This is a genomic window from Polaribacter sp. Hel_I_88, assembly GCF_000687935.1.
In the GTDB taxonomy this organism is placed as follows: Bacteria; Bacteroidota; Bacteroidia; order Flavobacteriales; family Flavobacteriaceae; genus Polaribacter.
Window position 1 is genome coordinate 2,360,687 of sequence record NZ_JHZZ01000001.1, and the last position, 115,343, is coordinate 2,476,029.

The 115,343-nt window shown below is 29.7% G+C and carries 103 protein-coding genes, 3 tRNA genes and 1 pseudogene (2 of these 107 running past the window's edge); 63 read left to right on the forward strand and 44 right to left on the reverse strand.

What is annotated here, in order from left to right:
• The 7 genes from P161_RS0110680 to P161_RS0110705 all read right to left on the reverse strand — a co-directional run.
• Positions 1-41 carry the beginning of a hypothetical protein gene (locus P161_RS0110680; RefSeq protein WP_026776989.1) on the reverse strand. Its footprint begins 394 nt before the window's first position, so the window shows 41 of its 435 coding nt (coding positions 1-41); the start codon lies at positions 39-41; its stop codon lies beyond the left edge, outside the window.
• A 111-nt stretch (positions 42-152) separates the two neighbouring features.
• A complete protein-coding gene (locus P161_RS0110685; RefSeq protein ID WP_026776990.1) occupies positions 153-1,640 on the reverse strand; it encodes a cryptochrome/deoxyribodipyrimidine photo-lyase family protein in 1,488 nt (495 codons plus the stop codon).
• The gene (locus P161_RS0110690) at positions 1,630-3,162 is read right to left on the reverse strand and encodes a cryptochrome/photolyase family protein (protein WP_026776991.1); all 1,533 of its coding nucleotides are present in this window, start codon (positions 3,160-3,162) and stop codon (positions 1,630-1,632) included. The genes P161_RS0110685 and P161_RS0110690 overlap by 11 nt, the downstream gene beginning before the upstream one ends.
• A 125-nt stretch (positions 3,163-3,287) precedes the next feature.
• Positions 3,288-4,598 (reverse strand): DASH family cryptochrome, encoded by a 1,311-nt coding sequence (locus P161_RS0110695; protein WP_026776992.1) that lies wholly within the window; start codon positions 4,596-4,598, stop codon positions 3,288-3,290.
• A complete protein-coding gene (locus P161_RS19365) occupies positions 4,574-4,711 on the reverse strand; it encodes a DUF2256 domain-containing protein (protein ID WP_081817020.1) in 138 nt (45 codons plus the stop codon). The genes P161_RS0110695 and P161_RS19365 overlap by 25 nt, the downstream gene beginning before the upstream one ends.
• A 33-nt stretch (positions 4,712-4,744) precedes the next feature.
• Positions 4,745-6,169 (reverse strand): SDR family oxidoreductase, encoded by a 1,425-nt coding sequence (locus P161_RS0110700; protein ID WP_026776993.1) that lies wholly within the window; start codon positions 6,167-6,169, stop codon positions 4,745-4,747.
• A 2-nt stretch (positions 6,170-6,171) separates the two neighbouring features.
• Positions 6,172-6,798 carry a flavin reductase family protein gene (locus tag P161_RS0110705; RefSeq protein ID WP_026776994.1) on the reverse strand — a complete coding sequence of 209 codons (627 nt, stop codon included), beginning with the start codon at positions 6,796-6,798 and terminating at the stop codon, positions 6,172-6,174.
• 185 nt (positions 6,799-6,983) lie between these two features.
• Here P161_RS0110705 and P161_RS0110710 point away from each other — a divergent pair, with 185 nt between their 5' ends.
• Positions 6,984-8,135 carry a DUF4198 domain-containing protein gene (locus P161_RS0110710; RefSeq protein WP_197026339.1) on the forward strand — a complete coding sequence of 384 codons (1,152 nt, stop codon included), beginning with the start codon at positions 6,984-6,986 and terminating at the stop codon, positions 8,133-8,135.
• 1 nt (position 8,136) lies between these two features.
• Entirely contained in the window at positions 8,137-8,814 is a 678-nt protein-coding gene (locus P161_RS0110715; protein ID WP_026776996.1) for a HupE/UreJ family protein, read from the forward strand.
• A gap of 154 nt (positions 8,815-8,968) precedes the next feature.
• Here P161_RS0110715 and P161_RS0110720 read toward each other — a convergent pair whose 3' ends face one another.
• Both P161_RS0110720 and P161_RS0110725 read right to left on the reverse strand, forming a co-directional pair.
• Positions 8,969-11,299 (reverse strand): DUF2309 domain-containing protein, encoded by a 2,331-nt coding sequence (locus tag P161_RS0110720; RefSeq protein WP_026776997.1) that lies wholly within the window; start codon positions 11,297-11,299, stop codon positions 8,969-8,971.
• A complete protein-coding gene (locus P161_RS0110725) occupies positions 11,299-12,768 on the reverse strand; it encodes a proton-conducting transporter membrane subunit (protein WP_026776998.1) in 1,470 nt (489 codons plus the stop codon). Before P161_RS0110725 ends, P161_RS0110720 begins: the two co-directional genes overlap by 1 nt.
• Before the next feature lie 243 nt (positions 12,769-13,011).
• Between P161_RS0110725 and P161_RS0110730 the strand changes: the two genes are divergently transcribed.
• On the forward strand, positions 13,012-13,461 hold the full coding sequence (locus P161_RS0110730; protein ID WP_026776999.1) for a DUF1569 domain-containing protein: 450 nt from the start codon (positions 13,012-13,014) through the stop codon (positions 13,459-13,461).
• A gap of 40 nt (positions 13,462-13,501) precedes the next feature.
• Here P161_RS0110730 and P161_RS0110735 read toward each other — a convergent pair.
• Positions 13,502-13,574: transfer RNA gene (locus tag P161_RS0110735), tRNA-Phe, on the reverse strand.
• A 98-nt stretch (positions 13,575-13,672) separates the two neighbouring features.
• Here P161_RS0110735 and P161_RS0110740 point away from each other — a divergent pair.
• The 7 genes from P161_RS0110740 to P161_RS0110770 all read left to right on the forward strand — a co-directional run bounded on the left by P161_RS0110740 (position 13,673) and on the right by P161_RS0110770 (position 21,310).
• On the forward strand, positions 13,673-14,401 hold the full coding sequence (locus tag P161_RS0110740) for a type III pantothenate kinase (RefSeq protein ID WP_026777000.1): 729 nt from the start codon (positions 13,673-13,675) through the stop codon (positions 14,399-14,401).
• Positions 14,398-15,684, forward strand: coding sequence for a TonB-dependent receptor (locus P161_RS0110745; RefSeq protein WP_026777001.1), 1,287 nt, complete (start codon positions 14,398-14,400; stop codon positions 15,682-15,684). Before P161_RS0110740 ends, P161_RS0110745 begins: the two co-directional genes overlap by 4 nt.
• Before the next feature lie 14 nt (positions 15,685-15,698).
• Positions 15,699-17,036, forward strand: a complete 1,338-nt coding sequence (locus tag P161_RS0110750) for a lipopolysaccharide assembly protein LapB (protein ID WP_026777002.1) — start codon at positions 15,699-15,701, stop codon at positions 17,034-17,036.
• A complete protein-coding gene (lptC, locus tag P161_RS0110755; RefSeq protein WP_231494732.1) occupies positions 17,029-17,604 on the forward strand; it encodes an LPS export ABC transporter periplasmic protein LptC in 576 nt (191 codons plus the stop codon). The genes P161_RS0110750 and lptC overlap by 8 nt, the downstream gene beginning before the upstream one ends.
• 3 nt (positions 17,605-17,607) lie before the next feature.
• A complete protein-coding gene (locus tag P161_RS0110760; protein WP_026777004.1) occupies positions 17,608-17,820 on the forward strand; it encodes a hypothetical protein in 213 nt (70 codons plus the stop codon).
• Positions 17,821-17,832: 12 nt separating this feature from the next.
• Complete coding sequence (locus P161_RS0110765) at positions 17,833-19,098, forward strand: hemolysin family protein (protein ID WP_026777005.1); 1,266 nt, start codon at positions 17,833-17,835, stop codon at positions 19,096-19,098.
• 124 nt (positions 19,099-19,222) lie between these two features.
• The gene (locus P161_RS0110770) at positions 19,223-21,310 is read left to right on the forward strand and encodes a peptidylprolyl isomerase (RefSeq protein ID WP_026777006.1); all 2,088 of its coding nucleotides are present in this window, start codon (positions 19,223-19,225) and stop codon (positions 21,308-21,310) included.
• 485 nt (positions 21,311-21,795) lie between these two features.
• On the opposite strand, the gene rho is transcribed toward P161_RS0110770, so the two are convergent.
• A complete protein-coding gene (gene rho, locus P161_RS0110775) occupies positions 21,796-23,517 on the reverse strand; it encodes a transcription termination factor Rho (protein WP_026777007.1) in 1,722 nt (573 codons plus the stop codon).
• 197 nt (positions 23,518-23,714) lie between these two features.
• On the opposite strand from rho, the gene P161_RS0110780 reads away from it, so the two are divergent.
• The 4 genes from P161_RS0110780 (at position 23,715) to P161_RS0110795 (ending at position 27,772) form a co-directional block, all read left to right on the forward strand.
• Complete coding sequence (locus P161_RS0110780) at positions 23,715-24,146, forward strand: DUF4293 domain-containing protein (RefSeq protein ID WP_026777008.1); 432 nt, start codon at positions 23,715-23,717, stop codon at positions 24,144-24,146.
• A 262-nt stretch (positions 24,147-24,408) separates the two neighbouring features.
• Entirely contained in the window at positions 24,409-25,077 is a 669-nt protein-coding gene (locus P161_RS0110785) for a response regulator transcription factor (RefSeq protein WP_026777009.1), read from the forward strand.
• A 130-nt stretch (positions 25,078-25,207) separates the two neighbouring features.
• Positions 25,208-25,894 carry a hypothetical protein gene (locus tag P161_RS18380; protein ID WP_051605718.1) on the forward strand — a complete coding sequence of 229 codons (687 nt, stop codon included), beginning with the start codon at positions 25,208-25,210 and terminating at the stop codon, positions 25,892-25,894.
• A gap of 18 nt (positions 25,895-25,912) precedes the next feature.
• Positions 25,913-27,772 carry a tetratricopeptide repeat-containing sensor histidine kinase gene (locus P161_RS0110795; protein ID WP_231494733.1) on the forward strand — a complete coding sequence of 620 codons (1,860 nt, stop codon included), beginning with the start codon at positions 25,913-25,915 and terminating at the stop codon, positions 27,770-27,772.
• Here P161_RS0110795 and P161_RS0110800 read toward each other — a convergent pair.
• Positions 27,759-28,256, reverse strand: a complete 498-nt coding sequence (locus tag P161_RS0110800; protein WP_026777011.1) for a metallophosphoesterase — start codon at positions 28,254-28,256, stop codon at positions 27,759-27,761. The genes P161_RS0110795 and P161_RS0110800 overlap by 14 nt on opposite strands.
• 100 nt (positions 28,257-28,356) lie before the next feature.
• On the opposite strand from P161_RS0110800, the gene truA reads away from it, so the two are divergent.
• The 3 genes from truA (at position 28,357) to P161_RS0110815 (ending at position 31,474) form a co-directional block, all read left to right on the forward strand.
• Complete coding sequence (gene truA, locus P161_RS0110805; protein WP_026777012.1) at positions 28,357-29,082, forward strand: tRNA pseudouridine(38-40) synthase TruA; 726 nt, start codon at positions 28,357-28,359, stop codon at positions 29,080-29,082.
• 3 nt (positions 29,083-29,085) lie between these two features.
• Positions 29,086-30,852 (forward strand): ABC transporter ATP-binding protein, encoded by a 1,767-nt coding sequence (locus P161_RS0110810; RefSeq protein WP_026777013.1) that lies wholly within the window; start codon positions 29,086-29,088, stop codon positions 30,850-30,852.
• A gap of 148 nt (positions 30,853-31,000) precedes the next feature.
• On the forward strand, positions 31,001-31,474 hold the full coding sequence (locus P161_RS0110815) for a hypothetical protein (RefSeq protein WP_026777014.1): 474 nt from the start codon (positions 31,001-31,003) through the stop codon (positions 31,472-31,474).
• A 51-nt stretch (positions 31,475-31,525) separates the two neighbouring features.
• Here the strand turns inward: P161_RS0110815 and cdaA are convergent, their stop codons facing one another.
• From cdaA to P161_RS0110835, 4 genes are all read right to left on the reverse strand, one after another.
• The gene (gene cdaA, locus P161_RS0110820; RefSeq protein WP_026777015.1) at positions 31,526-32,302 is read right to left on the reverse strand and encodes a diadenylate cyclase CdaA; all 777 of its coding nucleotides are present in this window, start codon (positions 32,300-32,302) and stop codon (positions 31,526-31,528) included.
• Positions 32,303-32,354: 52 nt separating this feature from the next.
• On the reverse strand, positions 32,355-32,960 hold the full coding sequence (locus P161_RS0110825) for a biopolymer transporter ExbD (RefSeq protein WP_026777016.1): 606 nt from the start codon (positions 32,958-32,960) through the stop codon (positions 32,355-32,357).
• Between the two features lie 162 nt (positions 32,961-33,122).
• Positions 33,123-33,704 (reverse strand): TetR/AcrR family transcriptional regulator, encoded by a 582-nt coding sequence (locus P161_RS0110830; RefSeq protein WP_026777017.1) that lies wholly within the window; start codon positions 33,702-33,704, stop codon positions 33,123-33,125.
• A gap of 77 nt (positions 33,705-33,781) precedes the next feature.
• Positions 33,782-34,537 carry an SDR family oxidoreductase gene (locus P161_RS0110835; RefSeq protein WP_026777018.1) on the reverse strand — a complete coding sequence of 252 codons (756 nt, stop codon included), beginning with the start codon at positions 34,535-34,537 and terminating at the stop codon, positions 33,782-33,784.
• A 280-nt stretch (positions 34,538-34,817) separates the two neighbouring features.
• On the opposite strand from P161_RS0110835, the gene P161_RS0110840 reads away from it, so the two are divergent.
• From P161_RS0110840 to P161_RS0110895, 12 genes are all read left to right on the forward strand, one after another.
• Positions 34,818-36,734 carry a CocE/NonD family hydrolase gene (locus P161_RS0110840; RefSeq protein WP_026777019.1) on the forward strand — a complete coding sequence of 639 codons (1,917 nt, stop codon included), beginning with the start codon at positions 34,818-34,820 and terminating at the stop codon, positions 36,732-36,734.
• Between the two features lie 6 nt (positions 36,735-36,740).
• Positions 36,741-38,924, forward strand: coding sequence for an acylase (locus P161_RS0110845; protein ID WP_026777020.1), 2,184 nt, complete (start codon positions 36,741-36,743; stop codon positions 38,922-38,924).
• Positions 38,925-38,937: 13 nt separating this feature from the next.
• Positions 38,938-40,764 carry a Xaa-Pro dipeptidyl-peptidase gene (locus P161_RS0110850; RefSeq protein WP_026777021.1) on the forward strand — a complete coding sequence of 609 codons (1,827 nt, stop codon included), beginning with the start codon at positions 38,938-38,940 and terminating at the stop codon, positions 40,762-40,764.
• A 9-nt stretch (positions 40,765-40,773) separates the two neighbouring features.
• Positions 40,774-41,190 carry a DUF4174 domain-containing protein gene (locus P161_RS0110855; RefSeq protein ID WP_026777022.1) on the forward strand — a complete coding sequence of 139 codons (417 nt, stop codon included), beginning with the start codon at positions 40,774-40,776 and terminating at the stop codon, positions 41,188-41,190.
• Positions 41,191-41,200: 10 nt separating this feature from the next.
• The gene (locus tag P161_RS0110860; RefSeq protein ID WP_026777023.1) at positions 41,201-42,262 is read left to right on the forward strand and encodes a VOC family protein; all 1,062 of its coding nucleotides are present in this window, start codon (positions 41,201-41,203) and stop codon (positions 42,260-42,262) included.
• A gap of 20 nt (positions 42,263-42,282) precedes the next feature.
• Positions 42,283-43,722 (forward strand): NAD(P)/FAD-dependent oxidoreductase, encoded by a 1,440-nt coding sequence (locus P161_RS18385; RefSeq protein ID WP_036841408.1) that lies wholly within the window; start codon positions 42,283-42,285, stop codon positions 43,720-43,722.
• A gap of 25 nt (positions 43,723-43,747) precedes the next feature.
• Complete coding sequence (locus P161_RS19730; RefSeq protein ID WP_197026340.1) at positions 43,748-43,912, forward strand: DUF5522 domain-containing protein; 165 nt, start codon at positions 43,748-43,750, stop codon at positions 43,910-43,912.
• A 55-nt stretch (positions 43,913-43,967) separates the two neighbouring features.
• Positions 43,968-44,678: a DUF4197 domain-containing protein gene (locus P161_RS0110875; protein WP_026777024.1), complete on the forward strand. Its 711-nt coding sequence runs from the start codon at positions 43,968-43,970 to the stop codon at positions 44,676-44,678.
• Between the two features lie 262 nt (positions 44,679-44,940).
• Entirely contained in the window at positions 44,941-48,072 is a 3,132-nt protein-coding gene (locus tag P161_RS0110880; protein WP_026777025.1) for a TonB-dependent receptor, read from the forward strand.
• 18 nt (positions 48,073-48,090) lie between these two features.
• Entirely contained in the window at positions 48,091-49,725 is a 1,635-nt protein-coding gene (locus P161_RS0110885) for a RagB/SusD family nutrient uptake outer membrane protein (RefSeq protein WP_026777026.1), read from the forward strand.
• A 203-nt stretch (positions 49,726-49,928) separates the two neighbouring features.
• Positions 49,929-51,551, forward strand: coding sequence for a family 16 glycosylhydrolase (locus P161_RS0110890; RefSeq protein WP_026777027.1), 1,623 nt, complete (start codon positions 49,929-49,931; stop codon positions 51,549-51,551).
• A gap of 72 nt (positions 51,552-51,623) precedes the next feature.
• Positions 51,624-51,818 carry a hypothetical protein gene (locus tag P161_RS0110895; protein ID WP_026777028.1) on the forward strand — a complete coding sequence of 65 codons (195 nt, stop codon included), beginning with the start codon at positions 51,624-51,626 and terminating at the stop codon, positions 51,816-51,818.
• 1 nt (position 51,819) lies between these two features.
• On the opposite strand, the gene P161_RS0110900 is transcribed toward P161_RS0110895, so the two are convergent.
• A complete protein-coding gene (locus P161_RS0110900) occupies positions 51,820-52,611 on the reverse strand; it encodes an ABC transporter substrate-binding protein (protein ID WP_026777029.1) in 792 nt (263 codons plus the stop codon).
• Positions 52,612-52,615: 4 nt separating this feature from the next.
• Positions 52,616-52,885, reverse strand: a pseudogene (locus P161_RS0110905) (hypothetical protein); the annotation flags it as partial.
• 383 nt (positions 52,886-53,268) lie between these two features.
• Between P161_RS0110905 and P161_RS0110915 the strand changes: the two are divergent.
• The 3 genes from P161_RS0110915 to P161_RS19910 are packed head-to-tail and all read left to right on the forward strand — an operon-like array spanning position 53,269 to position 57,941.
• Positions 53,269-56,445: a SusC/RagA family TonB-linked outer membrane protein gene (locus P161_RS0110915; protein ID WP_026777031.1), complete on the forward strand. Its 3,177-nt coding sequence runs from the start codon at positions 53,269-53,271 to the stop codon at positions 56,443-56,445.
• Positions 56,446-56,455: 10 nt separating this feature from the next.
• Positions 56,456-57,754, forward strand: coding sequence for a RagB/SusD family nutrient uptake outer membrane protein (locus P161_RS18390; protein WP_231494734.1), 1,299 nt, complete (start codon positions 56,456-56,458; stop codon positions 57,752-57,754).
• A complete protein-coding gene (locus tag P161_RS19910; protein WP_231494735.1) occupies positions 57,735-57,941 on the forward strand; it encodes a hypothetical protein in 207 nt (68 codons plus the stop codon). Before P161_RS18390 ends, P161_RS19910 begins: the two co-directional genes overlap by 20 nt.
• Before the next feature lie 234 nt (positions 57,942-58,175).
• Here the strand turns inward: P161_RS19910 and pyrF are convergent, their stop codons facing one another.
• Positions 58,176-59,012, reverse strand: coding sequence for an orotidine-5'-phosphate decarboxylase (gene pyrF, locus P161_RS0110925; protein WP_026777032.1), 837 nt, complete (start codon positions 59,010-59,012; stop codon positions 58,176-58,178).
• A gap of 84 nt (positions 59,013-59,096) precedes the next feature.
• Here pyrF and P161_RS0110930 point away from each other — a divergent pair, with 84 nt between their 5' ends.
• The 5 genes from P161_RS0110930 (at position 59,097) to P161_RS0110950 (ending at position 61,917) form a co-directional block, all read left to right on the forward strand.
• Positions 59,097-59,588, forward strand: a complete 492-nt coding sequence (locus tag P161_RS0110930) for a TlpA disulfide reductase family protein (protein ID WP_026777033.1) — start codon at positions 59,097-59,099, stop codon at positions 59,586-59,588.
• 84 nt (positions 59,589-59,672) lie between these two features.
• Positions 59,673-60,431: a triose-phosphate isomerase gene (gene tpiA, locus P161_RS0110935; RefSeq protein ID WP_026777034.1), complete on the forward strand. Its 759-nt coding sequence runs from the start codon at positions 59,673-59,675 to the stop codon at positions 60,429-60,431.
• Positions 60,432-60,519: 88 nt separating this feature from the next.
• The gene (gene prmA, locus P161_RS0110940; protein WP_026777035.1) at positions 60,520-61,356 is read left to right on the forward strand and encodes a 50S ribosomal protein L11 methyltransferase; all 837 of its coding nucleotides are present in this window, start codon (positions 60,520-60,522) and stop codon (positions 61,354-61,356) included.
• A 10-nt stretch (positions 61,357-61,366) separates the two neighbouring features.
• Entirely contained in the window at positions 61,367-61,642 is a 276-nt protein-coding gene (locus tag P161_RS0110945; protein ID WP_026777036.1) for an ATP-dependent Clp protease adaptor ClpS, read from the forward strand.
• A gap of 2 nt (positions 61,643-61,644) precedes the next feature.
• Positions 61,645-61,917, forward strand: coding sequence for a hypothetical protein (locus P161_RS0110950; RefSeq protein WP_026777037.1), 273 nt, complete (start codon positions 61,645-61,647; stop codon positions 61,915-61,917).
• A 356-nt stretch (positions 61,918-62,273) separates the two neighbouring features.
• On the opposite strand, the gene P161_RS0110955 is transcribed toward P161_RS0110950, so the two are convergent.
• The 3 genes from P161_RS0110955 to P161_RS0110965 form a co-directional block, all read right to left on the reverse strand.
• Positions 62,274-62,347 (reverse strand) — tRNA-Arg (locus P161_RS0110955).
• 58 nt (positions 62,348-62,405) lie between these two features.
• Positions 62,406-62,636: a DUF2007 domain-containing protein gene (locus P161_RS0110960; RefSeq protein ID WP_026777038.1), complete on the reverse strand. Its 231-nt coding sequence runs from the start codon at positions 62,634-62,636 to the stop codon at positions 62,406-62,408.
• A gap of 17 nt (positions 62,637-62,653) precedes the next feature.
• Positions 62,654-62,806, reverse strand: coding sequence for a hypothetical protein (locus P161_RS0110965; RefSeq protein WP_026777039.1), 153 nt, complete (start codon positions 62,804-62,806; stop codon positions 62,654-62,656).
• A 499-nt stretch (positions 62,807-63,305) separates the two neighbouring features.
• Between P161_RS0110965 and P161_RS0110970 the strand changes: the two genes are divergently transcribed.
• Together P161_RS0110970 and P161_RS0110975 are read left to right on the forward strand one after the other, a co-directional pair.
• Positions 63,306-64,238: a calcium/sodium antiporter gene (locus P161_RS0110970; RefSeq protein WP_026777040.1), complete on the forward strand. Its 933-nt coding sequence runs from the start codon at positions 63,306-63,308 to the stop codon at positions 64,236-64,238.
• 39 nt (positions 64,239-64,277) lie between these two features.
• Entirely contained in the window at positions 64,278-64,889 is a 612-nt protein-coding gene (locus P161_RS0110975) for a DUF1684 domain-containing protein (protein WP_026777041.1), read from the forward strand.
• A gap of 245 nt (positions 64,890-65,134) precedes the next feature.
• On the opposite strand, the gene P161_RS0110980 is transcribed toward P161_RS0110975, so the two are convergent.
• The 6 genes from P161_RS0110980 to P161_RS0111005 all read right to left on the reverse strand — a co-directional run bounded on the left by P161_RS0110980 (position 65,135) and on the right by P161_RS0111005 (position 68,829).
• The gene (locus tag P161_RS0110980) at positions 65,135-65,836 is read right to left on the reverse strand and encodes a crotonase/enoyl-CoA hydratase family protein (RefSeq protein WP_026777042.1); all 702 of its coding nucleotides are present in this window, start codon (positions 65,834-65,836) and stop codon (positions 65,135-65,137) included.
• Positions 65,833-66,087: a hypothetical protein gene (locus P161_RS0110985; RefSeq protein WP_026777043.1), complete on the reverse strand. Its 255-nt coding sequence runs from the start codon at positions 66,085-66,087 to the stop codon at positions 65,833-65,835. Before P161_RS0110985 ends, P161_RS0110980 begins: the two co-directional genes overlap by 4 nt.
• A 9-nt stretch (positions 66,088-66,096) precedes the next feature.
• Complete coding sequence (gene crcB, locus P161_RS0110990) at positions 66,097-66,468, reverse strand: fluoride efflux transporter CrcB (RefSeq protein WP_026777044.1); 372 nt, start codon at positions 66,466-66,468, stop codon at positions 66,097-66,099.
• A complete protein-coding gene (locus P161_RS0110995; RefSeq protein ID WP_026777045.1) occupies positions 66,468-67,430 on the reverse strand; it encodes a DoxX family protein in 963 nt (320 codons plus the stop codon). Before P161_RS0110995 ends, crcB begins: the two co-directional genes overlap by 1 nt.
• A 2-nt stretch (positions 67,431-67,432) precedes the next feature.
• Entirely contained in the window at positions 67,433-68,086 is a 654-nt protein-coding gene (locus P161_RS0111000; protein ID WP_026777046.1) for a hypothetical protein, read from the reverse strand.
• A gap of 209 nt (positions 68,087-68,295) precedes the next feature.
• Positions 68,296-68,829 carry a DUF1599 domain-containing protein gene (locus P161_RS0111005; protein ID WP_026777047.1) on the reverse strand — a complete coding sequence of 178 codons (534 nt, stop codon included), beginning with the start codon at positions 68,827-68,829 and terminating at the stop codon, positions 68,296-68,298.
• Positions 68,830-68,922: 93 nt separating this feature from the next.
• Between P161_RS0111005 and P161_RS0111010 the strand changes: the two genes are divergently transcribed.
• The 4 genes from P161_RS0111010 (at position 68,923) to P161_RS0111025 (ending at position 73,592) form a co-directional block, all read left to right on the forward strand.
• Positions 68,923-69,504, forward strand: a complete 582-nt coding sequence (locus P161_RS0111010) for a TIGR00730 family Rossman fold protein (protein ID WP_026777048.1) — start codon at positions 68,923-68,925, stop codon at positions 69,502-69,504.
• Between the two features lies 1 nt (position 69,505).
• Positions 69,506-70,327, forward strand: coding sequence for a dihydropteroate synthase (gene folP, locus P161_RS0111015; RefSeq protein ID WP_026777049.1), 822 nt, complete (start codon positions 69,506-69,508; stop codon positions 70,325-70,327).
• A 217-nt stretch (positions 70,328-70,544) separates the two neighbouring features.
• The gene (locus P161_RS0111020) at positions 70,545-71,045 is read left to right on the forward strand and encodes a hypothetical protein (RefSeq protein ID WP_026777050.1); all 501 of its coding nucleotides are present in this window, start codon (positions 70,545-70,547) and stop codon (positions 71,043-71,045) included.
• Positions 71,046-71,630: 585 nt separating this feature from the next.
• Positions 71,631-73,592, forward strand: a complete 1,962-nt coding sequence (locus tag P161_RS0111025) for a YgiQ family radical SAM protein (RefSeq protein ID WP_026777051.1) — start codon at positions 71,631-71,633, stop codon at positions 73,590-73,592.
• A 32-nt stretch (positions 73,593-73,624) separates the two neighbouring features.
• Here the strand turns inward: P161_RS0111025 and P161_RS0111030 are convergent, their stop codons facing one another.
• The gene (locus P161_RS0111030) at positions 73,625-74,812 is read right to left on the reverse strand and encodes an NAD(P)-dependent oxidoreductase (RefSeq protein ID WP_026777052.1); all 1,188 of its coding nucleotides are present in this window, start codon (positions 74,810-74,812) and stop codon (positions 73,625-73,627) included.
• A 288-nt stretch (positions 74,813-75,100) separates the two neighbouring features.
• Here P161_RS0111030 and ctlX point away from each other — a divergent pair, with 288 nt between their 5' ends.
• Positions 75,101-76,039 carry a citrulline utilization hydrolase CtlX gene (gene ctlX / locus P161_RS0111035; protein ID WP_026777053.1) on the forward strand — a complete coding sequence of 313 codons (939 nt, stop codon included), beginning with the start codon at positions 75,101-75,103 and terminating at the stop codon, positions 76,037-76,039.
• 88 nt (positions 76,040-76,127) lie between these two features.
• On the opposite strand, the gene pafA is transcribed toward ctlX, so the two are convergent.
• Positions 76,128-77,765, reverse strand: a complete 1,638-nt coding sequence (pafA, locus tag P161_RS0111040) for an alkaline phosphatase PafA (RefSeq protein WP_026777054.1) — start codon at positions 77,763-77,765, stop codon at positions 76,128-76,130.
• 108 nt (positions 77,766-77,873) lie between these two features.
• Between pafA and P161_RS0111045 the strand changes: the two genes are divergently transcribed.
• The 5 genes from P161_RS0111045 to P161_RS0111065 all read left to right on the forward strand — a co-directional run bounded on the left by P161_RS0111045 (position 77,874) and on the right by P161_RS0111065 (position 81,729).
• The gene (locus tag P161_RS0111045; RefSeq protein ID WP_026777055.1) at positions 77,874-78,614 is read left to right on the forward strand and encodes an ABC transporter permease; all 741 of its coding nucleotides are present in this window, start codon (positions 77,874-77,876) and stop codon (positions 78,612-78,614) included.
• Positions 78,615-79,382: an ABC transporter ATP-binding protein gene (locus P161_RS0111050; RefSeq protein WP_026777056.1), complete on the forward strand. Its 768-nt coding sequence runs from the start codon at positions 78,615-78,617 to the stop codon at positions 79,380-79,382.
• Between the two features lie 60 nt (positions 79,383-79,442).
• Positions 79,443-79,515: transfer RNA gene (locus P161_RS0111055), tRNA-Lys, on the forward strand.
• A gap of 136 nt (positions 79,516-79,651) precedes the next feature.
• Positions 79,652-80,188 carry a CIA30 family protein gene (locus P161_RS0111060; RefSeq protein WP_231494736.1) on the forward strand — a complete coding sequence of 179 codons (537 nt, stop codon included), beginning with the start codon at positions 79,652-79,654 and terminating at the stop codon, positions 80,186-80,188.
• Between the two features lie 56 nt (positions 80,189-80,244).
• Positions 80,245-81,729 carry a DUF389 domain-containing protein gene (locus P161_RS0111065; protein ID WP_026777058.1) on the forward strand — a complete coding sequence of 495 codons (1,485 nt, stop codon included), beginning with the start codon at positions 80,245-80,247 and terminating at the stop codon, positions 81,727-81,729.
• Between the two features lie 36 nt (positions 81,730-81,765).
• On the opposite strand, the gene P161_RS0111070 is transcribed toward P161_RS0111065, so the two are convergent.
• On the reverse strand, positions 81,766-82,359 hold the full coding sequence (locus P161_RS0111070; RefSeq protein ID WP_026777059.1) for a SprT-like domain-containing protein: 594 nt from the start codon (positions 82,357-82,359) through the stop codon (positions 81,766-81,768).
• 129 nt (positions 82,360-82,488) lie between these two features.
• A complete protein-coding gene (locus P161_RS0111075) occupies positions 82,489-83,169 on the reverse strand; it encodes an SDR family oxidoreductase (protein WP_026777060.1) in 681 nt (226 codons plus the stop codon).
• 68 nt (positions 83,170-83,237) lie between these two features.
• Between P161_RS0111075 and P161_RS0111080 the strand changes: the two genes are divergently transcribed.
• Entirely contained in the window at positions 83,238-84,512 is a 1,275-nt protein-coding gene (locus P161_RS0111080) for an amidohydrolase family protein (RefSeq protein ID WP_026777061.1), read from the forward strand.
• A gap of 53 nt (positions 84,513-84,565) precedes the next feature.
• Here the strand turns inward: P161_RS0111080 and P161_RS0111085 are convergent, their stop codons facing one another.
• Complete coding sequence (locus tag P161_RS0111085) at positions 84,566-86,074, reverse strand: hypothetical protein (RefSeq protein ID WP_026777062.1); 1,509 nt, start codon at positions 86,072-86,074, stop codon at positions 84,566-84,568.
• Positions 86,075-86,118: 44 nt separating this feature from the next.
• Positions 86,119-87,156 (reverse strand): glutaminyl-peptide cyclotransferase, encoded by a 1,038-nt coding sequence (locus tag P161_RS0111090; protein WP_026777063.1) that lies wholly within the window; start codon positions 87,154-87,156, stop codon positions 86,119-86,121.
• A 241-nt stretch (positions 87,157-87,397) separates the two neighbouring features.
• Here P161_RS0111090 and P161_RS0111095 point away from each other — a divergent pair, with 241 nt between their 5' ends.
• From P161_RS0111095 to P161_RS0111105, 3 genes are all read left to right on the forward strand, one after another.
• Positions 87,398-87,652, forward strand: coding sequence for a type B 50S ribosomal protein L31 (locus tag P161_RS0111095; protein WP_026777064.1), 255 nt, complete (start codon positions 87,398-87,400; stop codon positions 87,650-87,652).
• Between the two features lie 481 nt (positions 87,653-88,133).
• The gene (guaA, locus tag P161_RS0111100) at positions 88,134-89,669 is read left to right on the forward strand and encodes a glutamine-hydrolyzing GMP synthase (RefSeq protein ID WP_026777065.1); all 1,536 of its coding nucleotides are present in this window, start codon (positions 88,134-88,136) and stop codon (positions 89,667-89,669) included.
• 5 nt (positions 89,670-89,674) lie between these two features.
• Positions 89,675-91,297, forward strand: a complete 1,623-nt coding sequence (locus P161_RS0111105; RefSeq protein ID WP_231494737.1) for a LysM peptidoglycan-binding domain-containing protein — start codon at positions 89,675-89,677, stop codon at positions 91,295-91,297.
• A 106-nt stretch (positions 91,298-91,403) separates the two neighbouring features.
• Here P161_RS0111105 and P161_RS0111110 read toward each other — a convergent pair whose 3' ends face one another.
• Positions 91,404-91,919: a hypothetical protein gene (locus P161_RS0111110; protein ID WP_026777067.1), complete on the reverse strand. Its 516-nt coding sequence runs from the start codon at positions 91,917-91,919 to the stop codon at positions 91,404-91,406.
• 107 nt (positions 91,920-92,026) lie between these two features.
• Positions 92,027-95,290: a cytochrome c biogenesis protein CcsA gene (gene ccsA / locus P161_RS0111115; RefSeq protein WP_026777068.1), complete on the reverse strand. Its 3,264-nt coding sequence runs from the start codon at positions 95,288-95,290 to the stop codon at positions 92,027-92,029.
• A 113-nt stretch (positions 95,291-95,403) separates the two neighbouring features.
• Here ccsA and P161_RS18395 point away from each other — a divergent pair, with 113 nt between their 5' ends.
• Positions 95,404-95,982 carry a hypothetical protein gene (locus P161_RS18395; RefSeq protein WP_051605823.1) on the forward strand — a complete coding sequence of 193 codons (579 nt, stop codon included), beginning with the start codon at positions 95,404-95,406 and terminating at the stop codon, positions 95,980-95,982.
• Positions 95,983-96,102: 120 nt separating this feature from the next.
• On the opposite strand, the gene P161_RS0111125 is transcribed toward P161_RS18395, so the two are convergent.
• Positions 96,103-97,470, reverse strand: coding sequence for an NAD-dependent succinate-semialdehyde dehydrogenase (locus P161_RS0111125; protein ID WP_026777069.1), 1,368 nt, complete (start codon positions 97,468-97,470; stop codon positions 96,103-96,105).
• Between the two features lie 189 nt (positions 97,471-97,659).
• Here P161_RS0111125 and P161_RS0111130 point away from each other — a divergent pair, with 189 nt between their 5' ends.
• On the forward strand, positions 97,660-98,709 hold the full coding sequence (locus P161_RS0111130; protein WP_026777070.1) for an NAD(P)-dependent alcohol dehydrogenase: 1,050 nt from the start codon (positions 97,660-97,662) through the stop codon (positions 98,707-98,709).
• Positions 98,710-98,773: 64 nt separating this feature from the next.
• Here P161_RS0111130 and P161_RS0111135 read toward each other — a convergent pair whose 3' ends face one another.
• On the reverse strand, positions 98,774-99,544 hold the full coding sequence (locus P161_RS0111135; protein ID WP_026777071.1) for a TIGR03915 family putative DNA repair protein: 771 nt from the start codon (positions 99,542-99,544) through the stop codon (positions 98,774-98,776).
• Positions 99,544-100,806, reverse strand: a complete 1,263-nt coding sequence (locus tag P161_RS0111140; protein ID WP_026777072.1) for a putative DNA modification/repair radical SAM protein — start codon at positions 100,804-100,806, stop codon at positions 99,544-99,546. Before P161_RS0111140 ends, P161_RS0111135 begins: the two co-directional genes overlap by 1 nt.
• Before the next feature lie 451 nt (positions 100,807-101,257).
• Between P161_RS0111140 and P161_RS18400 the strand changes: the two genes are divergently transcribed.
• On the forward strand, positions 101,258-102,337 hold the full coding sequence (locus P161_RS18400; protein ID WP_036841417.1) for an endonuclease/exonuclease/phosphatase family protein: 1,080 nt from the start codon (positions 101,258-101,260) through the stop codon (positions 102,335-102,337).
• Between the two features lie 69 nt (positions 102,338-102,406).
• On the opposite strand, the gene P161_RS0111150 is transcribed toward P161_RS18400, so the two are convergent.
• The gene (locus P161_RS0111150) at positions 102,407-103,924 is read right to left on the reverse strand and encodes a GH3 auxin-responsive promoter family protein (protein WP_026777073.1); all 1,518 of its coding nucleotides are present in this window, start codon (positions 103,922-103,924) and stop codon (positions 102,407-102,409) included.
• Positions 103,925-104,130: 206 nt separating this feature from the next.
• On the opposite strand from P161_RS0111150, the gene P161_RS0111155 reads away from it, so the two are divergent.
• The 4 genes from P161_RS0111155 (at position 104,131) to P161_RS0111170 (ending at position 108,058) form a co-directional block, all read left to right on the forward strand.
• Positions 104,131-104,457, forward strand: a complete 327-nt coding sequence (locus tag P161_RS0111155; protein WP_026777074.1) for a hypothetical protein — start codon at positions 104,131-104,133, stop codon at positions 104,455-104,457.
• 262 nt (positions 104,458-104,719) lie between these two features.
• A complete protein-coding gene (locus P161_RS0111160) occupies positions 104,720-105,841 on the forward strand; it encodes a VWA domain-containing protein (protein WP_026777075.1) in 1,122 nt (373 codons plus the stop codon).
• A 205-nt stretch (positions 105,842-106,046) separates the two neighbouring features.
• Positions 106,047-107,513, forward strand: coding sequence for a hypothetical protein (locus P161_RS0111165; RefSeq protein ID WP_026777076.1), 1,467 nt, complete (start codon positions 106,047-106,049; stop codon positions 107,511-107,513).
• A 197-nt stretch (positions 107,514-107,710) separates the two neighbouring features.
• A complete protein-coding gene (locus P161_RS0111170; RefSeq protein WP_026777077.1) occupies positions 107,711-108,058 on the forward strand; it encodes a hypothetical protein in 348 nt (115 codons plus the stop codon).
• On the opposite strand, the gene P161_RS0111175 is transcribed toward P161_RS0111170, so the two are convergent.
• Both P161_RS0111175 and P161_RS0111180 read right to left on the reverse strand, forming a co-directional pair.
• On the reverse strand, positions 108,050-108,538 hold the full coding sequence (locus P161_RS0111175; RefSeq protein ID WP_026777078.1) for a YdeI/OmpD-associated family protein: 489 nt from the start codon (positions 108,536-108,538) through the stop codon (positions 108,050-108,052). The genes P161_RS0111170 and P161_RS0111175 overlap by 9 nt on opposite strands.
• Before the next feature lie 229 nt (positions 108,539-108,767).
• Complete coding sequence (locus P161_RS0111180) at positions 108,768-109,385, reverse strand: hypothetical protein (protein WP_155810458.1); 618 nt, start codon at positions 109,383-109,385, stop codon at positions 108,768-108,770.
• 287 nt (positions 109,386-109,672) lie between these two features.
• On the opposite strand from P161_RS0111180, the gene P161_RS0111185 reads away from it, so the two are divergent.
• From P161_RS0111185 to P161_RS0111195, 3 genes are all read left to right on the forward strand, one after another.
• On the forward strand, positions 109,673-111,772 hold the full coding sequence (locus P161_RS0111185) for an HAD-IIB family hydrolase (protein ID WP_026777080.1): 2,100 nt from the start codon (positions 109,673-109,675) through the stop codon (positions 111,770-111,772).
• A gap of 5 nt (positions 111,773-111,777) precedes the next feature.
• Positions 111,778-113,052, forward strand: a complete 1,275-nt coding sequence (locus tag P161_RS0111190; RefSeq protein WP_026777081.1) for a glycosyltransferase — start codon at positions 111,778-111,780, stop codon at positions 113,050-113,052.
• Positions 113,053-113,240: 188 nt separating this feature from the next.
• Positions 113,241-114,125 (forward strand): carbohydrate kinase family protein, encoded by an 885-nt coding sequence (locus tag P161_RS0111195; RefSeq protein ID WP_026777082.1) that lies wholly within the window; start codon positions 113,241-113,243, stop codon positions 114,123-114,125.
• Positions 114,126-114,486: 361 nt separating this feature from the next.
• On the opposite strand, the gene P161_RS20015 is transcribed toward P161_RS0111195, so the two are convergent.
• On the reverse strand, positions 114,487-115,275 hold the full coding sequence (locus P161_RS20015; protein ID WP_302846538.1) for a M23 family metallopeptidase: 789 nt from the start codon (positions 115,273-115,275) through the stop codon (positions 114,487-114,489).
• A 7-nt stretch (positions 115,276-115,282) separates the two neighbouring features.
• On the reverse strand, positions 115,283-115,343 hold the final stretch of the coding sequence (locus P161_RS0111205) for a M28 family metallopeptidase (RefSeq protein ID WP_026777084.1). Its footprint extends 1,265 nt past the window's final position; only the last 61 of its 1,326 coding nucleotides appear in the window; the start codon falls outside the window, past its right edge — the gene reads right to left on this strand; it ends in the stop codon at positions 115,283-115,285.

A 115,343-nucleotide genomic window follows, 5' to 3' on the forward strand; every position in this document is an offset into this window, starting at 1 on the left:
GCTTTTGCTTCTTTGTCTGTATGTGTTGTATTAAATATCACATAGCAAAGATACAAAAATTACTTTTTGTTTAATGTATTTTAATTAACGGTAAACAGAGTATTAACAAATTATTATGAGAAGCACTCTTGTTATCAAGTAGAATTAGGTTTTTATTCGTTGTTTAACATTCTATTTCTATCAGAAAGAGTGTGCTTTTCTAAAATTCTTTTGGTTTCCATAATTACCTCAGGATCTTTGCGCATATTGTACAAAATATCGCTGGCTTTTTTTCGAGATATTTTTATATCTACAATTGGTTTTGGGTAATCTACACCTAATTCAAAATTTGCAAATTGCTGATCTAAAGGCGTCATTAAATAAGGTTCATGAATAAAACCAGTTGATAATTTAGCCAGTTCTGGTACCCATTTTTTAATGAATTTTGCATCTGCATCATGCTCCATACTATTTTTTAATGGACTGTAAATTCTTATGGTATTTGTGCCAGTTTCTGAAGCTTGCATTTGTAGTTGAGGAAAATGAATTCCTGGCTCAAAATCTAAAAATTGTTGCGATAAATGATGGGTTGCATCTTGCCAGGGTTGCCACAAAATATGTGTAAAAAAGGAAACCAACATGGCTCGCATTCTAAAATTTAAATAGCCAGTTTCGTTTAAACAACGCATGCTAGCATCCACCAAAGGAAAACCAGTTTGCCCTTCTTTCCAGGCTTTTTGATACGTTTCAGAAATACTTTTCTTTAATTTATGATAGCCTTTATTTACGCTTGCTTCTTCCATGGTATGTTCCATTTCAAACTTTTGCACAAAATGGGCTTGCCAGCGCAAACGAGAAACAAAAGCACTTAAATCTTTTTTATTGGCTTCAGTTCTATGCTCTAAAGCAGTATGAAATATTTGACGAATGGATACATTTCCCCAAGCAATATAAGGTGATAGTCTACTACAACTTTCTCTTGCTAAAGCTGGTTTAGAAATGTGAGACATGTAATTTTTATGACGCTTTTCGAAAAAAGTAGCAGCATATTTCCAAGCCATTTCAGTTCCTCCTTTTTGAAAAACACTATTTTGATCCGTTTGTAAATTGGTTACAAAAAAGGCATTTTCTATTTTTTTTATGGTTTCAATTGATAAAAAATTTTCATTACTTAGTTGATATTCAAAAAGTGGCTGATACATGTAATCGTCCCATTTTTCGAACCAATCTTCTCTGTTTAGCAAACCTCTTAAAACGCCATTGTTATTGTTTTCCTTCCATTTTATGGAATTGTTTCTGCAATATCTTTTAAAATCTTTGTCTCTTTTATAGGTGATTAATAAACCTGTTTCTTGATGCGAAAAAACCGTATCAATTTTATAGTAATTTAAAATTTGATTAAAAGCGGTAACAACTTCAGTAGTTACGCATAAAACTTTTGTATCAAACTTTGCTAAATCTTTATTTAAATCTACAATGGATTGTTTTATAAAATCCCAATGACGCTCTGCATAATGTTCATCTTCTAATAACGATTTTTCAAAAACATATAAGAATAAAGTACGTTTGCCAGCATTTAAAGCGTTTAAAATTGCTTCATTATCTTGCAAACGCAAATCGCGTTTTAACCAAATTATATTTATTTCTTCGTTAATATTCATCTAAATTTTGAATAATATGATTCGCTTTTTCTTTAATCTTACTTCTATCAGATGCTGACATTTTATTTAGTAAACTATACATCATTTTCATTCTAAAGTTTGATGATAATTTTTCTTGTTTTTCATCTAAAAAGTTCCAGTACAAGCTGTTAAAAGGACAAGAGTCATCATCGAATTTTGTCTTTTTATTGTAGGTACAGCCCTCACAATAATTGCTCATTTTATGAACATAACTTCCACTAGAAACATAGGGTTTTGTGGCTATTTTTCCACCATCTGCAAACTGACTCATTCCTCTTGTGTTTGGCAGCTGAACCCACTCAATAGCATCCACATAAATCCCCAAATACCAAGCATCAATTTCATCTGGATGAATTTGTGTTAACAGTGCAAAATTTCCTGTAATCATTAGTCTTTGGATGTGATGTGCATAACCATTATCCAAAGAATTATTGATGGCATTTTTAAGACAATTCATTTTTGTTTTTCCTGTCCAGAAAAAGTCAGGAAGTTTGTTGTTGTTTTCTAAAAAGTTTTCGTTTTTGTATTCGGGCATCAGCATCCAATACATGCCTCTCATATATTCTCGCCAACCAATAATTTGTCTGATAAAACCTTCAACTTGACTAATATCAATTTCATCTTTACGATCTCTGTAGGTTTTTAATGTTGCCTCTATAATTTCTTTTGGAGAAATCATTTTTGTATTCATCGCAAACGATAATTTTGAATGAAATAAATACCAATTATCTGTGTGCATAGCATCTTGAAAATCGCCAAAATGAATTAATAAATTTTCACAGAAATAATCCAACTGAACTAAAGCTTGTTTTCTTGATATTGGGTATTCAAAATATCTTGTATTTATTTTTCCGAGTGATTTTACACTAGCTTTTTCAATTTCATCTAATATTTCAGAAACATCGTTATCGAAGTTTTTTTGAGGAGGAATAAATGTATCGCCTTTCCATTTTTTACGATTACTAGCATCAAAATTCCATTTTCCACCTTCAGGCTGTGTATCCACCATTAAAATTTGATGTTTTTTACGCATATCTCTGTAAAAATTTTCCATCAAAAAAGTTTTTTTGCCTTTAAAAAAAGTTTTTAAATCCTCTCTTTCTGTGTAAAAATGTTCTGTTGAAAACACTTCAGCATCAATCTCAATATTTTTGCAAAAATCTTTTAATTGTTTGTCTAATCTGAATTCATCTGGAGCTTGATATTCAAATTTATCAATGTTATTTTCTTTTATTATTTGTGATAAATTATCAGCTAAACTTTGTGTGTTCTTTGCATCATTTAGTTGATAATAAATAACCTTATGATCTTTGGTTGTTAACTCATCAGCAAAATTACGCATCGAAGCAAAAAAGCCGACTATTTTCTGAATATGATGTGTAACATAATCGGTTTCTTGACGCATTTCAAAAAAACAATAGGTAATATTTTCATCAACTTCATTGTACCAAGAATGGTTGTTATTTAATTGATCTCCTAAAAGTAAGCGTAATTTTTTCATTTTTATATTGTGATAAGGGAATATGCTCCCTTGATGTTTTTTATCCTGTAAGGTTTTCAAAACTTTGTAGGTATTTATTGAAATTATTTATGCCTATAAGGTCTTTGAGACCTTGTAGAATAACTTTAAAATAAGGTTTTATGTAACCAAATTTTTCGAAACTTATGATTCGAGTCATAACGATCTGCTTGTAATTGGGTATTAAATTTTCGATCTCTTGGGTCATTACCAACACCAGCAACATACATCCAGTTTCCATAATTACTATGCACATCATAATCTAACAAAACCGACTCAAAATAGGCAGCTCCAATTCGCCAATCTAACAACAATTCTTTTGCAAAATAAGAAGCTACATTTTGTCTGCCTCTGTTGCTCATCCAACCCGTTTCTTTTAGCTCAATCATGTTGGCATTAACAAAATCGTCTTTGGTTTCGCCGTTAATCCATTTTTGAATTGTTTTTTTATCAGTATTCCAATCGTAATTTCTATCTAGAATTCCACCAATTTTAAAGATTTTAGCATCGTATTTTAAAGAAATGTATTTAAAATAATCTCTCCAAATCAATTCGAAAATTACCCAATAGGTAGATTGATTTGAACCAAATTCTTGCTCATATTCCCTAATTTTATAATAGATTGTTTTGGCTGATAAACTTCCATTTGCCAACCAAGTAGAAAATTTTGTTGAATAATCAATGCCAACTAGCCCATTTCTAGTTTGTTTGTAATAGCCAACTTTTTTGGTTTCAAAAAAATAATGATTCAATCTTTTTAAAGCTTCAGTTTCTCCTCCTTTAAATGGAAATGCAGAATTTCTGTGCGCTTCAAAATCATCAAAACCCAATTCTTTTAAATTTGGAATTGATGTTGAATTCTCCACTAAATTATCCGAAGTTAATTTTGAAACCTCACTTTCTGGTAAAATAGCAACATACTTTTCTAGCTTTTTTCTGAAGCCTGTAAAAACATCAGGAATTTTTTCGAAATTTTTAGAAACCGTTTCTGGGTGATATAAAAACTGATCATAATCTTCCACAAAATTTACTTTTTCAGAAAGTGTATTTTTAATCAAATTATTCGTTTCAACTTCCTCTTTTGTCCATTCTTTTTGCGTGTAAATGGTATCCACAGAAAATTCATCAACCAAAAAAGAAATTTTATCTTCTGGTGATTCAAAAAAGGTAAGCAACGTAATATTTAGTTTTGCTAAGTTTTCTTTTAAATCTATAATCGTTTCAAGTAGAAATTTTGCTCTAAACTTCTCCGTCTTTTTAAATCCGAATTCATCTTCTTGAAAATGTTTTGGATCAAAAAAATAGACAGCAATTACTTTTTTATGATTGTCGATTGCTTTTTTTAATGATATATTATCTTGTGTTCGTAAATTATTACGAAACCAAATTAAGCCTATGTTGTTTTGTTTCTCCTGCATTTTTCGCTACAATATTTAACGTCGTTCCAATTCTTTTCCCACTTTTTTCGCCAAGTAAAGGGTCTTTTACAAACTATGCAATCCTTTTCTGGTAAATGTTGTTTTTTGTGCATTTTTAAAGTAAGTGAGTTTTATAACTTCTTTTATTATTTTAATTTATTTACATTGTTGATCATCCCATTAAAAACAAACCAATGAAAAGGCATTACAGAATACCAGTACAATCTGCCAGCCAAACCATGAGGTCTAAAAGTTGCAGTTTGATATAAAGTGCCTTCTTTTATTTTAAATTCTAACCAAGCTTCACCAGGCATAATCATTTCTGCGTAGAGTAATAATTTTCCTTGTTTTTTATCTGCATAAATTACACGCCAAAAATCTAAAGCATCACCAACATTTAGTTCTGTAGGATGTCTTCTTCCTCTTCGTAAACCTGCACCACCAAAAAACTGATCCATAAATCCGCGAATTTTCCACAAAAAAGTTCCATAATACCAACCAGTATTTCCACCAATTGCCCAAATTCTGTCGAGCACAATAGCTCTGTCTTTTACTTTTCTTTTCTTAAAATCTTTAAAGCAACCATATTCAGGTACATTAATAAATTCGTGTAAAAAACCTTTTAATTTACTACTTACATAAGAATCTTTCCAGCTAGAAATAATACTATTTTGTTCTATTTTTTTAAACGCCAATTCCAATGCTTTTTTGTAAGACATTGGCTCAATATCAAGTATTTGGTTGATGTTGCTTTTGTTTCCTATCACTTCAACTCCCATTGAATTTACCAAAGAAGAAGCTAATTTATAAGAAGTAGAAGTTACAAAGTATAACCAGTAAGAAGACAGTTTTGGCGTCATTACAGGCACAGTTATAATGGTTCTTTTTAATTTTCTGAACTCTGCAAATTGCAGCAACATTTCTTTGTAGGTCATAATTTCTGGCCCAAAAATATCGTAAGAAGTATTGAACAATTCTTTTTTAAACAAAGCTTTATGTAAAAAGGCTAAAACATCTCTAATTCCTAAAGGTTGTGTTTTTGTATTTAACCATTTAGGAGCAATCATAAAGGGTAATTTTTCTACAATATCTCTAATAATTTCAAAGGATGAACTTCCTGAACCTACAATAATTCCAGCTTTAAAAGTTGTTAAAGCATATTGATTAGAACTCAATGCTTTTTCAACATTTTTTCTTGATAATAAATGTTTAGATAGCTTTGTGTCATTGGTAATTCCACTTAAATAAATAACTTGTTTTAAGGAGGTGTTTTCTGCATATCTTTTAAAGTTGAATGCACATTTTTCTTCTAAAACATGAAATTCTTTTGCAGAATTAGACATGGAATGAATTAAATAATAGGCAGCTTCTACATCATTTGGAATATTTTTTAAAGAGTCAGCTTTCAAAAAATCAGCTTCAACTAAAATAATATTTTGTTCTTCTTTAAAGTAACTTTCTGCTCTTTTTACATCTCTAACAGGACAAACAACTACATGACCATCATTAATTAATAACGGAATTAGCCTTTTGCCAATATAACCTGTTGCTCCTGTTACAAGAATTTTCATATTTATTTTTTTGTTGCTTTTGGTCTTTGATAGGTTAATTGTTGTTTGAATTTAGGAATTGCATACGTATCTAAACCATTAATGGTGGCAACATTTCCTTTAGATAAATTTATTAATCCATCATTTTCTAGCAATTCGTCTTTTATATATAATTCCTCAATTTGAGCTACTACTAATAGTACATCGTTTGAAGGTACATAAATTTCCTCAATAAATTTCATGCTCATTTGTACTGGTGCATTTTTTACGAAAGGAGCTTTAAAATTTCCTTTAAATTCAGCTTCAAAATCGGTCATATCAAATTCAGAAACATCCTCTGGATATTTTGCAGAAGTGTGGTGTGCGTCTTCAATAACTTCTTCCCAAATATGATTGATGGTAAAATAGCCTAAATCTTTTAAGTTTTTATGCGTATTTCTTGGAACTGTGGTTGGTCTTAAAATAAAACCTAAGGTTGGTGGATTAGAACCCAAATGTGTTACTGAACTAAAAACGGCAACATTGGTAATACCTTCTGTTGAAATTGTCCCTAATAAATTGGCAGACTTAAAGCCTGAACAACTGTTTATTAAATTAATTCGATAAATTTTATCGAGGTTATGAATGTCTTGTTGATTAAAAAATTGCATGTTTTTATTTTAGCTGATGTAAACAAAGATACAAATTGTTTAAGTTTTATTGATAATTAGTAAACAATAATCTTTTGTTAAATACCAATTATAGACTTTTTTTAACGTTCTAATTCCTTTTTTAAAACCTTATTTTTTAATTTTTTACTTAATTTTGCCCACAATTTTTTATGAAATTCTTTTTAATGATGAGAAAAAAAATCTTTGCACTTTTATGTATTGCAGTTTTTTGTAGCCATGATATGTATTTGAAAATGGATACCTATTTTTTGAAGCCAAATGAAAAAAGTAAAATTCAATTATTTAATGGCACTTTTGATAAAAGTGAAAATATAATTGATAGAGATAGAATGATCGATGTTAGTTTGGTTGGTAATGGAAAACTAACTAAATTTGATGAGAATCAATGGTCGGAAAAAGATAGTATTACCTTGCTTACTTTTAAAACAGGTAATGAAGGTACTTGGGTTGCTGGTGTTTCTACAAAGTCTAGAGATTTTAAAATGACTGCAGATAAATTCAACGCATATTTAGAACATGATGGAGTTTTAGACATGTTAGCGCAAAGAAAAGCAAACAATACTTTAGAGCAAGATGCAGTTGAGCGATATTCCAAACATGTAAAAGCAATTTTTCAAGTTGGTGAGCAAAAAAGTGACGATTGGAATACAGTTTTAGGATATCCAATAGAATTTGTGCCTATGCAAAACCCATATGATTTGCATACAGGAGATAAACTACAAGTTAAATTACTAAGAGATGGGCAGCCTTTAGTAAACCAATTAGTATATGCGGATTTTAAGGCACAAAAAAACGGACATTCTCATAATAATACTGCTGAACATTCTCATGATTTAAGTGATGAATCTCATTCTCATAGTTCAGAAAAGGAGCATTCTCATGCAAATGGAGAAAGTCATTCTCATGCCAATGAAAAAGAACTTACTCATGAAAATGAAGCTCATCAACATGCTAAAACTGATGAAACACATTCTCATTCAGTAGATAAAGAGCACGCTCATAAAGATGCAGATGAAAACCACACACATACAACTGGTCAAAAATTAAGAACAAATTCTCAGGGAATTGTTGATGTAAATTTGACGAATGACGGAATTTGGTTTCTTAGAACAATTCATTTGGTAAATTCGGAAGAAGATAATTTAACACACGAATCTAATTGGGCAACCTTAACTTTTGAAACAAAACACAGTCATGCTGATTCAGAAGTTGCAGCACATGTTCATGAAGATGAAGGAATTCCTTCGTATTTTTTCTGGATTTTTAGTATTATAGTTATAGCTATTCTATTCTTTTGGTTCAATCGAAAAAAATAGTATGAAATCAACTTTTAAAGGATTTTTGGTATTTATATTTTTGCTGTTTTCAGGAACAATTTTCGCACACGATGTTAGTTCTGGAGACCAAGAAATTTTGAATAATGGAGGTCTGTTGTCTTACGTTTTTGTGGGAGCAAAACACATGTTAACAGGTTATGACCACTTATTGTTTTTAGCAGGTGTTGTTTTTTATTTGAAACGTTTTAAAGACATCGTAAAATTTATCACTGTTTTTACAATCGGACATTGCATCACTTTAACTGGCGCAAGTTATTTAGGCATTACTGCAAATGAGCATTTAGTGGATGCTGTAATTGCTTTAAGTGTTTTTTACAAAGGTTTTGAAAATTTAGGAGGTTTTAAGAAATTAAAAGTAAAATCGCCTAATTTATTGTTAATGGTTTTTCTGTTTGGTTTAATTCACGGTTTTGGTTTGGCAACAAGATTACAATCTTTTGCAATTGGCACAGAGCAATTTTTATTGAAGATTTTAAGCTTTAATTTGGGAGTAGAAGTAGGGCAAGTTTTAGCATTGATTCCTATAGTTTTTATCATTACAAAATGGCAAAAGAAAAACAGTTATCAAGCTTTTTATAAAGCTGCAAACACCTATTTAATTTTGATTGGTTTGGTTTTATGTGCACATCAATTGTATGGTTATTTTCATCAACATTAAATATTTTATTAATAATCATTGGTTTCTAAATATATGAAGCTTTCATAATCTCCCTAATCAATATTTTGATATTCATATTATGCTCTTACAGAGCTAAAAAAAAAACTCCAACTTTATGCTGGAGTTTTTTGTTGATGATTAAAAAAGATTATGATTAATTTTTAGTAGAAACCAATTCCCATTGAATGGCTTTTTTGTATTTAAAAACTTCGTTTTTACTTGTTGGATCCATAACCATTAAATAAATCCATTCGTTATCTAACAATGTTTTTGTGCCAGCATTTCTTGCAATAATTTCTGATACTCTTGCAATTGGTGCTTTTATAACTACTGACAATCGCAAAGGTTGATGATACATATTTTCATCTGAACCAAACAAAGATTGTAGAGGTAATCCCATTTTTAAATCGCCTCCATTTCCTTGAACAACTCCAAATTTTCCTGTAATATTATGCGTTATTTTTGTTCCTCCACCATATAAATTATTATCAACAGTAGAAAAATAATAGTGATTATTAATCCATTGTGTTACAGTCATAGGACCTTGCATAATTCCTTCTAAAGCTTTTCCTTCTGTGTCTAATTCCCATTCATAAGAATGTAAAAAACAACGGCTGTCTAAATTGGTATGTTTAGTTAATTCTCTTGGACCAACAATAAAACCTGCATTTTTAGCTAAACCCCATTCAGGTCTTGTTTCTCCCCAATTATTTGCTTTTTTTTCTGCTGATGAAACACTATTTCCTTTGTTTCCTAATCTGTCTTCAGTAGCAGTTTTTTGAGCTTTTAATAAGCCTAATTTCAAATCTTTAATTAATTGTTTGTGATAATCAGGGGCTTCTGCATCAAACAAAATAATATCATCAGTAGTTGTGTTGTGTTCAGCTCCTAAAAATAAGGTGTTTTGTGGAATGTGTATTTGGTGATTTTCAGCTAAAGATTTTCTAACTTCTGGTAAATTTGCCAATTTTGCCAACATTCTGGCATTGTGTCTTCCAGGACTTGCAGCACAAGCACCACAATCTAAACTAGAGCTAAAAGGGTTGTTTGCAGAATGACTTCCATGACCTGCAAAAACTACCAAAGGTGCAAATTGTTTCCAACCCATTAAATCGAAAGCAGATTTTACAATCCCAACTTTTTGATCTAAAGTAATTGTATTATCGTTATTTTCAATGATAGCTTTGTTCATGTCTGGCTGACAAATACCCTCTATTTTAGAAGCTTTTTTGTCTTCCATTTGATACATTTTTCTTGGTAGTAAAGTTCTGCCAATTAAAGAAATTCCATAAAATAAACCAGAACCTTCTACATAGCCAAATGCAGAAGGAATCATGTTTTTCATTCTTCTTAAAATATATTTTTTAAAAGATGCAACATCATTTTTCTTATTATAAGCATCAAATTGGACGTCTTTATTTATTTGTGGAGCTTCAGAAACTACATACGCAGAGCCCACAATTGGCGGACAAGATTTGCGCGTAATTCCATCATCTAAACTTTTATAATCCATCGCAATTCCAAAGAAACCAGCATAGCCAAAAGTTTCATAATTTCCTTTCGATTCCACATGTCTTCTAATCAATTCAGAACGCGTATCAATACAAAAAACCAATTGAGCATCAGGAATATTCTTTTCTACTGAAGGTGTTTTGATGGATTCATGTTCCAACGTTTTTACCAATTGATTTTGCCAGCTTTGTTCCCAAGCTTTTAAGAAAATGTATTGTACTTTTTTAACAAGTGTGTTTTTGTTTTCTGATGCCTCTTTTGGTAAAAGTGAACTCTTTAATTTTTGTGCAGACCAAAGTCTTACAGCTAAATAATCAATAGCATCAATTGGGTACTGTTGGTGCCAATCTGAATTTGATTGCGTTCTATGGTTTATATAACCTGTCCAACCAGGCAAAGCAGCTAAATGATGTGTAAAAATTTTTACACAGTCAGATTCAGAATAACCTTTTAAAATTTGCTCTAAAGTTTCTAAACTTGTTTTCGGAATTTCTTTTAAAGATGTTCTGCCTGTTGTTTCAGCATCATAAACAACCAAAAGTCTCCAAGCTGTATAAAAACCTTCAGATTTATAGGGCATTTCCCATTCAGCCAAACCTTCATCCATAAAAGAAGAAAGCCATTTAGCCATGACAATGTCTAACGAATGATTTTCGTTGATAATTTCTTTTTTATTTGCTGAAGTTAATAGATTTAAATAAAATTCTGGAGATTCTGTTAAGTTGCTTTCTTTTAAAAGTGATGTTAAAACATCTTTGTTAATATCTCCTTTTTGCCAAGCTTGTTTGTAAAGTTTTGCTGACGGAAAAGCGTTTGCTCCAAAATTTTCTTCAGCCGAATTTACAGCTTCTAAAAAAGTTGAATTTTCATAACCAGATAAAGGATTTGAGGCAACAAATGTATATAAAGGCCACGTTTTACCAATTACTTTTGATGCTGTATCAATACTATTTATAATTTGCTGTTTCATCATTATTTAGATTTAAACATTAAGACTGATTTTTTTGCTGGCTGTGATAGATTTAAAAGTTTTACATACAACCAAGGAATTTTTTTATATACTCTTAATTTCATCACAAAAAAGCCAATTAAGAAAATAAAACCGAAGATAATTTGCACCCAAGATAATGGCATAGGTTGATTTGTCATTGGCATATCTGCCATTAATATGGTAACTCCATTATACATAAGTGCGTAAATTCCAATACCTACAACAAATAATATTGCTGGGATTACAATTTTTTGAATGGCAGATAAACTTTGTTCTTTTACAATATTATAAGTTGCCTGCCCAACAGTAATCGCTACTACCAAAGTTAAAAATACACTGCTGTTCATTGCTAGCTCTTTGCCAGTCCAAATGATAAATAAGTAAGCTCCTAAAGTTCCAAAAATTAAAACTACTAAAGCTTGTAATGGTTTTATTTTTAGTAATTCATTTTTTTCTGGAGTGGTTTGGGCAATTTCTTCTCCCGAAGATAAAAATAAATAGGCTTTGTAGAATCCGTGTAAAATTAAATGAGCAACAGCTGCATTAAAAAAACCTAAACCACATTGCATAATCATAAAACCCATTTGTGCTATTGTAGAACACGCTAGTTTTTGTTTTACATTTACTTGTAAAAGTTTAGTAAACTGCGCAATAATTGCTGTAAAACCACCAATTGCAAATAAGATTGTAAGTGTATCTGATGTAAATAATAAGGTTGCAAAAAGCGCTAATAAAATTCCTGCACCATTAACAAAACCTGCGTGCATTAAGGCTGATGCTGGAGTTGGAGAAGTCATTGCAGATAATAACCATCTATGAAAAGGATAAATTGCAGATTGTACAATGGCTGCTGCAATAACACAAAAAGCAGCAATCATTGTTATGTAGGGAGGTAAATCTATAACAGAAACTGCCAAACCTGTAATTGTAAATTCATCACTTTTAAAAGCAATCAACAATAATCCAATAGTTAAGAAAAAAGTTCCTGTTAAAAAATATTTTAGCGTAAATTTAGCTGCTTCTCTTGCTTCTCCCCATTTTTTATCAATTCCTATTAATTGCGACATAAAAACGCCCATTATTAGCCAACTAAAAAGAAGTATAACAATGTGATTGGACATTACTAAAAGCATTACTGATGCTGTAAATGCCAAACAAAGCAACATGAATTTAGCATAATATTTAAATCCTGTTAAATATGTTTTTGCATAAGTACTTACAATAGCACTAAAAAAGGTAACTGTAGTCCATATTAAAATTGTGAAACCATTAATTTTTAAAAAATCACCATAACTCCAATTTGGCATTTTAAAGAAGTTTAAAATTAAATAGATTAGGTTTCCTGCAAAAAGAAGCCATAATAAAGCAACAACTATCAAAGAGATAGTTGGGTTTTTAGCAATTCCATCCGAAGTTTTTAAATTCAAATTTTGATTGTTTTCAAGATTCATTTTAATAGTTTTGGTTTGTTATTATTTTGTCGTTGCAAATATTGAATTAAATTTCATTGTATTTTTATTTATATTAATTATGTAATTCATAAGTAATTTTTATGCTAATTGTTTTGGTTTTTGTAAAATAAAAGTGAAAACCTTAAAGTTAACAAGCCTATTGATGGTGTTTGTCTATAAATAGTATATTTTTGAGATTAACTTATCGGAAATATTTTAAATAATAATAGATACAATTAAGAGATGTTAGAAAAAGAATTAAAATTTATAGAAGATTCCATTCAGTTTAAGGAGCTAAAAAATTTAATAGTGTCGAAAGCAACTGTTGGTTGGCATTTAGATCATTCTTTAAAAGTTTTGAATAGTGTTTTGTTGGCAATCAAAGAATCTGATCCAAATCTTTACAAGAAAAAATTTAATAGTGTACGTTTTATAACATTTACTTTAGGAAAGTTTCCAAGAGGTAAGGTAAAAGCACCAAAAAGAGTGTTACCTCCAGAGATTATAGAAACAGAGGTAATTGAAAATCAACTAGAAGAAGTAAAAAGCAAATTAAAATATATGAATGAATTAGAAGAAAATCAATTTTTTGACCATCCTTTTTTTGATCATTTAAATAAAAAGCAAACTATTAAGTTTTTGGGAATGCATACCAATCATCACTTAAAAATAATTAAAGATATTTTAAAATAAAAAACACAAAAAAACCCGAACAAATTGTTCGGGTTTTAAGTGGTACCTCCAGGAATCGAACCAGGGACACAAGGATTTTCAGTCCTTTGCTCTACCAACTGAGCTAAGGTACCATTGCCTTAGCGGATGCAAATATAATATGTTTTTTGACATCTCCTAAATAAAATTAATAAAAATTTGATTGTATTTTTGAATTTCCTAAAAAAAGAAAATGAATTTAATAATAGACGTTGGTAATACAAGAGTAAAAGTTGCTGTTTTTGAGGAGGATACAATTGTTGATTTGGTTGTTTTTGATAAAATGAAAATTATATCAGAAATAAAAAAAATATTAAAAAAATATAAAATTACTGCTGCAATTGCATCAAGTGTGGCACTTTTGTCAGCTCAAAAGATAGAAAAGCTAAAAAGTTTGGTTGAAATTATGTTTGTTTCTTCGAATCTTAAAATCCCATTTCAGAACTTATATGCAACTCCAACAACGTTAGGTGTGGATAGAATTGCGCTAGTATTTGGTGCTTTTATAAAGTATCCTAAGAAAAATGTCTTAGTTATTGATGCTGGAACATGTATTACTTTCGATTTTTTAACAAAAAAAGGTAAATATTTAGGAGGCGCAATATCTCCAGGAGTAGAAATGAGATACAAATCACTTCATCAATTTACATCGAAACTTCCATTATTAACGATTAATAAACCCGAAAATTTTATTGGTAATAGTACAAAAGAAAGCATAAACTCTGGAGTTGTAAATGGTGTAATTGAAGAAATTGACGGGGTAATAAATCAATACAAAAAAAAATATTTAGATTTAACAGTTGTTTTAACAGGAGGTGATACAAATTTCTTGTCAAAACAATTAAAAAGTAGCATATTTGCCAATCAAAATTTTCTCCTAGAAGGATTAAATGAAATATTGATTTTTAACAAAAGCAAATGATTAGAAGTATCGTAGTAATTCTTTTACTATTAAATTCTGTAAATTTTATAGCACAAAGAACAAGTTCTTCCCCTTATTCTTATTTTGGAATTGGAGATCAATTTAGTCCAAGAACAGTTGAGCAAAACGCTATGGGTGGTATAGGTGTAGCATTTAGCCATTATAAGTATTTAAACTTTACAAACCCTGCAGCATATGCAGATTTAAGAGCCACATCTTACACTATTGGTTTATTAAATAGCGATTTAACCGTTAAAAGTGGATCTGCAGAACAAAATAGTACTTCAACAAGCTTGTCTTATATAGCCTTGGCTTTTCCTGTAGGTAAAAATGCAGGTGTTTCTTTTGGTATGCAACCAGTTTCTGCAGTTGGTTATTCTTTATCAAATACAATTTTAGTAAACGGATCTGTTTCAGAAGTAACTGCGTATTCGGGTAATGGTGGTGTAAATAGATTTTATGGTAGTTTTGGAATTAAAGTTTATAAAGGTTTTACTTTAGGTGTAGAAGCTGATTTTAGTTTTGGAGATATAGAAAATAGTATTATAAATCAAAGGGCTAATGTTTCTTTAGCTACTAAATATAATGAAGTGCTTAATTTAAGAGGAACTTCGGTAAAATTTGGAGCACAATATCAAAAAGAATTAGAAAACTCATTAACGGTTACTGCAGGTGCTACTGTAAAACTTGGAAATAGTTTAAATGTAGAAGGAAATGATTATTTATATTCTTTTAGATTTGCAAATTCTGGGGCAGAAAGTCCTAAAGATACGCTATCTTCTACTTTAATTGATGGTGAGTTTAATTTACCACTAAAATCTAATTTTGGTGTTGGTCTTGGAAAATTAGACAAATGGTATGCAGGTGTAGAGTATGAAACTCAAAATGCAATAGGTTCTAATAATTTGTTAACAAATACAACAGGAGCTTATAGATATGGAAAATCAGATAGGATATCTTTAGGAGGTTTTTATTTACCTAAAGTTAATTCTATATCAAGTTATTGGGAGAGAGTAACTTATAGGGCTGGTGTACGTTATGAAAACACAGGTTTATTAGTTGATGGAACTGGAAATAACTCGAATTTTACAAAAATAAATGACTTTGGCATATCTTTTGGTTTAGGTTTACCACTAAAGAGATTATCCACAGTAAATATGGGATTTGAATTTGGTAAAAGAGGAACCACAGAAAATAATTTAATTCAAGAAAATTACTTTAATTTTAGATTAAGTTTATCTCTTACAGATACAAATTGGTTCATAAAAAGAAAAATAGATTAACAAAAACTATCAAAATGAAGAAAATAACGTTTTTATTAGCAGCTACTATATTTTTTGTATCTGCAAAGACCAATGCACAAGATGATGCAAACAGAGATTGTATTGTAAAATACAATTTATTTAAAGGGGATTATCAATCAAAAAAATATGATGATGCCTACACCAATTGGATTTACTTAATGGATAATTGTAAAGATTTATCTGTAAGTATTTATCAATATGGTTCTAAGCTTGCAGAAGATATTAAAAAAGATCCAGCTTTAGCAAAAAGAGTTTTTGAGCAGAGATTACAATATTTTCCTGATGTAGATCCAGCAAAAGTACATAGTGATTATGCAGAATATTTATTAGCAAATAAACTAGGAACGGATGATGAGGTTTTTAATCTTTTAGATAAAGCATATAAGTTAGATCCAACAAGAATGGGTGTAAAAAATTTATATATTTATTTTCAGGGAGTAACTGATAGAAATAAAGATACAAACCCTCAATTAGTTTTTGATACCTATGATGATGTTGTAGAATCTGTTGGAGAAAAATTAGATGGATATGCAAAGAAAATTTTAGAATTGTCAGATTCTACAAGAGTTTTGGATACAAGAGAAAAAAATAATTTAAAAGCATACACTATAAATTCAAAAGCACTAGGTCAAATTGAAGGTGGTTTGGATAGAATGATTTCTGAATTAGCAACATGTGAACGTTTAATTCCTTTATATAGAAGAGATTTCGATGAAAATAGAGGTAACGTAACTTGGTTAAAAAGAGCGGTATCTAGAATGTTTTACAAAGAATGTCAAGATGATCCTTTATATGCTGAATTAGCAAAAGCGTATGCAGAGGCATCTCCATCACCTGAGGCGTATGCGTTTTTAGCAAATGTTTTAGAAAATAGTGGAGACTCTAAAGGAGCTACAGAAATGAGACAAAAGTCTTTTGATTTAGAAACAGATCCTCTTAAAAAAGCAAATTATAAATTAAAATTTGCGCAAGCAGCGCAATCTAGAGGTCAATTATCTAGTGCAAGAAGCTTGGCAAGAGAGGCTTTAAGATATAATCCTAACTCTGGTAAAGCTTATTTATTAATTGGTAGATTGTATGCATCTAGCGCAAATAGTTGTGGAGATGACGAATTTGAAAAAAGAATGGTATATGCAGCAGCACTAAGACAAGCGCAAAAAGCAGCCTCTGTAGATCCAAGTATTTATGCTTTAGCATCAAGATATATTGCATCTTATAAAGGAAGTTTACCAACTAAAAAGGTTATTTTTACAGCAAGTAAAACAATTGGTCAATCTCATACAATTAAATGTTGGATTGGTGAAACTGTAACAATAGCATCTAGTGATTAATTATAACAAAACATACTCTATAATAACAAAAAGCATTGCTGTTCTATTTGTAACAGCAATGCTTTTTGCATGTACAAATAATACGCAAAAAGCTAGAGACTTTTTGGCTGATAAAAATTTACCAGTAGGTATTTCTAAAGATGCGTATCATGTATACAAAGATTCTGGTAGAATTACCTCTAAATTAATAACTCCTAAAATGTTAGACTTTAGTAATAGAGAAAAACATCCTTATAATGAGTTTCCTTTTGGAATAAAAATTATTAATTTTGAGAATAAAGGAAAAGATTCCATAACCATTACTGGTAATTATGCAATTTCTTATGCAAAAACATCCATCTCAGAAATAAAAGGGAACGTTATTGTTATCAATCATGCAGATAAATCAAGATTAGAAACAGAGCAATTATTTTGGGACGAAAAAACAAAATATTTTGTCTCGGAAAAAGCATTTAAGTTAACAAAAGAAAATGACACTATTTTTGGTATTGGATTTGAGTCTAAAGATGATTTATCAAAACATCTCGCAAAAAAAACAACAGGAAAATTAGAAACTAAAGAAGATTAAATTATGAATAGAATTTGGAAATTTTTTCAGTACGGATATTTAATGATTGCTTTTATTTGTTTAGTAGAAACTTTTGTACAATGGAATGTAGATAGAAACAGAGCCTATTTCTTCCTTATTTTTGGAGTTTTAATTACATTAGTATTTTTCTTTAAAAGACATTTTAGAAAAAAAGTAGAAAAAAGAAACAATGAAAACAAGCAAAACAAAAAATAACCAAAATATATAATGGAGGTTGAACTCATTATTGTTGTCATATCAATTTTACTATCTGCATTTTTTTCAGGTATGGAAATTGCGTTTGTTTCTGCCAATAAAATGCATATTGAGCTAGAAAAAAAAAGAGAAGGTTTTATACCTAAAATCTTAACAATAATTACCCAAAAATCATCGAAATTTATTACAACAATGTTGGTTGGTAATAATATTTCTTTGGTAATTTATAGTTATTATATGGGGGAATTGCTCATTAGATTTCTGCCAATTGAAACGTTTAATGACTTTTCTATACTCTTAATTCAAACTATAATTTCTACAATAATAATACTGGTAACAGCAGAATTTTTACCCAAAGCAATTTTTAGAATTTATGCAAACGAAGTTTTAAAACTTTTTGCTGTACCTGCTTATATATTCTATTATATATTTCATTTTTTCTCTGAATTTATTACCATGATTTCCGATTTCTTTCTGCGTGTTTTTTTTAAGACCAATGCAGATGAACAACAAACGGAATTTAGTAAAGAGGAATTAGGTATTTATATTAATGAACAATTAGATTCTGGTAATGATGATGATGAAATGGATTCCGAAATCCAAATATTTCAGAATGCTTTAGAGTTTCAAAATGTAAAAGCGAGGGAAGTAATGGTGCCAAGAACAGAAATTGTATCTGTAGAAATGCACGAAACTGTTACCAATTTAAAAAACACATTTATCAATACTGGTTTGTCAAAAATTTTGGTGTACAAAACATCTTTAGATGATGTTGTTGGCTATGTAAATGCTTTTGAATTGTTTAAAAAACCAAAAACTATAAAATCAATTTTATTGCCTTTAGAGTTTGTTCCAGAATCTATGATGATTAACGATATTTTAAATTCGTTGATGAAAAAACGCAAAAGTGTTGCAGTTGTTATCGATGAATATGGAGGAACTTCTGGCATGATTACAGTAGAAGATATTGTAGAAGAATTGTTTGGAGAAATAGAAGATGAGCACGATTCTCAAGAATTTTTAGAAGAGAAAGTAAGTGAATCTAAATTTAATTTTTCTGCAAGGTTAGAGATTGATTATTTAAACGAAGAATACGATTTAAATATACCAAAATCAGAAGCTTACGAAACTTTAGGGGGTTTTATTATAGAACATACAGAAAATATTCCAGAAGAAAAAGAGTTGATAGATTTAGAAACTTTTGAAATTAAAATCTTAAAGATGAGTGGGGCAAAAATTGATGAAGTGTCTCTAAAAATATCCAACCAAACAGACTAAATAACTTTCCTTTTTTTTTAATTGAAAAAAATGTACGTAACTCGCTTCTAATAAGTGAAAAATGCGTTGCAATATTAAAACCAAAAACCGTATATTCGCCAACTGAAATTAAATTAAAATTAGTATGGCAGTTTTATCAAAAATTAGAGAACGCTCAATGTTCTTAATTATAATTATTGGATTAGCACTTTTTGCGTTTGTATTAGATCCATCAACACTTGGTGATTTTTTCGACTCAAGTAAAGTAAATGAAATTGGTGAAATAAATGGCGAAGCTATTTCTAGACAAGAATTTGCAAACGAATTAGAAGCTTACAAACAACAATCAGGAGGAAGAATATCTGAAATGCAAGCTGCAAAAACAGTTTGGGATAACATTGTAAGAAAAAAAATATACAAAAATCAATTAGAAGAAGCTGGTATAACAATTGGTGAAGCAGATATTTGGAACGAAGTTATCAATGCTCAATTTGTACAAAGCAGTCCAGAATACCAAAATGAAGCAGGTTTATTTGATGAAGCTAAATTCAAACAATTTTTAGCAACAGAAAAAGAAAACAATACAGCTTTATGGTCTCAATGGTCTTCTTATATGAACCAAATTAGAGATAATTCAGAAAGAAATACTTACAATAACTTAGTAACTGCTGGTTTAGGTGCTTCCTTAAAAGAAGGTGAAATTGCTTACATGATTGATAATGTAAAGTTAAATGCCCAATATGTGTATGTGCCTTATACTTCAATTGCAGATAGTTTAGTAAAAATTAAAAAATCTGAAGTAGAAGCATATATCAAAGAAAATGCAGATCAATTTAAAGTTGAAGCTTCTAGAGATATATCTTATGTTCAATTTAATATTACTCCATCAGCAGAAGACGAGCAAGCTATAAAAGACAATATGGTTTCTTTAGTTGAAGATTTTAAAGCAACAGAAAACGACGCAATATTTTTATCAGAAAATAATTCAGATTCTAATTTGAATCCTAATTTTCAGTTTAAGAGTGGCGTAAACCAAGAAATTGCAAATCAATTATTTGAAGGGAATGAAGGTGATGTGGTTGGACCTTATAAAGATAAAAATGCTTTTAAAATTTCTAAAGTTTTAGAAGTTACTCAAATGCCAGATTCTGTAAGAGCAAGTCATATATTAATACCTTTTGTTGGAGCTCAAAGAGTTGCACCAGATGTAACTAGAACAGAAGAAGAAGCAAAGAAATTAGCAGATAGTTTATTGAGTGTTGTAAAAAGAAACACTAATAAGTTCGGAGATTTAGCTAAAGAATTTTCATCGGACACAGGTTCTGGAGAAAAAGAAGGAGACTTAGATTGGTTTAATTATAACAGAATGACTCCTGCTTTTAGAGATTACACTTTTACAGGTAAAAAAGGAGATATGGATGTTGTAAAGACACCATTTGGTTTTCATGTTATTAAGATTGATGATCAAAAGAACAATCAAAAAGTGATGAAATTAGCTACTTTTAGTGCTGAAATTGTTCCATCTGAAGCTACAGAAAATGAAATGTTTAGAAAAGCAGAAGAGTTTGCATTAGCTGTTTCTAAAGAAAATAAATACTTTGAGGTAACAAACGAGAAAAATTACATAGCAAGACCAGTTGTAGGTTTAAAATCTTTAGATGAAAACGTTCCTGGACTTGGAAACCAAAGACAAATAGTTAGCTGGGCATTTAGTAGCGATACTAATGTGAGCGATTTTAAACGTTTTGATTTAGAAGGTAGTTATGTAGTAGCTTTTGTTACAGGTTCTGAAGAAAAAGGTTTAATGTCTGTTGAAAAAGCAACAAGTACTGTAAGACCTATTTTAACTAACGAAAAGAAAGCAGCAATGCTTAAGGATAAATTAAAAGGTGCAGATTTAGAATCAATTGCAAAAGCTAATAATGAGAGTATAAGAACTGCAAATAATGTAACTTTAAAAAGTCCAACACTTTCAGGAGTTGGGGTAGAGCCTAAAATAGTTGGTGCTATGTACAATGCAGAAATCAATAAATTATACAATTCAATAGAAGGTAACAGAGGAGTTTATGCATTTAAAGTAACAAATAAAGAAATGCCAACAGCTTTACCAAATTATGATGCAAGCAGAAAAAGAATAGCGGAAACAAGAAAAAGTTCTACCTTTAAAATGTATGAGGCTATAAAAAATTCATCAGAAATAGAAGATAATAGAGCTTTAATGTACACGAATTAAACTTTTTTAACTTCTTATATTTTATAAAATCCGTTCATTTTTTGAACGGATTTTTTTTTGTTTCTTATTTTAAGAGTTTATTTTTTTAGGACTTAAAATGGATATAGTCAGATCAGCATTATTATAAACTTACTATTATGTATGTATTAAAGAATTATTTCTTAAAATTATTTTGAGCTACAAAAACTTAAACTGAACTAACTTTGAAGAATATAAAAGTATTTCATTTATAATAATAACTCAGTAAAAAATAATGAACTATCATTAACACTATTAAAGCATCAAGTTATATTCCTATTTCTTATATGAGTAGCTTTCAACTGAAACCTAAAAGAACTTATTAATTGCTTATTAAGTTTACAAACGTATTTTTAATAAATGATTTTATTAGCTAAGTATGATAAAAAAATAAACAAATAAAAAAAACCTTTTTGATTGCTCAAAAAGGTTTTATAAAGTAGTAATTTCTAATTTAAGAAAAATTATTATCCTTTCATAGAAACTAAAAATTCCTCATTATTTTTAGAGAATTTTATTTTATCATTAATAAATTCCATCGCTTCAATAGGATTCATATCTGCTAGATATTTTCTTAATATCCACATTCTTTGCACTGTTTTTTCATTTAATAATAAATCATCTCTTCTTGTAGAAGATTTAATTAAATCGATTGCAGGATAAATACGTCTGTTAGAAATATTTCTATCTAACTGTAACTCCATGTTTCCTGTACCTTTAAATTCTTCAAAGATAACTTCATCCATTTTAGAACCTGTTTCAGTAAGTGCAGTTGCAATAATGGTTAAAGAACCACCATTTTCTATATTTCTGGCAGCACCAAAGAAACGTTTTGGTTTGTGTAATGCATTTGCATCTATACCACCAGAAAGTATTTTTCCAGAAGCAGGAGCAACAGTATTGTAAGCTCTTGCCAAACGTGTAATTGAATCTAAAAGAATAACTACATCATGACCACATTCTACCAAACGTTTTGCTTTTTCTAAAACAATATTTGCTACACGAACGTGTTTATCTGCTGGTTCATCAAAAGTAGATGCCACAACTTCTCCACGAACACTTCTCTGCATGTCTGTAACTTCTTCAGGACGTTCATCAATTAGTAATACAATTTGATAAACCTCAGGGTGATTATGTGCAATTGCTTTCGCAATATCTTTTAACAACATTGTTTTACCCGTTTTTGGTTGGGCAACAATCATTCCTCTTTGTCCTTTTCCAATAGGAGAAAATAAATCGATAATTCTGGTTGATAAAGAACTTCCTTTTTCTGCTAAATTAAATTTTTCTTGAGGAAATAAAGGTGTTAAATGCTCAAAAGAAACACGATCTCTAACAATATTTGGGTTTAAACCATTAATTTTAGAAACTCTAATTAATGGGAAATATTTTTCACCTTCTTTAGGTGGTCTTACGTTTCCTCTTACAGTATCACCTGTTTTTAAGCCAAATAATTTAATTTGAGATTGAGAAACGTAAATATCATCTGGAGATGATAAATAGTTATAATCAGAAGAACGTAAAAAACCATAACCATCAGGCATCATTTCTAAAACACCTTCGCTTTCTATAATGCCATCAAATTCAAAATCTGGATCTCTATATCTATTGCTAGATTTATTTCCATTACTTCTACTATTGTTGGTTTTATTTTGCTGATTTGTGTTTTTTGTCTTCTGTTGATTAGGATTTCTAGGCGAATTATTTCTTGCCTGATTTTTATGAACAGGTTTCTGATCTTTAGAATCTTTAGAATCAGTTTTTACTGGTCTTGGTTTACTTTTCTTAACATCAGAGCTATTGCTTTTAGTAGCGTTTTCACTTTTATTTTGATCAACTTCTTGATTGTCCTCTTTTTTAGCTACTTTTTTTACAATCTTTCTTACAGGGCGCTTTTTTTCTTGTGATGAATTCACATCAGTATTAGCATCATTTTTAGCTTCAACTTCTGTTTTAGGTTCATTCTGAGTATTTTTTACAACACGTTTTCTTTTAGGTTTTTCTGTTGTTGTTTTTTCTTCGGATGAAGTAACTTGTTTTGTAGAAGAAGGATTGGCTGCTTGTCGATCTAAAATTTGATATACTAAATCTAATTTTTTTAATTGGCTAGTTTTAGTAAGTCCAATAGTTTTTGCAATTACTTGCAAATCAGCAAGAGTTTTTGCTTTCAGTTCAGAAATTTCGAACATTTATATAGTTGTTAAGTTATAATAAATCTTAAAGTAAGATATTAAAAAAATTGTTTATTTGATTTTTTAATTTACTGTATATAGTGCTATACAATATTTTGTGTGAGTACTGTGCCACAAATATATACTTTTTTTTTTACTTTTTAGTTTTCTTTTTTTAAAAAAGAAATTCTATTTTTGTGCTATAATTTTTTTATATGATTCAAAGAATACAAACAATATATTTACTTTTAGCTTCTATGGTTTCTGGAGGTTTAATTTTCGTATTTAATTTATGGAATACAATTAAAGAAAAAATATTTGTTGTAGATTTGTTTTCAAGAGAGGTATTTACTTTAAAAGTAATTCCTTTTATGTTCATTATGTCCGCAATTTTATCATTAGTAACAATTTTTTTATTTAAAAATAGAAAGTTACAATTTGTAATTGGACGTATTATAATTTTGATAAATCTTATTTTACTAGGTTTGTTGATTTATTTGTCTCTAAATTTATCTGGAGAAACATCAGTTTCTGAGAAAGGTATTGGGATGTTCTTACCAATTTTGGCTATTTTGCTTGTTGTTTTGGCAAATAAAGCTATTAAAAAGGATGAAGATCTTATAAAATCTGTAGACAGATTGCGATAAAACTAACAGTAGTATATTTAGTGCGAAAAAAACCGAGAAATTTTCTCGGTTTTTTGCATTTTAAGAATATTTTGTTGTTATCAATTTTTAAAATAAAAAAACGAGAGAAAATAGTATTTTTTTAATGTACTGATAATTAGTTAATTGAGAAAAAAATCTCCCCCTTTAGGGGGAGGCGCCTCCCCCTAAAGGGGGAGACGATATTTCCCCCTTTAGGGGGATTGTGTAACATTAATAAGTAGTTTAAATTTGTAATGTAAGAATGAAAGAAAAGATATACGTTCATGTAGCTGATGATCATAAAATATTAATAGAAGGAATCATAGCTGTTATAAATACTGACGAAAATATAGAAACAATTGGTTACTCCTTAACAGGTAAAGAAGTAATAGATTGGATTAATAACAAAGATAACAAAGCAGATGTTTTAATATTAGATATTACAATGCCTGTTTTAGATGGAATTGAAGTTTTAACGTATTTCCAACAAAGAAATATAAAACAGAAGGTTATTATTTTATCTAGTTATGATGATGTTAAAATTGTTCAAGAAATGTTGTCTCTTGGTTGTAGTGGTTACATTACAAAGAATAATGCTGGCGAACATATTATAGAAGGTATAAAAGCAGTTCATAGAGGAGAACAATATTTTAGTAGCGACCTTCATAAAGATTTAATAAATATTTTATCTGGTCATAAGGTAATAGAAGAAGGCGAAATGCCAGAAGAAAAGTTATTAGAAGAGTTAACTGAAAGAGAGTTAAAAGTATTAAGATTAATATCAAAAGAATATAATACAACAGAAATAGCAGACAAGCTTAATTTAGCAACTAGTACTGTAAAAACATATAGAAAAAGTTTATTAAAAAAGTTAAAAGTAAAAAATGTAGTAGGTTTAGTAATGTATGCAATGAAACATAAAATAATATGAATCCCCCAATTCAATAAAAAAGTCCCCCAATAAATTAAAAAAATCCCCCAATTTCTATAATTTATTGTTTGCGTTACAAAACCTATTTTAACTAATTAAATAATATAAATCAAACTTAAAATTTACCTCCATGAAAAAAATTAAATTTTTAACACTAGCAGCAATCGTTACATTAGTATTTACTTCTTGTTCTAATGAAGAGTCTTTACCTTCTGAAGCTCAAAATACAAACTTATCAAAAACATTTAAATTAAAGAGAGATGCTACTGGAGCATATTCAGTTCACTCTATAGATAATACACAAATAGATAGAGTTTTGACAGAAGTAGATAATACAAAATTATTTTTTCTTTCAAATGGTAATTCTCAATCTAATAAGAATTCATCTCAAGAATTATTAATAGATAACAATAAATTAAAAGTTGGTTTTATTGATGCTAGCACTAACGATAAACAATTTGTTACTATTGCAGATGATAATATTACTTTGCTTAGTAAAAATGATGATTCTAAGAAACTAGCAGATTATAGCATTCAAGGAAACCAAGATGGTACTTATAATTTGGTTTTTAATGTGGAAGATAATGTAGCTGTATCTTTTGTTTACAATGAAGAGATTAGCACATACGAAGTTCACCTAGAAGATGGTGTAAGCACTACAACTAATTTTTCTAGAACTTTAGAAAGTGAAGATGGTAAAACTTTAAGACTTGATTTTGTAAATCATTTAAAGAACACGAATGCTAAATCTTCTGAAGAATCTCTTATCAGAAGAAAGCCAAGAGTTATTATTGAAGATGGAAATGACCCTAGTTAATAATTTAAAATTTATTTATTGAAAAAAATAATTTTACTTTTATTTATTTGTTGTAATTTTTATAACTTATTTTCTTTAGAAAATAAAAAAACCACAGAAGAAGTCTATTTATCAAAGACTTCTTCTGTTATTTCCATTTTAAATGATTCTTTATTTAAAATAAGTTATGATAAAGTTTTATCTATTTATAAAAAAGGACAATATGGTCAAGCTTTAGAAGGTGCTTTAATACTTTTAGATAATAGTAAAAAAAATAAAAATCTCTATTGGTCATACAAGCTAAGTTACCTAATTGGAGATATTTATAATAAAACTAATAAATATGAAAAATCTTTAGAATATTTTAAAAAATCTTACCAAAAGTCTAAATTAAATACCTTCGATAATTTTGATAAGCAATTTAATAATGTTGATTATGCAAACTCAATTTTTAAATTAGGTTCTACTTATCATAAATTATTTGTATCTATTAATGTGTCTGATAAGCTTACTTATTTAGATAGCATTAAATTACACAATAAAAAGTATGCCTACTTGGATAGTGCAAAAGTGTACTATGAAAAAATAGAAAATTTATCTCTTTTAAATAGTGAAATAGAATCCTTAAAAACTATTACTTTTACTAATTTGTCAGCTATTTATGAGCAAGATTCTTCTTTTGTCAAAGCAGAAATTTATGTAAGAAAGGCTTTATCTATTCATAAAAAAAACAATAACAATTTAAGCGCAGCCAATTCGTTAAATAATTTAGGGAATATTTTTTTATCACAAGGAGAATATCAAAAGTCAAAAGAGGTATATAATCAGGCTTTAGTCTTAATTAAAAATGATGATAATCCTAGAGCAATTATAACCAAAGCAAGTTTGTACAGTAACTTAGCTTGGGCTATGAGAAATTTAAAAGAATATGAAGCGTACGATTTCCAAGAAAAATCTTATGAAATAGAAGGTAATATAAGACAAAGAGAGGTTGATAAAGCTGTTGAGGAAATTACTGAAAAATATAATTTTGATGTAAAAAAACAAGTTCTTTTACAAGAGCAAGAAAATAAAAGATTAAAAGATCAGAGAGTTTTTTTAATTATCGGTATTATAGCCTTGATAATTATTTTATCATTAGCATATAAAATTAAGGTAAAAACTTTAAAACAAAACAATTTAGCTTTAGAATTAACACAAGTAGAATTACTCCAAAATCAAAAAATAGAAAAAATAAAATCGGAAGCTCAAATCCGTATTTTAAATGCAACTTTAGATGGTAAAGAGTCTGAAAGAAAGCAAATTGCAGAAACTTTACATGATAGTGTAAGTGCTCTATTATCTTCTGCTACCCTTCACTTACAAGCTACAAGAAAACAGTTTAATGGCAGCACACCTGTAGAAATAGACAAAACGCAAGAAATTATATTAGAAGCGTCTCATAAAATTAGAGATTTGTCTCATACATTAGTCTCCTCAGTATTGCTAAAATTTGGGCTTAATTTTGCCATTAAAGATATTGCAGAAAAATATTCTAATTCAGTTTTAAAGATAGAAACCAATATAAAAAAGGTAAGGAGATATGAGCAGGGTTTTGAAATTAAGGTTTACAACATTACTCAAGAATTTGCGAATAATATTTTAAAACATAGTAACGCAACAAATGCACTTATAGCATTAAAGGAAAAAAACGAAGCATTATATATTACTATTTCTGATGATGGTGTGGGTTTTGATAAAAATTCAATAAATATTAAAGATGGTTTAGGAATCAACCAAATAGATGCCAGAATTCAAATGATGAAAGGCGAATTCAATATAGAATCTTCTTTAAATGAAGGTACAAAAATAACTGTAATTTTACCAATTGTAGAAAAAGAAGCATTTAGCCACGTGTAGCTAATTCTATAATTTCTAGGTTTTTAATTTCTCCTTTTTGTAATTCAAAACGTAACATGGTTCTAATTTTATGAAAACCATGATTGCCTGCTGCACCAGGATTTAAATGTAATAAATTCAGTTTTTTATCATATTGTACTTTTAAAATATGAGAATGTCCTGAAATAAAAATTTTGGGTGAGTTTATTTTAATTTCTTCTCTAATTCTTTGATTGTATTTATTTGGATATCCACCAATATGCGTGATCCAAACAGAAACGCCTTCCAAAGAAAATTTGTTATCTAAAGGAAATTCTGCTCTAGCGTCATTGTCATCAATATTGCCATAAACAGCACGCAAAGGTTTTAGACTTTTTAAAGTATCAGTAACCTTTAAGTTTCCAATATCTCCTGCATGCCAAACTTCATCAGCTTGTTTTACGAACTTTAAAATTTGGTCATCAATATAACTGTGCGTGTCAGATAATAGTAAAATTTTTGTCATTAAAAAACAGTAAGAAAAGTTTAACGCTTCAAAGAAGATCAAAAGTAAGAAAACCTAAATAAATTCCGTAATTTTGAGGGCTTCAAAAAAATATAATTTCTTGAGATATTTTATAGAACTTTCTTATAATGGACAAAATTATCATGGTTGGCAAATTCAACCAGATGCAATGTCGGTGCAAGAAAAATTGAATAATGCAATTAGTACTATTTTTCAAGAAAAGATAGAGGTTGTTGGAGCAGGAAGAACAGATGCAGGTGTGCATGCAACCCAAATGTTTGCCCATTTTGATATTGAAAAGGAACTAAAAAGCGATGTTGTTTTTAAATTGAATTCAATTTTACCAAATGATATTGCTGTTTATAACGTTTTTTTGGTTGATGATGAAAAACATGTTCGATTTGATGCGACTTCCAGAAGTTATGAATATAAAATTTGGTTGGGTAGAAATCCGTTTTTGTTAGATTTTTCTTGGCAAATTCATTCCCAAAGACCTGATTTAAATTTGATGAATGAAGCTTCAAAATTATTGTTGGAATACACAGATTTTCAAACTTTTTCGAAAGTTAAAACAGAGGTGTATACTTTTAATTGTGATGTTACTGAAGCGTATTGGGTGCAAAAAGAAAACGAATTAACATTCCATATTTCTGCGAATCGTTTTTTAAGAAATATGGTGAGAGCTATTGTTGGCACTTTGCTTGATGTTGGTTTGGGTAAAATATCGGTAGAAGAGTTTAGAGCAATTATAGAGAGTAAAAACAGAGGTAATGCAGGTTTATCAGTACCTGCAAAAGGATTATTTTTAACGAACATAAAATATTAAATTTTGGCAACAAATACAGGAAATGCATTTGATATGAAAATATTTAAAAGACTAATGTCTTTTGCAAAACGCTATCGTTTATATTTTTTTATAGCATCTTCATCTACCATACTTTTAGCGTTATTTTCGGTTTTATCACCTTATATTTTAATCAATACTGTTGATGATTACATTTTAACGAAAGACAAAGTTGGGCTTTTAAATTACTCTTTATTAATGCTGGGTATTTTATTGGTGGAAGTTTTGTTGCAATTCACATTTATTTATTTTGCAAATTGGGTTGGGCAACATATTATTAGAGATATTAGAGCAAAAATATTCAGACATATTTTACAGTTTAAAATGTCTTATTTTGATAAAAACTCTGTCGGAAAATTAGTTACAAGAGTGGTTTCTGATATTGAAACTATTGCAGCTTTTTTTAGTAATGGTGTTTTTACAATTTTAAGTGATATTCTTAAAATGCTTGCTGTAACAGTGATTATGTTGATTCTAAATTGGAAATTGGCCTTAATTACATTGTCTATTTTACCAATCCTAATTTATGCTACAAAATTGTTTCAAGTAGCCATTAAAGCTACTTTTCAAGAGGTAAGAAATCAGGTTTCTAACTTAAATAGTTTTGTACAAGAAAGAGTTACAGGAATGAAAATTGTGCAACTTTTTAATCGTGAAAAAATAGAATATCAGAATTTTAAAGAAATAAATCACAAACACAAAAAAGCGAATATAAAAACCATTTGGTATTTCTCTATTTTCTTTCCAATTGCAGAAATTTTGTCATCAATAGGTATAGGACTTATTGTTTGGTTTGGAGGTGGACAAGTAATTCAAGATTCAGGAATTACCATTGGTATGATTATGGGTTTTATTCAATTTGCACAAATGTTGTTTAGACCTTTGAGACAAATTGCCGATAAATTTAATCAATTACAAATGGGTATTGTTGCTGGAGAACGTGTTTTTAAAGTGATAGATACTGATAGTAGCATCGCAAAAAACGGTACAATTAAAGCAGATAACTTACAAGGTAACATCAATTTTAAAGATGTAAGATTTAGTTATGTAAAAGATGAGGAAGTTTTAAAAGGCATTTCTTTAGAAGTAACATCTGGACAAACTATTGCTATTGTTGGTGCAACAGGAGCAGGGAAATCTACTATTATCAATTTGATAAATCGTTTTTACGAAATTGATTCTGGAACCATTGCTATTGATGGGATTCCTGTAGATGAATATACCTTAGAAAGTTTGCGAAATCAAGTTGCTATTGTACTGCAAGATGTGTTTTTGTTTTCAGATTCAATTTTGCATAACATCACTTTAAAAAATAAAGATATTTCTTTAGCTGATGTAGAAAAAGCCGCAAAACAAATTGGAATTCATGATTTTATTATGACACTTCCTGGAGGATATCATTATAACGTAAAAGAAAGAGGAGCAATGTTATCTTCTGGGCAAAGACAATTAATTGCTTTTTTACGAGCATATGTAAGCAAACCAAGCATTTTAATTTTAGATGAAGCCACTTCTTCTGTAGATGCAAATGCAGAGCAAATGATTCAATATGCAACAGAAACAATTACAAAAGATAGAACATCGATTGTAATTGCCCACAGATTGGCAACCATTAAAAAGGCGGATAAAATTATTGTGATGGACAAAGGTTTAATTGTTGAAGAAGGTTCTCATTTAGAATTGTTAGAAAAAGAGAATGGTTACTATAAGAACTTATATGACAAGCAGTTTAGTTTGGATGTAGCTTCTTAAATTTTCTTTTTATTTTTGAAAGTGATCTCTTTTATTTGCGTTAAAAAACATTTTTATTGAGCTAAACAGTTTATAACTACACTATTATTTTTGTAATGAATTTATGAATAGAAATATTTATTTTTTAATTAACTAAAAAACAACAATTATGAAAAAAATAGTTTTAACAATTATGGTAGCTGCATCTATGATTTTTACAGGATGTAAAGAAAGCACAAAAAAGGATATTGATAAAGAAACCACAGAGATTGGTAACGATATTGAAGAGGGTTTAGATGATGCAAAAGAAGGTTTAAATGATTTAGGGAATGATATTGAAGAAGGCTATAGTGATGCAAAAAATAGTGTAGCTTCTGCTTTTGATGATATTAGGATACCAGAATTTGATGACGAAAAAGCTGAAGCGCATTTAAAAAATTATGCAGCATATGTAAAAATGCAAATGGATAAAGGCGCAGAAAATATTAAAAATTCTGAATTTACTCAAAAAACAAAAGAATTTGCTAAAGAAAGTGAAATCTATATGGAAAATTTAGGTGCAGAAGCAAAGGTTGCTTTTAAAGAAACCATGGCAAAGATTGATGCAAAAGCTCAAGAAATTGAAAATGATTTAGAAGATTAATCTTTTCGTATACAATTTAAAAACGCTCATTTCTGAGCGTTTTTTTTTGTTTTAAATAGTATCCTTTTTAAGTTTTTCTGTCAATTCTTCTAAAGTTGTATAGAGTACAAATTCACCATCTTTGATATATGAAATTTCGCCAGTTTCTTCTGAAACTAGCAAACATACAGCATCTGTTTTTTCGCTAACGCCAATTGCAGCTCTGTGTCTTAAGCCAAATCTTGCAGGTATTTTTGCGCTATCAGAAATAGGCAAAACAACTCTTGTAGCAACCACATTATTATCTCTAATAATAGTAGCTCCATCATGTAAAGGGCTGTTTTTAAAGAAAATACTTTCTAAAATAACTTCATTTACAAGCGCTTTCATTGGGTCTCCAGTATTAATTAAAAAATCTAAAGAATTGGTGCGTTCTATAACAATTAAAGCACCAGTTTTAGTTTTAGACATGATACTGCAAGCATTAATTATTTTTTCAGCTTCAATTTCAGAGCCTATTTCTCTTTTTAGAAACCTTAGTTGTTTAAAAAAACTTCTTTTATTGGCAAAATTAGTAGTACCAATCATCAATAAAAATTTACGAATTTCTTGCTGAAAAACAATAATTAATGCAATAACTCCACCAGAAAGTAAATAGCCTAAAATGCCACTTAACATTTCCATTTTTAAGGCTTGCGTAATTTTCCAAATTAAAAAAATAAGCGCAATTCCAATAAAAATGTTAATAGCAACTGTACCTTTTAAAAGTTTGTAAATGTAATAAAGTAGTATTGCAACTAGCAAAATGTCTAGCACATCTAAAAAAGAAAAAGGTACAAAATCTAACATGTAAATTAACTGGTTTTAGGTAAAAGTACTCATAAAATTTGTAAGTGCAATATCAGTTATTTATTTCTACATCAGAAATTAAAACAGGATATTTATCTTTAATCACTTTAATTTTATTTCCAATAGATTCATTTGAATAGTTCGATTTTTTATAAGCATCTATCAGGCTTTCATAATTGGTATTATACAGTTTTATGGCTAATTTATTTCTTAAAAAAGCATAACTTGAATTCAATTTATCTAAAGTAGCAATATAGGTTTCGTATTTAGTATTTCTGTCTGTTTCTATGGAGATGATAGCTTTTGAAGGGTGGTCTGAAGAAGTTTCTAGCCTTTCTCCTTCACACCAATTACAAGGTTGTTGGTTGTTATCAAAACCAGCGCCATTATCAATAAATTGAATGGCTATTTGTTTTAACTCTTTCAATTCAATAATTTTTCCATCCACAAATAATTCATTATTAAAGTTGATGTTCACTTCTAAAACATTTTTTTCTTTAATATTAAATGGAATATCGTGAATTGGTTTTTCAGGAATTTTTTTGCTAATTCCAGCATCTACATTCATTGTTGTAGTTACTAAAAAGAAGATCAATAATAAAAAGGCAATGTCAGCCATTGAGCCAGCATTAATTTCAGGTGATTTTTTTCTACTCATAATTTCTAAAATTTAAAGTGATTAAAATTGGTTTTTCCTTCTTGAAGTTTTTCAAAAAGCTTTTAAAGTTTGAGTAGGTTGAGTTTTTGGCGTTAACATTTATTTAACAAAAAAGATGCCAAAAATAGGAGATGGGTGAAATAAACTATTTTATTAAGTAGTTTAGTTTAATAAAGACATGGCTAAAGCAATAGAATCTTTCATTTCTTTTTCTTGAGGATTTACTTTAGAAACAACTTTGATGCCTGCATATAACATAAAAAGTAAAGATGCTAATGCTTTTAAATTTTGATTATTTTGTAATTGCCCTTTTTCTCTCCCTTTTTTAAGGTAATTGTAAAAAATGTTTTCAACATCATTTTTGTTTTTTGCTATAATATTTTTTAAACTTTCATCATTAGGAATAAGTTCTGTAGTAGTATTTACAACAAAGCAACCTTTATGGTTTGTATCATTTAGGGTTTCATTAATGGCATTTTCAAAAAGTTCTAAAAACCCGTTTTTTACATTTGTACGATTTTTAAAAAAATCATTTAAACCTTCAATATTTGTTTTTCTATAAAGTTCAAAAGACTTTTTGAAAAGTTTTTCTTTATCTCCAAAAGTATCATAAATACTTGCTCTGTTAATTCCTAAGTTACTTACTAAATCATTGATAGATGTAGCTGCATAACCTTGTTGCCAGAACAAGTTCATAGCTTTTTCTAAAACTAATTTTTCATCAAATAATTTAACTCTTGGCATAAAAAAAATGTGGAAGCGATTAGTGCTTCCACAAATGTACTATTTTGGAACTTTCATTCCAAATATCAATAAAAATTTTAGCCCAAAAGCGGATTTATATTAATTCCTCCATCAATATTATATTCACTACCTGTAATAAATGAAGCATCATCAGAAGCTAAAAAAGCAACAAGTTTTGCAACATCCTCTGGTTGGCCAAATCTTTTTAAAGGAATACGATTTTGCATTGCTTCTGCAAACCCATTTAGTTGTTCCTCTTCCATTCCTGTTTTTCCGAAAATTGGTGTAGAAATTGGTCCAGGATTTACAGCGTTAATTCTAATTTTTCTTGGTGCCAGTTCTGTTGCAGCTGTTCTTGTGTAAGAATTTAAAGCTGCTTTTGATGCAGCATAAATGGCTGTATTTGGCATTCCTGTATAGGCATTTACAGATGATAAGTTTATAATTGACGCTCCATTATTTAAAATAGGAAGAAATTTTTCAGTTGTAAAAACAGCTCCTTTAAAATTTATATTCATTTGATGATCAAACATTTCTTCACTTATTTGACCAATTGGAGCAGGTTGAAAAATACCAGCGTTCACAAAAAGAATATCAATATTTCCGAAATCTTTTTTAACTTGTTCAGCCAGATTTTCTATAGCCGAAATATTTTTAACATCAGCAACAATTCCTGTAACAGACAATTCTTGGGCAGCTTTTTCAACTCTCTCTTTATTTCTACCTGTAATAATTACGGTTGCTCCTTTACTTTTTAATTCTTTGGCAGTTGCAAAACCAATACCACTATTACCTCCTGTAACAACAGCTATTTTTTGATGTAATGTATTCATTATTTTAAAAATTTAATTAGTTATTTATTATGGAATGATTGTTCCAAATACAAATGTACGTATAACAGAACGATTGTTCCAAATAAAAATTAAATTAATTTATCAAAAATTATTTTTTTAAATATGATATTTAATGTGTTTAATTTATCATTAGTAGCAAAGCCAAATTTTAATAGAATTGAGTTTAGTAAATATAAACTTGCAAAATTTCATTTTAACAAATGATTTTTAAATTATTCTCATTTGTTTTGTAGCTTTAGCAATTAAAACCAACTTTATAATGAAAAAATACTTTTTCCTTTCAATTTTTAGCGTTTTTCTTTTTTTAGGGTGCAATCCATCCAAAGAAAATGAACAACAAAAAGACACGTATGTAGTAGATAATTACACAAAAAAAGAGGTAGCTATAACCATGAGAGATGGTGTTAAACTACACACTACTATTTACTCTCCTAAAGATACATCAAAAGAATATCCTATTTTAATGCAGAGAACTCCTTACAGTTCTGCACCTTATGGAGAAGGAAAAATGAAAACCAAAATAAGTCCAAATATTCATTTGATGAAAGAAGGCAATATTGTGGTATACCAAGATGTTCGTGGAAGATGGATGAGTGAAGGAGTTTACGATAATATGCGAGCTTACATTCCTAATAAAACAGCAAATCAATCTGATGAAGTTTCAGACACCTATGATACCATTGATTGGTTGGTGAAAAATGTAGAAAATAATAACGGAAACGTTGGAACTTGGGGAATTTCGTATCCAGGTCATTATGCAACAGTTTCTACAATTGATGCACATCCTGCTTTAAAAGCAGCTTCTCCACAAGCAAGTATTGGCGATTTTTTCTTTGATGATTTTCATCATAATGGAGCCTTTTTACTAAGTTATTTTAGAGCAATTTCATTATTTGGAACCTATAAAGATACACCTACAGATTCAGCTTGGTATTCTTTTCCAAAAATGAATAGTCAAGATCAATATCAATTTTTCTTAGACAAAGGACCTTTAAAAAACTTAAATGAGTATTTTCAATATGATAAATTAGATGTGAATGCAACTGCATCAAAAGATAAAATTGATGATTTTTTCTGGAAAGAAATTACAGAACACCCAAATTACGATTCAGTTTGGCAAAGCAAAGGTATTATTCAACATATGGATAAAGTACCAAGTACTGTAGCAACTATGGTTGTTGGTGGTTGGTTTGATGCAGAAGATTTATATGGACCTTTAGAAACCTATAAAGGTATTGAAAAATATGGAAAAGATAATTACAATACACTAGTTTTTGGTCCTTGGGATCATGGAAAATGGTCAAGAAATACCGTTAAAAATACAGTTGGGAATTACTATTTTGGCGATTCTATTTCATTAAAATTTCAATCAGACATAGAAACAAAATTCTTCAATCATTTCTTAAAAGGAAAAGGTAATAAAAATTCAGGTTTACCAGAAGCGTATGTTTTTGATTCAGGGAGAAAAGAATGGAAAAGTTACGATGCTTGGCCACCAAAAAATGTGGTAAAAGAAGATTGGTTTTTATCAGAAAACCAAGAGTTAACTTCCGATAAAAAATCAACAGAAAAAATTAATTTTATAAGCGACATCAAACGTCCTGTACCTTATTCAGAAGATATAAAAACGGTTTTTACACCAAGAAAATACATGACAGACGATCAACGTTTTGCAGCAAGAAGACCTGATGTTTTGGTTTTTGAAACAGATGTTTTAACGGAAGATTACACATTAGCTGGCGATATTTTAGCGAAACTAAAAGTTGCTACAACAGGAACTGCAGCAGATTGGATCGTAAAAGTAATTGATGTGCATCCTTCTGATATTGATGAAGATAATGAAGGTTTACAAGATCATTTAAAAATGAGCAATTATCACTTAATGGTAAGAAGCGAAGTTTTACGTGGACGTTTTAGAAATAGTTTTGAGTTTCCAGAACCTTTTACGCCAAACAAGAAAACAGATGTAAATATTAAATTACAAGATGTTTTTCATACATTTAAAAAAGGACATAAATTACAAGTTCAGGTGCAAAGTACTTGGTTTCCTTTAATCGATTTGAATCCGCAAACTTATGTAGATAATATTTACAAAGCAGATGAATCCGATTTTAAAACACAAACACATACCGTTTTTACAGATTCTTCAATCGAATTTTATGTGCTTAAAAATTAAAAAAAAATGAAAAAACTATTTATACTCTCATTACTTGTTTTGGCAAGTTGTTCGCCTAAAGAATTAACGGAACAAGAACGTTGGGAAAAACATGCAGAGAACACAGAAATTATTAGAGATGATTTTGGAGTGCCTCACATTTATGGAAAAACAGATGCAGATGCAGTTTTTGGATTGTTATACGCACAAGCTGAAGACGATTTTAATCGTGTTGAAAGAAATTACATATGGGCAATTGGAAGGTTGGCAGAAGTAGAAGGTGAAAAATCTTTGTACAGTGATTTGCGTGCTCGTTTATATATGACAGAAGATGAAGCTAAAGAAAATTTTGAAAAAAGTCCTGAATGGTTACAAAAATTATGCGTGGCTTTTGCTGATGGATTAAATTATTACTTAGAAACACATCCAGAGGTAAAACCAAAATTAATTACACATTTTGAACCTTGGATGACCATGTATTTTAGCGAAGGCTCTATTGGTGGAGATATTGAAAGAGTTTCAACCAGAAAAATAAAAGATTTTTATGAGCCTAATAATCAATTAGCTGTTTCACAGGGTTTAATTAGAACTAGTGATAATGAACCAAGAGGTTCAAATGGATTTGCTATTGCAGGTTCAAAAACAAAATCAGGAAACGCGATGTTGTTAATCAATCCACATACGTCTTTTTTCTTTCGAGGAGAAGTTCATATGGTTAGTGAAGAAGGTTTAAATGCTTATGGTGCTGTAACTTGGGGTCAATTTTTTGTATACCAAGGTTTTAATGAAAAAACGGGTTGGATGCATACATCAACAGGAACAGATATTATTGATGAGTTTGAAGAAACTATTGTTAAAGATGGCTCTAAAACGTCCTATAAATATGGTGATGAAATTCGCCCAATGGATTCTATAGAAGTAAGTTTAAAATATAAATCTGGTGACGATTTTAAAGAGAAATCTTTTATGACGTACAGAACACATCATGGACCCATAACCCATGCAAATGGAGATAAATGGGTAACAACTGCATTGATGTGGAGTCCAGTAAAAGCTTTGGAGCAATCGTTTACACGTACAAAAAAATCAAATCACAAAGAGTTTTATGAAATGATGGATATTAGAACAAATTCATCAAACAACACTGTGTATGCAGATGCAGATGGAACTATAGCTTATTATCATGGAAATTTTATTCCAAAAAGAGATGTAGCTTTTGATTATACAAAACCTGTTGATGGGAGTAATCCAAAAACAGATTGGCAAGGGTTACATGCTTTAGAAGATAATATTCTGGTTTTAAATCCACCAAATGGATGGATTCAGAATTGTAATTCAACACCTTTTACAAGTGCTTTAGAATACAGTCCAAAGAAAGAAGAGTATCCAGCATATATGCACTCTTTTCCAGAGAATTATAGAGGAATTCACGCAATTCCTTTACTTACAGAAGCAACCGATTTAACCTTAGATTCCTTGATTGATTTAGCATATGACCCATATTTACCTGGAGCAGAAGTTTTAATTACGGGATTGTTAGAGGCAGCAAAAGTAGCACCTGTAGAAACAAATGTTGCTAAAGAAGCCATTGAATTGTTGAAAAAATGGGACTTTAAAGTCTCAGAAAGTTCAGTTGGTATGACATTAGCGCAATTTTATATCAACACCTATTATCGTTCTGGAAAAATTCCAAATATGGTTGGGAATAAAAGAATTAGTAGATTAGGTAGGTTTGAATATATGAGTAAAACAGCTTCTCCAACAGAAAGATTGGCTATTTTTCAGCAAAGTTTAGAGCAACTTAAAGAGGATTTCGGTTCTTGGAAAACTGCTTGGGGCGAATTCAATCGCTATCAAAGAAATGATGGAGAAATTGAACAAGATTTTGATGATGCAAAACCAAGCATACCAGTAGGAATGGCTTCAAGTTCTTGGGGTGCTTTAGCTTCTTTTGGAACACGTTTTGGAAAAGACACGAAAAGACAATATGGAACTTCAGGAAATAGCTTTGTTGCTGTTGTAGAGTTTGGTGATAAAGTAAAAGCAAAATCTATGTTGGCTGGTGGGCAAAGTGGAGATGTGAATTCGCCTCATTTTTCAGATCAATCTCAACGTTATGCAGACAAACAATTTAAAGATGTCGCTTTTTACAGAGAAGACGTTTTAAAAAGAGCAAAATCTACCTATCATCCAGGAGAAAAAAATAAATAAAAAATTAATGAACATGAAAAACATATTGAAAATTCAATTTCTAGCAATCTTAGCATTTACAATTTCTTTACAAGCACAAGAAAAAGCGGTACCCGTTTTTAAAGATGGAGAAGCACAAATTGTAGAAGCTTTTAACGATAAGAGTAAATGGATTCGTCATGATTTATGGGTAGAAACTACTTTTGATTCAGATGGAGATGGACGAATGGATAGAGTTCATGTAGATGTTACAAGACCAGCGCAAACAGAAACAGATGGTTTAAAATTACCAATTGTTTACGAATCTAGTCCTTATTATGCAGGAGTTGCCAGTGGTGGATCAGAATTATTTTGGAATGTAAAACATGAATTAGGAGAAAAAGTTCCAAATCCTGTACATGTAGAAGTGCAAAGAAGAGGAGAAAGACCTATTATTTCGAATTCACAAATTTCAACTTGGGTGCCAAGAGGTTATATTGTTGTGCATTCTTCATCTCCAGGAACTGGTTTGTCTGATGGAGCACCAACAGTTGGTGGTAAAAACGAATCTTTAGCGCCTAAAGCAGTCATAGATTGGTTAAATGGACGTGCAAAAGGTTATAAAGAAAGAGAGGGAAATGAAGAAGTAAAAGCTTTTTGGTCCACTGGAAAAGTTGGTATGACAGGAACTTCTTATAATGGAACCATTCCTTTAGCAGCTGCAACAACTGGTGTAGATGGTTTGGAAGCAATTATTCCAGTTGCTCCAAATACGTCTTATTATCACTATTATCGTTCAAATGGTTTAGTACGTTCTCCTGGAGGTTATTTAGGGGAGGATATAGATGTTTTGTATGATTTTATCCACAGTGGAAAAGAAGAAAATAGAGCAAGAAATAACAAGCTGATTAGAGATACAGAAATGGCAAATGGTATGGATCGTATTTCTGGAGATTATAACGATTTTTGGGCTGGAAGAGATTATTTAAATCAAATGCAACCCATGAAAGCAGCTTTATTGATGTCTCATGGTTTTAATGATTGGAATGTAATGCCAGAACATAGTTACAGAATTTACAAAAAAGCCACAGAAATGGGTTTGCCAACGCAAATTTTTTATCATCAAAATGGGCATGGAGGTCCACCACCAATAAAAATGATGAATCGTTGGTTTACATATTATTTACATGGTGTTGAAAATAATGTTCAAGAGGATGCTAAAGCTTGGATTGTTAGAGAAGATGATAAAATGGACGAGCCAACTGCCTACAAAGCATATCCAAATCCTGAAGCAAAAGATGTTACTTTTTATTTAAGTGGAAATGCTCCACAAGCAGGGATTTTATCAACCGATAAAAATACAGCTAAAGGCAAAGAAACATTTGTGGATAATTACTCATTTTCTGCAGAATCTTTAGCAAAAGCGGATTATACAAATCATCGTTTATTATATGTAACTCCAATTTTAAAAGAAGATGTGCATATTTCAGGAATATCAACAATTACTATTAAAGCTGCAAGTTCTAAAGTTGCTGTAAATTTATCTGTGTATTTGGTTTCTTTACCTTGGAATGAGGGCAGAAGAGCTAAAATCACCGACAATATTATAACACGTGGTTGGGCAGATTTGCAGAACTATCAGTCGCTTACAAAAAGTGCTCCTTTAAAAGTTGGTAAGTTTTACGAAATGACTTTTGAGTTACAACCAGATGATCAAATCATTAAAAAAGGACAACAAATTGGTTTGATGATTTTTTCTAGTGATAGTGAATATACATTATTACCAAAACCAGGCACAGAATTAACGGTAGATTTAGCAGGTACAAAAATTACAATTCCTGTTGTTGGAGGAGAAGCTGCTTTTAAAAAATCAGTAGAGTAATTAATTTTGATGAAAAAACTAACTTTCTTTTTAATGCTTTCTACACTTAGCCCATTTAGTCAAGATTTATCCAAACATCAATGGGAAAATAGAGTTTTACTAATTTTTACGGATGATAAAAATGCGGATGCTTTTAAACATCAAATAACAATATTATCAGAACATAAAAAAGGTTTAGAAGAAAGAAAATTGGTGGTTTATCAATTTACAAAAAATGAGTTTACAAAGAATTTTAACGAAGTTTGGTCTGCTTCAAACTCTTTATTTAAAAAATACGTAAAAGATAACGAGCGTTTTAAAGTGATGTTGCTAGGGTTAGATGGAGGTGTAAAATTAGAGCAAAATTCAATTTTATCACCCGAAAAATTATTTACAATTATTGATGGAATGCCAATGAGAAGAAACGAACTAAAACGCAAAAATTAGCCATTTATTTATGACTGAAAAATTAATTTATGGTATTCAACAAATTGGTATTGGCGTTGAAAATGCAGATGCAGCTTTTAAATGGTATGCCCAAACTTTAGGTGCAGATGCTTTAATTTTTGATGATAGTAACGAAGCTACTTATATGGCAAAATATATGGGTGGTAAAGCAAGAAAAAAACGCGCTTTATTAGCTTTGAATATGCAAGGTGGAGGAGGTTATGAAATTTGGCAATACAAAGAAAGAAAACCAGCTAAACCTAAAAATGAATTCAAAATTGGCGATTTGGGAATTCATTTTCCTGTAATTAAGTCAAGAAATATAACAGCAACTTTTGAGCGACTAAAAGCTTCAAATGAAAATATTTTATCAGAAATTGTTTTAGATCCAGATGATAAAAAATCATTTTATTTAAAAGATCCTTTTGATAATATTTTAAAAGTTAAGGAATTTTCTAATTTTTACGCCGATCAAAAAAATGATGTTGGTGGTATTTTTTCTGCTGTCATTGGTGTTTCTAATATTGATGAGTCTTTAAAATTGTATGCTGATACATTAGGTTATGAAACTGTTATTTATGATAAAACTGATGTTTTTGAAGATTTATCATCCTTGAAAAACGGGAATAAAAAATTTAGAAGAATTCTACTTTCTCACTCAGAAAAAAGAAGTGGAGGTTTTGCTAAATTGTTTGGCGAAAGTCAAATTGAATTAATTCAAGCCATTGAAAACGAGCCCGATAAAATTTTTGAAAACAGATTTTGGGGAGACTTAGGGTATATTCATTTATGTTTTGATGTTAAAAATATCAAACAATTAGCTAAAGAATGTTCAGATATAAAAGTTCCTTTTCAAGTAATTAGTGGGGAATCTTTTGATATGGGAGATGCTAATGGTCATTGGGGATATATAGAAGATTTTGACGGAACGCTTATAGAATTTATTGAAACCAATAAAGTTCCTTTGATAAAAAAAATAGGTTTAAACATCAACCTAAAAAATAGAAACCCGAAGAAACCTTTACCAAATTGGATGATCAAAGCCATGAATTTAAAGAGGATTAAATTTTAAATAAATACTAAGCTGATAGAATGGATGTTGATATTATAATTATTGGTGCAGGTTTATCAGGAATTGGAGCAGCTTGTCATTTAGAAAGAAAAAACAAAAATAAAACCTACAAAATTCTTGAAGCTAGAACAGAAATAGGAGGAACATGGAGCTTATTTAAATATCCAGGAATTCGTTCAGATTCTGATATGTATACCTTTGGCTATTCCTTTAAAACTTGGGATGATGATAAATCTTTTGCTGATGCTCCATCCATTTTAAAATATTTACATGAAGCCACAGAAGAATATCATGTAAAAGAAAAAATCACCTTCAACCAAAAAGTTATTTCGTATAATTTTGATACTTCTAAAAATTTATGGACAGTTAAAACCATCAATCCAAAAACAAAAGAAGAGCACTTTTATACTTCTCAGTTTATTTTTAATGCAAGTGGTTATTACAACTACGATCATGGTTATACTCCAGAATTTAAAGGATTTGAAAACTTTAAGGGTCAATTTATCCATCCACAAAAATGGGATACAAATTTAGATTATAAAAATAAAAAAGTAGTCGTTATTGGTAGTGGAGCAACAGCAGTTACTATAGTGCCTAAAATTGCTGATGAAGTTACAAAAGTAACCATGTTGCAAAGATCTCCAACATATATTGCAGCTTTGCCCAATAAAGATAAAGTAGCAAAATTTATAAAATTTTTATTCCCAAGTAAAGTTGCACACACTTTGGTAAGAGGTAAAAATATTTTAGCAGATATGCTTTTTTATAATCTTTGTAGAAAATTTCCAAAAACAATGAAAAATGTTGTTTTAAAAGGTATCCAAAAAGAGCTTGGAGATTTTCCTCTAGAACCACATTTTACTCCAGATTATAAACCTTGGGATCAACGTTTTTGTTTGGTTCCTGATGGCGATTTTTTTAAAGCCATAAAAAAAGGGAAAGCCTCTGTAGAAACAGAAATTATTGACACGTTTGTTGAAAATGGAATTCTTTTAAAGTCAGGTAAAATTCTAGAAGCAGATATTATAATAAGTGCAACAGGTTTAAAGTTGCTGCCTTTTGGAGGGGCTAAAATTTCTTTAAATAACAAGTCTTTTGATATTACCAAACAATATATTTATAAAGGATTAATGTTAAGTGAACTGCCAAACTTCTTTGTTTTTGCTGGCTATACAAATGCATCTTGGACTTTAAAAAGCGATTTAACCAGCGAGTATATTTCTAGGATGCTAAAATATTTAGATAAAAATAACTTTAAAGCTGTGAATGCTACTGTTATTGAAGAAAGTTTAGGGGAATTACCACTTATAAATTTAGATTCTGGATATATTCACAGGGCTAAAGATATTTTACCAAAACAAGGCGATAAATTTCCTTGGAGATTGTATCAAAACTACATTTTAGATTATAAAGTTTTAAGATTAAATTCTATAAAAGATAAAAGATTGCTCTTTAAATAAGCTTTATTTCGCGTATTTTTGCAAAATGTTTACATCAAGAAAAGAGCTAGAGGAAGACGACTTTTATCTAACACCTGAAGGCTACAAGGTTTTTACTGAAAAATATCATAAAAAAAGAGGGTATTGCTGCAAAAGTGGTTGCAGACATTGTCCTTATGGATATGATAAAAAAACAGATACATTTAAGTAATAGTGACTTTTACGAAAGATATGTATCAAATAAGTAGATATTCAAAATATAGAAAATGATAAAAAGGATTATAGTTTTAGTATTTGCAATTCAGTTTGCAGGTTGTGCAGAATTGCAAAAAATAGCAAGTCAATTACCAAATGGAGGAGGGTTAACTCAAGATCAAATAGGGAATGGTTTAAGACAAGCATTAGATCAAGGTATCAATAATCAAGTAACGAAACTAACTTCTACTGATGGTTTTTACAGAAACGAATTGGTAAAAATATTACTACCAGAAGAATTACAAGCTGTAGATAAAGGTTTACGCCAAATAGGTTTGGGTAATTTAGCAGATGAAGGTATCAAGGTATTAAACAGAGCAGCAGAAGATGCAGTAAAAAAGGCAACGCCTATTTTTGTAAATGCTGTAAAAGAAATCACTTTTAACGATGCAAAAAATATTTTGTTAGGTGATAATAACGCTGCAACTTCTTTTTTACAAGCCAAAACAAACCAAAGCTTATACAATAGTTTTAGTCCTGTAATAAACGATTCTTTTGCTAAAGTTGGTGCAGATAAAATATGGAGTAATTTAATTACAAGATATAATTCGATTCCTTTTGTAAAAAGTGTCAACCCAGATTTAACTGCTTATGTTACTGAACAAGCGTTAAAAGGGGTTTTTACAATGATTGAAATAGAAGAAAAAGGAATCAGAGAAAAAGTTGGTTTAAGATCTACAACATTATTAAAACAAGTGTTTGCTTTGCAGGATAATAAATAAAAAATACTACGTAATTTAAGTATTTTGAGTAAGTTGGTTTTTGTGCCATAAATTTTAAAACTCAAAAAAACTATTTTACCATATATTAATTAATTCACAACAAGTTAAGTTGTTGTTATTTAGGTAGTTGTGTTGTTTCTTATCCTGCACAATTTTTTCAAAACTTTTTGTTATTTTTTTGTGTTAAAATTGGTTTTTTATAGTGTAAGTTTTAACAAAATATTTATGTTTGTTACTATAAAACAAATTCAACTTAAATTTTATGAAACAAACTTACAAGAAAGGTTTATTTTTATTTCTCTTTTTAGGAGCTATACTAATAACTAATGCACAGTCAGTGTCCATTTCAGGAACTGTAAATGATTCATCAGGAGCACTTCCTGGTGTAAGTGTCTCAATTAAAGGTACAAGCAAGGGTACAGAGACAGATTTTAATGGAAAATATACTATAAATGCTGAAGTAGGAAATACGTTAGTTTATAGGTATTTAGGTTACAAAAGAATTGAGAAGGTTGTAGGCAACTCAAGAACTATCGATGTTACAATGTTAGAAGATAACAGTGTACTAGAAGAGGTAGTTGTTGTTGCTTACGGAACAACAACTAAAGAAGCTTTAACAGGTTCTGTTGGTGTTGTTGGTGCTAAGGATTTAGAAACTAGAAATTTAACTTCACCAATTGCAGCTATAGAAGGTAAAGTTACAGGTGTACAGTTTACTTCTACAAATGGGCAACCAGGTTCAACTCCAGGAATTGTAATTCGTGGTGTTGGTACTTTAAATGGTAGTACAGATCCATTATTTATTGTAGATGGTATTCAGTTTGAAGGTGGTTTAAATACTATTAACCAAGAAGATATTGCTTCTCTTACAGTTTTAAAGGATGCAGCTTCAACCTCTCTTTATGGAGCAAGAGCAGCTAATGGTGTTGTAATTATTACAACTAAAAGCGGTAAAAAAGATGGTACTATAAAAGTTAGTGCTTCTATGCAAGGTGGTTTAGTTACTCGTTCAGACCAGTTCTTTTATGATGAAGTTTCTCCAGGTCAATATTATGAAGTAATGTGGGAAGCGTTAAAAAATTCTCCTGCAGGTAATGGTGATCCAGCTTTTGCAAGTGCTAATATTTATAACCAATTAGGATATAATCCTTTTAATGTACCAAATGATCAAATTGTTGGAGTAGATGGTAAATTAAATCCAAATGCACAAGTTATTTATAAAAGCTTAGATTGGTTTGATTTTATGGAACAAACTGGTATCAGACAAAATTATAACGTAAATGTTTCTGGTGGAGGAGAAAATCATAGAGTATTTTTCTCAACTTCTTATTTAGAGGAAGAAGGGTATGTAAAGTCTACTAATTTTGATAGATTAACAACTCGTTTAAATGCAGATTTTGATGTTAATGATAAATTAAAAATCTCTGCTAGTGCAAATATTACTTTATCTGAAACTTCAGGACCTAGTTCTGCTGGTACAGGAAGTATTGTAAATCCATTTGGTTTTGCTCAAGGTATTGGTTCTGTATATCCAGTATTTGTAAATGATTTAAATGGTAACTTAGCTTTAGATGAAATTGGTAATCCTATATTCGATAATGGAGAAGGATATAGCCAATTTAACATAGGCTCAAGACCTTATAGCCAAGGACGTCATGCATTACAAGAATTATTGTTAAATGACGAAAGAGATAGAGACAATGCATATGGTTTTAGATTTTCTGCAGATTACGAGATTATAGAAGGTTTAACTTTTAGTTTAAATTATGGTAGAGATATTCAAGACCTTCTTGAAAAAGAGTATGAAAATAACATTATTGGAGATGCTCAACCTGATGGAAGGTATAGTGAAACAAGAGGTAGAAGAGAGGTTCAGAACTTTACTCAAGTTTTAAAATATAACAAGAGCTTTAAAGATCACAACTTCGATTTAACATTAGGTCATGAAAGTTTTAACAGATTATTTTCTGGGAATAATGGTTTAGCTACTGTTCAATCTACTGCAGGTATTTTCGAATTTGTAAACTTTTCAAATATCGTAAGTTTAGGAGGTTCTTCTAGTAGAAAATCTGTTGAAGGATATTTATCGAGATTAAATTATAATTATGATAATAAATATTTCTTAAGCGCTTCTTTCAGACGTGATGCTTCTTCAGTATTTAGTCAAGAATCTAGATGGGGTAACTTTTACTCTATAGGTGGTTCTTGGAGTATTGATAAAGAAAAGTTTATGGAAAATGTATCTTTTGTAGATAGATTAAAACTAAGAGCTTCTTGGGGTGAAGTAGGAAATGATAATTTAGGAGATTTCTTTTTATACCAAGCTAGATTTGGAATTACTTCAAATGCAGCATTAGGAGCATTTGCTATTTCTGATTTAGGAAACAATGATTTACAATGGGAAACTATCGAAAACTTTGATGTAGCTTTAGAGTTTACTATGTTTGATAATTTCTTAGATGGTTCTATTGAATACTATAAAAGAAATTCAACAGATTTATTATATGACTTGCCAATTTCACCAAGTGTAGGTATCAATGTACAACCAAGTAATATTGGTGATATGTTTAACTCAGGTGTAGAATTATCTTTAACTGCTCATTTATTAAAGAATCAAGATTTTAAATGGGATATGACTTTACAGGCTTCTACACTTAAAAATGAAATTACATTCCTTCCAGATCCTTTTGTAAATGGTTCTAAAAGATGGGAAATTGGTAGATCAAGATTTGACTTTTTCTTATTAAGAACTGCTGGTGTAGATCCTGCAACTGGAGATCAATTATTTTTGAAGTATGAAGTAAATGCAGATGGAGACAGTGTTCCTGTTTTAGATGCAAATGGAAATATCGAAACAACAAATGATTGGGAAGATACAGAAAGAGCTTATACAGGTGATTCATCTATTCCAGATATTTTAGGTTCTATTTCTAATGATTTTAGTTATAAAGGTATTTCATTAAATTTCTTGATTACTTACGGAATTGGTGGTAGTGTATTAGATAATGGATATTCTTCTATGATGCATAGTGGACGTTATGGAGATTCTGTTCATCCAGATGCTTTAAATGCTTGGAAAAATCCAGGAGATATTACAGATGTTCCAAGATTAGAAAATGGAAACGTAGACTTAGTAAGAACTCAATCTGACAGATTTATAACAGATGCATCATTCTGGTCCTTAAGAAACGTTAACTTAGGCTATGCTTTTGATGACAAAGTTTTAGATAATTTAGGAATAGATGCTTTAAGAGTTTCTCTTACAGGAGAAAACTTGTACTTTAAAAGTGCTAGAAAAGGATTAAATCCTCAATTTGGCTTAGCTGGTACTGCAGCCGGAAATAATTTTAACCCTGCAAGAATATTTTCTTTAGGCTTAAACGTATCATTTTAATAAATTAAAATAATAATTATGTTACATAAAATAAAAATATCAATACTTGTAGTCTTCGCTGCGTTTTTTGTATCCTGTGAAGATGATTTTTTGGAAACTACACCAACAGATGCTGTTACTCCTGCAATTGCATTGGGAACAGTTGAGGATATGGAAAAAGTTTTAAATGGAGTTCATAGTACTTTGTACTCACAATTAGCGGGTACAATTACAGGAGCAGGAAATACTCAAGCTGGTAATCAATTTTGGATACCTCTTGGAGATAATTTAGCTGGAGAATTAATACATTCTGCTGATGCAAACAACTTAGGTTGGAGAACTGCAATGCAATGGAATGCTCATACACAAGAAACATCTGGAGTTGTAGAAATATTATGGTATCATCGTTATAATACCATTTTACATGCTAACTTGTTAATTGAGAAAATTAGTTCTGGAGATTTACCTGTAACTCCACGTTTACGTGCAATTGAAGGACAAGCTTATGCTTATAGAGCGTACGCTTTGCTTTCTTTAGTACAGCATTATGCAAAAGGTTATTTAGTTGGAAACCCAGCAACAGATAAAGGTGTGCCAATTATTTTAGAACCACAAACAACTGGACCTAGAGCAACTGTAGAAGAGGTTTATAATCAAATTGGTTTAGATCTTGACGCTTCAATAGCTGCTTTTACTAATGCAGCTCCAAGAGCAACTGGAGATGCAAGAGATAAATCGCAATTAAATATTAATGTTGCACATGGTTTAAAAGCACGTTGGGCATTATCTAAAGGAGACTGGCAAACAGCAGCTTCTTCAGCTGTTGCTGCAAGACAAGGTTTCCCTTTAATGGATGAAGCTGATTGGAAATCTGGATTTAACACAAATAACTTATCTGAAGTAATTTGGGGAAGTAATGTTATTGGTGCAGAAACTACTTTTTTCCGTGCTTATTTTTACCTTGCTAGTAATACCTTTAATGGTAGTCAAATTAGAAATAATCCTAAGATTGCAGATAGAAGATTAATTGATGCAATTCCTGCAACAGATTATAGAGGTGACGTATTTATAAAAGATGCACCAAATACAAATACTTCTGCAGCAAATGGACAAGGAGGTTTTGCAAATGACCCTAATTATACTGATAGAGCTGTCTATAATGCAAGAGTTGCAGCAATCAAAAGTCAATATGGTTTAGTAAGTGGACATAATTTACACCCATACATGCACTTTAAATTAAAGCAAAAGAATCCAGGAAGTATCGATCCAGATGATGTTATAATTATGCGTTCATCTGAAATGTACTTAATTGAGGCTGAAGCTAAAGCAATGTTATCTGATGTTCCAGGTGCACAAGCTGCTTTAGGTCCATTAGGTCGTCAAAGAAATAGCGCTTACGATGTAACTTCTTTTAATACTCAAGCAAGTTTAATGGCAGAAATTAAATTCCAAAGACGTGTAGAATTATGGGGAGAAGGTTTTGGTTACACTGATAAAATTAGATGGGATGAAGCAATTGACCACGAAGTAAATGGTGGTTCTGGAGCATCTTTAACATTATATCAAAATGCATTTAAACAAGCTAAACCATCTGTAAATGATGATTGGATTTTCAAAATTCCTCAAGCTGAAATTGATGCAAATCCAAATATTACTCCTGCTGATCAAAATTAATATTATATATATTTAATTAGCATCAGTAAATAGTATTAAAGCCAAAACTTTTAAAGTTTTGGCTTTTTTTTGTTCTATAATTATTACTTTTTTAATTATTAGTGTTTTATAACTACTTAATCCTCTATGTATTGTTTATGTATGGGTAACCTTAACATTTATTTTGTATTACTGTTTGTATTTTTGTTACTTAATCTACAAGCATGAAGAATTTTTATATTTTAGTATTTCTATTTTTAAGCATAAATGTATTTGCTCAACAAATCATTCAAGATGATTTTGAAGGTAATGGAACAATTACCACTTGGGCAGGCGATGATTGTGATTTAAATACTAATTATGCAAACCCATTTAAAATAGGAATTAATACATCTTCAACAGTTTTACAATATGATGACACTGGAGGTTCGTATGCTAATATTCGATTTGACACATCATCAAACTTAGACTTATCTATAAAAAATACTTTCTCTATAAAGATTTATGTTTCGTCATCAGACATTACAGGAAATCAAGAAAATAAAGTTTCGCTTAAATTGCAAAATAACACTTTAGCAGAACCTTGGTCTACACAAACCGAAATTATAAAACCAATTGTTTTAAACACATGGCAAACTGTAGAGTTTGATTTTAAAAATGATGGGTATATCAACTTAAATGCGGGTTCAGCTACACCAGTTTCTAGAACTGATTTTAACAGGGTTTTAATTCAAGTAAATGGAGAAAATAATAAAGATCTTGTAACGGCTTATATTGATGACGTTTCTTATTACGAATCTACTTACATAAACCAAGATCCTGTATTTGATAGGTTAGTTTGGTCAGATGAATTTGATGGGCAACCTGGAGTTACTGTAGATTTAGATGACTCAAAATGGTTTAAACAAACCTATCCAATTCAAGGTGGACAGTCTTGGGCAAATGGAGAGATTCAGCATTATACTGATAGGATGGATAATTCCTACATCAGTAATGGAACTCTAAAAATATTGGCAAAAAAAGAAACCTATACAAATAATAATAATGTTACTAAAAACTACACATCTGCAAGATTGAATTCTAAATATGCTTTCACCTATGGAAAAGTAGAAATTAGAGCAAAAATGCCTTTTGGTGTGGGTACTTTTCCTGCACTTTGGATGTTAGGACAAAATATTACAGAAACAGGTGGTTATTGGGCAACAAGTCATGGAACTACTCCTTGGCCAGATTGTGGAGAAGTAGATATTATAGAACATTGGGGAGACAATCAAGACTTTGTGCAAAGTGCGCTTCATAACAGGTCTAGTTTTGGTGGAACTGTAAATAAAGGAGGTCAAAGAATTACGAATGCATCTACAGAGTTTCATGTTTATACTTTAGAGTGGAATGAAGATAAAATGATTTTTAGCGTAGATGGAAAAGTTCATTATACCTATAATCCATCAATAAAAAACATACAAAATTGGCCTTATAATGCACCCCAATATTTATTATTTAACGTAGCGATTTTACCAAATATAACAGCTGGTTTTACAGAAAGTGCTATGGAAGTTGATTATGTAAGAGTATATCAAGAGTCTACAGCTTCTGTATCTGAAAATGATAATTTACTAGATGTTTCGCTTTTTCCAAACCCGGTAAATAACGATTTAAATATCCGTTTTTCATCAGATTTAGGAAATACAAAAGGAACTATTTATTCCATAACTGGGCAAAAAGTGCAAGAATTTTACCTAGAAAACAGTGCCAAAAAAGTAGATGTTTCTAACTTGTCAAAAGGTGTTTATTTTTTAAGATTAGCATCAGATAAAGGAAATTCATCACATAAAATTATAAAAAACTAATTTTTTAAGAAGTTATTTATTAGGTGATTAAGAAAATATATGTATATTTATTTTTTAATCCCCCTTATAAATATGTCACGTATACTACAATTAGAAAAGTACAAAAAGCACTTACAAGAAAGCTATTTAAGTTTAATTGAAAAATCTGATAATTATCGATTCTTAGATGAATCTATAAGTGATTTAGCAGCTTTTAAAGCCATGAAGCTTTCAAAAAAATTAAGTCAAGTTGGTTATTTAGATCAAGAAGTTACCTATATCAATTAACTTAAAGTTGATTGTGTAGTTCTTTAAAGTATTTAAAAGCTTTTAGTAATCTAGAACCATACCAAGAAAAATATTCTCCATTCACTAAAATTATTTTTGTGGATGGGAATTTTTTTTGAAGTTCAGTAATATGGTTTGTTTTAAAAGGATAAGGTTCAGATGATAAAAAAATATAGTCTATTCTTTCTAAATTTTGGAGTTCTTTCAAGTCGATTTCTGGATATCTCTCTTGATTTTTGAAAATATTTTCGAACTTATTTGTATCTAATAAATAGTTTATAAACGTATTACTTGCAGCCACCATCCAAGGTTTTCTCCAAATAAAGTAAGCGACTTTTTTAATACTTTTATTTTCAATAAAGTTTAAAAAATTATTGTGTTTTTTGAGAATTTCTAAAATAATATGTTTTGATTTTGCTTCACAATTAAATATTTTTCCATATTGATGAATTAGTGCTAAAGTATCTGCAATTGTATAAATATCAGAAACATGTGTTATTGCAATTTCTCTGCAACTTTCTACAATTTCTTTGGTGTTTTCTTCTTTATTACAAAGAATAATATCGGGTTGAAGTGCTTTTATTTTATCAACTTTAATATTTTTTGTGCCACCAACAATCATTTTTTCTTCTATTAAAAAACTGGGGTGTACACAAAATTTAGTAATACCAACAATGCTATTTTGCAAGCCTAAATCTACCAGCAATTCTGTAATGCTGGGTACTAAACATATAATTCTTTGGGGAGTATTCTTTAATTCAAAAACGGTATTTATTTGGTCTTTGAATTTCATATAATTAATTTAAGATTATTTCCATTTCACATTGTAGCTCTTTGGCTTTCTGAGCAGCAACTACTGCAAAATCTTCATTATTTGAAGCGTAAATAATTCCTCTAGAATAGTTAATTAATAAGCCTACATTTTCTGATAAACCATATTTACATAGATCTTGCAAATTGCCTCCTTGAGCACCAACTCCAGGCACTAGTAAAAAGGAATTTGGTACAATTTTCTTGATGTTTTTCAAAAATTATAATTTTTTAAATTTAGTTTTCTGAATCATATAATTTTACAAACTAATATAATATTAAAGTAAAATTAATTTTTTTTATGTTTAAAGGAAATATTTTCAATTTTCTTAAACTATTACTAATTATTACTACTCTTTAAAAACTTCATATTGGTTTCTTAATCAAGAAAACTGTACAATTATTTATTTTAATATTTTAAAATTACAATTTTTGGTTAGATTAAGTGCTTTTTTTATAAGAAATGTTAAAATTTATTTATTTATGTTTTTTATTAATATTTAATGAATTTCATAATATTTTGATAATAATATAAAGATATCTGTTTTTTGTTAGTGTTTATTAAAAATTTTGTAGGGATAATTTTTTATTTTAAGAAAATTTTAAGAGATTTGGCAAAATTAATTCAAACAAACCAATGATGAAAACAAAGTTTAAAGGATTTCTAACGCTACTCTTAGCTTTAGTTGTGCAAGTTACTTTAGCACAAGAAAAAACAGTAACAGGAATTGTGTCTGAAGCTTCTGGACCTTTGCCTGGAGTAAGTGTTTCTGTAAAAGGAACAGGAACTGGAACAGAAACTGATTTTAATGGTAAATATACTATTAAAACAAAATCTGGAGATGTATTAGTCTTTAGATATTTAGGGTACAAGACTGTTGAGAAAAAAATAGCAAATTCTAACGTTATTAATGTATCACTAGAGGAAGATTCCAGCGCTTTAGATGAAGTTGTTATTGTAGCTTATGGTACACAATCTAGAGCTTCTATAACCGGTTCTGTTAGTGTTATTGATGCAAAACAAATAGAAGCAACAACTTTCTCAAATCCAGTAAAAAGTTTAGAAGGTTTAGTTTCTGGTTTGAGAGTTATTCAAGCTGATGGGCAACCTGGTTCTGATCCTATTATTAGGATTCGTGGTTTTGGATCTATAAACGCAGATAGTGCTCCGCTTATTGTTTTGGATGGAGTACCTTATACTGGAAGTTTAAATAGTATAAATCCACAAGACATTGCATCTACAAGTGTTTTAAAAGATGCGTCCTCAACTTCACTGTATGGTAATAAAGCATCGAATGGTGTTTTATTAATCACAACCAAAAAAGGAAGTAAAAATAGAACATTAGTTAGTGTAGACACTAGAATAGGTATTACTCAAAGAGGAGCAAAAGAATACGACGTAATTCAAGGTCCTGGAGAATTTTATGAGTCTTATCATAGTGTACTTGCAAATTCTGAATTTTATGCTCAAGGGCAAGCTGGAACTCCTGTTACCATTGCTCAGGCAAGACAAACAGCTTCTAATAACTTAATAGGTGCTTTAGGGTATAACTTATATGATGTTTCCGATGAAACCTTAATTGATCCTTTAACTGGTAGATTAAATCCTTCTGCAAATCTATTAGTAAACGATAGTTGGGAAGATGCTCTGTTTAGAGATCGAGCAACATTTAACTCTACAAATGCAAATATTTCTGGAGGTTCAGAAAACACGACATATTACTTTTCTCTAGGGACAGAAAATAATAATGGTTATACAGTAAGAAGTAATTTTAAAAGACACACTGCACGATTTAAAGTTAGTGCAAGTAATATTGCTAAAGTTATAACTTTAACTGGAGATGTTTCTTATGCAAAGTCTTACAGTCAATTTGTTCCTGGTGATGGTGGAAATACCTTTTCTAATGCATTCTTTTGGACAAGAAGAATTGCTCCTGTTTTTCCAGTTTATCAATATGATGCAAATTGGAACCCAATTTTAAATCCAAATAATCCAGGAGGTAGAGCATATGATTTTGGAGTTCCTCAAGACTTTGGGGGAGGAAATATAAGAGGTCCTAGAAATTATGCTCCAGGAGAACACCCACTTGCAGTTATAGAAAATTCAACAGTAACAAATGAAAAAGATAATTTTAATATAGGTTTTAGAGCAAAGATTGACTTGCCTTTAGATATTAAATTTGAATATGTAGCAAATCTTCTAACAGAAATAGATCAAGGTATCGATTTTACACGACCTGGTGCTGGTGCTTTTGCAGCCTCTCAAAATGGATTGTTAACAAACAATAGAAATAATTTCTCTGCATTTACAAACCAACAACTTTTAACTTGGAAAAAAGACTTTGGTCGTCATAGTTATGATGTTCTTTTAGGACATGAAACTTATGAAGAAAAATTTACTACTTTAGGTCTTACTAAATATAATATTGTTGGAGGTTTTAGCCCAATATTAGATAATACTTCTAAATATATTAGTGCAAGTAACTATAATACAAAATATACTACTGAGGGATATTTCTCTAGATTTATTTATGGATTAGATGATAGTTACTATCTTAACTTAACAGGTAGATATGATGCTTCTTCTGTGTTTGATCCTAATGTTCGTTGGGGGGCTTTTTGGTCTGCAGGTGCATCTTGGGTTATAAGTAATGAAGACTTTATGAAAGATATTTCTAATACTGTTACCTATGCAAAATTGGCAGCGAATTATGGTACTACAGGAAACGATAGAATTTTTTATCCAGATGGAGGAAGAAATTTAGTAGCTTATGAAAATCAGTATTTAGTAGATGAAAATAATGAGGAATTAACTGCACAATTATTGTACTTAGGAAATGACCAATTAACTTGGGAAAGAGCAGCTAGTTTTGATATTGCTTTAGAAATGAGTTTATTAAATAGGGTTAATTTATCTTTAGGATATTATAGAAAAGTGTCAAATGATCTTTTATTTAATACACCACTTCGTGTTTCTTCTGGAAACCCATCAATACCAGAAAACATTGGGTCAATGGTAAATAGTGGTATTGAAGTTGAAGTTGCTGCAGATGTGGTAAAGAAGGAAAAATTAAATATAAATATTAATGCAAACCTTTCTACATTACATAATGAAATTACAAAACTTCCAGTTGGAAGAGATTCCATTCAAAGTGGAAATTTCCGAAGAGTAGAAGGTAGAAGTATTTTTGACTATTTCTTGAGAAAATCTGCACCAGTAAATCCAGCAAATGGAAACGCTAGATGGTATAAAGTAGATCCTGCTACAGGCGAAGATGTAATTACAGAAGTATTTTCTGAAGCAGATAGATATTTCTTAGATAAAAAAGCAATACCAGCTATTACAGGTGGTTTTGGTACGAATGTTCAAGTAGGTAATTTTTCATTGGCTGTTCAATTTGCATATCAATTAGGAGGTTATGGTATAGATAATGAGTATTTTGGATTGTTAGGAGCAACTACAAATGTTACTAATTTTGCAGACTATGACAAAACCTGGACAGTAGATAACCCAACAGCTAGTTTACCAAGAGTAGATCCACTAGAACCAGATCAATATAGATTAACAGATATGTATTTAGTAGATCAAAGTTATCTAAGTATTAGTAATATTAATTTTGGTTATCTATTCCAAAACGAGACTATAAAAAAATATAACATAGATAGCATTAGATTATATGGTACAGTAAATAATGGCTTCTTACTGTATAGTGCAAGACAGGGTTATGACCCAAGATTAAATACAGTAGGTTCTTCATCAGCAGAATTTGGTGCCAATAGAACTCTATCAATGGGATTAAATATAAAACTTAATTAAACATAATATTATGAAACGAAATAAATTTTTTAAAGTAAAAAATATAAAATACTTCGCATTGATTTTTATTGCAGTATTTGGTATTTCATGTGCAGATTTAGATCAAAGTTTTGAAGACGAAAGATATCTAACTACTACTCACTTCAATGAAATTTCAGCAGCTGGTGGTACAGTTGGTATAGAGGCTATAGATGGCGCTATCCTATCTTACTTTAGAGATGGAGAAGGAGGAGAAATTGAGTTTGGAATGAAGGCAATTGATCTTGGAATGGATTTAAGAAGTAATGATATAGATATGAGTAGAAGCACTTGGTTTGGTGCTTGGAATAGGTATGATAATACTATATTAACATCTGGGGATAATGATTTTATTTGGACATTTTTTTATAGAATTATTAAAGATGCTAATGAAGTAATTAATTTAATTCCTGATACTGCTACAGATCAAAATGTAATTGCTTTTAAACACAAAGCATATGCATACAGAGGAATTGCTTATTTTTACTTGTTAAGAATGTATCAACACACAAGAGCATCAGATTCAGAATTGTCTATTCCATTTAATAATGGTGCAGAGCTTGGTTCTCCAAAGATGCCTGTTGGTGATGTTAAAAAACAAATACTTGATGACTTAACACTAGCTTATGAAGGGTTAAGCAATTACAGCAGACCAAGTGTAGAGATCGTAGATGCAAATGTAGCAGCTGCTTATTTAGCAAGATATCACTTAACGTACGAAAACTGGTCAGAAGCAGAAAAATTTGCAGACATTGCAATGAAAGTTGGGTCTTTAAGTACAGATGTAATGCATGGTTTTGATGAGATTTCTTTATCAGAAACAATATGGGGTGCAGAAGTAACTGCAACTACTTCTGAAGTTTACCAAACTTTCTTTTCTCATATAAGTCAAATAAATGATGGATATAGTGGTTGGAATCATTTTAAAACTGTAAATTCTAATTTATACAATATGATACCAGATACAGATAGAAGAAAACAATGGTTTGCAGACCAACAGTATCCTTCTGGGGTAATAATAGTTCCAGGTACATGGACACACTACAATATTACTCCTAAATACACAAGTTTAAAGTTTATTGCACAACCAGGACCAGGTGTATTTATTGGAGATTATATTTATTTAAGAAATGCAGAGTTTTACTTAACTAAAGCAGAAGCTTTAGCTAAACAAGGTAAAGAAGCAGAAGCTCAGCAAGTATTATTTGATTTAAATACAACCAGAGATGATTCTTACGTGAAATCTACAAAAACAGGTCAGTCCTTAATAGATGATTTTATTATATCGTAGAATTGAATTATGGGGAGATGGATTAGCTTCTTTTGATATGGCAAGAAATGGGGTTGGACTAAACAGAAGAGATGGAAGGGAAAACCTAGTTCAGCCAGGAGCTGATCTTGTAATACCTGCATTAGATCCTAAAATGATTTTTGAAATTCCTCAAAGAGAACTTGATGGAAATCCAGATATTAATTAAGAATAATTTTTTAAAATATATATTAAACCAGAGAAATTATTTCTCTGGTTTTTTTATGTATATAAATTTGGTTTAATAGCTAATGTTGCCAAAAAAATAGTATGTAATTTAAGATTTGTAATTAAACTCCTTAAATCAAATAAAAATTAATAAAAGACAAAAAAAGTTTTAGTTCTCTTTAGATTTTTTATTAGAATTATTAATTATAAAGCTTTTAAACTATTATTAATGTAACTAAAAAGAGTGATCACCATAAAACTGGTTTAAGATTATTGCCATTTCAGATTGTAACTCTTTGGCATTCTGAGCAGCAACTTCTGCAAAATCTTCATTATTCGAAGCGTAAATAATTCCTCGAGAAGAGTTGATTAATAAGCCTACATTTTCTGATAAACCATATTTACATACATCTTGCAAATTGCCACCTTGAGCACCAACTCCAGGCACTAGTAAAAAGGAATTTGGTACAATTTTTCTGATTTCCTTAAAATAATCAGCTTTGGTTGCACCAACAACATACATTAGGTTTTCAGAATTTTTATAGGTTTTAGAGGTTTCTAAAATATGTTTATACAATTCTTCCTCGTCAATTTTTTTAGTTTGATAATCAAAAGCACCTTCATTAGAGGTTAACGCTAATAGAATAGTGTGTTTGTCTTTAAAAGCTAAAAAAGGCTCTACAGAATCTTTACCCATATAAGGTGCAACAGTCACAGAATCGAAGGCTAAATCGTTAAAAAAAGCTTTGGCATACATAGTTGAAGTATTGCCAATATCACCACGTTTTGCATCAGCAATTGTAAAAATTTCTGGATGATTTTTATTGATGTATTTTATGGTTTTTTCTAAAGACTGCCAACCTTTAATTCCATAAGCTTCATAAAAAGCTGTGTTAGGTTTGTAAGCCACACATAAATGATGAGTAGCATCTATAATGGCTTTATTAAACTCAAAAATAGGATCCTCTAAAGCCAATAAATGTGTTGGAATTTTATCTAAATCTACATCTAAACCAATGCATAAAAACGATTTTTTTTGATTTATTTGTGATACTAATTGTTGTGTTGTCATTACTTTTACTTAAAGTTTTACAAAAATACTATTTTTAACTTTTAAGATTCGTTAGTTATTCATTTTTAATTGACATATTTCATTATGAAAAAAATATTTCTCTTATTATTTATTGTTTTTGTAGGGTGTTCAGACGATCCTAAAGAATTTTCTGAAGAAGCTAATTTAGAAATGTTAATTGGTTTAGACGATTCTAAAATTACGCTGAGAGAAGTTTTATATCAACAAAAAGGGAAAAAAATATTTATTGATGTTTGGGCTTCTTGGTGCAAAGATTGCGTTATTGGTTTCCCAAAAGTAAAGGAATTACAAGCGGAATTTCCTGAGGTTGCTTTTTTGTTTTTATCAGTAGATATTAGCAATCCTTCCTGGAATAGAGCCATCGAAAAATACAATTTAGTGGGCGAACATTATAATTTACCAAAAGGAATGGAAGAAGGTGATTTTGTTGATTTTGTAAACTTAAATTGGATTTCTAGGTATATGGTTATTGATGAAAAAGGAAAAATAGAAGTTTTTAGAGCTATAGATCCATTAGATAAAAAAATTATAAAAGCATTAAAAAAAACTAAATAAATCGTTTTAGTAAGTATTTATCTTAAAGAACGATAATTATTTTTCATTTTGTTAAATTTACATCATATAAAAAAGTATAAAATCATGAGACAAAAAATAGTAGCTGGAAATTGGAAAATGAATGCTGATAAAGCTGAAACGAAAGCACTTATTAAAGGAATTAAAAAAGCGATTAAAAAATTAGCTTTAAAAAACACGAGAGTAATCATCAGTCCTTCTTATGTTAATTTATCTACTGCCATTAAAAGAGCTGATAATTCTAAAATAGAAGTTGCTGCACAAAATATGCACCAAGCAAAAAGTGGCGCTTATACAGGTGAGGTTTCTGCGGATATGCTAAAATCTATAAATGTTAAAACGGTTATTATTGGGCATTCTGAAAGAAGAGAATATTTTAATGAAACTGATGCACTTTTAGCAGAAAAAATGGACGCTGTTTTAGCAAATGGCTTAGAAGCTATTTTCTGTTTTGGTGAGAAGTTAGAAGAAAGAAAAAGCGAAAATCATTTTAAGGTTGTTGAAAGTCAGTTAAAAAACGCGTTATTTCATTTAGAAGCTGCAAACTTTAAAAATATTGTTTTGGCTTACGAACCAGTTTGGGCAATTGGAACAGGAGAAACTGCAAGTCCAGAACAAGCACAAGATATGCATGCTTTCATAAGAGAAACCATCAGCAAAAAGTTCGGAAAAGAAGTTGCTGAGAATGTATCAATTTTATATGGAGGAAGTGTAAAACCTGCAAATGCAGAAGAAATTTTCTCTAAACCAGATGTTGATGGAGGTTTAATTGGTGGTGCCTCTTTAAAAGCTGAAGACTTTACTGCGATTATAAAAGCGATATAAAAATAATTTTATAGGAGTTTATTAACGAAACTTCTTCTAAAAACTAATAAATTTGCGTCAAGATTTAAATCTTGACGCATTTTTTATGATGGATAATATTTATATAGAATACAATTTTACAGTTTCGCCAAAAGAACCTGCAACAGAAATTTTAATAGCAGAATTGGGCAATGTTGGTTTTGAGAGTTTTGTTGAAAATGAAAACGGAGTAACAGCATATATTCAAAAAAGTGAATGGACAGAAACTATTTTAGAGGATATTTTTGTGATAAATTCTGATGAATTTTCAATTGAATACAATCAAAAAGAAGTGGAGCAAACCAACTGGAATGCAGAATGGGAAAAGAATTTTACACCAATTCAAGTTGATGATTTGGTGAGTATTAGAGCTCCTTTTCATGAAAATCCTGATTTAAAATATGATATTGTCATAGAACCAAAAATGAGTTTTGGAACTGGGCATCATGAAACTACACACATGATGGTGCAGCATTTATTGCAAATGGATTTAGAGAATAAGAAAACGCTAGATATGGGTTGTGGAACTGGAATTTTAGCAATTTTTGCTGAAATGAAAGGAGCAAAACCAATAGATGCTATCGATATTGATACTTGGTGTTATGAGAACTCCATAGAAAATGTGGAACGTAATAACTGTAGCAATATTGCTGTTTATGAAGGAGATTCAGCACTTTTAGCCAATAAAAAATACGATGTGATTATTGCTAACATCAACAGAAATATTTTATTAATGGATATAAAAGTGTATGCAAACTGTTTAAATGATAAAGGCGTGCTTTTACTAAGTGGATTTTATCAAGAAGATATTCCTATAATTGATGCAGAAGTTTCTCGATATAATTTAAAATTAGATACTTTTATAGAAAGAAATAATTGGGTTGCATTAAAATACAATAAGTTGTAATTTTACAAATATGAGTACAAAAGAAAAAATTCAGGAAGATGTTGATGTCTTAGAGCAAGAAGTATTTCAGCATGAAATTGTTTTACACAATGATGATGTAAACACCTTTGATCACGTAATTGATTCTTTAATAGATGTCTGTGATCATACTTTAGAACAAGCAGAACAATGTGCAACTTTAGTGCATTACAAAGGAAAATGCACTGTAAAGTCTGGTGAATTTAAAGATTTAGAACCAAGATGCTCTAAGTTATTACAATTAGGTTTATCAGCAGAATTGATATAAGTATGGAAAATGTTTTAAAGTATTATGAATTCTCTGATTTTATAAAAGATAAATCGGATTCTTTTTCTGGTAATGAAATTTCTTATACAGAATTAAATAAGACACATTTTTTAATTTTTGAAAAAAATCAAGAAACGTACAATTTATATGTTTCAAAATTTAAAAATAGCAAAGAAATTGGTGTAAAGCCACCAGAAATACTAGAACTACTCGTAGAAAACTACGACAAAAGTATTCCTGAACATAGAATTGCAATCAAACAATATTTAAACTAAAACCGAGAAATTTCTCGGTTTTTTTATGTTAATAACTAAAATGTGACTTTTTAAAGAAAATTGTTTCTAAAAAAAAGAAACATAAATATGAATAAATATTATTATGTAATATTTTGAAAAATTGTAAAAATAGTAGTAGTTAGTTTTATACTAAGTTTGGTTAGTGAAAAAGTCCTTAATGATGTTAAGGGCTTTTTCTATTCTTTTGAAGTAAATTTCTGTAATTTTCAAAAATTATTTAGAAGAAAAATAAAAATTTTACTTTATGGAAATCCTTAAATCGATAAAATTCAGCAAATTGTAAGGAAAAAAAATCAGCAAATTCCTATTTATTAGGAAAGTGCTGATTTTAGAAGTGACCACGATAGGATTCAAACCTATAACCTCTTGAGCCGTAATCAAGTGCGCTATTCAGTTGCGCCACGTGGCCTTTTTGCGGGTGCAAATATAGTAGCATTTTTTTAAATTAAGAAATCTAAAACGTTTTTTTACGAATTAATTTGCTCTTTGTATTTATTTATAATTGGTTGCGCTTTTTCTACATCGGAATTTAAAATGAATAAATCTATAGATTGTCCTAATGGTCCAAATCCACTAACTTTGCTCATATTAATGTTATCTTTAACGATGGAAGTGATATTTTCTTCTTCCAATAAAGATTTTAGCCTATTAATTATAATAGAAGATCCTGAGAATATTTTTACATGTTCATTTTTCATAATTTTAGTTTTAAATGTTAATCTAATGCATTCATAGTTACATAAGCTCTCCAACCAATAATTGCCAATTGTAGTTTAGAGGCTTTAGAAATATCCAATTCTTTTTTGGTAAAAGAAGGTAATATTGCTTTGTTAATTTTTGCCAAGGTTTTAAATACTTTCTTCTTCATTTTGGTTTAATTAAACGTCAAATTTACTAAAAAATAACAATTCATTTTTAAGTAAAGTTGTACTCTTTAAAAGCTTAGAAAACAACAAGTATAATAACATCCGAAATAGTTTTGATAATTTTTAAAGCGATAACAACCATAATAGTTTCAATTTTTAAGTTAGTAAATTTTAGTTAATTGCGCAACTGTTTTTCGAATATAATGCTATCAAAACCTAACAACCAAAAACTTTTAATATAATTTTTTAATTTGGTTTTATGTTTATAACTAAAAAGTTTGTTATTGTTTTAATATGATACTACTATTACTTGTTTATAATTATGATATGTAATATAAATTATAAGATGTTGTTTTATAGTATTACAAAGTAAAGGGTGTTTTGTATTTGTTTTTAAATACTAAAGGGAAAATGATCATTTTTAACGTAAAATATAGCTTTTTCATTTTTTTGACTTCACTATAAAGTGATAAAAATGTATCTTCGCATAAAAGAAATTATATGAACTTTTTACTAATTATTGGTGGTTTAATATTGTTGATTTTAGGCGGAAACTGGTTGTTAAAATCAGCAGTTGCTTTATCTTTAAAATTAAATATTTCTAAAGTTGTTATTGGTATGACAGTTGTATCTTTTGCAACATCTGCTCCAGAACTTATTGTAAGTATTAATGCAGCTTTAAATGGCTCATCAGATCTAGCTTTAGGAAACGTAATTGGTTCTAACATCGCAAATTTAGGCTTGGTTTTAGGTATTACCTTGCTTTTAGGATCTATGACAGTTCAAAAAGGTTTTTTCAGAACAGATTGGCCAGTAATGATGATTGCTTCTGGTTTGCTTTTCTTTTTTTTAGCAAACAATAATGTTATCGAACTTTATGAGGGTATTTTTCTATTTGCCTTTTTAATTATTTTTTTAATTTATCTTTTACGAACTCAAAAAAATATAGATGTTGATGAAATTTTAGAAGAAGAAATTTTATTACCAAATTATAAAACGGTCTTTTATTTAATTATCGGAGGTATTGGGCTTTATGGAGGTTCTGAGTTGCTAATTAAAGGGGCAACTTCTTTAGCGTTAGAATTTGGAGTTACAGAACGTGTAATTGGAGTAACAGTGGTGTCTATTGGAACAAGTGTGCCAGAATTGGCAGCTTCCATCATTGCCATTATCAAAAAAGAAAAAGCAATTTCTTTAGGGAATTTAATAGGTTCAAACATATTTAATATTTTGGCTGTTATTGGTATTACCTCTATCATTACACCAATTTCTCTATCTGATGAAAGGCTATTAACAAGTGATATTTATTGGATGTTAGGCATTTCATTTATTTTGTTACCCATGGTTTTTATTCCTAAAAGGTTCAATTTAAATTGGAAACACGGAATTATTTTACTCATTGGTTATGGTTTCTTTATTTATAAAACGCTGTAAAAAAAGCATAGGTTTTCAGTTATTTAACACAACTTCGTTATGAGAAATATTGCATTCATATTTATTTTATCACTCATTATTTCTTGCAATTCAAATGATAAACGTCCAATAATGGGCGAAACTGAATATCAGCAACACTTAAATGCAAATTTTAAAGACGCAACAACATCACCTTTAAAAAAGAAAGATTTAAAAAATTTTAAAGGACTCGATTTTTTTCCTGTAGATTCTACTTTTATTGTGGTATCAAAATTCACAAAAATCGAAAATTCTCCAATTTTTAAAATGCCAACCAATACTGGCAGAGAACCTTTTTATAAAGAATATGGTGTTTTGAATTTTACCATTAAAGGAGAGGATTTTCAACTTACTTTGTATCAAGATCAAGATGAAACTTTAGATGAAAAATTTAAAGACGATTTATTTTTACCTTTTACAGATAAAACTTCTGGAAATGAAACCTATGGAGCAGGTCGTTATATAAATCTAAAAACTACAGACATCAACAACGATGGAACTTTTCTCTTAAACTTCAATAATTCCTACAATCCTTATTGTGCTTATAACGAAAAGTTTTCTTGTCCATTAACTCCAAGAAAAAATCATTTAGATATGGAGATTAAAGCTGGAGTAAAAAACTTTAAAAAGTAGATTTTTTTGGAGCTATTTCCTGCTTTTCATTATATCTTTTTTATGCTGAATTTATTTCAGCATCTGTCTATTTTTAAGAACTAATTTGATTACTTTTAACAGATACTGAATCTAGTTCAGCATAAAAAAGGATGCCATTTCAATCAGGGCTAAACTTGTTTGCAAGCTATTCGTTTTTAAGAAAAGTAAAACCTAATTTAATGGTATTTTAAGAATAAAACTTAAGATTACTCTTATTTATGATATTAGGCGTCTATAGAAATACTGCTTTTTGAATCCAATTCAATAGCATTTGCTAACGTTTCTAAATGCTGTTTTCTAACTTTTAACTTTGTTTCAGCATGTGCTTTTTTGTTTAGTTTTGTAAACATTTGTGCAACTTTAATAGCTGTTGGCATTAAGTGGTCTTCAGGAACAATGATATCTAAAAAACCAGCTTTTACAGCATCTTTAGAACTGAATATTTCTGCATTATTTACACTTCTATTCAAATACACTTCAGACAAACGAGCATTTGCGATGGCAATTCCTGCATTGTGCATGGTCATACCAATCATCACTTCATTTAAGCCAATTTTAAAATCGCCTTCAACACCAATTCTGTAATCTACAGATAATAATAAAAATGCACCTTTTGCAATGGCATGACCATTACAAGCCAGAATAATTGGTTTAGGAAAAGACAACATTCTATGAGATAATTGAGATCCTTTTGTAACCAATTCTAAAGCAGTTTCAGGCGATTTTGTCATCACTTTTAAATCGAAACCACCAGAAAAAATTCCTTGAGTTCCTGTTAAAATTACAACTTTATCTTCTTGCTCAGCTTTGTCTAAACTATAATTTAAACCAGCAACAACTTCGTGCGAAATTGCATTTGCTTTTCCATTATTAATAGTAATAATTGCGTAATTTTCTTCAGATTGATAGGTTACAAATTCGTTCATTTATGATGTTTTTTAATTTCATTTTTATAAGTAAATAAAGAATACAATGAGACTAAAGCCCAAGCACCCTCTAAAATTACAAAAGGTATATAGTTTATTAATATTGAGGCAATACATGCCATAATTGAACCACTTAAATTTAGTGAAATAAAAATTAAGTTGTTAGGTTTTATTGTTTTTATAACTGTTAGAATGTATGCTAATAGAATTTGAAAAACACCCACAAAACCAATCCAATCAATAAAACTCATGTTTAAAATTTATAGAAACTTCACTAAATACAATCCTGCAAAAACTGCTAAAAAACCAATGACAAAACTTATGATAGTGTAGATTGCAAAAGAGGTAAAGTCTCCAGATTTTAAAAATAGATGATTTTCGTAAGCAAATGTAGAGAATGTTGTAAAACCACCACAAAAACCAGTGGCTAATAACAACGTTTGATTTTGAGAAATCGCGTCGCTTTTGGCTGCATAACCTAGAATAAGACCTATTAAAAGGCTTCCTAAAATGTTTGCTGCAAAAGTTCCATAAGGAATTCCATTTTCAGAATTATTTAGCCATTTGCTAATTACATAACGTAAAACACTACCAAAACCACCACCAATAAAAACCAGAATTAAATTTTTCATTATAGTTTTATGTCATCAAGATCTCTCCAGTTTTTCTTTTCAACAATAGTTCCATTGTTTAAAATCATAATTCCAGGATTAGATCTAATCATTGTTTTTAGCGTAGTTTCATCACAAAATAAAATTTCAAAAGGAAGTTGATATTTGTTTTTTGTTAGTTGAATAATATCAGAAAAAGAAGCAGAAACTCCATATACTTTATATCCTTCTTGCAACGCTTCCTCTGCTTTTGTTTTAATTTCAGGAAAAGCTTCATAATCAGATTTATCTAAACTAGACATGATCACCAACATTACTTTCTCCATTTTTAAGATTTGTGGCGCTAAATCATTTTGAGAATCTTCTAACATAAAATCGTGAACAGGAGGTATTTTTCCATCATTTTTATATTCCATTCCTTCAGGAATATTTTTGCCAATAGCATAGGCTCTAAAATCGATAATTGGTAAATGAGTTAAAACATGATAAGTAATAAAACTAGAAATTATAAGTGATGCAATTACTATCAAACCAGGATTTGCTTTGGGTAAAACAGGTTTTATAAATCTAATTTTTGCACCAATAAAGAAAATTAAAATGGTTAAAATAACATCTTTTGTGAAGGTTTCCCAAGGAGTTAATTTGATGGCATCTCCAAAACAACCACAATCTGTAACTTTGTTATAATAGGCAGAATACCAGGTTAAGAATAGAAAGAAAAGAATTATTAATTTTAAGGAATTCACTGTAAATTTAGCTTTCCAACCCACTAATAAAGCAACTCCTAAAACAATTTCTGCAATAATTAAAAAGATAGCAAAAGGCAATGCATAAGGAATTAGAAACTCCAAATTTAAAACACCTTCAGAAAAATATTCTTCGAATTTGTATTGAGAACCAATTGGATCTACCAATTTTACAAAACCCGAAAATATAAATAAGGTTCCTACTATTATTCTTGCAATTTGGACTAGTAATTTCATATTTATTTATTTGGATATTTATATTTTACTTCTTTCTCTTTTAAATTTAAATAATAAATAGAGAAATAAAGTTTCTTTTTAATATCCTTGTAATCATTTATAGAAAGTTTTTGTGTTTCTATTATATTTAGTGAAGAAGACAATTCATTTGATAAATTAAAGTTTTCGTAAATATTTTTAAAGAATATATCATTATTTACATCTCCCGTTTTTTTCATGAATTTTGAATACTCACCAAATAAATTAATAACATACCAATCTCTTTTTTTAGATTTACCTGTTATATCATCTCCAGTAACTGGATGTATCCAAATTTCTTTAAAAAAGTTTGAATCAATTTTTTTATAAAGCTTTTCTTGTAGCTTATAGTTTATAGGAATTGTAATAAATTCATTATTTTTAGTTTCGTAATTTTTAAATGCTATATTAATTTTTTCTTGATTAAAATTTAAGTAACATTCTTCTTTAGGTAAGTTTTTATCTGAGCAAATTTGACTTTCAAAAAAATCAACAATTCTTGCTAAATCTTTTAATTCATTATCAGTAAAAGATTCAGAAAGTAATTTATCTGCTTTCATTTCTTTGTAAGTCAAATTTTCTTTTTTATCACAATTGATAAAAAGTAAGATTGATAAAAAGTAAATTAGTTTTTGCATCAAATAATATTTAAATATTAGTATGATTTGTCATTTCGATTTTAGGAGAAATCCCATAACAGTGATTTAGAAAATTGAGTTACTTTATGTGATTTTTCCCTTAGGTCGAAATTACAAAACTGTATGTCAAAATTTATAAAATGCTTTCTTAATTGTTTATAAATAAGAAACTCCCAATTTTGAACCTTAAATCTTAAACTTTGAACTTTTTATCCCAAATGAATCATCGCAAAAACAGCATAATTTATCATGTCTTGGTAATTGGCATCAATGCCTTCAGAAACCAATGTTTTTCCTTTGTTATCTTCAATTTGTTTTACACGTAATAATTTTTGTAAAATTAAATCTGTTAAACTAGAAACACGCATTTCTCTCCAAACTTCTCCATAATCATGATTTTTATTCATCATTAATTCTTTGGTTGCTTTTAAATGTTTATCGTACAAAATTGTTGCTTCCTTAGTATTTAAATCAGGAGTTTCTACCACGCCTTTTTCTAGCTGAATAAGAGCCATTATTGAGTAGTTGATAATACCAATAAATTCCGATTTTTCTCCTTCAGCTACTTTTTGGACTACATTTTCTTGCAACTGTCTTATTCTTTGTGCTTTAATAAATATTTGATCTGTTAACGATGGCAAACGTAAAATTCGCCAAGCAGCACCATAATCAGCCATTTTTTTGATGAATAAACTTCTGCAACCTTCAATTACAGCATCATATTGTTTAGATGTATCTTGCATTTTTTCGTAAAAGTATTTGCGTAAAAATAGTAAAACTTACACGCAATTCGTTTATTTTTACTCGAAATTTATCAACCGAAAATTTTTAAAATAATGAATAGAATTGTTGTTTTTTGTGGGTCAAGTTTGGGGTTTAAACCAGTTTATAAAGAAGCTGCCATAGAACTTGGAAACTATTTTGTAAACAATACTATTGGGTTGGTTTATGGAGGAGGAAAAATAGGAATGATGGGAGCTTTGTCAGATACAATTCTATCTCAAAAAGGTGAAGTTATTGGCGTAATTCCTAAATTATTAGAAAAAGAAGAGGTGCTACATGCAGGAGTTGAAGAAATGATTATTTGCAAAAATATGAGCGAACGTAAAGTAATTATGAGCAAATTAGTGGATGGTTATATTACACTTCCTGGAGGTTTTGGCACGTTAGATGAATTGTTTGAAGCATTGACCTTAAATCAATTGCATATTGAGCAAAAACCTGTAGGACTTTTAAATATAAACGGTTTTTTTGATGGAGTTTTAATGCAGATTGATAAAATGGTAGAAGAAGGATATGTAAGACCAGAAAATAAAAAGTTATTGATTGTTGAAGATTCAGTTGAAAAACTTTTAGACAAAATGAACAAATATATTGCTCCAGAAATTAGTCACGTAATCAATAAAGTAGTTAGTTAAAATGACGATAAATTGTAAAGGAACCTTAGTGGATTTATCATCACCAAAAGTGATGGGAATTTTAAATATTACTCCAGATTCTTTTTATGATGGAGGAAAATACAAAGACGAAAGTGCTATTTTAACTCAAGTTGAAAAAATGCTTTTTGAAGGTGCCACTTTTATTGATGTTGGTGCGTATTCTTCAAGACCAGGAGCAAAACATATTGCTGAAGTAGAAGAATTACAAAGAATACTTCCTGTAATTGATTTATTGATAAAAAACTTTCCTGAAATTATACTTTCTGTAGATACTTTTAGAAGTAAAGTTGCTATAGAAACTGTAAATGCTGGAGCAGCAATCATCAATGATATTTCTGGAGGAAAAATGGATGCCAACATGTTTGAAACTGTTGCCAATTTGCAAGTGCCTTATGTTTTAATGCACATGTTAGGAACTCCACAAAATATGCAGAAAAACCCTGTTTATAAAGATGTTGTTGAAGAAATTATTTCCTTTTTTGCAGCACAAATTTTTAAATTACATCAACTAAAATTAAACGATGTTATTATTGATGTTGGTTTCGGATTTGGAAAAACCGTAGCTCATAATTTTGATATTTTGAAGAATTTGTCACTTTTCAAAAATTTAGATACGCCTATTTTAGCTGGTGTTTCAAGAAAATCGATGTTGTATAAAACCTTAGATATTTCTGCAAAAGAAGCTTTAAATGCGACAACTTCAGCCAATACAATTGCGCTGTTAAATGGCGCAAATATTTTACGAGTGCATGATGTAAAAGAAGCTGTGGAAGCTGTGAAAATTGTTGAGCAGGTTTTGTAGGTTTATTATTTTGTTAGTGGTTTTTTTACACAGAGATTCGAAGAGGGAAATTGTAGTATTAAAAAAGAGATTCACAGAGAGAGCCTCATAGTAAATAAAAACTCGTCTTTGCGAGTTTTTACGAAGCAATCTCTTTCATTAATGAAATAACCAAATTAAAAAAAACAGACCCAACAATTACTCTTTAATTACTAAACTATATCATAAAAAAAAATCTATGGATGAAAGACTTAAAAAATTCCCACTTTTTATAAAAGCTAACGAAATTTACGAATTGGTTAGAAAAGTAGCAGATTTAGTTGAAAAATACGATGAAGATGCTGATGCTGAAAAACAGATGCTACAAGGTTACAAAGATTATATGTACGAAAGTGCTTTGATAATTCCTGCAAAAATTGCGGGTGCTTTTGATGAAAATATGTTGTATGATTTAAAAATGCAAAATGCCACCATTATTAGAAAAGAAGCACGATCTATTTTAGCAAATACTTCTGGAATGAAAATGTTAGGTTTTAAGGATATCGATTATTTAGAGTTGATAAGAAATGAAATTGAGGAATTCAGGATTTTGTTTGCAGAATGGGTAAAAACTTTTGATGAATGGAATTATATTATTGACAGATGGGGTTTGTTTAATCCTCCAGGTGTAAATTATGACGATTTTGATATTGATGATGAATTGCCTTTTGATAATCCATTTTTGGATGATGAAGATTAAAATTTAACACAGAGATTCGCAGAGGGAAGTTGTAGTACGAAAAAAGAGATTCACAGAGGAATTTTTAAATTAAAATAAAACTTGTTTTAAAACAAGAAACAACTAAAAATTCGTCTTTGCGAATTTTTACGAAGCAATCTCTTTTCTCGAAGAAAATATGCTGGTTAATTTGTTTAGTAATGAGTCAGAATTTTTGGTTTACGCTTCAAAAAAGTTTTATAAAGAATAAGTGTAATTGAATTTTAAACAAGAGATTGCTTCGATTTACGAAAAAGTAAATCTCGCAAAGACGCTACTTATATTTCTTTTTGATTTTTTAAAAATAAATTAGTTTAAGTTTAGCTTTTAGACAGCAAACAAGTCTAGCCCTGATTGAACGACCTGTTTGAGCTCTTTTTTATGCTTTGTTAAATTTTTAATACCATTTATAAAAGGTGAAATTACTTATAAATAATTACGGATGTTTAAATAAAATCAGCATAAAAAAAGCGAGTAGTGAAAGCAGGAAATAGCTTCAAATAATTCTAAAAAAGACATCGTAAAATAAGTTTTTCTTAACAAATTTTCTATGTAAATTTGCAAACTATGCAAGAAACTACAAAACATCAATTAACTGACTGGTTACCAACAACGAACAGAGAAGTAAAAATTCGTGGTTGGGAAGAATTAGACGTGATTTTATTTAGTGGAGATGCGTATGTGGATCATCCATCTTTTGGACCAGCTGTAATTGGACGAATTTTAGAAAGTTACGGTTTAAGAGTCGCGATTGTGCCTCAACCAAACGTAAACGATAATCTACAAGATTTTGAGAAATTAGGAAAACCAAGATTGTTTTTTGGAGCAACTGGAGGTTGTATGGATCCTATGGTTTCTAATTACACAGCAAGCAAAAAAAGACGTGATAAAGATGCGTATACTCCTAATGGAGATAAAGGTTTTAGACCTGACTATGCAACGTCTGTATATTCTAAAATATTAAAGGAAAAATTTCCTGATGTGCCTGTTTTAATTGGCGGAATTGAAGCTTCTTTAAGACGTGTTACGCATTATGATTACTGGTCTGACAAGTTGTTGCCAACAATTTTGGAAACCTCTAAAGCAGATATGTTGGTGTATGGAATGGGTGAGCAACCTTTGCGTGAAATTGTAACATTGTTGCAAAAAGGGGTTCCATTTTCGAGCTTGAAAAACATCAAACAAACTGCTGTTTTAATCGATCAAAAACAAGAAAAATTACCAGTTGTAAATGATTGGGAGGATGTAACTATCAACTCTCATACAGCTTGTTTAAATGATAAAAAAACGTTTGCTTCTAACTTTAAAGTGATTGAGCAAGAATCAAATAAATTAAAAGCAAGACGAATTTTACAGGAAGTGGAAGGAAAAACTTTGGTGATCAATCCTCCTTTTCCAACCATGACAGAAAAAGAAATTGATGGTTCTTTCGATTTGCCTTTTACACGCTTGCCACATCCAAAATATGATAAGCGTGGACCAATTCCTGCTTTTGAAATGATAAAATTCTCAATAAATATTCACAGAGGATGTTTTGGAGGTTGTAGTTTCTGTACAATTTCTGCACATCAAGGAAAATTTATTGCGAGTAGAAGTAAAGAATCTGTTTTAAGAGAGGTTGATAAAGTGGCTAATATGCCAGACTTTAAAGGCTATTTATCTGATATTGGTGGACCTTCTGCTAATATGTATCAGATGAAAGGAAAAGTACAATCTATTTGCGACAAATGTGTTGCACCAAGTTGTATTTCGCCTGTAATTTGTTCTAATTTAGATACGTCTCACAAGCCATTAACGGAATTATATCAAGCAGTTGATAAACACCCAAAGATTAAAAAATCTTTTATTGGTAGTGGAATTCGACATGACATGTTAGTGCCTGAATTTAACAAAAATGCAGATCCAAAAGAATTAGATGAGTATACAGAAGAAGTGATGACGAATCATGTTTCTGGGCGATTAAAAGTGGCTCCAGAACATACTTCTGATCCTGTTTTAAAGTTGATGCGTAAACCTTCTTTTACGTATTTTCATAAATTTAAAGAGCGTTTTGATAAGATAAATATTAAGAAGAAATTGAACTTACAATTGATTCCTTATTTTATATCAAGTCACCCAGCAAGTGAAGTGGAAGATATGGCAAATTTGGCTGCTGAAACTAAAAATATGGGCTTTCAGCTGGAGCAAGTTCAGGGTTTTACACCAACTCCAATGACAGTTGCTACTGTTATTTATTATTCTGGTTATCATCCTTATACTTTAAAACCAACAAGAACTCCAAAGACAAAAAAGGAACGTGAAGACCAACATAGATTTTTCTTTTGGTACAAAAAAGAAAATAAAGATTGGATTAAAAACACGTTAACTAAAGTTGGGCGATCTGATTTGTTACAAGTTTTATTGCCAGAAAATAATTCCTGGAAAAAGAACAAAACAAAGCACAAAACTGCACAACATACTTTTGATGATGCAATACCTTTTAATAGAAGGAAAAAGAAAGTGAGTAGAGCTCCTAAAAAGAGGAGGTAGGTTTTTTGTTGATTTATATTTTGGGTTTTATTTTAATTTTTTTCATTCAAATATTCCCCTAAAGAAAAACCCATACTTGCACAACCTTGCAAAAGATAACCACCTGTTGGAGTATCCCAATCTAACATTTCACCAATACAAAATTGATTTGGTATTTTTTTGAGTTCGAAATTACTAGAAACTGCGTTTAAATCGATTCCACCAACTGTAGAAATAGCTTCGTCAATTTTCGCAGTGTTGGTGATTTCTAAAGGAAATTTTTTAATGTTTTCTGATAAAGATTTTACGTCTAAATATGATTCTTTAGAAAGGTATATTTTTAACAAATCGATTTGAGCTAAACTCAATTTGAGCTCTTTTTTTAAAATTTGTGTGGTGTTTTTATAGGTTGATGCTATTATTTTTGAATACACATTCTCTAAAGTTAAAGAGGGTTTTAAATCGACAAAAATTGTTGCTTTTTTATGCTGATGAAGTTGTGCTCTAATTTGTGGACTTAATCCATAAATGGCATTTCCTTCTAAACCAAATTCAGTAATAACAGTTTCCCCTTTTTGCATTTTTACATCACAAGAAATAGTGATATTTTTTAAAGGAGTTCCTTCGTGTTTATCAATGAAGTTCGGTTTCCAATCAATTTCAAATCCACAATTGGAAGCCTGAAAAGGAACAGTTTTAATATCTTCTTCAGAAAATATTTTTCTCCAAACTCCATCAGAACCTGTAATTTTCCAACTTGCTCCACCCAAACAAAAAATAGTATAATCTGATTGAATAGATTTACCGTTAATTATTGGTTTGTTGTTTTTATCCCAATCAGAAAAAGTATGCTCGTAATTTATGGCAACACCTTTTTCTTTCAGGTGCTTTAAAATGGCATTTAAAACTTCAATGGGTTTTATGCCTTCTTTTGGGTAGACTCTTTTGCTACTTCCTATATAAGTGGGAATTCCGATTTTATCAAGCCAATTTCTAAAATCTTTATTTGTGAAATTTTCTAAAGATTTTTCCAAAAAATCAGTTGGTGTATACTTTTTAATAAAGGTTTCAAGTAGTTCTGAATGCGTCAAGTTAAAACCACCTTTACCAGCTACTAAAAATTTACGGCCTGTAGTTTTATTTTTTTCATAAATGGTAATTGTAAACTTTTCAGCATTTAAAGTTGATGCTAGTAAAAAAGCTGACATTCCACCACCAATAATCGTAATTTTTTTTTTCATCAAAAGGGATGTGTACAAAAAAATAAAACTATACTAATTAGATAGTTAAATATATTTTTAAATATTTGGTTTATTTTTCCTCAAAGGTATATAAACTAAATTATTTAAGGTAAATTTTAAATATTTTAGTTAAAACAAGTACATTTAATTTCTTCAGAAAAACTGCAAATAGAAGTATAGAACATAGTTTAAAAAACATAAAATGTATTCCGCATTTGTTGAATTTTATTTTACGAAATAAGAACTAAGAGCGTAAAAAATTATAATTTTGCTGTTCATAAAATTTATATGCAACAAACAACTAATTCTATTTTAATGATTCGTCCTATAAACTTTAGGATGAACGAACAAACTGCTGTAAACAACTATTTTCAAGAAGATATTGATTTAAAAAATGCAGAAATAAATAAAAAAGCACAAGAAGAATTTGATGCTTTCGTATTTAAATTAAAAAGCTTTGGGATTCATGTAACTGTAATTTCTGATACAGATGAACATGATACACCAGATTCTATTTTTCCTAATAACTGGATTTCTTTTCATGCTGATGGTACTGTTGGAATCTATCCAATGTTTGCAGAAAACAGACGATTAGAAAGAAGAGAAGATATTTTAGTTGAATTAGAAAAAAATGGTTTTTTAATAGAAAACACAGTAGATTATACTGCTGCAGAAGAAGAAAGCTTGTTTTTAGAAGGAACAGGAAGTATTATTTTAGATCGCGTTAACAGAAAAGCATATTGTGCTTTATCAGCAAGAGCAGATGAAGAACTTTTTATAGAGTTTTGCGAAGATTTTGAATATACACCTGTAGTTTTTATAGCGAATCAAACTGTAAATAATAAAAGAGTAGCTATTTATCATACCAATGTGATGATGTGTGTTGCTACAACATTTGCTGTAATTTGTTTAGATACTATTGATGATAAAGCCGAACGAAAAAATGTTGTAAAACATTTAAAAGAAGATGGCAAACAAATTATAGAAATTACAGAAGATCAAATGAACAATTTTGCAGGGAATATGCTGCAATTAAAAGGCGAGAATGATGAGTTGTTTTTAATTATGAGCCAAACTGCTCATGATTGTTTAACACAAAGTCAAATTGCTAAAATAAACAATCATTGTAAAATTATATCGAGTTCTTTAGAAACAATTGAAACTTGTGGAGGTGGAAGTGCGCGTTGTATGATGGCAGAAATATTTTTACCCAAAAATAACTCATAACCAACCTAAAGTTTGCTTCAAAAAAAAATCAATTCGATCTTAAAGTTAAAGTCGAATTGATTTTTTTTATTCATATGAAATCAAAAAACTATTTTAAAGCTTCCCCAATAATTTGTCCTGTTGATGAATTTGGAGCTTCAATTTGCAATAAATTAGCAATTGTTGGAGCAATATCTATAATTTCATGACGTTTTTTAGAGCTTCCTTGCTGAATGCCATTTCCGTAAAAAATAATAGGAATATGCGTGTCATAAGAATAGCCAGAACCATGAGAAGTTCCAGTTTTTCCTCCAGTTAAAGTTGCTGGATAAGGAATCATCAAAACATCTCCAGAATATTTTTGATTATAGCCATTTTGTAAAGAATTCATAATTCCATGAGGGAAACTTGCAGTTTGTAATGTTTTTGCTGATACAACTTTGTAAATTCCATCAAGATTAATAATTTCTTCTACCAATTTATCTGCTACAATACTTTTTGTAAGTCCTAAAGATTCAATCTTATCTTTATCTAAAAATATTTGATAATTAGAAATGTTTTCAATCAATTCTGTGGAATTAAAATATTTTTGAGTGATTTTTAAAACTTCTTCTTTAAATTTTCTGTTGCTAAAATAATGTGCAGGTATTTTTAAAGATTGCAAATAGGCAGGTACATCTACAGCAGCATGATCTGCAGTTAAAAAAACGGTGTATTTGTCTTTTCCGATTTCTTTGTCTAAAAAAGAAAGTAAATCTGCCAAATCATTATCCAAACGCAAATAGGTGTCTTCAATTTCTACAGATGTTGGTCCAAATTGATGTCCAACATAATCTGTAGAAGAAAAGCTTACTGCTAAAAAATCTGTAAATTCACTTTTTCCTAAATTTTCACCAATAATAGCTGCTTTTGCAAAATCTGCTGTAAAAGAATTCCCAGCAGGAATTCCTTTAATTATACTATAGTTTCCATTATCCTCTTTTAAAGCAGGAATATTATGAGGAAATGTACTGCTAGTTTCGCCCTTAAATTTGCCTTCATACACATTTTCATCAACAATACTATTTTTATACGTATTGATATCGTAAAGTGTTTCCCAAGGCTGTTCTAAGTAAGTAGCTGCTTTGCCAGAATTATTAAAATCTGTTACCCAATTTGGTAATGCATCCATATAAAAAGAAGAAGAAATAAATTGACCTCTTGAACCACCATCAAACCAATAGGCGCCATTTGCTGTATGTCCTGCAGGTAAAATTGCAGACCTATCTTTTATACTAACACTTATCGTTTTGTTTTGCATATTTTGCGCTAAACGCAACTGATCAGTTATTGTAGTTGTTTGCATTCTAAAAGGAGATTTTTTTCCTTCATTAGTATCATTTCCAACAGTTGTGTATGTATCATCATCTACACAATAAATTGATTCCTTTAAAAATTTGTCATACCAATTGTTAGATATTATTCCATGATTATCTGGAGTGGTACCTGTGTAAATTGAGGTATGACCAACTGCTGTGTAAGTTGGTATATAATTATATTGAGCATTTTCTAGAGAAAACCCATTATTTAAAAGTCTTTTAAATCCGTTTTCTCCATACCTGTTATAGAATCTTGTCAAATAATCGTATCTCATTTGATCTATAACAATACCAACAACAAGCTTTGGTTTTTCTGGGTTTTTAGAATCGCTTTTAAATCCAGAGAATAAAATTACGATTGCAAATAGATAAATTATACTGTTTTTCATAAGGTTGTTACTTTAATATAACATCAAAAGTAATTAAATTTTATTTTGATAGCACTAATTATATATTGTGTAAATGTTATTTATTAATTTAGCACAAAAATTTAATCTATGAATTACATAGAGCATATTGGTAAATACTTTATTATGCTAGGGCAGGTTTTTAAAAAACCGCTTAAAGGTAGAATTTTTCGCGAAGCTTTATTCAAGGAAATAGAAGAACTTGGTTTAAAGTCTTTGGGTATTATTATGTTTATTTCCTTTTTTATTGGAGGTGTAATTGCATTACAAACTGCCTTAAATTTAGATACGCCTTTTATTCCAAAATCTTTAATTGGTTTTGCTGCAAAAAGATCTATAATTTTAGAGTTTGCACCAACTTTTTGTTCTATTATTTTAGCTGGTAAAGTAGGTTCTTATATAACTTCTAGTATTGGTACTATGAGGGTTACAGAACAAATTGACGCGTTAGATGTTATGGGAATCAATTCCTTAAATCATTTAGTGTTACCAAAAGTAATTGCAACTGTATTCTTTTATCCATTTCTAATAATTTTAGGAATGGCTTTAGGTATTTTCGGTGGCTGGTTGGCTGGTGTTTTATCGGGTTTATTTTCAGGTGTAGATTATATTGAAGGATTGCAATCAGATTTTAAGCCTTTTTTAATTGTCTATGCACTTATAAAAACACTTGTTTTTGCCTTTTTAATAGCTACAGTTCCATCTTATCATGGTTATTATGTAAAAGGCGGTTCTCTTGCAGTAGGTAAAGCAAGTACGCAATCTGTAGTTTGGACTACCATATTAATTGTAATTATGAATTATTTATTAACTCAAATGTTACTAACTTAAATGATAGAAGTAAAAGATTTACGCAAAGGTTTTGGTGATGTTGAAGTATTAAAAGGAATTACAACAACTTTTCACCCAGGAAAAACAAGTTTAATTATTGGGCAAAGTGGTGCAGGAAAAACAGTTTTCTTAAAATCTCTAATTGGTTTGCATATTCCAGAAAGTGGCACTATTTCTTTTGATGGAAGAATCAATACAAATTTTAGTATTGAAGAGAAAATGCAATGGAGACAAGAAATAGGTATGGTTTTTCAAGGAGGTGCTTTATTTGATTCACAAACAGTTGAAGAAAATGTAATGTTTCCTTTAAAAATGTTTACAAAACAGTCTCAAAAAGAAATGTTAGAAAGAGTAAACTTTGTGTTAGATAGAGTGAATCTTGAAAATTCTAATGATAAATTACCTGCAGAATTATCTGGAGGTATGCAAAAAAGAGTTGCCATTGCAAGAGCCATAGTTATGAATCCAAAATACTTGTTTTGTGATGAACCAAATTCTGGTTTAGATCCACAAACTGCAACTGTAATCGATAATTTAATTCAAGAAATTACAGACGAATATAAAATTACAACCGTAATTAATACCCATGATATGAATTCTGTAATGGAAATTGGCGAAAATATTCTTTTTTTAAAGGATGGTAAAAAAGAGTGGGAAGGAAGCAGTGATGAGATGTTTAAAACTGATAATGAAGCTGTTGTCGGTTTTGTGTATTCTTCTAATTTATTTAAGAAAGTTCGAGAGGCATATTTAAAAGAAACAAATTAAAAAAATGTTTGTTTTACTGAAAATAAGTTCTATATTTGCACCCGCTTAAAGGAAAAGATTGACCTGGTAGCTCAGTTGGTAGAGCATCTCCCTTTTAAGGAGAGGGTCCTGGGTTCGAGCCCCAGCCCGGTCACAAGAAATAAAAAAGTTTGCAGTTTTTCTGCAAACTTTTTTTAGTTTATAGAACTTTTTAAGTTAAAAATTTATTTGGTTTTTTTTAACTCGCTTAACGCTTTTAAAATTTTATTTTTGTTTTAAGTCTTTTAAAAATGAACAAATACTCTTATATCATCTTAATTTTTTTATTTATGAATAATTCAACGTATACAATTTTTGAGTTTTCAAAACAATCTAATATAGCATCTTGGAGAGTTGTAGATGATGGTGTTATGGGAGGGCTTTCTTCTGGGAATTTCGAAATTAACGAAAAAGGAAATGGATTATATACAGGCGAAATTTCTTTAGACAATAATGGTGGATTTTCTTCTTTAAGATATCGATTTGATAAAATTAATGTTGAAAAATTTTCTAAAGTTATTTTAAAGATTAAAGGCGATGGAAAAAAATATCAGTTTAGAGTAAAAGATAATTCTCAAAATTATTATTCTTACGTACAAACTTTTGAAACTACAAAAGAATGGGAGCTTGTAGAAATCAACTTATCTGAAATGTATCCTGCTTTTAGAGGTAGAAAGTTAGACATGAATAATTTTTCATCAAACGAAATTGAGGAAATTACACTACTTTTTGGAAATAAAAAAGAGGAGACTTTTCAATTAGAAATAAGTAAAATTTATCTCGAATAAAACCATTTAACAAAGCAATACTTTTTTGTATCTTTCAAAATTGATACTATAATAGCATGGAAGAAGATATCGAAAAAAACATAAAGCCTCATCCTCCTAAAGAGGAGCAAGATGCTTCCGAAAATATTAAAAAAGACGCCAAAGGTCTTTTTGAAAATCTTAAGAAATTTGTCGTAGAACTTTTCGATTTCAGAGAAGATACAGATCATGCAGCAACTATAGATGCCATTAAGGCAGATATTCCTTTTAAAGGTGCAACAGCTTGGATTTTAATTTTTGCTGTTTTTGTGGCATCTATTGGCTTAAATGCAGATTCTACTGCAGTTGTAATTGGAGCCATGTTAATATCTCCATTAATGGGACCAATTTTAGGTTTAGGAATGTCTTTTGCTTTAAATGATATAGGAACCTTTAAAAAATCTTTAAAGAATTTAGGCGTAATGATTGGCTTAAGTTTATTCGCCTCTTTTATGTTCTTTTATTTTTTTCCATTAAGTGAAGATACCTCAGAATTATTAGGAAGAGTAAAACCCGATATTAGAGATGTTTTAATTGCTTTTTTTGGTGGTTTGGCGTTAATGGTCGCTAGAACTAAAAAAGGAACTATTGCTTCTGTTATTTTTGGAGTTGCTATTGCTACAGCTTTAATGCCTCCTTTGTGTACTGCTGGTTATGGTTTGGCAAAAGGTAATTTCTACTATTTTTTAGGGGCGATGTATTTGTTTACAATTAATACGATATTTATTGCTTTAGCATCATTTTTGGTTTTAAAATTTCTGCGTTTTCCAATGCACAAATATGCAAATGCTGCCAAAAGAAAACGCTCTTCTACCATCGCTACTTTAGTGGGTATTGCTGTAATGATTCCTGCTATTTTTACTTTTGTAAATGTATTTCAAGAAAATCAAATTAAAACTCAAATAGAGGCATTTACAAAAAATGAAATCAAAAATAACGACTATTATATTTTAATGGAGCAGCCTGATTATGACGAAAAAACAAAAACACTACAGTTAAAGTTTTTTAATGAAGTAAGTGATGCCGAAGAAAATTCTTTGAAAAACAGTTTGTTAACAGATCCAAGGTATGAGTATTTAAAGGAAATAACTTTAAAGGTAAGAGATAGTGATACCAAGAGTTTTGAGGTAATTACTACAGCTTATAAAGAAAATAGAGAAGAATTGCAAGAAAGTAAAAATATCATTGCTGGTTTACAAAAACAAATTACAGCTTTACAGGAAACAATAACGAGCTTAAACCAAAGAATTGAGCAAGACGAATCCTATAACAATCAAAAAGTAATTGCCTTTAGTACCATTGCAAAAGATGCCAAAATTAGGTATACAGATATTCAGCAAATAGGGTTTGCAAAAATGTTGTTCTCTAAAGATTTTATTAAAATTGATACCATTCCTGTTGCTACTGTAAAATGGCGTGCAAGGATGGCAGATAGTATTATTGCACCTAAAGAAAGAGAATTAAGAACCTGGTTACAAGCAGAAATGAAGTTAGATACGTTATTTATCAAAAGAGAAAAATAACTTTTTTTAGATTGATGATGTATGAGGAGGTAGACACTATTCGTATAATTTTACTTCCACATTTTGATTGAATAGATATACTTTTTTAGTTTTCATTTCTAAACATTCAATTCTTGTTCTTCTCATATTTCCTTTTTTGTAAACCGCATTTTTAAAAATAAATAAAGTTCCAAAAGGGAGTGAGAAAATAAAATTCTTACCTTCTTCAGCGATGTTTCCTCTTAAGGCAAGCGAAAGTCTTACATCAGAATCTGTACTTGCCTTAGGATTTTTCAAATAGTTTGCTAAATGTCCAATCATCTCTTTCGGATAAATTTCTAGCCTTAAAAAAGGCAGCATTAAGTGCTGAAAAACTTTTTTCCATTCTTGTCCATGAGGTTGCACTCTTCCGAATTTTTGATGCGTAACATGATGTGCAATTTCATGCACCAATGTCAATAAAAATTGATGTTTGTTGAGGTTATTATTAACCGTTATTTGGTATTTTCCATTGGGCATCTTTCTAAAATCGCCATGTTTTGTTTGACGTTGATTCACAATTAATAAATCAAATGAATGTGCATCAATTAAAAATTGAACAAATGGAATTGCTTTTGGTGGAATGAAAGAGGCCCACCCTAACCCTCCCAAAGGGAGGGGATTCTCACTGTTATCCTTATTATTTTTATCGTTTGAAATAATGTTAAGTTTTTATTTATTTTTTAGAAGCAACTTTAAAGAGCATGAGTTTTTCCCCTTTGGGGAAATTAAAAGGGGCCTTTATGGTGTTGAACTTGAAACCTCCAAAACTTTCCCATTATAAAACTTGTTTCCAGTTGTAGCGAAATCAAAAATATATTGTGCCATTTCTTCTGCTGATAAAGGTGCTTTATAATCAGGGAAAGCTTCTGCTAACATTTCTGTTTGCACAGCTCCTAAAGCCAACACATTAAAAGCAATCTGTTGTTCTTTATATTCTTCTGCCAATAATTCTGATAGTGTAATTACAGCTCCTTTTGCTGATGAATAGGCTGCCAAACCAGGAAATTTCATACTTCCTTGAATGCCACCCATAGAACTTATGGTTACAACATGACTTCCTTTTTGTAAAAACGGAATTAAATTTTTTGTTAATTCTGCAACTCCAAAAACATTCACTTTATACACCTCTAAAAAATCATCCGAAGTTAATTCTGTAAAGGGTTTGTTGATGAGTTTTCCAGCATTATTGATTAAAATATCAACTTTTTTCCAATTATCTTTGATGAAATCTGATACTTTTTTTACATCAGTATTTATAGAAAGATCAACAGAAAGTAATGTTATATTTTGATGATTTACAGCCTTTAAAGGAGCTATTTTTCTAGAAATAGCCAAAACTTGATGTCCATTATCTGCAAATAATTTTGCCAGTTCAAAACCAATTCCTCTACTAGTTCCTGTAATAACAACGTTTTTCATTTAATTTAAAATTTTTGAAGTACCAAATTACTTAAATTTTCATACATTTAAGAATTAAAACCATACAAATGAAAAAAACAATTCTACTTTTATTAGCAATTTTTTGTCTTCAGAATGTTGCAGCACAAACCACGTATATTTTATGTGGAAAATTAATTGATACAAAGTCAGGGAAAATCAGCACAGAAAAAACAATTTTAGTTAAAGAAAACAAGATTATTGATGTAAAAGATGGCTATATTATGCCAAAAGGTGGCACTTTAATCGATTTGAGAGATAAGGTTGTATTGCCTGGTTTAATCGATTTTCATGTACATATTGAGCAGGAATTTTCTGCAAGAACAAGAATAGAAAGTTATATTTTAAATGAAGCAGATGTTGCTTTTAATTCAGTTGGTTTTGCCAAAACTACCCTGCTAAATGGCTTTACAACTGTTAGGGATTTAGGAGGAACAGGCGTAAATATATCTATTAGAAATGCTATTAATGCAGGTAAAATTCCTGGACCAAGAGTTTTTACGGCAGGTAAATCTTTAGCAACAACTGGTGGTCATGCAGACCCAACAAACGGAAGTAGTAGAGAATTAATTGGAGATCCTGGACCAAAAGAAGGGGTTGTAAATTCTGTGGAGGATGCAAAAAAAGCTGTGAGACAACGTTATAAAAATGGCGCAGATTGTATAAAAATTACGGCAACAGGTGGTGTCTTAAGTGTTGCCAAGTCTGGTGATAATCCACAATTTACAATAGAAGAAGTAAAAGCAATTTGCGATACTGCAAAAGATTATGGAATGCATGTTGCTGCTCATGCACATGGAGATGAAGGTATGCAAAGAGCTATTATTGGTGGTGTAAAAACCATAGAACATGGTACTTATATGAGTGATGAAACCATGGAATTGATGATAAAGCACGATGCCTATTTAGTGCCAACAATTACTGCTGGAAAAGAAGTAGAAGAGAAAGCGAAAATTGAAGGATTTTATCCTGATATAGTTGTACCAAAAGCATTAGCTGTTGGACCACAAATTCAAGGAACTTTTGCAAAAGCTTATAAAAAAGGAGTAGGAATTGCTTTTGGAACAGATGCAGGTGTTTTTGCACATGGTAATAATGGCAAAGAGTTTGCTTTTATGGTAGAAGCTGGAATGCCAGCAATGGAAGCTTTGCAATCTGCAACTATTACCAATGCAATGTTGTTAAAAATGAATGATGAAGTTGGGCAAATTAAAAAAGGCTTTTTAGCGGATATTATTGCTGTAAATGAAGATCCAACAAAAAATATTGCAACTATGGAAAATGTTGTTTTTGTAATGAAAGATGGTGTTGTTTATAAACAATAAATGAATTTTAAACCTCAAAGGTTTTCAAAACCTTTGAGGTTTTTTTATGTCTTTTAATCAAAAATAATATTTTGATAAGCGCCAATATCAGGATTTGTAGATCTGTCAACGCCTAAAATATCTACATTAAATAAGGTTGATTTAGCGTTATTTATGGCATCAGAATTTTGCCCAATTATAAAATCACTATTTCTGGAGTTTCTGAAATCAGCAAAGCCATTTATAATAATATTTTGATAATTGTTGTTGTTTACAATATCCATTTCTACATTACCAGCAAAGGAATTGTTGGAATCTGTGAAAGCAATTATACAGTTGCTAATACTGTAATTGAATAAAGAACCTTCAACTTTGTCTAAAATAAATTCAATGTTATTATTACCATCAAAAATACAGTTGGTAAAGTTAGCAGCATTTAAAGGTCTTGTTTCTGTAATTTCTTGACCATTTGCATCATTATACACAAAGAAATTATTAACCAAAACAGCTGGTAATTGGCGAATGCCATTATTCCAAAAATTAGCAAATGTACTATGTGTAAAATTATACGTTCCACCAATTGTGGCAGCTAAAGAAGCTTGGCCAGCAGAACCAATTACAACATTATGTCCTTCAATATTAGTTTCTCTTGCTAAAATACCAAAGTTTGAATGATTGTAAATTTCTGTGTTTTGTAATTTTAAAGTTGGAGTAGAAGCAGACCCAATACTATCAATTAAAATACCAATAATTCCGTTTCTAATTTGTGCATGATGCACTTCATTATCCTTACTTCCTGCACGCATCCAAATAGTGCCCCATTGACCTGGAGTTTGGCTAAATCTATTCTCTAATCTATCTCCTTCAAAAGTTACTTTTTCAGCTAAAGTTCCGTTTACTTTTAAGGTTGCTTTATCATCTACAATGATACCAGAATTGCTGTGAAAATATATTTTTGAACCAGCTTCAATAGTTAATGTTTTATTGGAAGGCACAGCTGCATAACCATAAATAACAGTAGGTTTTGAATTGGTAATTGTAAGTTCTGTATCTGTTAAAAATCTACCTTTTATAGTGGTTGGTTGTCCATCAAAAGTTAAACTATCAATCTTCATAGAAATTGGGTTTCTATCAGGAAAAATAAAATTGGCATCTTGAACCAAGGTAACCAAATCTACATCTTGTTGGTTGCTTCCAGTATCAAACAAAATTCTGTCTGTGTATAAAGGATCAGTAATATTAGCAACATCAATAGTGGTTTCAACAAAAATAAAAATACTGTCTTTACCAAGAATATCAATATCATTAAAATCTTTACCAGGAATGCCATCAACATTTAATCTGTAGTTAGAGTTTGTTCCGTTTTCTAAGACAATTTTAGGAATTGTAATCGCTTTATTTCCTCGATTATAAACTTTTAAATTATAGGTTGCAGAACCAATATTTGTGAAAACAGTATCTAAAAAAACGGTGTCTTTGGAGAATTCTAAACTTCCAAAATTAGGAATTGTAGAAAAATCTTTTCTACAAGAGCTCATCGAAATTAAAACAGCACAAATAATAAAAGTAAAGAAATAACGCATAAATCTAATTTGTATAAAAATAGAACTTTAAAATAAGCTGATTATTATTCTTTGATCAATTTGATTTCAAAAAGTTTTCCCCAGTTTTTTCCAGTCACAAAAAGACGACCAGTTTCTTTATCGAAAGCAATTCCGTTTAAAACTTCATCATCTTTTACTAATTTTTGGGTTTTTTCCATTTCTTCAACTAAACCAGATAAATTTGCAATACCTTCTACTGCTCCTGTTTTTGCATCAATGATAGAAATTAAAGGTTTTAAATAATAGTTCGCATAAATTTTACCTTGGTAATATTCTAATTCGTTTAGTTTTGGTATTTTTTGCTTGTAATTATACGCTTGAATGTATCGTAATTCTTTTTGTGTTTCAGGATTTAAAAACCAAATTTGATGAGATCCATCAGATTTTATGAGTTCTTTACCATTATTCGTTAAACCCCAACCTTGTTTACTTTGGTTATAAGAGAATTCTTTTTCTCTTTCAAACGTTTCTAAATTATAGACAAAACCTTTATTAGCTTCCCAAGTTAACCAATATATTTTGTTGTTCAAAATGGTCATTCCTTCTCCAAAATATTCATTATCTAAATCAATTTTTTGAAGAACTTTACCAGTTTCTAATTCCACTTTTCTTAAGGTTGATTGTCCTCTTCTACCAGTAGTTTCATATAAAAAACCATTGTGATATTCCAAACCTTGAGTGTAAGCTTTGGTATCATGAGGATATGTGTTTATAATTTCATACGAATACGCCTGGTATTTTTCGCTTGGAAAAACCTCAAAAGAATTGTTGATTTTTTTTGTTTTGCCAGGATAAAAAGCCAAAGAAGATACTTGATGTTTCCCTACACCAAAATCATTTGTATTAATGGTGATAGAATTACCAGTGGCATCAATTTCTTTTCCATTTACATAAAACTGAACATTATCTAAAGCTTTATCATTTTCCTCTTTTAAAGTGATGGTGATTTCTTCATTTAAAGTCGTTTTTTTGGGAACATTAAGTGTGAATTTATAAGCATCACTACAACTTGCCAATAAAAAAAAGGTTAAGATTGATGTAAAAAAAGCAATTTTCTTCATTATTATTTTAATTTAGTACTTTAAAAATGAGACCTTCATGTAATTTTAGGTGTCAAAATAGAGCGATTCACGTAAGATATTCAAAGAACTACAAATAAAAGCAACTTATTTATTTGTAAATTAAAAAATATCGTTAAATTTGCATCCTCAAAATAGTAATATAAAGCTATTTAAAGAATTTAGTAAGGCTTTACCAACTTTACTTTGCAAACATAACATTAAAGATTTAAAATATTATAAAATGAAAAAAGGAATTCATCCAGAAAATTACAGAATGGTAGCTTTTAAAGATATGTCTAATGAAGATGTTTTTTTAACAAGATCTACAGTAGACACTAAAGAAACTTTAGAAGTGGATGGTGTTGAGTATCCTTTAGTAAAATTAGAGATTTCAAGAACTTCTCACCCATTTTACACTGGTAAATCTAAACTTATTGATGCTGCAGGACGTATTGATAAATTTAAAAACAAATACGCAAAATTCAAAAAAGATTAATCTTTTTACAATTTTCAAGATATTTATAACTCCAACATGTATTTGTTGGAGTTTTTTGTTGTCTTGAATTTACCTCGTACTATTTTTAAATCATTTTATTTGTAGTGTATCTAACTTTAATTTTTTATCAGTAATAAACGTATTAAATTTTTGCCACGAATGCACGAATTTTTAAAAGAAGCAAATGGTATCTTTTTACTTATTTACACAAATTTTAAAATCCTTTAGATTTTCTCACTGTTAGTATAATTTTTTCGACAATAATTATAATTCGCGAATTCGTGGCTTTTATTTTCATCACAAATTTATTCGTAATATTTATTACTAAATTGTATCAGAATCTCTTTCTTTTATCTCATGGTTTGTTAAATTTATTTCAAAATTATACAGACGAATTCTCATTATTTGCAACGAATACTAATTTGTGAAAAAAATATAAATTTCAGTGTTAAAAATTTAATCTGAAATACTATTTTTGCGCATGCAACAACACAACGTACTTATTTTAGATTTTGGTTCTCAATACACGCAACTAATTGCAAGAAGAGTTAGAGAACTTAACATTTATTGTGAAATTCATCCTTACAATAAAATTCCAGAAAGTTTAGAGAATTTTAAAGCTGTTATTTTATCAGGAAGCCCAAATTCTGTCAGAGGAGAACAAGTCTTACATCCAAATTTATCTGCAATTAGAGGCAAAAAACCATTATTATCTGTTTGCTATGGAGCACAATATTTGGCGCATTTTTCTGGTGGAAAAGTAGCAGAATCTAACACAAGAGAATATGGTAGAGCAAATTTATCATATATTAAAACCAACGAAAATTTCTTTAGAAATATAGTGGAAGGCAGCCAAGTTTGGATGAGCCATTCAGATACTATAAAAGAATTACCAACCAATGCTGTTTTATTGGCAAGCACTGTAGATGTGGAAAATGCTGCTTATAAAATTGAAGGAGAAGATACTTTCGGAATTCAGTTTCACCCAGAAGTATATCATTCTACAGATGGAAAACAATTATTGGCAAACTTTTTGGTTGATATTGCAAAAGTGGAACAAACTTGGACTCCAGACTCTTTTGTGGAAAGCACAGTTGCAGCAATTCAAGAAAAAGTTGGGAATGATAAAGTTGTTTTAGGACTTTCAGGAGGTGTAGATTCTTCTGTTGCAGCAGTTTTATTGCATAAAGCTATTGGCAAAAACCTATATTGTATTTTTGTAAATAACGGTTTGTTGCGTAAAAATGAGTTCGAAAGTGTATTGAATCAATACCAAGGCATGGGATTAAACGTTAAAGGTGTAGATGCTTCAGAGCGTTTTTTATCAGCTTTAAAAGATGTAAGCGATCCAGAATTGAAAAGAAAGGCAATTGGAAATTCGTTTATAGAGGTTTTTGATGATGAAGCACATCAAATTAAAGATGTAAAATGGTTGGCTCAAGGTACTATTTATCCAGACGTAATTGAATCTGTTTCTGTAAATGGTGGTCCTTCTGCAACGATTAAAAGTCATCATAATGTAGGTGGTTTGCCAGATTTTATGAAACTGAAAATCGTGGAACCTTTAAGAATGATTTTTAAAGATGAAGTAAGAAGAGTAGGTGCATCTTTAGGAATTGATAAAGAATTACTAGGACGTCATCCTTTTCCTGGGCCAGGTCTGGCAATTAGAATTTTAGGCGATGTAACTCCAGAAAAAGTTAGAATTTTACAAGAAGTAGATGCCATTTTTATCAACGGTTTAAAAGAAGATGGTTTGTATGATAAAGTTTGGCAAGCAGGAGCAATGTTATTACCCGTAAATTCTGTTGGAGTTATGGGTGATGAAAGAACCTATGAAAAAGTTGTGGCTTTAAGAGCTGTAGAAAGTACAGATGGAATGACTGCTGATTGGGTAGATTTACCGTATAAATTTTTGCAAAAAACATCAAACAAAATTATAAATCAAGTAAAAGGTGTTAACAGAGTAGTGTATGATATTAGCTCAAAACCACCTGCAACTATAGAATGGGAATAGAATATATGAAGCATTTAAAATTTTTTGTTTTTCTGTGTATTTTATCGTTCACAGTTTCTTGTGGGCAACAAAACAAATACATTCAGTATAAAGTTAAAAAGGGAGATACTGCTAGTAAAATTGCCCAAAATCTAGACATGTCTACCAGAGATTTAATTCGTTTAAATCCTGGAATGGATAGTTTGCCAAAAGCAAATTCTTACATAGTAGTTCCACAAAAAAAGTTAGATCTTTTTAATGAAAAAATTAGAGCGAAAAGAGAAAACTTAAGCCAAGTAGCAATAGACTCCATCAATGATTTGGATGGTTTAAATACAGAACTCGATTTAACTGAGGAGTTAAGAAGCAAATATGTATTTTACGAAGTTAAAAAAGGAGATACTTTTTATAACTTAGGGAAAACTTTTGATGTAACAAGAGGAGAGCTATTACTTTTAAATCCCGAATTAAAAGAAGGATTGAAATTAGGAATGATGTTAAAAATAAGAGAAATTCCTATAGAAGTAAGCGTAGATGAAGTTTTTTATGACGATTATATAAATAGAAATAAAGATTTAAAAGTAGCCTTATTATTACCTTTTAGAGCTGCAAGATATTCTAATGACACAATTCGTTTAAAAGAAATATTTGCAAATAATTCTACACTAGTAAACATTGCTACAGATTTTTATTTAGGGGCAGAAATTGCTGTTGATTCTTTAAGAAATAAAGGTGTTAAAATAGACTTTAATGTTTTTGATACAGGAGAAAGAAGAACAAATGAAATTAACAGAATTATTGCAAGCAAAAACTTAAATAATAATGATGTAATTATTGGTCCCTTATATTCTGAGGAAGTGCAAACAGTTGCCTCTAGCGTTAATATTCCAGTTATTTTTCCTGTGTATTCTAAAAATCAATCCGATTTTAATTCTTCTAATATTATTAAAACGTCACCAGATAAAAATGTATTTAGAGAAGAGTTAGAGAATTATATTAAAGAAAATTTTACTGGAGGAAACATAATAATGGTAAGTGATGGTAAACTTGAAGCTACACAAGCTGTAAAAAATATGAGATATTCTTTACAGGAAGTTGATACAATTGAAAAAAACATTTACACACTAACATCAAGTGATGGCTACATTGCAAAAAGTAAATTTTTAAATGTTTTAAAACCAAATACTAAAAATTGGATTATTATGGCTACTGATGATATGGTGATTGTTTCTGATGTTGTAAATAGTTTGATTAGTTTACCTGAAGAAACTACTGTAAAATTGTTCACTTTTGATAAAGGAGATGTATATAATAATATTGATAATAGAAAGTTAGCTAAAGTTGGTTTTACTTATGTTAGTGACGATTTTGTAGATGAAAATTCTTTAGCTTCTAGAGTTTTTAGAAAGCAATATCTTAACAAAAACAATGCATTGCCTTCTTTTTACGCAACAAAAGGTTTTGATATTACATATGATATTTTAATAAGATTAGCTTCTGGAAACGATTTAAAATCTACCTTGAACGAAGGAATGTCTGCGAGAGTAGAAACAAAATTCGATTACAGAAATAGCAAGTTTACTTCTGAAAACAGAGGTTTATTTATTGTACAATACAATAAAGACTTATCTTTAACAAGATTGAAATAAATTTTATCGAAGAAATTCTCTAGTTTTTTAAGAGAATATTTATCGCACAAAAAAATCCGCTACTAGCGGATTTTTTTATGTTTTGATAAACAACTAAGACTGGAAATTAAATTTTCTTCATCTGCTGTTTCATTTGTTGAATTTGTTCTTTTAGCATGCCGTTTTTATCTAGTTTTTTAGCTTCTGCTATTAAGTTTGTAGCTTCACGTTTACGTCTTTTAGTCATAGCAATTCCTGCTAATTGTAATTTTGCCATTGCTAAATCATGATTCATAGATAGGCCTAATCTTACAGCTTTTCTTAAGAATTTTTCAGCTTGTGTAATATTTGTTTGGCTTAACATTATACCATGTAAATAGTTATAATATCCTTGTTGTTTAACAATCAGGGCTTTTTCAGGATTTTTAATATAGCCTAACCATTTTTTAGCGCCCTCAAAGTTTTGTTTACGTAATTGCAAAAAAGCAAGTAATATAAATTCGTTTTTAAAATAGAATAAGATGAAAATTCCAGCTAACAATAATATGGAAATTCCGTTCATGATATTTCCTTGACTAAATTGATATACAGACCAAACTGTAATTAAACCTGCTAATATTAATTTTATGTTTTTATGAAACATGATTTATTTTTATGATTAAAAAATTTGAAAAGCAAAAATACATTTTCTTATCAAAAGATATTGTGAGTTTTAATGAAATTCTTTTTGAGATTTTTTGTTTTGAGAACTTATTTTTTATAATGTTTTCTATATTGAAACCATGCAAAAGTTCCTAAAATTGCTACAAACCCTATAGAATAATAAACAGTACTTGGTGTAATAACTCTATCTCCACTTGCATAAGAATGCAATCCAGATAAGTAAAAGTTTACACCAAAATAAGTCATCATTATAGAAAAATAAGCAATTATAGTCCAAAGGTTAAAGGTATATCTTCCTCTTAAACCAGGAATTAAACGCATGTGTAATACAAAGGCATACACCATAATAGAAATTAAAGCCCAAGTTTCCTTTGGATCCCAACCCCAATAACGTCCCCAACTTTCATTAGCCCACATTCCACCTAAAAAGTTACCAATAGTAAGCATTACCAAACCAACAGTCACAGCCATTTCGTTAATTATGGTAATCTCTTTAATATGAATATCCATTTTCTTTTTATTATTTTTAGTAGTAAAAATGATAAAAAATAAGGCGAAAATTCCTAAAATCATTCCTAGCGTTAAAGGTCCGTAACTAGCAACAATGATAGAAACGTGTACCAATAGCCACCAAGAATTTAATACGGGTTGTAAGTTTGCAATTTCTGGATCTAACCAGTTTTGACTGGCAAAAAACAAAGTAACTGCTGTTACAAAAGTTGTTGCTGTAATTGTTAGAGCAGAGTTTCTTCCTAAGAAAAAACCAAATAACATGGTAGACCAAGCTACGAATATTATAGACTCATAAGCATTACTCCAAGGTGCATTTCCACTAATATACCATCTACTAAGCAAGCCTAAAGTATGTAAAATGAACAACGCAGCAACAAGGCCAATTAAACCTTTTACAACATAGTTAATCCATTTTTTGTTGGTAAATATTTGTGCAATTACAAAAAAGATTAATAACAAACTTGCAAAACCATAATAGCGAACTAACTTGGTGAAAACGTTGTATTTATTGTAAGCAATTTCTAATTCAATTTTATCATCAGAAGGATATATTGCTGCACCATATTTCTTTTGATATTTTTTTATACCCTCTAAAACTTGATCTGCTTTTGAATAATCGCCAGTTTTTTTAGCAGTTTGTAATAATTGCACATAAAGTGGTAAAGATTTTTGAACAAAAACGGTATCTGCTGGTTTAAAACCTTTTGTGGTAGATGTCTCAGGTTGAGAAACCCATTTGTTATTTTCATCACCTGGAATAGGATAAATCTTTAAAATTCCACCACCAATTGCATTGTATAACAATCCTAAACGTCTATCAATCTTAATTAAATCTTTTTCGAAATAATCTTTTACGTTTGTTTTTTGAGCTTCAGCAACTTGATCTCTAATAATATACTCACCTCTATCTGTAAAAAAATCAGATAATCTTGCATATTTAACAGTATCTGCTAAACCTAATTGTTCTCTAATTTTTAAATTTTGTTTTTCTAAGTAAATAATAGGTACTTCATACCAAAGTCTAGAATTTTCTATAATTGATAACAAAACCTGACTTGGTTCCATGCCATTTAAAGTTTCAGATTGGCTAACTTTTCGAACTAATTCAGAGGCAAAAGTATGTGCAGGTTTCATTCTACCTCCTGCATCTTGAATAATTAGTTTGTTAAAACTTTCTGCATGTTCTAAAGAAACCAAGTTTGCTTTTAAAATAGAATCTATTTGTTGGTCTGTAACTAACCTAGCTGAATGGCTTGCTGGTTGCGTTTGTGTTGTAGTTTGAGGAGCATCATGCGTGTGATTTGGATCACTATGATCATGCTCTTGATTTACTGCTGCTTTTTGAGGAGCTTCATGTGTATGATTTGGATCACTATGATCATGATCTGCTTGTTGTGCAAAATTAAAAGAAGATACAAAAACAGCTAAAAGTACTGTCATTGTTAATTTTTTATTTCTAATTTTTTTCAAGGAATTCTTCAAACTATCAAAACGTGTATGTTTTGCAAAGAAGATACAAATCATGCCTGTATATAAAAATGAGTAGCCTAAATAAGTAATAAAAGTTCCCCACCAATCATGATTTACAGATAAGTGTGTTTGTTCTTTTTCTCCTGATAAATCATAACTCGCTTGAAACAATTTATAGCCTTTATGATCTAAAATATGATTCATAAAAATTCTATAATCAAACTTTTCTTCGCCATCAATTACAGTAACTTCACTGGCATAAGAAGCTGCACTTTCTGAGCCAGGATATTTCTCTAACTGAAAATCGTTTAATTTAACTTGAAAAGGAGCTTCTAATATTCTTGCTCCATACCACATTCTAAAGTTTAAAGAGTTTAGCGTAAATTCCTTAAAATTATCATTATTAAATTTACCTCCAGTAAGTTCAACTCTTTTAGTTTCATCATTTGCAGTTACATCTAGTACAACAACATCTAATTTTTGATCATCTTTTGGTCCAGAAACTGTTTGCATAGTTCCTTTTGATGGTGGTTGAGGTACCACAAAAGGCAAACCAGCAACATTATAAAGCGATCTTAATTTAAAGTCTTGCACACTATCTTTTTGCACAGTTCCTTTATCCATAGTCGCCATCACTTGATAAGCTCCATCAGATTTGGTTTCAATTTTTAAAGAATCGTTTCGTTTAAATATATTGATAGACGCATTATTATCTGGAGAATTATAACCCACCAAAATATTATGAATATTTTGAACAGTTCCAGATTTTACATAATGTTCATGTCTATTTCCTTCTGATGATTCAACCAAAAATAGATGTTCAACACCATTTTCGTCCTCAATAAATTTCTTTTCAGCCCAAGGAATGTAATCAACTAAATCAATTTCATAATCTTGTTCTCTAAAATTATCGGAAAAAGACCAATTATTAGTGCCCCAAGCAGATAATAAAATAGGTTCATGTAATTTTTTTTGTTCCTTGTTATTATCAACAATAACATTTATATAGGTAGTTTCAGATAAAAATTGACTGGTAGTTTCGCCTTCGTCAATTAACATAATGCCTTCATAACCAATGTATCTTGTAACTGCTGCACCAACTATAATAAGTAAAAATGCTGCATGAAACATAAAAGTTGCCCATTTTTCTTTTTTGTATAATTTGTACCTAAAAATGTTACCAAAAAAATTGATTACAAAGAAAATCATAATAAGTTCAAACCACCATGCATTGTAAACTAGTGCTTTAGAAGTTTGAGTGCCAAAGTCATTTTCTATAAAAGTAGCAATCCCCATTGCAACCGCAAAAAGGATAAATAAAACTGCCATTAAACGTGTAGAATAGAGGAAATTAAAAAAATTTTTCATCCGAAATTTATGCTTTTTAAAAGAGTTACAAATTTAAGGATAAAAGCACAAAAAGTAAGTCAGTTTCAGTTATATTTCTCTGTTAAGAATTGTTAAAAATTATGATAAAATTTATGTCAGATAAACATATAATACCAAAAAATATAAAAAAAAGAGTAGAAGTTGCTTTGGGATATTTTCCCCAACTAAAAAATATTCATATAGAGTTTAAAATCAAAAAAAACATAAAAAAATCTACAATGCAGGCAAGACCTACTTTTGATAGTTTTTTTAAATCTAAAAAAGAAAGAAAGTTTTTAATTTTAATTAGTAAAAAGTTTAAAATTTCTGACAAAGAATTCTCTACGTTAGATATTCCTGATGATATTTTTATTGGATGGATTGGTCATGAATTAGGCCATATTATGGATTATCAAAATAGAAGCAAATTAAACCTTATTTGGTTTGGATTAAAATATTTGTTTTCAGAAACCCATATTGTAGAAGCTGAAAGAGCTGCAGATGGTTTTGCAGTAAAACACAAAATGGAAGATTACATTTTAAAGACTAAGAATTTTATTTTGAACCATGCAGAAATTCCTGAAGTATATAAAAATAGGATGAAAAGATATTATTTATCTCCAGAAGAAATTATGGTTTTGGTAAAAGATAGAGATCAATTGGTAGAGAATTTAGAGAATGTTGCTACATAAAATTTAAAATTAATTCAATTATTGGATACACCTGTTTGAGTGCAGTCTAGAACTTATCAAAATTAGATTTTTGGTAAGACCTTTCGACTGCGCTCAAGGAGACAATTGAAATTTAATGAATTAATCAACCCAAATTGTTTTTGTGTTTACAAATTCTTTAACACCAAAATCTGATAACTCTCTTCCATAGCCACTGTTTTTGATACCTCCAAAAGGCAATCTTGGATCTGATGCCACTAATTTATTTACAAAACTATTTCCAGCTTCTAGTTGTAAAGCAACTTTTTCTCCTCTTTCAGAATTTCCTGTTAGTACTCCAGAACCCAAACCAAAAGTTGAATTGTTTGCTAATGCAATTGCCTCGTTTTCATCTTTGGCTTTAATTACAGAAGCAACTGGCCCAAAAAGTTCTTCATCAAAAGCAGTCATTCCAGGTTTTAAATCCGCTAAAATGGTTGCAGGATAATAAGCTCCTTTTTGACTTGGTATTTTACCTCCTAAAATTAGTTTTCCTCCTTGTTTTATGGTTTTTTCTACTTGGTCATGAAGTTCGTCACGCAAATCAACTCTTGCTAAAGGTCCATAATAAGTATCTTCATTTGTAGGTTCACCCATTTTAGCGGCTTCCATTTTTTGAGTAAACATTTTCAGAAAATCGTCATAAATTTCTTCTAAAACAATAAAACGTTTTGCAGCAATGCAGGTTTGTCCATTATTTTGTAATCTTCCATGGGTTGCTAAATCTGTTGCTTTTTCTAAATCAACATCTTCTAACACAATATAGGCATCACTTCCACCAAGTTCTAAAACAGTTTTCTTTAAATTTTCGCCAGCAATTTTTGCAACAGAACGTCCTGCAGGTTCACTTCCTGTAAGTGTTACACCAATAATATTTTTATCTTCGATGATGGTTTTAATAGCATCAGTTTCTACATTTAAGTTGGTGAAAATTCCTTTTTGGAAACCTGCTTTTTCAAACGCATCTTCTAAAGCAAAAGCACAACCTTGTACATTTGAGGCATGTTTTAAAACCCCAACATTACCAGACATAATTGCTGGAACAGCAAAACGAATTACTTGATAAAAAGGAAAATTCCAAGGCATTACAGCTAAAACAACGCCCAAAGGTTGATAAGTAACATAGCTTTTTTTAGCTTCTGTTTTTATAATTTTATCTGCCAATAAGTCTTTAATATTATCAGCATAATATCTACAAATTTTGGCGCATTTCTCTATTTCGCTGCGCGATTGTTTGATGGTTTTACCCATTTCTTGCGTTGCTAATTGTGCGTATTCTTCTTTATTTTCTTCAAAAATATCAGCAAGTTTTTGCATCAATTTAGAGCGTTCTGCAAAACTTGTTTTTTTCCAAGATTGATATGTTTCGTTTGCTTTTGCTATTTTTTCTCTTGCAATTTCTGGAGTTATTCGATTATAACTTGCAATTTCTTTTTCAGTTGCTGGGTTTATACATATCGCTTTTTTCATTGTCTTATTTTAGTCGATAAATTACCATTTTTTGACTGGTTTTAGTGAATGAAAACCCCTAAATATCTGTTAATTTTAAAAGGTTTTTACGCTGAGTAGTAATTTTTTTAAATGAGGTAATAATCCATTTGAAAGAGGAAATCAAATTTGTTATAAAGGTTAACTTTGAGTCAATTAAAAAATAAAAAGATGTCAGATAAGATAAAAGCATTTGGTACAGATGCAAAAGATGCAGATTTAAAAGAAATGGAAATTGAAAGAAGATCAATTTTAGATAATGATGTAAAAATTGATATTCTATATTGTGGAGTTTGTCATAGTGATATTCATGCAGCACATAATGACTGGGGAAATACAAAATTCCCAATTGTGCCAGGACATGAAATTGTTGGTAAAGTATTGGAGGTAGGAAATGACGTTACAAAATACAAAAAAGGCGATTTAGTTGGAGTAGGATGTATGGTAGATTCTTGCCAAGAATGTGGCGCTTGTAAAGAGGATTTAGAACAATTTTGTGACAAAGGAATGGTGGGTACCTATAATGGAAAAGACAAACATTCAGGAAACAGAACCTTTGGAGGATATTCGACCTCAATTGTAGTTCGTGAAAAATTTGTTTTAAAAGTTCCAGAAAATTTAGATATTAAAGCTGTTGCGCCTCTATTATGTGCAGGAATCACAACATTTTCGCCATTAAATCATTGGAAAATTAAAAAAGGAGACAAAGTTGGGATTATTGGTCTTGGTGGTTTAGGACATATGGGAATTAAATTTGCAAGCAGTATGGGTGCAGAAACAATTATGATTACCACTTCTAAAGAAAAAGCAGATGATGCCAAAAAATTGGGAGCAGATGCTGTAATTATTTCCAAAAATGATGAGGAAATGAAAAAACATTTTGGAACTTTCGATTTTCTATTAAATACAGTACCTGTAAAACATGACACGAATCCGTATTTACAATTATTAAAACGAGATTCTACCATGGTTATGGTTGGTGCAATTGAACCTTTAGAACCAATGAATGGTGCAAATTTAATTATGGGAAGAAAAAGAATTGCAGGTTCTTTAATTGGCGGAATTAAAGAAACACAAGAAATGTTAGATTTTTGTGGAGAACATAACATTGTTTCTGATGTAGAAATGATTGATATGCAAGACATAAATACTGCTTTTCAAAGAGTTGAAGATAGTGATGTAAAATACAGATTTGTAATTGATATGAAGAGTTTGAAATAAGCAAACCTGTACAAAAAACGTAAAACCTCAATTATAATATTGAGGTTTTTTTTATGCGGATATTTTAAGGTTGCTTTTCACTTAAATATTTCCAATAACGTTTTGGAACATGCCTAATATGTAATTTCATGTTTTTACGTTCTTTGATATTTGTACTATCAAAATAATCTTTCCATAGTTTTTGAAAATCGAATTCTTCATCAGCAAAAAAATCTGTGGAAGTTTTTGAAAAATCGAAATTTTTGGGAAAATCCATATTGATAAAATCTAACGTCAGTAAATCATAATACAACCCATAATTTCTTTTGATGTCGTAAATTACCCATTTTTGATCTGCATATCTACTTTTAAAATGCTTAGAAATTAAAGGCAACACATTAAAATCGGGTTCGATATTTGCAAAATAAATTTCGTCTTTTGTCAATCTAAAACGTACAAAAGCTTCCATTCTGTGCTTTTCTCTACTTACGTTTTTTGCAATTTGCGATGTTTTTAAAACACTTGATTGTGTAAAATCAGTATCAACTTTCTCTTTGTGTTTAAAAATATATTGCATATAATCTAGCAAAACATTTTCTATATTCGGTTGTTCACTCAAAAAAGCATAATATATTTTGGTTGATGAAATTGTAGATGTTCTTTGTTTTAAACCTTTCCAAACTCGATCTGATTTTTTTTTATCTGTAAGTATTGTTTCATTTTCAGAAAATAAGGCATTTTGCAAAACATATTCATTTTGAATAGTTACGTGCGTAAGTTTATATTCAAAAACGTAAAAAACACAGCTTAAAAAACCTTCGAAAGTGCCATCGTAAAGTAAGGTTTTGTTTTGCATCACTCAAATAAATTTAATTGAGGACTCAAAATTTTGTCATATTTACTCGTAGAATTTTTTAAGATAAATGCTTTTATTTTATCCGCAGTTAAATCTCTTTTTTCAAATTGATGGCTATCACACACTAAAAAATATTGAGCTCTGTTAAAAGCAATTCCAATTTTCTTTAAATGATCCCAATTTAAACGTCTGTATTTTCTTGCCATTAAAATCTTAGCAACAGATTTCATACCAACTCCAGGAATTCGTGCTAACATTCTTTTATCAGCTCTATTTACATCCACAGGAAATTCGTGCATATTTCTTAAAGCCCAACTTAGTTTTGGATCGATATCTAAATCTAAATTTTGATGATGTATGTTCACGATTTCGTTGGTTTGAAAACCATAAAAACGAGTTAACCAATCTGATTGATATAACCTGTTTTCACGTAACATGGGTACTTCACTACCAATATTAGGCAAACGATTGTCATAAGAAATGGGTACATAACCAGAATAATAAACGCGTTTTAAATTAAAGTTTTTGTAATAATGTTCAGCTGTTTTTAAAATCTGAAAATCATTTTCACCACTTGCACCTACAATCATTTGTGTGCTTTGACCTGCAGGCGCATATTTGGGAGTACTTCTAATAATTTTTTTCTCTGATTTATATTGAATAATTTCATTCTTCACCTTTTCCATAGGTTTTATAAAATCTTCGAAATTTTTATCAGGAGCCAATAATTTTAAACCAGATTTGGTTGGTATTTCTATATTTACACTTAATCGATCTGCATACAAACCAGCTTCACGCATTAACTCATCTGAAGCACCAGGAATTGATTTTAAATGAATATATCCATTAAAATTTTCTTCTAAACGTAATTTTTTGGCAACAGCCACCAAACGTTCCATGGTATAATCTGCACTTTTAAAAATACCAGAACTCAAAAATAAGCCTTCAATATAATTTCTTCTATAAAAATTGATGGTTAAATCTACAACCTCTTGCACTTTAAAAGCAGCACGTTTTACATCGTTACTTTTTCTAGTTACGCAATAAGCACAATCAAAAATACAGTGATTTGTTAATAGGATTTTTAGCAAAGAAACACATCTGCCATCTTCTGTATACGAATGGCAAATTCCCATACCTGTAGAATCGCCCAAACCTTTATTTGTGTTTGTTCTTTTGCTTCCACTTGAAGAACAAGAAACATCATATTTAGCAGCATCTGCTAAAATTTTCAGTTTTTCTAAAGTGCGTTCAAAAGACATAAGTATTTGTTATTTAGTGTGTTGTTTTCTTTTTTAAGAGTGTTTGTGAAGTTTGATTTGAACGTACAATTTAAAGAAAATTATTGATAAATTTCTTTGTATAATTAATAAAAACGAATCGTAAAAAATAAATTTTTATTCTCTTTTGGATGATTTATTTGCACAAAATGAGGTTAATGTTTTTTTGTTTATTTTCTTAAACAATATTCTTTTTGTCTAAAGTATTTATTAATTTAGAAAAATAACATTCATGTTTTTTTGATTAAATAATGCTTTCAAAACTTTTTATTTTTAAAATAACTATAAATTACTGAATCAAATTTATAGCATAAAAAAACATGTGCTCATTTAGTTTAATTTTTACCACAAATAATAGATTCATAAATACGTTGATTTTTTTTTTTTTAAGTTTACAGTATAACTTGTTTATAACGCATAATTAGATATAAAAATGTTTAAAAAATTTTTGATTGGCTTTGGTGTTTTAGCAATATTGCTAACAATTACACCTTTTATTGCTGTAGATTATTGGTGGGTAAGAGCTTTTGATTTTCCACATTTGCAACTTACTTTTTTAACGGTTTTAGCAATTACAACCTATTTTATAAAGTTTAATTTTAAAAGTAAAAAAGATTATCTATTTCTAACTATACTTATTGGTTGTTGTGTTTTTCAGTTTTCAAAAATTTATCCTTATACCACTTTTGCAAATTTTGATGTTTTAAATGCGTCTAAAAATGAAGATAATTCTATTAAGATTATAACGGCTAATGTTTTACAGAAAAATAAAAAATCGGAAAAAATTATAAACGAGATTAATGTGTTAAAACCAGACATTATTTTATTAACGGAAGTAAATAAAAGATGGATAACTGAACTGGAAGAAAAGGCTACAAATACGTATAAATACAAGCAAGAAATTCCTTTAGATAATGCTTATGGAATGGCTTTGTATTCAAATTTAGAATTGATAAATCCCCAAACTAATTATTTGGTAAGCGACAGTATTCCATCTATTGAAGCAAAAGTTATTTTGAAAGAAGGAGATACATTACAGTTGTATGCAATACACCCAACACCTCCAATGCCTCAAGAAAATGCGATGTCAACCAATAGAGATACAGAAATGATGATGACTGCAAAAATGAGTTTAGAAGCCGATTTTCCTGTAATTGTTTTAGGAGATTTTAATGATGTTGCATGGTCCGAAACTTCTCAATTATTTAAAAGTGTTAGTGAATTATTAGACCCAAGAATAGGAAGAGGTTTGTATAATACCTATTCTGCTGATAGTTATATTTTGAAATGGCCTTTAGACCATATTTTTATATCGAAAGAATTTAGAGTTAAAAAAATGGAAGTGAGAAAAGATATAAATTCCGATCATTACCCTTTATATACAGAGTTTAGTTTTGAACCTGAAAAAGCCTTTGAGCAAGAACCAACACAGGTAACTAAACAAGATTTAAAAGCGGCCGAAGATCAAATTGAAAAGTTTAAGAAAAATGATCCGCGAACAAAAAAGAATTGATTAAACTTTTGAAATAAAAAAATCCTCAAGAAATTAACTCCTGAGGATTTTTGTATTTTTATAGAAATTTTAATTTACAAAATCTTCCCACTCTTTAAATTTATCTTCTTTCATAACGCGTTCCATTTTTACTTGACCACCTTTTTTCTTATTTTTATCACTCCATTCATAAAACTTTTCTTGGGAAATTATTTTTACTTTCACTCCTTTTAAAGCTTTACTTCTGGCAACTTTATAGTTTTTGTTGGCATCTTTTAAAAAAGTATCTAAAGTGTCTGCAACTTCTTTTTCATCAGCATTTAAATCGGTACCTAAATACCAAGAATGATAAAATTCGCCATCCTCAAAACGCTTTGCACAAATTGTATATTCTGTAATTTCTGTATTGTATTTTTCTTCTAAATGCTTCATGGCATCATCCATCTTATTAACAGATAATTGCGAACCAACAGTGTTTAAAAAGAATTTTGTGCGTCCTGTAATTTTAATTTCTGCTTTTTCAATATCGGTAAAAGCAATTGTATCTCCAATTAAATAACGCCAAGCTCCAGAAACTGTACTTATAATTAAAATATAATCTTGATCTAATTCTACATCTTTAATAGAAATTGCAGGCGCGCTTTTCTTTAAAGAACCATCCTCTTTTATATAATCAGGATTCATGGGTACAAACTCAAAATAAATTCCATTATCGGTATTTAATTGCATTGCATTTGCATCTGGCCTTATTTGGGTAGCAATATATCCTTCAGAAGCTAAATATGTATCAATTACTGTAACTGGTTTTCCTAAAAGTGCATTAAAACTTTTTTCATAAGGACTAAAAGCAACTCCACCAGAAGTATATACTTGCAAGTTTGGCCAAACTTCATGAATGTTATCTACTTTGTGATATTTGATTACTTCTTTCATCATCAACTCAATCCAAGCAGGAATGCCACTTAAGGCACCAATATCCCAAGTTTTTGCATTTTCTGCGATGTTTGAAACACGTTCGTCCCAATCATCAATTTTAGCAATATCTTCTCCAGGTTTGTAATATCCTTTAAACCAAAAAGGAATATTACTTGCACTAATTCCGCTAATTTCGCCTTCTAAATGATCGTTATTTTCTTGTAAATCTGTAGAACTACCTAACATCATAATTTCTTTTTCAAAAAAATCTGCTGGCAAATCAAAATTACTCAACGAGGTTACTTGCTTAATGCCAGAACTTTTTATGGCATCAATCATTTCATCGGTTACAGGAATTCTTTTACTTGTTTTACCTGTAGTTCCAGAACTTAGTGCAAAATAGGAAGGTGTTCCTGGCCAAGTAACATCAGTTTTGCCTTTGTGTAATTTACTCCACCATTTTTTGTTGATTTTGTTATAATCAAAATAGGGTACTTCTTCTGCAAAAGACTCTTGTAAATCGTCACTCAATAAAATGGTTTTGAAATGATATTTTTCTCCGAATTTGGTGTTTTTTGCAGTTTCTAATAAATCTTTTAATACTTTTTCTTGATTTTCAATTGGGTTAGATTCAAATGAAAATGTATCTGTTAAGCTGATTACGCCTTTAATAATATTTCCTAAAATAGCCATAGTTGTTGGTTTTATACAAAGATGCACGTTTATCAACTTTTAAAGTATCTCAATTACGTGAAATTGTAATTCATTTAAGAAAAAGATATTTTCTTAAAGAAATATGGTTTGTTGAAATAATATTTGAGTTAAAATAAAAATTGTTTGCAACAATAATTATAAATATTTTTAGTGTTCTTTGAAGAGAACTAAAATAAAACTACATTATGGAAAACGCAAAAAATGAGTTAGAATTAATTAAAAAATATCAAGCTAAAGGATATTCGCACAATTTTAGAGTTGTAGATAATAGGTTGATAGATAATACCACAAAAAAGAAATTTGAAGCAAAAGATATTAAAGTGGTTGCAGAACATAGGTTTGAAGGAATGAGCAATCCTTCTGATATGTCAATTTTATATGTAATAAAAATGGGAAATACTAAAGGAACTTTTTTAGCTTCTTATGGTTCTGCTGCAGATACTGAAGTTGCTGAGTTTTTTAATACAATTCCTAAAGAAAACATATCTAATGATAAAAATATTTTGATGTAATTATTTGACTACAATATGAATACAATAATAAAAAATCGCAACCTAAAATTGGATTGTGATTTTTTTTTGTAATCAAAATCAATAAGCATTATTTTTTTAAAATAAAACCATCTCACTTATTACACTTCAAATATTATTTGATGATAAAAAATTGGTTTATCAATTTTGAAAATTTAAGCGAATAAATTTTTTATATAAATACATATATTAAAGCAATGTTAATCTTTTAAAAACCATAAATTAATGACGTATTTTTAACCTAATGAAAAACAAAAATAAAAGAAACGGTTTTGTCTTTACAACTTATGAGGCAGCTAAACAATCGCCTTTTGAGAAACTATTTGACATTTTTAAAGAATTAATAACTCACACTTCTGGAGATTTTGATGAAGCTATAGATTGGTTGCGTTCTTTGGATAAAGAATATAATCTTACAGATGAAAATTATACAATTGATGATTTTATTGAGGATCTAAAAAAGAAAGGTTACATAAAAGAAGAGATTAAAGGAGATGGAACTGGAGGCACAAAAATTACTTCTAAAACAGAACGTGCAATTCGTCAGCAGGCTTTAAATCAAATTTTTGGTAAGATAAAAAGAAGTGGTGCAGGAAACCATAAAAGTAAATCTCCAGGAATAGGAGATGAACATACAGGAGATTTTAGAGCCTATCAATTTGGGGATGCTTTAGATAAAGTTTCTATGACTGAAAGTATTAGAAACGCACAAATCAACAACGGAATTGATAATTTTAATTTAACTGAAAACGATTTGGTGGTCGAAGAAACCATGCACAAAAGCCAAATGAGCACAGTTTTAATGATAGATATTAGTCACTCTATGATTTTGTATGGTGAAGACAGAATTACACCTGCCAAAAAAGTAGCGATGGCTTTGGCTGAATTAATTACAACTCGTTATCCAAAAGACACGTTAGATATTATTGTTTTCGGAAATGATTCTTGGCCAATAAAAATCAAAGATTTACCCTATTTGCAAGTAGGGCCTTACCACACAAATACAGTGGCTGGTTTACAATTAGCAATGGATTTATTGCGTAGAAAACGAAATACCAACAAACAAATTTTTATGATTACTGATGGAAAACCAAGTTGTTTGCGTTTACCTGATGGACAATATTATAAAAATAGCAATGGTTTGGATAGCTATATTGTTGATAAATGTTATGGAATGGCACAACAAGCCCGAAAATTACACATACCAATTACCACTTTTATGATTGCTCAAGACCCTTATTTAATGCAGTTTGTAAAAGCATTTACACAAGCAAACCAAGGAAAAGCATTTTACACAGGGTTAAAAGGTTTGGGAGAAATGATTTTTGAGGATTATGAAACGAATCGAAAGAAGAGAATTAGATAGCCCATCCAAACCTTCCCAAAGGGAAGGTTTTTAGCAAGTTTGTGTGAAATCCCATCTGCCTTTTAGGCATCTTCCCAAAGGGAAGAGTTGATTAAGTTTGAGCTAAATTGGGAATAAGTTTTAATAATAGAATAATATAATTTAATAATAACTATCCAAGTTCCCTTTCCTTTGGAAAGGGCTAGGGATAGGATAAAAGTACTAAATGAATATAGAAAACATAAGAACATTAGGACAATTAAAAGATTCAGGATACAAATCAAAATCTATAAAAGACGAGTTAAGAGAAAACTTAATCAGTAAAATGATGAGTAAAGAAACTGTCTTTAAAGGAATTCACGGTTATGAAAATACAGTTATTCCAGAATTGGAAAGAGCAATTTTAAGTAGACATAATATCAATTTATTAGGATTAAGAGGACAAGCAAAAACACGTTTGGCAAGGTTGATGGTCGATTTGTTAGATGAATATATTCCAGTTGTGGAAGGTTCAGAAATAAATGATGATCCTTTAAACCCAATTTCGAGATTTGCAAAAGAAATTATCAACGAAAAAGGTGATGAAACCCCAATTTTTTGGTTGCATAGAAATGAACGTTTTGCAGAAAAATTAGCAACTCCAGATGTTACAGTAGCCGATATTATTGGTGATGTAGATCCTATAAAAGCAGCCAATTTAAAACTGAGTTATGCTGATGATCGAGTAATTCATTATGGAATGATTCCTAGAGCAAACAGGTGTATTTTTGTGATTAATGAATTGCCAGATTTACAAGCAAGAATTCAAGTTGCCTTGTTTAACATTTTACAAGAAGGTGATATTCAAATTCGTGGTTTTAAGTTGCGATTACCTTTAGATATGCAGTTTGTATTTACTGCAAACCCTGAAGATTATACAAACAGAGGAAGTATTGTAACACCTCTAAAAGACAGAATTGGTTCGCAAATTTTAACACATTATCCAGAGGATATTGAAACTGCAAAAACAATTACACAACAAGAAACCGATAAAGCAAATGCTCAAAAAGAGTTTATAAAAGTGCCAGAGTTGGCAAGAGATTTGTTAGAGCAAATTGTTTTTGAAGCAAGAGAAAGCGAGTTTATTGACGCAAAAAGTGGTGTAAGTGCACGTTTAAGTATCACTGCTTTTGAAAATTTATTAAGTACAGCAGAAAGAAGAGCTTTATTGTCTGGTGATGCTGAAACCATGATTCGTTTAAACGATTTTGATGGAATTATTCCTGCAATTACAGGGAAAGTAGAATTGGTTTACGAAGGTGAACAAGAAGGAGCACAGGTAGTTGCAGAAAAGTTGATTAAAAATGCAATTAAAACATTGTTTCCAACCTATTTTCCAGAGATAAAAAAGTTAGAAAAACAAAGTGTGGAAACACCTTATGACGATATTATTTCTTGGTTTTTTAATGTTGAGGAAGATTTCGAATTGCTAGATGAACATACTGAACAAGAGTATAAAAACGAGTTGGATAAAATTACTCCATTAAATGCCTTTTTAGAAAAACATCAGCCAAATATGAATACACCTGATGCTTATTTCGTAAAAGAATTTATTCTTTGGGCTTTAGTTGAATTTAAGAAATTAAGCAAACATCGTTTTGCAGAAGGCACACAATTTAGAGATCCTTATGGAAACTTTATGAGTGGATTATAGAATTTAAATGTTTAGCTTATTTAGACCTGACAGGTTTTTAAAACCTGTCAGGTCTTTTTTTTATTTTTATCAAAAAGAATTTCGAAAATATAATTGGAGAAAAAATACAGAAAGTTATTTACACCGAGTTAAATCATCCCAAAGGAAAATTTTATTTTGATGATTTTGATACATTTGATACAAGCATAAATATTCAAATGCAAAATAATATTTGGTGGCATTTATCTTGGAAAGATGATGAGTTTTTCGAATTTGGAAAAGGGAAATATTTAAAAAACAAAAATTATCAAGATTCTGAAATAAAATCTTGGGATGCTACTGAAAGATGGAAGTCCATATTAAATGAAAAGATTATAGCTTTTAAAGTACAATATTTTGATGATGCTAGAATTTTTATTGAAAAAATTACAATAAATTTTGAAAACAAAATAATTAAAAACATTCTAATTTTAGAAGAATTTAATTTAGAGGAATCAATTCCTAAATCAACCAAATTTGATATATGTGGAGAGATTTATGTTTTGCACAGTGAAAAATTACTCTAACTTAAACATCTTAATGGGTTCAAAATTTCTTCTTTTTAAATTTTCGCAGAGTACTAAAGCTTTATCAATTTTATTTTGACTTCCCTTAAATCGTTTTATACCATAAATAATACTCCTTTGTTTTCCTTTGGTAAGAGTTTCAAAAATAGTATATGCTTCATAGTCTGTTAGAAACACTTCTTCTAATTCCTCAGGAACATCTACACCATATTTAGAAGTATCTTCAAAAAGTTGCATTTTAAATGTATCACCTAATTTTAAATTGAGTTCTTTTTGTTTGGCTTTGCTAAACATCATTTTAAAGTCACCAGAACTTTTATCTCTTTTTACAGCTGCATAAAATTCTAGAATTTTATCATTACAAAATATTTTTACTTTTACACGACTCATGTTTTTATCAGCAAAAGGAGCATAAATTTCTTTTGGAATAAAAATATTATAAAGATTTATGTGGGTGATTTTGAATTTTTCACTCTTCATTTTAGATTGTTTTCAGTATGTCTTTATCAATTTATTTGTAAAAATATATAATTTTTACAGTTATTAACTTAAAATAGAAAAATGAAAAAATTTTAAATAAATTAGATTTTGAAAAGAAAATATGTTTTTTATTTATAAAAAATATTACTTTAAAATAATGACTCTCAATGTATTTCATAAAATACAAAGAGAGTCAATTCAGGTTAGCAATACTAATTCAAATAATATACTAAAAGTTAAATGCTAATAGGTTTAGGCTATTCAGCAATGTTTTGTCGATTTCAGTTTTAAAAGGTTTCTTAATAAAAGGAATTACATTATTACCAATTTGTAATTGTGTACTTGACGTAATTTTATAAGTAACATTTAAAATGTCTTTTGGTGTTAAATAGTTTCTGAACGTTTCTAAATCTCTATCACCATAATTAATCACCTCATTTAATAAACCTTCTTGTACAATTTTAGTGGTAATTAAATTGTCTATAAATTTTTTATTAGTTGTAATTATAAAACTTTTTTTGGTGGATGAATTACTAGCATCAGTTAAAACTTTTTCTACAATAAAAAATTCAGTTTTATCCATTTTATCTAGTTCCAATAAAAGTGCATTTAAGTTTTTGTCATTTAAGTCATTTAATGAAAACTTAGCTTCATTAATTATTTTTTTATGCTCAAAATCTACAGGAACTATCTCTCGAAATTGTAAAATATTGGCATCATTATTAATAGTAATTAAAGATTTTTTATTTTCTTCATTATTAAAAATAGTTAATAAGCTAGTTGAGTTTTCTTGAGCAAATGTCAAGCTAATAATACATACAAAACATAAGGTAAGTAAATTTTTCATGACTAATAGTTTTATATGTAAATATAATAGTATTACTTTTATTTGTGAAATTTAAATGTTTTTTTTAATAAATATTTAACATTGCTTACATAAATTTCAAAATCTTAAAATTTAATATTTTTCAATTATAGCAGCTTAAAATCTCATTATATTATTTATTTCATACAAAAATTACGAGTATGATAAAAGTTAAATTCTAAACACATATTAATAGCAAATGCGTTCATCTACAAGTCATTAATTTCTTATTTTAGGAAAATTAGTGCTAATTAATAAAATAATTTTAGATGAAAAATAAGAATTTGAAGAAAGAGAATCCAATTAAATTATTGTCTTTTGATATAGATAATACATTAATTGATTTTCATACTTACAAAAGTAATTTTACCAAAACTTGGGTTAAATACGCTAAAGATTTAGACATTATTATCACCTACAATACAGGCAGATTAATTGATGATGTTTTAAATTTGATAGCGAAAGGTGTTTTGCCAAAACCAGATTATATAATTTCTGGGGTTGGAACACATATTTATAATTTTAAAGAAGAAAAAGTAGAAAAGGAGTTTAATGATGTTTTAGATGATGGTTGGAATTTAAAAGCCGTAGAAGATATTATTGTTAAAATAAATCATCCAATAAGCGAGCAGCCAAGCAAATTTCAACATTCTTATAAAAGAAGTTATTTTTTTCATGATGCAACAGATGAATTAGTAGAAAGCGTAGCCCAAGATTTTGCCAAGGCAAATATGGATGTGAATGTAATTTATTCAGGAGATAAATTTTTAGACGTTTTGCCAAAATGGGCGAATAAAGGAAACGCTTTGCAGTGGTTGTTAAAAAGATTATCTATAGAAACAAATCAAGTGTTAGTAGCTGGAGATAGTGGAAACGATTCAGCCATGTTCGATTTAAAAGATGTTTCTGGAATTGTGGTTGCAAATGCACACGAAGAATTGTATAAATACACAAAATACAAAAAAGTTTATCACACAGAAAAAGCAAAAGGAGATGGAATTATAGAGGGGTTAATTTATTATGGAATTCTACCAAAAGAAGCTTCAGAAATTTCCAATATAGACCATTCAGAAGACTTTTTTATCAAAAAAGAATTAGACAATATTGCTGATGAAGATGACAATGAAAAAATAGCTTTAATTCAAGAAGGCTATGAAAAAGCCATTGAAGCTTTACGAAAAAATATTACACCTTTAGGATTTTCTGCTTGTTCTATTCCAGATAATATTCCTAATGGAACAGATGAAAACTATCATTCAGTTTGGGCAAGAGATGGAGCAATCACAGTAATTGGTTCACTTTCTTTAATAAATGATGAAGAAATTCATCAATGCCAACGTCAAACTTTAGAGACTCTGTTAGGGCATATTTCTAGAAATGGTCAGATTCCATCAAATGTACGTTTAAAAGATAATGAACCAGATTATTCTGGTGTTGGTGGTATTTGTTCTATTGATAGTGGAATTTGGGTGGTTATTGCATTCTATGAATACGTAAAAGTAGCCAATGATATAGAATTTGCTAGAAAATATATTGACGATATTAAAGAAACAATGCGTTGGTTGGGAGCACATGATAGTAATAATGACGCACTTTTAGAAATTCCTGAAGCTGGAGATTGGACCGATCTTTTTGGTAGAAGTTATAATATTTTATATGATGAAATTCTCTGGTACAGATCTAATGTCTGTTTTGGTAGATTGCTAGAAATGTTAGGAAATCACGAAGAAGCAGGTGAGTATATTCGTTGGTCTCAGGTGATAAAAAAAGAAATTGTTCAGAATTTTTGGCCATCAACACAACAACAATTATTTTCTTCTGTTTCTTTTGCTGAAAAGCAATTTACTTTGGGAGATACTTCTTACTTAATTGCACAAACCACACCTTTCGATTTTTCTTGGAGATGTGATATTTTAGGAAATGTTTTAGCTTTTTTACATGGAACAATCGATTCTGAAAAAGCGCATCAAACCTTTAAATTTATGTTAGGTGTTGGTGTAAATGATCCTTTTCCTGTTGCAAATGTGTATCCTGTTGTAAGTCCTGGAGATCCAGATTGGCGTCCTTATTATACCGTTAATTTATTGAATTTGCCAAACCATTATCATAATGGAGGTATTTGGCCTTTTGTAGGTGGTTTTTGGGTAAAATATATAAATAAATTAGGGTTTAGAGATATTGCTATTGCAGAATTGCACAAACTTGCCCTAATTAATAAAGAAGGAATCAATAACGAATGGGAGTTTACAGAATGGGCACATGGAATTACTGGAAAACCAATGGGAAAAGCCTATCAAGCTTGGTCTGCAGCCCAATATATTGCAGCTTGTCACGATTTAAAATTAACAAAAATTAATACTAAAAAATAAAAACTATGAAATCAATATTAATGATCTCTTTACATGGTTATGTTGGAGCCAATGCAGAATTAGGAAAACCAGATACTGGAGGACAAGTTGTGTATGTTTTAGAACTAGCAGAACGTTTTAGTAGACTTGGTAAACGAGTAGATTTAGTGACTCGCCAGTTTGAAGATCAACCAGAATATGATGATGTAAATGAAAATTACAGCGTTTGGAGAATTCCATTTGGTGGTAAAAAATTCATCCGTAAAGAAGATATGCACGATCATCTTAAAGCGTTTGTTACAAATACTTTAGCAGCTATAAAAAAAGAAAATAAAAAGTATGATGTTGTGTATTCTCATTATTGGGATGCAGGTTGGGCAGGTCAAAAAATTGCAGAAGAATTAGGTATTTGTCACGTTCACACACCACATTCTTTAGGTTGGTGGAAACAACATTCTATGGGAAGTGATATGGATGAAAAGGAAATGGAAAAAACCTATCGATTTAAAGAACGAATTAGAAAGGAATATTTTGTATACCAAATGTGTAACTTTGTAATTGCAACTACTTTACCTCAGGTAGATTTGTTAATTCAACAATATGATGTGTTATCAAAAAACTGTAGCATGATTCCTCCAGGAATTGATGAAAATAAGTTTTTCCCTGTTCCATCTAAAGAAAATGATAAAATTCGCCAGAAATACGATATAAGTCCTACTGATGTGCTAGCCTTAGGAAGAATGGCTCATAATAAAGGGTACGATTTATTGATAAATTCATTACCAACTTTATTTGAATTATGTCCAGAAGCTGGTTTAGTTGCAGCAATTGGTGGCGATTCTAAACAAGATAAAGAAGGTATTGAAAAGTTGAAAAAAGTAGCATCAGAAATTGGTGTTATGGATAAAATAAAATGGAAAAGTTATATTGCTGATGAAGATTTGGCAAACGTATATAGATCTGCAAGTATTTTTGCAATGCCCTCCAGATATGAACCTTTTGGAATGGTAGCCATTGAAGCTATGGCTTGTGGAACACCAAGTGTAATAACAGTTCATGGTGGTTTGTGCGATTTGATTGATTTTGGAAATCAAGCCCTTTTTGCAGATCCACACAGACCAAAAGAATTTGGAGCAATGATGGCAATGCCTCTCTTATACCCAAATTTAAGAAACGAAATGTCTGTTGAAGGTGCACGTTTTGCACGTAGAAACTTTGGTTGGACAGGAATAGCAAAACGTATGTTAGCCATTTTTGCGAGTTCTATAAATCAAAGAACATCAGAAACTAATATTTATTAAAAATCAAGAAGAGAGAGAGAATAGAAAAGAGAGAATAGAAAAAGAGAAGAGGAAAGGAGAGAAGAGAGAAAAGAAAAAAAATATGCTTTGAAACTTATGACTTTTCTAACGTCCAACGTCTGTCATCTAAAGTCTAACGTCTTTTTTCTCTCATCTTTAGTCTTTACAATTTATCAAATACTTAATTTATGTCTAAAATTGTTTGTTTTGGAGAAGTTTTATGGGATGTTTTCCCAAATCATAAAAAGATTGGAGGAGCACCTTTAAATGTTGCAACACGTTTGCAATCTTTTAAAAATGATGTTACTATGATTAGTGCCATTGGGAATGATGATTTAGGAAAATTGATTTTAGAATATTTAGAAGAACACCATATAAATTCATCAGAAATTCAAGTTTTAGATGATTTTGAAACAGGAGAAGTTACAGTTACATTAAATGATAAAGGAGCTGCGAGTTACAAAATTGTGCATCCAAAAGCTTGGGATAAAATTCAATTTACAGAAAAGGCAGCAACATTGGTAAGACAAGCAGATGCATTTGTGTTCGGAAGTTTAATTACCAGAGATGAAGTTTCAAAAAATACATTGTATCAATTTTTAGAAATTGCAAACTATAAAATTTTTGATGTAAATCTTCGGAAACCTTTTTTCGAGAAAAATGTTTTAATGGATTTGATGCAGAAAGCAGATTTCATAAAATTTAATGATGAAGAAATTTATGAAATTGCTGCTTATTTAAATTCTCCTTATAAAAACTTAGAGCAGAATATTCATTTTTTATCAAAAGAAACCAATACAAAACATATTTGTGTAACAAAAGGCGAACATGGAGCAGTTTTATTATATGATGATAATTTATTTTACAATAGTGGTTATCAAATAAAAGTTGCAGATACTGTTGGTTCTGGAGATTCTTTTTTAGCAACTTTAATTAGTAACTTATTAAAGAAAGAAAATCCACAAAAAGCAGTTGATAAAGCTTGTGCAGTAGGTGCTTTAGTAGCACAAAAAGAAGGTGCAAATCCAATAATTTCTGGTAAAGAGATTTTAAATTTTATGAATGGAGCATAATTTATACAATCTTTTTCCACCCAATTTGTCATTTCGTAGAAATCCCACATAAAGCTTATAAAGTCTGAATGATCAAAAAAGAGCCATTTTGTGTGAGATGCTTACAGCAAGACAAACTGTGTGTTAAATGTATTTAATAAACTATGATTAAATAATTTTATCAAAAAAAACACTATAATTCCCACCCAACTAGTCATTTCTGTAGAAATCCTACATAAAGCTTATAAAGTTTGAGTGATCAAAAAAAAAGAAAATCCATTTTTATGTGAGATGTTTCAACCAAGACAAATTTTGAAGGTTTTTCTTTGAAAAAAAGGCAAATTAGATTAATAGTTAGTTGAAGTTTTAAAAATAGAGTAACTTACTTATTTCTTGCAAACTTTCCTTTTTTATATCTTTTTGTGGGAATAGAGTCTAAAATATAGGGAATAGAAATAAATCCATTTTTTGTAGGTTTATAAACAGCAAAATGAAGATGAGGTTCAGTACTCATTCCTGTATTACCAGAATAACCAATTACTTGCCCTTTTTTTACAATTTGACTTTTATTTACTAAAACACCATCTTTTTTTAAATGCACATATTGTGCAAAAGTGCCATCTGAATGTGCAATAATAATCAAGTTTGCTTTGTCTCTGTACTTTTTATCTCTTCCTCCAATATTCGAGTCTTCTTTTGTTTTAATCACTAAACCACCTCTAATAGCACAAACTTTTTGTCCAACGTTCATTTTAAAATCGATAGCATATTTAGAAAAGCTACCCTTGTGTGTGAAATTTGTGTTTTGTCCTTGAAGAATTTTATAGCGTTTACCTTTTAAAAAAGGCAAACCATAGTTATATAACGTGTCATATTTTTTAAAATCCGATGTTCCATAAAACAGTGAAAATTGAAACTTCTCAATTATTTTACTTGTATCAATTTTAGATTGTTCAAATTGAAGAATTTTTAAAGTATCTGGTTTTTTAAAATCGATATACTGTTCAACTTTCGTTTTTTGATCAACAATTTTTAAAAATGTTTTTCCTAAAACAGGGTTTTTGGCAAAAACATATATAGAATCATTCTCTAATTTAAAAGAAATATAACTCGGTTTTTCTTGTGCTTTTGAACACGAAACAAAGAAAAGGATTAGTATTAAATATTTCAAATCAATATTATCTCAAAATTTTATTTGGAAAAACAACCACACTTTCATGTCCATTTTCGCCAACAGCA

Coding starts and splice junctions, on each gene's coding strand:
- P161_RS0110685 (WP_026776990.1), bottom strand. CDS start 1,640: ATGAATATTAACGAAGAAATAAATATAATTTGGTTAAAACGCGATTTG.
- P161_RS0110690 (WP_026776991.1), bottom strand. CDS start 3,162: ATGAAAAAATTACGCTTACTTTTAGGAGATCAATTAAATAACAACCAT.
- P161_RS0110695 (WP_026776992.1), bottom strand. CDS start 4,598: ATGCAGGAGAAACAAAACAACATAGGCTTAATTTGGTTTCGTAATAAT.
- P161_RS19365 (WP_081817020.1), bottom strand. CDS start 4,711: ATGCACAAAAAACAACATTTACCAGAAAAGGATTGCATAGTTTGTAAA.
- P161_RS0110700 (WP_026776993.1), bottom strand. CDS start 6,169: ATGAAAATTCTTGTAACAGGAGCAACAGGTTATATTGGCAAAAGGCTA.
- P161_RS0110705 (WP_026776994.1), bottom strand. CDS start 6,798: ATGCAATTTTTTAATCAACAAGACATTCATAACCTCGATAAAATTTAT.
- P161_RS0110710 (WP_197026339.1), top strand. CDS start 6,984: ATGATGAGAAAAAAAATCTTTGCACTTTTATGTATTGCAGTTTTTTGT.
- P161_RS0110715 (WP_026776996.1), top strand. CDS start 8,137: ATGAAATCAACTTTTAAAGGATTTTTGGTATTTATATTTTTGCTGTTT.
- P161_RS0110720 (WP_026776997.1), bottom strand. CDS start 11,299: ATGATGAAACAGCAAATTATAAATAGTATTGATACAGCATCAAAAGTA.
- P161_RS0110725 (WP_026776998.1), bottom strand. CDS start 12,768: ATGAATCTTGAAAACAATCAAAATTTGAATTTAAAAACTTCGGATGGA.
- P161_RS0110730 (WP_026776999.1), top strand. CDS start 13,012: ATGTTAGAAAAAGAATTAAAATTTATAGAAGATTCCATTCAGTTTAAG.
- P161_RS0110740 (WP_026777000.1), top strand. CDS start 13,673: ATGAATTTAATAATAGACGTTGGTAATACAAGAGTAAAAGTTGCTGTT.
- P161_RS0110745 (WP_026777001.1), top strand. CDS start 14,398: ATGATTAGAAGTATCGTAGTAATTCTTTTACTATTAAATTCTGTAAAT.
- P161_RS0110750 (WP_026777002.1), top strand. CDS start 15,699: ATGAAGAAAATAACGTTTTTATTAGCAGCTACTATATTTTTTGTATCT.
- P161_RS0110760 (WP_026777004.1), top strand. CDS start 17,608: ATGAATAGAATTTGGAAATTTTTTCAGTACGGATATTTAATGATTGCT.
- P161_RS0110765 (WP_026777005.1), top strand. CDS start 17,833: ATGGAGGTTGAACTCATTATTGTTGTCATATCAATTTTACTATCTGCA.
- P161_RS0110770 (WP_026777006.1), top strand. CDS start 19,223: ATGGCAGTTTTATCAAAAATTAGAGAACGCTCAATGTTCTTAATTATA.
- rho (WP_026777007.1), bottom strand. CDS start 23,517: ATGTTCGAAATTTCTGAACTGAAAGCAAAAACTCTTGCTGATTTGCAA.
- P161_RS0110780 (WP_026777008.1), top strand. CDS start 23,715: ATGATTCAAAGAATACAAACAATATATTTACTTTTAGCTTCTATGGTT.
- P161_RS0110785 (WP_026777009.1), top strand. CDS start 24,409: ATGAAAGAAAAGATATACGTTCATGTAGCTGATGATCATAAAATATTA.
- P161_RS18380 (WP_051605718.1), top strand. CDS start 25,208: ATGAAAAAAATTAAATTTTTAACACTAGCAGCAATCGTTACATTAGTA.
- P161_RS0110800 (WP_026777011.1), bottom strand. CDS start 28,256: ATGACAAAAATTTTACTATTATCTGACACGCACAGTTATATTGATGAC.
- P161_RS0110815 (WP_026777014.1), top strand. CDS start 31,001: ATGAAAAAAATAGTTTTAACAATTATGGTAGCTGCATCTATGATTTTT.
- cdaA (WP_026777015.1), bottom strand. CDS start 32,302: ATGTTAGATTTTGTACCTTTTTCTTTTTTAGATGTGCTAGACATTTTG.
- P161_RS0110825 (WP_026777016.1), bottom strand. CDS start 32,960: ATGAGTAGAAAAAAATCACCTGAAATTAATGCTGGCTCAATGGCTGAC.
- P161_RS0110830 (WP_026777017.1), bottom strand. CDS start 33,704: ATGCCAAGAGTTAAATTATTTGATGAAAAATTAGTTTTAGAAAAAGCT.
- P161_RS0110835 (WP_026777018.1), bottom strand. CDS start 34,537: ATGAATACATTACATCAAAAAATAGCTGTTGTTACAGGAGGTAATAGT.
- P161_RS0110840 (WP_026777019.1), top strand. CDS start 34,818: ATGAAAAAATACTTTTTCCTTTCAATTTTTAGCGTTTTTCTTTTTTTA.
- P161_RS0110845 (WP_026777020.1), top strand. CDS start 36,741: ATGAAAAAACTATTTATACTCTCATTACTTGTTTTGGCAAGTTGTTCG.
- P161_RS0110850 (WP_026777021.1), top strand. CDS start 38,938: ATGAAAAACATATTGAAAATTCAATTTCTAGCAATCTTAGCATTTACA.
- P161_RS0110855 (WP_026777022.1), top strand. CDS start 40,774: ATGAAAAAACTAACTTTCTTTTTAATGCTTTCTACACTTAGCCCATTT.
- P161_RS0110860 (WP_026777023.1), top strand. CDS start 41,201: ATGACTGAAAAATTAATTTATGGTATTCAACAAATTGGTATTGGCGTT.
- P161_RS18385 (WP_036841408.1), top strand. CDS start 42,283: ATGGATGTTGATATTATAATTATTGGTGCAGGTTTATCAGGAATTGGA.
- P161_RS19730 (WP_197026340.1), top strand. CDS start 43,748: ATGTTTACATCAAGAAAAGAGCTAGAGGAAGACGACTTTTATCTAACA.
- P161_RS0110875 (WP_026777024.1), top strand. CDS start 43,968: ATGATAAAAAGGATTATAGTTTTAGTATTTGCAATTCAGTTTGCAGGT.
- P161_RS0110880 (WP_026777025.1), top strand. CDS start 44,941: ATGAAACAAACTTACAAGAAAGGTTTATTTTTATTTCTCTTTTTAGGA.
- P161_RS0110885 (WP_026777026.1), top strand. CDS start 48,091: ATGTTACATAAAATAAAAATATCAATACTTGTAGTCTTCGCTGCGTTT.
- P161_RS0110890 (WP_026777027.1), top strand. CDS start 49,929: ATGAAGAATTTTTATATTTTAGTATTTCTATTTTTAAGCATAAATGTA.
- P161_RS0110895 (WP_026777028.1), top strand. CDS start 51,624: ATGTCACGTATACTACAATTAGAAAAGTACAAAAAGCACTTACAAGAA.
- P161_RS0110900 (WP_026777029.1), bottom strand. CDS start 52,611: ATGAAATTCAAAGACCAAATAAATACCGTTTTTGAATTAAAGAATACT.
- P161_RS0110915 (WP_026777031.1), top strand. CDS start 53,269: ATGAAAACAAAGTTTAAAGGATTTCTAACGCTACTCTTAGCTTTAGTT.
- P161_RS18390 (WP_231494734.1), top strand. CDS start 56,456: ATGAAACGAAATAAATTTTTTAAAGTAAAAAATATAAAATACTTCGCA.
- P161_RS19910 (WP_231494735.1), top strand. CDS start 57,735: ATGATTTTATTATATCGTAGAATTGAATTATGGGGAGATGGATTAGCT.
- pyrF (WP_026777032.1), bottom strand. CDS start 59,012: ATGACAACACAACAATTAGTATCACAAATAAATCAAAAAAAATCGTTT.
- P161_RS0110930 (WP_026777033.1), top strand. CDS start 59,097: ATGAAAAAAATATTTCTCTTATTATTTATTGTTTTTGTAGGGTGTTCA.
- tpiA (WP_026777034.1), top strand. CDS start 59,673: ATGAGACAAAAAATAGTAGCTGGAAATTGGAAAATGAATGCTGATAAA.
- prmA (WP_026777035.1), top strand. CDS start 60,520: ATGGATAATATTTATATAGAATACAATTTTACAGTTTCGCCAAAAGAA.
- P161_RS0110945 (WP_026777036.1), top strand. CDS start 61,367: ATGAGTACAAAAGAAAAAATTCAGGAAGATGTTGATGTCTTAGAGCAA.
- P161_RS0110950 (WP_026777037.1), top strand. CDS start 61,645: ATGGAAAATGTTTTAAAGTATTATGAATTCTCTGATTTTATAAAAGAT.
- P161_RS0110960 (WP_026777038.1), bottom strand. CDS start 62,636: ATGAAAAATGAACATGTAAAAATATTCTCAGGATCTTCTATTATAATT.
- P161_RS0110965 (WP_026777039.1), bottom strand. CDS start 62,806: ATGAAGAAGAAAGTATTTAAAACCTTGGCAAAAATTAACAAAGCAATA.
- P161_RS0110970 (WP_026777040.1), top strand. CDS start 63,306: ATGAACTTTTTACTAATTATTGGTGGTTTAATATTGTTGATTTTAGGC.
- P161_RS0110975 (WP_026777041.1), top strand. CDS start 64,278: ATGAGAAATATTGCATTCATATTTATTTTATCACTCATTATTTCTTGC.
- P161_RS0110980 (WP_026777042.1), bottom strand. CDS start 65,836: ATGAACGAATTTGTAACCTATCAATCTGAAGAAAATTACGCAATTATT.
- P161_RS0110985 (WP_026777043.1), bottom strand. CDS start 66,087: ATGAGTTTTATTGATTGGATTGGTTTTGTGGGTGTTTTTCAAATTCTA.
- crcB (WP_026777044.1), bottom strand. CDS start 66,468: ATGAAAAATTTAATTCTGGTTTTTATTGGTGGTGGTTTTGGTAGTGTT.
- P161_RS0110995 (WP_026777045.1), bottom strand. CDS start 67,430: ATGAAATTACTAGTCCAAATTGCAAGAATAATAGTAGGAACCTTATTT.
- P161_RS0111000 (WP_026777046.1), bottom strand. CDS start 68,086: ATGCAAAAACTAATTTACTTTTTATCAATCTTACTTTTTATCAATTGT.
- P161_RS0111005 (WP_026777047.1), bottom strand. CDS start 68,829: ATGCAAGATACATCTAAACAATATGATGCTGTAATTGAAGGTTGCAGA.
- P161_RS0111010 (WP_026777048.1), top strand. CDS start 68,923: ATGAATAGAATTGTTGTTTTTTGTGGGTCAAGTTTGGGGTTTAAACCA.
- folP (WP_026777049.1), top strand. CDS start 69,506: ATGACGATAAATTGTAAAGGAACCTTAGTGGATTTATCATCACCAAAA.
- P161_RS0111020 (WP_026777050.1), top strand. CDS start 70,545: ATGGATGAAAGACTTAAAAAATTCCCACTTTTTATAAAAGCTAACGAA.
- P161_RS0111025 (WP_026777051.1), top strand. CDS start 71,631: ATGCAAGAAACTACAAAACATCAATTAACTGACTGGTTACCAACAACG.
- P161_RS0111030 (WP_026777052.1), bottom strand. CDS start 74,812: ATGAAAAAAAAAATTACGATTATTGGTGGTGGAATGTCAGCTTTTTTA.
- ctlX (WP_026777053.1), top strand. CDS start 75,101: ATGCAACAAACAACTAATTCTATTTTAATGATTCGTCCTATAAACTTT.
- pafA (WP_026777054.1), bottom strand. CDS start 77,765: ATGAAAAACAGTATAATTTATCTATTTGCAATCGTAATTTTATTCTCT.
- P161_RS0111045 (WP_026777055.1), top strand. CDS start 77,874: ATGAATTACATAGAGCATATTGGTAAATACTTTATTATGCTAGGGCAG.
- P161_RS0111050 (WP_026777056.1), top strand. CDS start 78,615: ATGATAGAAGTAAAAGATTTACGCAAAGGTTTTGGTGATGTTGAAGTA.
- P161_RS0111060 (WP_231494736.1), top strand. CDS start 79,652: ATGAACAAATACTCTTATATCATCTTAATTTTTTTATTTATGAATAAT.
- P161_RS0111065 (WP_026777058.1), top strand. CDS start 80,245: ATGGAAGAAGATATCGAAAAAAACATAAAGCCTCATCCTCCTAAAGAG.
- P161_RS0111075 (WP_026777060.1), bottom strand. CDS start 83,169: ATGAAAAACGTTGTTATTACAGGAACTAGTAGAGGAATTGGTTTTGAA.
- P161_RS0111080 (WP_026777061.1), top strand. CDS start 83,238: ATGAAAAAAACAATTCTACTTTTATTAGCAATTTTTTGTCTTCAGAAT.
- P161_RS0111085 (WP_026777062.1), bottom strand. CDS start 86,074: ATGCGTTATTTCTTTACTTTTATTATTTGTGCTGTTTTAATTTCGATG.
- P161_RS0111090 (WP_026777063.1), bottom strand. CDS start 87,156: ATGAAGAAAATTGCTTTTTTTACATCAATCTTAACCTTTTTTTTATTG.
- P161_RS0111095 (WP_026777064.1), top strand. CDS start 87,398: ATGAAAAAAGGAATTCATCCAGAAAATTACAGAATGGTAGCTTTTAAA.
- guaA (WP_026777065.1), top strand. CDS start 88,134: ATGCAACAACACAACGTACTTATTTTAGATTTTGGTTCTCAATACACG.
- P161_RS0111105 (WP_231494737.1), top strand. CDS start 89,675: ATGAAGCATTTAAAATTTTTTGTTTTTCTGTGTATTTTATCGTTCACA.
- P161_RS0111110 (WP_026777067.1), bottom strand. CDS start 91,919: ATGTTTCATAAAAACATAAAATTAATATTAGCAGGTTTAATTACAGTT.
- ccsA (WP_026777068.1), bottom strand. CDS start 95,290: ATGAAAAATTTTTTTAATTTCCTCTATTCTACACGTTTAATGGCAGTT.
- P161_RS18395 (WP_051605823.1), top strand. CDS start 95,404: ATGTCAGATAAACATATAATACCAAAAAATATAAAAAAAAGAGTAGAA.
- P161_RS0111125 (WP_026777069.1), bottom strand. CDS start 97,470: ATGAAAAAAGCGATATGTATAAACCCAGCAACTGAAAAAGAAATTGCA.
- P161_RS0111130 (WP_026777070.1), top strand. CDS start 97,660: ATGTCAGATAAGATAAAAGCATTTGGTACAGATGCAAAAGATGCAGAT.
- P161_RS0111135 (WP_026777071.1), bottom strand. CDS start 99,544: ATGCAAAACAAAACCTTACTTTACGATGGCACTTTCGAAGGTTTTTTA.
- P161_RS0111140 (WP_026777072.1), bottom strand. CDS start 100,806: ATGTCTTTTGAACGCACTTTAGAAAAACTGAAAATTTTAGCAGATGCT.
- P161_RS18400 (WP_036841417.1), top strand. CDS start 101,258: ATGTTTAAAAAATTTTTGATTGGCTTTGGTGTTTTAGCAATATTGCTA.
- P161_RS0111150 (WP_026777073.1), bottom strand. CDS start 103,924: ATGGCTATTTTAGGAAATATTATTAAAGGCGTAATCAGCTTAACAGAT.
- P161_RS0111155 (WP_026777074.1), top strand. CDS start 104,131: ATGGAAAACGCAAAAAATGAGTTAGAATTAATTAAAAAATATCAAGCT.
- P161_RS0111160 (WP_026777075.1), top strand. CDS start 104,720: ATGAAAAACAAAAATAAAAGAAACGGTTTTGTCTTTACAACTTATGAG.
- P161_RS0111165 (WP_026777076.1), top strand. CDS start 106,047: ATGAATATAGAAAACATAAGAACATTAGGACAATTAAAAGATTCAGGA.
- P161_RS0111170 (WP_026777077.1), top strand. CDS start 107,711: ATGCAAAATAATATTTGGTGGCATTTATCTTGGAAAGATGATGAGTTT.
- P161_RS0111175 (WP_026777078.1), bottom strand. CDS start 108,538: ATGAAGAGTGAAAAATTCAAAATCACCCACATAAATCTTTATAATATT.
- P161_RS0111180 (WP_155810458.1), bottom strand. CDS start 109,385: ATGAAAAATTTACTTACCTTATGTTTTGTATGTATTATTAGCTTGACA.
- P161_RS0111185 (WP_026777080.1), top strand. CDS start 109,673: ATGAAAAATAAGAATTTGAAGAAAGAGAATCCAATTAAATTATTGTCT.
- P161_RS0111190 (WP_026777081.1), top strand. CDS start 111,778: ATGAAATCAATATTAATGATCTCTTTACATGGTTATGTTGGAGCCAAT.
- P161_RS0111195 (WP_026777082.1), top strand. CDS start 113,241: ATGTCTAAAATTGTTTGTTTTGGAGAAGTTTTATGGGATGTTTTCCCA.